The sequence below is a fragment of the Roseospira marina genome (assembly GCF_014197855.1).
Classification (GTDB): Bacteria; Pseudomonadota; Alphaproteobacteria; order Rhodospirillales; family Rhodospirillaceae; genus Rhodospira; species Rhodospira marina.
Genome location: NZ_JACIGJ010000005.1, coordinates 230,686 through 314,920, shown reverse-complemented (window position 1 = coordinate 314,920; position 84,235 = coordinate 230,686). Strand labels below are relative to the sequence as shown.

Below are 84,235 nucleotides of genomic sequence, written 5' to 3'. Positions count from 1 at the left end.
TCTTTCCAAACCATGGCCGCACCTCCGCGACCATCTTGACGACCTGTTACCCATGTCTCCGGTCTGTTCTGTTACCTATGTATCCGGATTGGACCCCGCCGGCCTCCTCCCCCCGTCGGGGGGGGGGGGGGGGGCTGCGGCCCGCCCGACGGCATCCGGACGTCATCAAGCCGGCACGCAATCCCCATCGTCGGCCAGGGCTGGATAGTCCGTGTAGCCCTTGGCCCCGCCGCCGTACAGCGTATCCCGGTCCAGCGCGGCCAGCGATGCGCCCGTCTGCAAGCGGGTGACCAGATCGGGGTTGGCGATGAACGGCCGGCCGAACGCCACCATGTCGACGCGCCCGTCCGCCACGGCCTCCTGCGCCATCGCCCCGTCGTAGCCGTTGTTGCCGATGTAGGTGTTCCGGAACCGGCGGCGCAGGGCCGCGTAGTCGAACGGCGCAATGTCGCGCGCCCCGCCGGTCGCCCCCTCGATCACATGCAGATAGACGAGGTTCAGGGCATCCAGCCCCTCTACGAGGTGCTCGAACAGCGGCTGCGGGTCGCTGTCCGAAATCCCGTTCGCGGGGGTGACCGGCGCAATCCGGATACCCGTCCGCTCCGCGCCGATCTCTGCGGACACGGCCTCGGCGACCTCCAGGGTCAGGCGCGTGCGGTTGGCGATCGACCCGCCGTACGCATCCGTGCGCTGGTTGGCGCCGTCCTTGAGGAACTGGTCCAACAGATAGCCGTTGGCGGCGTGGATCTCCACCCCGTCGAAGCCGGCGGCGATGGCGTTGGCGGCGGCCTGACGGAAGTCGGCGACAATGCCGGGGATCTCCTCCGCCTCCAGCGCGCGCGGCTCCGACACGTCGACGAATGCGCCGCCGGCGAAGGTCTTGGCCTCGGCACGGATGGCCGACGGCGCCACCGGCGCGGCGCCGCCCGGCTGCAGGCTGACGTGCGAGATGCGGCCGACGTGCCAGAGCTGCACGAAAATGCGCCCGCCGGCCGCGTGCACGGCGTCGGTCACGACGCGCCAGCCGGCGACCTGGGCGTCGGTGTACAGCCCCGGGGTGTCTTGGTACCCCTGGCCCTGCGGCGAGACCTGCGTGGCCTCGGCAATGAGCAGGCCGGCCGTCGCGCGCTGCGCGTAGTACGTCGCCGTGAGCGGACCGGGCACCAGGCCCGCCTGCGCCCGGTTGCGGGTCAGCGGCGCCATGGCGATGCGATTGGACAGGGGAAGGGGTCCGAGCCGATACGGCTCGAATAGAGACGTCGTGGTCATGGGGGGCTCCTGAGAGTCGGAGGGTCAGACTTCTGGAATGGGGAGCGGCGGGCCGCAAATCAACCCCGCCCCGCTGCACCGCACACCGCCCGTTGGCGCGACGACACGCATGGCGCGCTATAACGACCGGCATAGGCCGCCCCTCGCGCAGACCGTTCGCCTATGCCCTACGCCTGTCCTCCCTTTGCCAGGATAGGCCGTGACACGGGCACCCCGTACCATGCGCGCGTCACCACGGGAGGCGACCGGCAGCGGCCAGCCCCGCCCCCAATCAAAGCCCGCCCCCAATCAAAGCCCGGCCCGAAAAAAGCGAGGCCTCGGTCCCCACCGGGACCGCCGCGCGAGGAGTCCTGCCACGATGTCTTTTGATCGGTCACCGTCCACGGCTGGGGACGATGTCACCGCCCTGGCCCAGGCGGCGATTGCCCTGACTGGCGCACGCGAGTCTGGCGATCCCGACGATCTTGAGGTCGCGCTGGCGCTGAACCGCCGGCTATGGGATCGCATCCAGGCGCAGGCCCGGTCCCCCGCGCCGCCGGACCCGACGAAGGCACCCGATGGCACGCGCGACGACCTGCTGCAGGTCTGCGCGTACATGACCCACGCCACACGGTCCGCGCCGGAGGACCTGGACGCGGACGACATCGCCGCCATGATCGACATCAACGTGGATATCGCGCTTGGCCTGCTGGCGCGCCGGGCCCGCGCCCGGTGGCCCAACTACCCGCCCCGCCCCGTCAGAGTCCCAAATAAGCCTCTTTGACGCGGTCGTTGGACAGCAGGCGCGGGCCGGTGTCGGTCAGGACCATGCGGCCCGTCTCCAGCACATAGCCGCGATCGGCGATCCCCAACGCCGCATGGGCGTTCTGCTCCACAAGCAGCAGCGTGGTGCGCTGCTCCTTGAGCCGTGCCACGGTGTCGAAGATCTCCCGCACCAGCAGAGGCGCCAGCCCCATCGACGGCTCGTCCAGCAGCAGCAGGCGCGGATGCGACATCAGCGCCCGGCAGATCGCCAGCATCTGCTGCTGCCCGCCGGAGAGCGTGCCGGCCGGCTGGCGCCGCTTCTCCTTCAGGATCGGGAAGCGCTCGTACATCCGCTCCAGGTCATCGGCGACCTTCGGCCCCTTGCGCCGCACGGCGCCAAGCCGCAGGTTGTCCTCCACCGACAGCGGGCCGAACATCTGTCGGCCCTCCGGCACCTGCGCGATGCCGAGCGCCACGCGCGTGTGCGGGGAGGCCCGGGTGATGTCCTTGCCCTCGAACAGCACGCGCCCGCCGGTGACCGGCTGCACGCCGGAGACGCAGCGGAGCAACGTGGTCTTGCCGGCCCCGTTGGCGCCGACCAGGGCGACCAGTTCGCCCTCCCCCACCGTCAGGTCGACCCCGTCGAGCGCCTGGATACGGCCGTAGTGGCTGGTAAGTCCTTCGATATCGAGCATGGCGTCCCCCTTACACCGTGCCCAGATAGGCGGCGACCACGGCGGGATTGTTGCGCACCGCCTCCGGCGTGCCCTCGGCCAGCGTGCGGCCGTGATCCAGCACGAGGATGTGATCGGACAGGCCCATCACCAGCTTCATGTCGTGCTCGACCAAAACCACGGTCACGCCTGAGCGCGCCACCTTCACGATGACCTCGTCGATCTCGCGGGTCTCCTGGGCGTTCAGGCCGGCGGCCGGTTCGTCCAGCAGCAGCAGGCGCGGCTCGGCGGCCAGCGCGCGGGCGATCTCCAGCCGCTTCAGGGCCCCGTACGGCAGCGACCCGGCGTCCGCGTCGCGATAGGCCGACAGCCCCACGAGGTCCATCAGCTCCGTGCACAGCTTGCGGGCTGCCCGATCCCCGCGTGTGACGGGCGGCAGCCGCAGCAGGCAGGCCAGCAGATTGCGGTTCAGGTGCAGGTGCCGGCCCACCATCACGTTGTCCAGCGCGCTCATGTTCATCATGATGCGCAGGTTCTGGAACGTGCGGGACAGGCCCATGCGCGCCAAATCGTGCGGCTTGCGGCCGGCGATCGGCGTGTCGTCCAGCAGGATCGTGCCGGCGCTGGGCCGGTAGACCCCGGTGATCAGGTTGAACAGCGTGGTCTTGCCGGCTCCGTTGGGGCCGATGATGGAATGGATCGTTCCGGCCTCGATGGTGAAATCGAGATCCTCAATGGCCTGAACACCCCCGAAGTGGATGCCCAGCCCCTCCACGCGCAGCAGGCTCATGACCGCGCCTCCCGCTGGCGGCGTCGCGCCAGCCCGACCAGCGTCGGCAGCAGCCCGCGCGGCATGACGATCATGACCAGCATCATGATGAGGCCGAGGATCATCTGTTCATACCCGGAAAAATCCGCCAGAAGCTGGGGCAGCAGCGTCAGCAGGGCCGCGCCGATCAGCGCCCCGAAGGTCGAGGCCATGCCGCCAAACACCACCATGGTGACGAACAGGATCGAGTGGAAAAAGCTCGCGGAATCGGGCGTCACGAACTCCGAGAAGTGCGCCGACAGGCTGCCCGCCACCGACGCCAGGACGGCGGAGATCACGAACACCATCACCTTGTAGTGCGTGGTGTCGACGCCCGCGACCTCGGCGGCCACCTCGGCGCCGTGCAGCCCGCGCAGCGCCCGGCCGATGGGGCTGTCGATCAGGTTCAGCGCCAGCCAGACCGTCAGGATCAGCACGGCGGCCACGATCCAGTACCAGATCGCGCCACCGTACAGCGGCACACCCGCGACCTCGATGGTCGGCACGTACATGCCGTCCGGGCCGCCGGTCAGCCAAGCCTCCCGGTCGAGGACGATGTGGATGATGACCCCGACGCCGAGCGTCGCCATGGCGAGATAATGCCCGGACAGGCGCAGGATCGGCCGCGCGATCAGGTAGGCCAACACGCCCACCCCCAGCGCGCCCGCCGGCAGAGCCAGCGCGCCGTGCAAGCCGTAGCGCGTGGTCAGGATCGCCGAGGCATAGGCCCCGAGCGCGAAGAACCCGGCGTGCCCGAGGCTGACCTGCCCGGCGTAACCGACGAGCAGGTTCAGCCCCACCACCACGATGGCGTTGATGCCCATGGTGATGGCGACGTCGTACTGATAGTTGTTGGACAGCAGCAGCGGCAGGCATGCGATCACCAGGATCAGCGCGCCCATGCCCCCGACACGCTCCGAAAACAGCATCTGCATCGGGGTCGCCCGGGTGCCCAGGCGGCGCGTGTAGGTCTGCTTCTTGCGGTGCTTGCTGTAGCCCGAAGGTTTGATAGTGGCCATGTCGTTCGGTCCCGCCCCGTCTATACCCGCTCTGTGCCCCGTTTGCCGAACAGACCGCGCGGCATCAGGAACAGCACACCCAGGATGACGACGAAGGCGATCGCGTCCTTGTAATCGGAGGAGATGTAACCCGCGCCCAGGCTTTCGATCACGCCCAGAAGCAGCCCGCCGACGATGGCACCGGGGCCGCTGCCCAACCCGCCCAGGATGGCGGCGGCAAAGCCCTTCAGGCCCAGCATGATGCCGACCTCGAAGTGGGTCGCCGTGATCGGCGCGATCAGAATGCCCGCCACCGCGCCCAGCAGCGCCGACAGGCCGAAGCTGAGCAGCAGGACGACGTTCACGTTGATGCCGACGAGCCGGGCCGCCAGCGGGTTATGGCTGGCCGCCAGGATCGCCTTGCCCACCACGGTGTAATGAAAGAAGACGTGCAGCGCCACGACGATGGCCGCCGTCACCCCAAGGATCCACAGGCTTTGCGGCATCAGCGTCGCCCCGGCGATATCGATCGGGGCGTTGCCGGAGAACGCCGGCAGGGCGTGCAGATCCTTGCCCAGCGTCACGCTCGTCAGCCCGCGCAAGAAGATGCCGGCGCCGACGGTGATGATGATGAGCGTCACCACGTTCGCGTCGCGGGCGCGCTCGATCGCCAGCTTCTCCAGCGCCAATCCCGCCACCATGGTCACTGCGACCGCGCCTAGGATCGCCAGGGGTAGGTCGATCCCCTGGCTCAGCAGGACCCAGGTGACCATGCCGCCCAGCATGACGAACTCGCCCTGAGCGAAGTTGATGATGTGGCTGGCGTTGTAGATCAGCGCGAACCCGAGCGCCACGAGGGCGTAGATCGCGCCACTGGCCAGGCCGGAGAACAGAAACTGAAGCAACTCGACTAGGACGGGGGGCATGGACGGGTTCCGTCTTCGCGTGGGTGGCGGCGTCGACAGGGCGGACGACGGGTCCCCCGCGACGGGATACGGACCGACCGGCGGCGCGGAGGAGATCCCCCGGGCGCCGCCGGTCGCCCCGTTACTCCACCAGGACCCAATCGCCGTCCCGGATTTCCAGCATCCGGAAGGCGGTCAGATCCAGGCCCATGTGATCATCGGCGCTCATGGTGACGCGGCCGGCCGTGCCCATGAAGCCGCTCAGCGACTCCAGCGCGTCGCGCACGGCGGCGGGCTCGGTGGTACCGGCGGCCTCGACCGCCGCCTTGTACATCATCAGGCCGTCGTAGGCATGGCCGCCGAAGGTGGAGACCGATCCCGGACCGTGCACGGCCTCGTAGGTGGTCTTGTAGCCCACCACGACCGGCCGCTGCGGGTCGTCCAGGGGCAGCCTCTCGGCCACGAGCAGCGCGGACGCGGGAAGGCGAACGCCCTCGGCGGCCTCGCCGGCCAGTTCAATGTACTTCTTCGAGGCGACACCGTGCGACTCATACAGCGGCACGTCAAAGCCAAGCTGGGTGAAATTCTTGGTGACGATCGCCGGACCCTGGCCGAACCCCGGGTTCACCACGGCCTGCAGCCCCTCGGTGTTTTTGATCTTGGTGAGCTGGGCGACCATGTCGGTGTCCGAAGGCGCGTAGGTTTCGTCGGCGACAATCTCGATCGCGTAGTCGGGCGCCACATCAACGCACTGTTCGTGCATGGATTTGCCAAAGCCCCCGGTGCCGGAGATCAGGCCGACCTTGGTCAAACCGCGCTTTTGCAGATCCTCGAAAATCTTGCCGCAGGCCATGCGGTCGGTGTGCGGGGTTTTGAACACCCACGGCTTGACGGGGTCGATGACGACCACCCCGCCCGAGAAGGACACAAAGGGAATTTCGGCCCGTTCCACCAGCGGAATCACCGCCATCGTGGTGCCGGTCGCGGAGCCGCCCAGGATGACGTCCACCTCGTCCTCGTCCAGCAGGCGCTTGACGAAGGTGCGCGCCGTGTTGGCGTCCGCGCCGGTGTCGTAGTGGATCAGCTCCAGCGGACGGCCGAGCAGGCCGCCGGCGCCGTTGATGCGGTCAATGTACATCTCCAGCGTCTTCAGTTCGGGATCGCCCAGGAACGACGCCGGGCCGGTCACCGCCAGGAACGAGCCGACGCGGATGGGATCCTCCTGTGCGTCCGCCGACGCGGCCAGCCCAACCGCGGCGCCGACCACGCCGGCCACCATTAAGGCGTGGGACAAGCGCTTGACCATGAATGTGCCCTCCCCTGATATCCGTCTTTGTTGTGTCATGCGTGCTGACATCGTTTTTTGTGCGCCGGATCGATCTGAGGCGCGGACGCGCTGCCAAAGCCCCCGGCGCGCGCCCGGCGAGACCTTAGCCGATGGAGGGATGGGATGAAACTGTCTCGACACCCGGTCGGACGCGCCGCTGAGACGGCGATCCGAGAGCAAAAAAAGGGCGCTCCGCCAAAGCCGAACGCCCTGAAAAGTCTGTCCAGGTCAGGGATGCAGAGGACACCACCCGCTGCCGGGTGGTCACCGGGGGCCGTCTTGTCACCGTCCCCCCGTCCCGGTCCAACCACCATCGGGGCCACCACGATACGCTCCCTCACCCTGCCCCAGGACGGCGGCCCCATGCCGACCAAGCCTGTACGGCCCCATCGGAACGGTCACCAACCGGTCCAGCGCCAGAGCGGAAGCGCACCCCACTGACAGTCCCAGATTACCAGCAAAACGGGTTGGCAGAAGGCGCGCATCGGACCGTCATGCTTTGTTGACACATTGTGCGCGAACGAACTAGGCGCCTCATTCTTTCGAACGGCCTCCGGCTGGGTCCTGGACCGCAGCGCACGCACGACGGACGTATGCCTTCTGTTCGGGATCCCTTCCGTCAGGATTGCCGAACCGCCGCGCCGGCTGGTATGACGCAAAATGTTGGGCGTCATGACAGCATCATAATACTGTCATACACTGCCGTACCGCAAAACGGTCGGCGCCTACCACCATTGAGGAGACGCCACGTCGTGACCCCGAAGGACTTCAAGCACTGGCGCAAGGGCGTCATGCGCATGTCCCAGAAGGAGGCCGCCGAGGCGCTTGGCCTGAAGCGCCGCGTGGTCCAGTACTACGAAAAGGGCGAGCGCGATGGCGACAGCATCGACATCCCGAAAACCGTCCGGCTGGCCTGCTTCGCGTTGGCGCAGGGCGTGACGGACTACTTCGGGCCGGGAACCGGTGTTCAGGGCGTGTTGCCCGACCCGGCGGCCGGAACGCGGCCGGCCCCGGATGCGGTGACGGGCTCCAAGACCCCGAAGAAACCAAAGACCACTAAGACCGCCCCCGCGAAGGCGTAACCCACGCACCGCCGCGGCGTATCCGGCCCGGCGGGGACCTCTCGGGTGCTTGATCGAAACGACGCGGAGTCGGATCGTTCGGGCCGATGGAGGCCGCGACGGGGACCCGGCCGGCCCGCCAGGATCCCATCCCGCTCCGGGACACAGCACCCGGATCCTGAAGCGGGGCACAATCCACCTTTCACCGGCGAGCGGCCCGCGCTATGGTGCGCCGGCCGCGCACCCCGCCTCTCGCGACGGGCGTGGTTTCAATTTTTTCGCCCGCCCGATCCTCAACCCTCAAGACGAAGCCGATGGCCCGACGCAGACAAATCTATGAAGGCAAGGCCAAGGTCCTGTTCGAAGGACCGGAACCCGGTACCCTTGTTCAGTATTTCAAGGATGACGCCACCGCCTTCAACAATCAGAAGAAGGGCACCATTACCGGCAAGGGGGTCCTGAACAACCGCATCAGCGAGTATCTGATGCTGCGGTTGGCGGAGATCGGTGTGCCGACGCACTTCATCCGCCGGCTGAACATGCGGGAACAGTTGGTGCGCGAGGTTGAGATCATCCCGATCGAGGTGGTGGTTCGCAACATCGCCGCCGGCTCGCTGTCGAAGCGATTCGGCATCCAGGACGGGACGGTGCTGCCCCGCTCCATCGTCGAGTACTATTATAAGAGCGACGAACTGGGCGACCCGATGGTCACCGAGGAGCACATCACCGCCTTCGGCTGGGCCTCGATCCAGGACCTGGACGAGATCATGAGCCTGTCTCTGCGGGTCAACGACTATCTGTCGGGCCTGTTCCTCGGGATCGGCCTCAAGCTCGTCGACTTCAAGCTGGAGTTCGGCCGCGTCTACGACGACCAGACCGACGAGATGACTCTGGTCCTCGCCGACGAGATCAGCCCCGACAACTGCCGCCTGTGGGACGTCAAAACCAACGACCGCCTGGACAAGGACCGGTTCCGCCGCGACATGGGCGGCGTCGAGGAAGCCTACCAGGAGGTCGCCCGCCGACTCGGCATCCTGCCCGAGGGTGGGCCGCGCGACATGCCCGGTCCCTCGACCGTTCAGTAACCCGGCCAGCGGACCGACCTGGCCGGTGGGTCCGCCTCGCCCGACCGTTTCACCGCGACCGTTTCACCGCGACTGTTGCGCTGGGCAGACCCGGCCCCGCCGGCCTCTCCGCCGCAGCCCGCCCCCGGGGATCGAACCCCGGGCGTCGAACAAGGAGGATCCGCCCCGTGAAGGCGCGCGTTCATGTCACTCTGAAATCCGGCGTGCTCGACCCCCAGGGCAAGGCGATCGCCCAGGCGCTCCAGGCCCTTGGCTTCGACGGCGTGAAGGACGCCCGACAAGGCAAGGTCATCGAGTTGGACCTGGAGGACGGCGACACCAGCGCCGCCCAGGCCCGCGTCGACGAGATGTGCCGCCAGTTGCTGGTCAATTCGGTCATCGAAACCTACCGCGTCGAACTGGAAGGGTAGGCCTGCCCCGGACGTTCGACGCCCGGACGTCCGTGCCGCCCACCGCTCCCGCCCCCAGCGTCGTCCGCGCGTCGCGCGCCACGCCCCCACCCTCCTCCGGGGAGGGGCCTCGCCCGGACGGCAGTCAGGCCTTCCGTCGCAAGGGAACCCACCGTGAAAGCCGCCGTCATCGTCTTCCCTGGCTCCAACTGCGACCGCGACGTGGCCGTCAGCCTGGAGCGTACCACCGGACGCCCGCCGCTGATGCACTGGCACGCGGACGCCGATCTGCCCGAGGACCTGGACCTGATCGTCATTCCGGGTGGGTTCTCCTACGGCGACTACCTGCGCAGCGGCGCCATGGCCGCCCGCTCCGCCGCCATGGCCGGCGTGCGCACCGCCGCCGCCAAGGGCCGCGCGGTCCTGGGCATTTGCAACGGCTTCCAGGTGCTGTGCGAGGCCGGCCTGCTGCCCGGCGCGCTGATGCGCAATCGCTCTCTGCACTACATCTGCCGGGACGTCTATCTGCGGGTCGAAACCACGGATTCGATCTTCACCGGGCATTACGCTCCGGCCCAGGTGGCGCGCATTCCCATCGCGCACCACGACGGCAACTACGTGGCCGATCTAGCCACGCACTGCGCGCTGGAGGACGAGGACCGTATCGCCTTCCGCTACTGCACCCCGGCCGGCAAAGTGACGGACGACGCCAACCCGAACGGCTCGCTGGACAACATCGCCGGCATTCTGTCGGAGGAGCGCAACGTGCTGGGCCTGATGCCCCACCCCGAACGGCTGGCCGATCCCCGCCTGGGCGGCACCGACGGCCAGCCCATCTTTGCCTCGCTGATGGAGGCGCTCTCGTGACCGCCGTCGAGATCACCCCCGCCGTCATCGCCGAGCATGGCCTGAACGCCGAGGAATACGCCCGCGTCCTGGAGATCCTCGGCCGGGAGCCGAACATCACCGAGTTGGGCATCTTCTCGGTCATGTGGTCGGAGCACTGCTCCTACAAATCCTCCAAGAAGTGGCTGAAGACGCTGCCGACCACGGCGCCCTGGGTGATCCAGGGCCCGGGCGAGAACGCCGGCATCGTCGACATCGGCGACGGCCTGACCGCTGTCTTCAAGATGGAAAGCCACAACCACCCCAGCTTCATCGAGCCCTATCAGGGGGCCGCGACCGGGGTCGGGGGCATCTTGCGCGACGTGTTCACCATGGGCGCGCGGCCGGTGGCCAACCTGAACGCGCTGCGCTTCGGTGCGCCGGACCACCCGAAGACGCGCCACCTGATCGCGGGCGTGGTGTCGGGCATCGGCGGCTACGGCAACTGCGTGGGCGTGCCGACCGTGGGCGGCGAGGTGAACTTCCACCCCGGCTACAACGGCAACATCCTGGTCAACGCCATGACCGTGGGCATCGCCCCGGCGGACCGGATTTTCTATTCCAAGGCCAGCGGCATCGGAAACCCGGTGGTCTATGTCGGCTCCAAGACCGGACGCGACGGCATCCACGGCGCGACCATGGCCTCCGCCGAGTTCAACGCCGACTCCGAGGAAAAACGCCCCACCGTCCAGGTCGGCGACCCGTTCACCGAAAAGCTGCTGATCGAGGCCTGCCTGGAGCTGATGGACACCGACGTCATCGTCGCCATCCAGGACATGGGCGCGGCGGGCCTGACCTCGTCGTCGTTCGAAATGGCGTCGAAGGGCGGGCTGGGCGTCGAGCTGGCGCTGGACACCGTGCCGATGCGCGAAGAGGGCATGACGCCCTATGAACTCATGCTCTCCGAAAGCCAGGAGCGCATGCTGATGGTGCTGGAGCCCGGCAAGGAGCCGGTGGCCGAAGCCATCTTCCGCAAATGGGGCCTCGATTTCGCCGTGATCGGTCGCCTGACCGACACCGGCCGCATGGTGCTGACATGGCACGGCGACACCGTCGCCGACCTGCCCATCGACCCGCTGGCCGAGGCGGCGCCCGAGTACGACCGCCCGTGGGAGCCCTCCCCGGCCCCAGCGCCCGTGGACCCCGCCAGCGTGCCGACCGTACCTTGGACCGAAGCGCTGGTGACCCTGATGGGCTCGCCCGATCTGGCCAGCCGGCGCTGGATCTGGGAGCAGTACGACCACATGGTCATGGGCGACACCGTGCAGCGCCCCGGTGGTGACGCGGCCGTGGTGCGCATCCATGGGCCCGCAGGCCTGACAGACCGCGGCCTCGCCATGACCACCGACTGCACCCCGCGCTACGGCAGCGCCGACCCCGTGCTCGGCGGCACCCAGGCCGTGGTGGAGGCGTGGCGCAACCTGACCGCCGTCGGCGCCCGGCCGTTGGCCATCACCGACAACATGAACTTCGGCAACCCCGAGAAGCCGCGCATCATGGGCCAGTTCGTGGGCGCCTGTCAGGGCATCTCCGCAGCCTGTCTCGCGCTCGATTTCCCGGTCGTGTCCGGCAACGTCAGCCTCTACAACGAGACCGAGGGGCAGGCCATCCCGCCCACCCCCACCATCGGGGGCGTCGGCGTGCTCGACGACCTCGACCGCATGGCGACGGTGGCCTTCAAGGCCGAAGGCGACGCGATCCTCTTGATCGGCGGTCCGGCGGGCGATGCCGAGTGCCTCGGCCGGACCCTGTACCTGCGCGAGATCGCCGGCCGTGAAGACGGCGCGCCGCCGCCCGTCGATCTGGCCGAGGAGCGTCGCGTCGGCGATACCGTGCGCGGCCTGATCCAGAGCGGCCGTGTGACCACCTGCCACGACGTCTCGGACGGCGGCCTGTTGGTCGCGATCGCCGAAATGGCGCTGGCCGGTGGCATCGGCGCCACCCTGGACGGCGTGACCGACACGCCTGCCGCCCTGTTCGGCGAGGATCAGGGGCGCTATATCGTGGCCGTTCCCGAGGCGGACGCGGCGGCCGTGCTTTCGGATCTGGGCTCCGTGGCCCGCCGGATAGGGTCCACGGGCGGGAACGCTCTTACGCTGGGCGGGGTTTCGGTTCCGCTCGCCACCCTGTGCGACGCCCACGAGGGCTGGCTGCCGCGACTGATGGGCGACGCCTAATCCAAATCCCGAGGAATCGGAAACGCATCGCCCCCAAAAGGGGGGCGGTGTGCTCGACGAGCAAAGACAGAGAGCGTTTGGCGGGATCGAGATCCCCGGGGCGGGCCGTGCGTGGCAGCGCCTGCCCTGGGCGGCCGCCGCGGCGCGGGCCGGTCGCAAGGACGTGATCCCACGGAGGGGATGGCGCGGCCTCCGCACCACTGCCCCTTCCCCAACACATCACGACATCGCCAACACATCACGGGGCGGCGCGCGGCACAGCAGGGCGCGCCAGGGGTGCACCTATGCCTGAACCGCCCGAGAACGGCATCGGTCCTGGGGCAGAACGGCGGGATTCTATTGTTTTTTCGGATGAAAAAAATACACTAGGAGGTCCCGACGTTCTCCCTGACAGTCTGAGGAGTGCCCCATGGCCCCGACCGCCCACTTGGCCCCCCGCCTCGCGCCCCGTATGGGCAAGCTGCGTGAATCGCCAACCGCCGCCGTGTCCGACCTCATGCGGCAGATGGTCGCCCGCGGCGAGTCCGTCATCAATCTGGGCGAAGGCGAACTGGACTTCGAAACCCCGGACCACGCCAAGGCCGCGGGCATCGCCGCCATCGAACGTGGCGACACCCGCTACACCGCCGTTGGCGGCACCGAACGGCTGCGCGGCGCGATCGTTGCAAAGTTCCAGCGGGAGAACGGCCTGACCTTCGGCCTTGAACAGGTGCTGGCTGGCGTGGGCGGCAAGCAGATCCTGTTCAACGCCCTGCTGGCGACGGTGGGCGTGGGCGACGAGGTGATTGTCCCAGCCCCTTACTGGGTCTCCTACCCCGACATGGTGCATCTGGCGGAAGGCACGCCGGTCATCCTGCCGGCGACCGAGGACACCGGCTTCAAGCTGACCCCGGACGCCCTGGCCTCCGCCCTGACCGAGCGGACCCGCTGGATCATCCTCAATTCGCCCAACAACCCCACCGGCGCCGTCTATTCGGCCGAGGAGCTCGCCGCCCTGCTGGCGGTCATCGCACCCTGGCCGAAGGTGATGATCATGGCCGATGACATCTACGAGCACATGGTGTTCGCGGGCACCTTCGCCACGCCGGCGGCGGTGCGCCCCGATTTGGCCGACCGGATCCTGACCGTGAACGGCGTGTCCAAGGCCTATTCGATGACCGGCTGGCGCATCGGCTACGCCGCCGGACCGCGCTGGCTGATCGACGCCATGCGGGTCATCCAGTCGCAAAGCACCTCCAACCCCGCGGCCATGAGCCAGGAGGCCGCCCGCGTCGCCCTGACCGGATCGCTCGATTTCCTGGAGGAGCGCCTGACCATCCTGCGGCGCCGCCGGGACCACGTGCTGACCGCCCTGAACGTTTGTCCCGGCCTGCGCTGCCCGGTTCCGGACGGCGCCTTCTATGTCTACGTCAACTGCGCCGGCCTGATGGGCGGCACGACGCCCGACGGCCACACGCTGGAAACGGACACGGACCTCGCGGCCTATCTGGCGCGGGAGGCCAAGGTGGGTGTGGTGCCTGGCTCGGCCTTCGGCCTCGGGCCCTACCTGCGGATCGCCTACGCGGTCGACGACGCCCTTCTGGACGAGGCCTGCACGCGCATCACGGCGGCCTGCACCCGGATCGCCCGAGCCGACGCCGCGTAACACCGTCGATCCGCCCGAGCGAAGCCCCGGCGCCGCGGCCCCGTCAGGCTGCGGCGCCGGAGTCCGAATCCGAGTCCGACGCCGGGATCTCCGCCGCCGCCGAGTTGGCGCGGTCGAGATGGATGGTCAGAAGGAACGAGGCCTCCTGAACAAACCCGTGCTCCAGCGCCGCGATGATCCCGAGATGCTCCTGACACCAGGAACTGACCCGGCGGCGGTTCTCGTTGCCCCGGTGTTCCAGCATACGCCGCATGCGGTTCTGCTGCTGGATCGCCTGCACGAACAAGGGATTGCCCGAGAACTCGACGATGGTTTCGTGGAACAGGGCGTCAATGCGGTACAGCTCGGGGCCGGAGATTCGCTCCCCCCGCCGCTCGCACTCCAACAGGGCCTCGTGCTCGCGCCGGAGTCCGGCCAGGGCCTGCCGATCGGGCTTGAACTCCGGCACCAGGATAGCCGCCGGCTCGATGGCGCGGCGCAACTGGTAACTCGCCCGGCGGGCGCGGTGGCTGTCCAGGGTGGGCAGGAACGACCACCCCTGCCCGGTGTTGCGCACCATGAGCCCTTCCTCGGCCATGCGGCCGAGCACCCGTTCAGTGGTCAAGCGGTCGAGGTCGTACAGCCGCTGGATCTCCACCTGCGTCACCCGCTCCGGCAGGCGGCCGGACAGGCGATCCTCGGAAATGCGCAGATAGAGCTGGTCGTCTTCCGACGGCGGCAACACCAGGGAGACCCCGCGCAGGTCATCGGCCGACAGCGCCACGAAGGTCCCGACGTTCGGCTCGATTCGCACCACGCCTTCTTCCTCAAGCAGCTTCAGCGCGTTGCGAATCGGCGTGCGCGACACGCCAAAGTGTTCGGCGAGTTTCAGCTCCCGCAATGGCGCGCCCTGCTCAAGGGATTCCTGACGAATGAAGGCGAGAATACGTTGCGCCATATCAACCTGACGTCGGCCGTGCCCACGCTCGGGTGTCGGCGGCCCGGTCGTCTCGCCGCGTTGTTTTGCGGTTGTTTTCTCAGACGGACCTCGTCTCATCCTCATTGTCCTAGCGAATACGTCGGGTTTGGTGGGGGACGGCAAGCCTATTGACACCCTGTTTGTACGAACCGTAGCATAAAAAACAACGCTGATCAGGTTTTTCGCGGACCGTACCGGACACGATGTCCCCCCCTCCCCTCGATTGTTGGAGACGACGCGACATGATCAAAGCCTTCGCGCCCCTGGGTTTCGCCCTTCTGTGCTCCACCGCGGTCGCGCATGCGGCAGAGGTTCCGCCCCCCGCCTCCCTGGCCCAGGACGGCACGTTGACCTACGGCGTCGCCGCCACCTTCGCCCCCTTCGAGTACAAGGATGGCACCAAACTGGTTGGTCTGGACATTGAACTCGGCGAGTTGCTGGCGGCCAAGATGGGCCTGGTCACGGAGCCCCTGAACATGGAGTTCCAGGGCCTGATCCCCGCACTTCAGGGCAAGCGGATCGATATCATCAACTCCGCGATGTACATGAACGAAGAGCGGGCCGAGCAGGTCGACTTCGTGCCCTACCTCACCGTCGGCAACGAGGTCGTGGTGCGCGCCGGCAACCCCACGGGGGTTACCGGCCGTGAGGATGTCTGCGGGTCGCGCATCGCCGTGACCCTGGGCGGCATTCAGGAATCCTACGCCCGCGCCGACGCCGCGCGCTGCGCCGAGGAAGGCCGGGACGAGGTCACCGTGATCACGCTGCCGACCGCCCAGGACTCGGCCCTGTCCGTCCGTTCCGGCCGCGCCGACGTGTTCTACAACTCCACCCCCGGCACGGCGAAGCTGATGGCCGAGCTGCCCGGCGTCTTCGAGCGCGTGGGCGAGAGCTTCGAGGCCAACACCCGCGTCGGCATCGCCGTGCGCAAGGGCGAGACCGATACCGCGACCGCCATTCAGGCGGCGCTCGACGCCCTCGTCGCCGACGGCTCCTACGCCGCCCTGCTCGACAGGTACATGCTGCCGGACAGCGCAGCGCTGCTGCTGAAGTAGACCGGCCGGGTCACGCCGGACGGACTCGGCCCATCGGCCCGGTCCGCTCCGGTCCCGTCGCGCGACGCCCACCGGGATGCCAAGGAGAGCGCCACCATGTTCGACTCCCCGGACCTCATACTTGACTACCTGGTTTCCGCGTCCTTCCTGCACGCGGCGGGCATGACCTTGATGATTACCCTGGTGTCCATGGCGTGGGGCATGCTGATCGGCTTGCTCATCGCCCTGGGCCAGGAATGGAACCGCCCCGGGCTCAACGTTCTCATCGTGGCCTATCTGTGGCTGTTTCGGGGAACGCCGGTCCTGTTCCAGATCATCTTTATTTTCAACGTTCTGCCCGCCATGGGCATCCTGTTTTCCGGGTTCACCAGCGCCGTTCTGGCGCTGGCCCTGAACGAAGCGGCCTACATTGCCGAAATCTTCCGCTCGGGCATCGAAGCCGTAGGCAAGGGGCAGCGCACCGCCGGACGGTCGCTCGGCATGAAGAACTGGCAGGTGATGCGCCATATCGTGCTGCCCCAGGCCCTGCGCACGGTCATTCCGCCGATCGGCAACCAGTTCCTGGGCATGCTGAAGCTGTCCGCCCTGGTCTCCGTGATCGGCGTCGAGGATCTGCTGCTGACCGCCAACCAGACCGCCAGCGCCAACTTCCGCTATTTCGAGGCGCTGACCGCCGCCGGGGTGTTCTACCTGGCCATGACCACCCTGTTCATGTTCGGCCAGTCTTGGCTGGAGCGAAAGGTGAATCCGCGCCGGGGCAACGCCGGCGCGACCAAGGGCAAAAGCCTGACCCAGCGGCTGCTGGGCATGACCGCCAACACCGGCGCCTGAGGGGAGACCCGCCATGACCCATGCCGCCACCGCGCCCGCGACCACCGTGCCCCCCGGATCGGCCAAGGCCAGCGCGCCGCTGCTGTATCAGGTGCGAAGCCTGTACAAGTCCTTCGGGACGTTTCAGGCCCTCAAGAGCATCGACCTGACGGTGCCGACCGGCTCGACCACCGTTCTCATCGGGCCGTCTGGATCGGGCAAATCCACCCTGCTGCGCTGCCTGAACCTGCTGGAGCCGATCAACGAGGGCTCCATCCTGTTCAACAATCAGGAAATCGGCACGGTCGTTCGCGACGCCTACCGTATTCGCCGGCAGGTCGCGATGGTGTTCCAGAACTTCGAGCTGTTCCAGCACCTGTCCGCCGTCGAGAACATCATGCTGGCGCCCATGAAGGTGAAGGGCGTACCGCGCCTGGAGGCCCACGACCGCGCCCTCGCGCTGCTGGAAAAGGTGCGCATTCCCGACAAGGCAGACTCCTATCCGGACGAGTTGTCCGGCGGCCAGCAGCAGCGGGTAGCCATCGCCCGCGCCCTGGCCATGGACCCCATGGCGATGCTGTACGACGAGCCGACCTCCGCCCTGGACCCGGAAATGATCCGCGAGGTGCTGGACGTCATGACCGAGCTCAGCCAGGGCGGCATGACCTCGATCTGCGTCACCCACGAGTTGGCCTTCGCCCGGCGCGCCGCCGATCAGATCGTGTTCATGGAGCAGGGCGAGGTCGTCGAGGCACGGCCCACCGAACAGTTCTTCTCCGGCACGGGCAGCCCCCGCACGCGCGCGTTCCTGGACCAGATTCTGCACTGACCGCCCCAGGCCGTCGGTCCATGACGGCCGGCCCCCGTCCCCACCTCCCTCCCGTTAAGGCAGCCCCCATGTCGACCACGCCCAATCCGGACCGCATGACGTCTTCCCTGGAAACCCTGGTGTCGTTCAATACCGAGAACCCGCCCGGACGCGAGGTGGAGGCGGCAGCCTATCTCGATACGCTGCTGGCCGAGGCCGGTTTTGAAACGCGGCGCGACGAGTTCATGCCGGGGCGGAGTAACGTGATCGCCACCCTGTCGAACGGGTCCGGTCCCACCTTCGCCTTCAACTCGCACATCGACGTGGTGCCGGCGGGGGGACAATGGACCACCGACCCGTTCCGCCTGCACGAGCGCGACGGCCGCCTGTACGGCCGCGGCGCCTGCGACGCCAAGGGGCCGATCGTCGCCATGATCGAGGCCATGCACATGCTGGCCGCCGATCGCGCGTCCTGGTCGGGCACGCTGATGGCCGCCTTCGTCGCCGACGAGGAAACCGAAAGCCGGGGCGCCAAGCACCTGGTGGCCAAAGACAAGCCGCCGGTCGATCTGGTGGTGATCGGGGAGCCGACCTCCAACGGCACCGTGACCGCGCATAAGGGCAGTTTGCGCCCGATCGTCCGGGTGCATGGCGAGACCGCCCACTCCGGCACACCCGATCTGGGCGAGAACGCCATCTTCAAGGCGGCCCGGCTGATGGGCCTGCTGGAGGATCACCACCACACCCACATCTGCAAGCGCTGCCACCCGCTGGTCGGCAACGCCAGCCTGACCATCGTGCGGGTCAAGGGCGGCCTGGCCGACAACATCGTCCCGGACGCCTGCGAGTTCATGCTCGATCGCCGCATGGTTCCTGGCGAGGACGAAGAGGCCGTCAAGCGCGAGTTCCAGGCGCTGCTCGACACCGCCCGCGCCGAATTCGGCGTGCGGGCGGAGATCGTCGGCTATCAGCCCACCACCGGCGCCGCCACCGAGACCGACCGGTCCCATCCCATCGTCCAGGCCTCGCTGGACGCGGGCCACGCCCACGGCGTGACGAACAACGAGCCCGGCGGCTTCCAGGGCGGCTGCGATCTGGTCCACTTCCGCTCCCTGGGCGCGCAGGGCACCGTCATCGGGCCCGGGTCGCTCGCCATCGCGCACAAGCCGAACGAGTACGTGCCCATCAACGAGTTCGTGTCCGCCAGCCTGATCTATCGGGACGTGGCCTTGCGCATGATGCGGAGCGTCGGGGCATGACGCCCACCCGCGTTCGCGTGTTCAAGGCATGCCTGCATTACGCGCCCGACCGGGTTCTGCACACCGCGTCCTCCGGCCCCGTCACGGGGCTGGAGGAGCTGTACTTGGTGCTGGAGCGGCGCGGCGAGCCCCTTGGCGTGGGCGGAATTCGGATCAACATCGCGTACCTGAGCGGCCTTGATCCCGCGCGGGTGATGGCGGAGGTGGGCGCGTTCCTCCCGGCCCTCGACTGGTCCGCGCCGCCCGAGGCTCTGCTCGACCACGTCCACGCCGACACCACCGCGCCGGCGCTGGTTCGCGCCCTGCTGGACCAGACCCTGCATGACTGGGTGGCCCGGCGCGCCGGCGTGCCCCTGCATGCCCTGCTGGCCGGCGTAAAAGACCCGGCTGACGCTCCAACCGGGCGGGCCGCCGCCGAGACCAATCAGACTCTGTTCTGGTGCGACGACGCCACGCTGATGGAGCGGGCCAGCGCCTATGTGGCGCGCGGGTTCACCACACTGAAGCTGCGCGTGGGCGTCGCCCCGCTGGCGCACGATCTGGCCCGCCTGCGCGCGCTACGGGAGGCCTTCGGCCCGCGCGTCGCCCTCTCCGCCGATGCCAACGGCCAATGGAACCGGGAGACGGCCACCGCGGCCCTTCCCGCCCTGGGCGAAGTGGGGCTGGACTATCTGGAACAGCCCCTGCCCGCGAACGACTGGGCCGGGCTGCGGACCCTCGCCGAACGCGCCAAGCCCCATTCGCTCCCGATCATGCTGGACGAATCCCTCGGATCGTGGCCGGACGTCGAGCGACTCGCCGCCCTGGGAGACGAGGGCGAAACCGGTCTGGCCGGTCACCTGAAGCTGGTGAAGACCGGCGGCATCCGGCCCCTGATCGCCGCCGCCCGCGCCCTGAAAGCCGCCGGAATCCGGGTCATGGTCGGTCAGATGAACGAGGGCGCCCTCGCCACCGCCGCCATCGCCCACTGCGCCGTGGCCCTGGGCACCCACGGCAACGAACTCTACGGCGCCGACGGCCTGATCGACGACCCCGCCCACACCGCGAACGACGACGGCCCGAACGACGACGGCCCAGACGGCCTGGATTACGACGGCGGCGACGGCCGCGTCCGCCTGCCGTCCGGCCCTGGCCTCGGCCTGACGCTGTCCCTGCCCGCCCTCACTCCCATTCTGGAGGTTACACCATGACCGGCGCCCCCGCTGTCCACCTGGGTCAGGAAGCCGCCTTTTCCCGCGCCGTGTTCGACGGCCGCGTCACCGCCGCCCGTGCCGCCCTGGCGGCGCGCGGTATTGATGTGATGGTCGTGACCGGACCGGAGAACATCTTCTATCTGACGGGCCAGCAGACCCCGGGCTACTACACCTTCCAGGCCCTGGTGCTGCCGGTGAGCGGCGAGCCCCGGTTCATCGTCCGCCAGTTGGAATCGATGAACTGTCGCGCCAACACCTACCTCGACGATCTCGTGGCCTATGGCGACGGCGACGATCCGCTGGCCCTGCTGAGCGACATCACCCGGAAGGCCGCCGGCCCCACCGGCAAGGTCGGCATCGACAAACGGGGCTGGTTCCTGCCGATCGGCGTCTACGAGACCCTTCAGGGCACGCTCGGGGACATGGTGGACGCGGCCGGCGTGATCGAAAGCCTGCGCGCGGTGAAATCCCCGGAAGAGGTGGCGAAGATCGCCCAGGCCGCCCGCTATGTGGACGCGGGCATCGCGGCGGGCTACGACGCCATCACGGCGGGCGCGACGGAAAACGACATGGTCGCCGCCATGCTGGAAGCGGCCGTGCGTGCCGGTTCGGAATACCTGGGCATGGAGCCTCTGGCCTCCAGCGGCCCGCGCAGCGGCGTGCCGCATGGCACCTGGAAGCGGCGCCGGTTCGAGGCCGGGGATCCGGTGTTCTTGGAAATGGCCGCCTGCCACGATCGCTATCATGCCGTTCTGATGCGTTCCGCCTGGCTGGGCACCCCGCCGGACGACGCCCTGCGCATGATGGACGCCTGCCAGCGCGCGCTCGACGCCGCCCTGGGCGCCATGAAGCCGGGCAACACCTGCGAACAGGTGCACGAGGCCGCGCAGGCGGTGATCGACGCGGCGGGCTACACCGACGCCTACCGCAAGCGCACGGGCTACAGCGTCGGCATCTCCTTCGCCCCCGATTGGGGCGAGTGGCAGGTGGCCAGCCTGTTTACGGGCATCAAGACCGAGCTGAAGCCCGGCATGGTCTTCCATGTTCCACCCGCCCTGCGGCTGTACGGCGCCTATACGGTCGGCGTCAGCGAAACCGTTGTGGTGACCGAGGACGGTTACCGCGCCCTGGGCACCATCCCCCGCGATCTGCGGGTGATCTGACCGGATCGTCCCATGATGACACCGCCCTTGATCCTGCTGGACCATGTCCCGGGTCCCGGCCTCCCTGCCCGCGCGCTGTCGGAGCGCGCGGATGGCGGCGTGGTTGCCGCCGCGCTGCATGCGTTCGTTCAGGCCTGGATGACGGTCCCGCTGCCGATCCGGCGCCTTCGGTCGGGCCCGGGGCCCGGACCGGGCGGATGCCAGCACGTTCCCATCACCGGTGAGCGGTTGATGGACGCGCTGTGGCTCTGGCCGGAGCGTCTGGCCGGCCTGACCGCCCACCCCGCCCTGGACATCGGCGATCCGGACACCATCCCGGTCGGCCCGGCGGTGGTCTTCCAGCCCACCGGCCCGATCCCGCCCGACCTGCGAAGCCGTCTTGCCGCGCGGTGGAACGGCCCGGCCATCCATGTGCGGGTCGTGGTGCATGAGGACCACCTGGACGCCGTCCGGCTGGACCCTGCCCGCGTGCCGGCCGCCCTGCCACCGAAGGGCGCCCCGCGCCTGGGAACCTGGCGGCGCGACGGCTTCGGACGCTTCCATCGGATCGAGGCGGACACCGACGCCGCCATCGGGGACCTGGGGCCGCTGGGCCGGCCCGAGGTCCCCGCCCGGCCGCCCGCTCCGGCGTCACCGCCGCCGCGTGTGCTGGTGGTCGGCGAGGCCCCGCACCTGACCACCGTCTATCCCGCGGTGACCGCCAGCCTGGGCGATGCCGGCGACCGGCTCGGCCTCGCGCTGGAACCGTGGATCGCCTCGCCGCGGGGGCTGACGGTCCCCGACGCCGAGGCGCTGGCCCGCACCGCCGACGCCATCGTACTGCCCGGTGGCTGCGACAACAGCCAGGTCGACGGCCAGATCGCCCTCGCGGGCGCGGCCCTGGCCACCGGAACCCCGATCCTGGGCTGTTGCTTCGGCATGCAGACCATGGTCACGGCCTTTGTCCGCGCGCGCTTGGGCTACCCCGGCGCGCACCTGGAGGAGGTCGCTCCCGACGCCGACCCCCGGACCTTCGTCACCTTGCGGAACGCGCAGAAGCACCCGTGGCACCGCCTGGGGCGGCGCACCTTCCGCGTCCAGCCGGGCGGCCTGACCGAACGGGTCTACCAGGACGCCCAGGGGGCCGAACGCATGCACCATCGCTACCACCTCGCGCCGGCGCTGTGGGACCCGTTGCGGGCGGCGGGGCTGGCCCTGTCCGCGCTGGGCGAAGACAGCACCGTCGTCGATGTGGTGGACCGGCCGGGCCATCCCTTCTTCCTGGGCATCCAGGGCCACCCGGAACTGACCGGGTCGCCACACCGCCCCCATCCCGCCTTCACGACCCTACTTCAGGCCGCCCGCGTCCGCGCCCAACGGCGCGCCGACCTCGCGGCGGCCTCCCCTTCCCCCTCTCGCAAGGACTGATGTGCCATGAAGACCACCGACGAAGCCTTTGAGCGCTCCAAGGGCCTGTTCAACATCTGCGTGACGCCCTTCACCGCCGACGGCGCGCTGAACAAGGAGGCCCTGGCGACCAACATGGAGCGCGTCATCGGCATGGGCTTCGATGGCGTGCTGATCGGCGGCACCTACGGCGAATTCCCCGCCATGACCACCGAGGAGCGCGCGGACCTGTTCCGCACGGCCGTGGACATCGCCGGAGACCGGGTGCCACTGCTGCTCTGCTCCGCCGCCTCCGATCCCCGCGTCTGCCGCGACTTGACCACCCTGGCCTCCGATCTGGGCGGGCTGCCGATGGTCACGGCGCCCTATGTCTCCGAAGTGACCGAAGGCCACATCCAGGCGTATTTCAAGCAGATGGCCACGCACTCCAAGATCGGCATCATGATCTACAACGCGCCTGGGATCGGGATCACCCTGTCGCCGTCGCTGATCGAGGCGCTGTCCGACATCCCCGGCGTGGTCGCGCTGAAGCAGGGCGACCTGAACCCCACGACGGTGGACCGCATCGTCGGCCGCGTGGGCGGCAAGATCCGCGTTCTGGCGGCGTCCGATCTGGCCATGCTCGGCCCCATCGCTACCGGCTTCGACGGCTTCAGCTCGACCAACAGCTGCGCCCTGCCCGAGATCATCCAAGGGACTTACAAGGCGCTGGTGTCGGGGCAGTTCGACACCGCCCGGTCCCTGAACCAGGTGTGGTTCCCGCTGCGCGAGCTGTGCCGCGCCTTCGGACAGCCGCAGACCACCAAGGCCATGATGGACCTGCGCGGTTGGGTCGGTGGCCCGGTGCGCGCGCCGCTGCTGCCGCTGACCGAGACCGAGCGCGCGACCCTGACGAAGACCATGGCCACCGTCGCCGAGACGGCGGGCCCCAGGGCCCTCTCCCTGGCCGCCTGACCCGAACCGCCTGATTTTGGTCGCCGGCACCTCGGCGCCGGCACCGCGCGCTTCATATTTCGAGTTTCATAGAAATAGAGTGGACGGCGCCGGTCGTTTCGATCATAGTCGAAACATGAACCCGACGCTGATGGCCGATATGATGGCCGCCCTGGCCGCCGAACCCCGCATCCGCGCTCTTCAGGCGCTGGTGCGGGCCGGGGCCAAGGGTGTGCCGGCCGGCGACCTGGCCCGCCGGTGCGACGTGGCGCCCTCGACCATGTCCTTTCACCTGACCCAGATGCGCACGGCGGGGCTGGTCGAAAGCCGCCGCGAAGGCCGCACGCTGTTCTACGTGGCCAGTCTCCCGGCTCTGGAAGCCCTCGGGCACGGTGTCATGACGGGGTTCTGTCCGGCCGCGATGCCGGGCGCCCATCCGCCCGCGCCTTCCCCGTTCGCCCCCAACCCGTTCGTCCCCTCCACTACGGGAGAGACCACCATGCGCGCACCGGACCGAGAGCCCCCCCTGACCGTCCTGTTCCTGTGCCGCGGCAATTCGGCCCGCAGCCAGATGGCCGAGGCCATTTTGAGCCGCGAGGGCAAGGGCCAATTCCGCGCGTTCTCCGCCGGCTCCCACCCGCGCGACACCGTCCATCCACACGCCCTGTCGGTGCTGCGCCGCGCCAACCTGCCGGTGGACGCCCTGCACCCGAAGAGCTGGGACGTGTTCGGCCAGCCGGACGCGCCGGCGATGGATTTCGTGTTCACCGTCTGCGACGACGCGGCCGGCGAGCCCTGTCCGGTGTGGCCGGGCCAACCCATCACGGCCCACTGGGGTGTGCCCGATCCCGCCGCCTTCGCGGGAACGGACGCCGCCACGGCCGCCGTGTTCAACGACACCTTCCGCATGCTGTACAACCGCATCGCCCTGTTCGTGAACCTACCCCTGGCGTCCCTGGACCGGCTCACCCTGCGGCGGCGGGTCGACGCCATCGGCGCCCTGCCCCGGGACCCCGAGGCCACCGCCCCCGCCGAACCCACCGACTCGTCCGTGCCCGCGTAACCGGAGCATGGGCCGCCACCCGGCAAAAAACGGACCGTCTACGCCATGCCGATCTTTGAACGCTTCCTGACCCTGTGGGTCGCGCTGTGCATCGTCGCCGGCATCGCCCTGGGGCATTGGGTGCCCGGCCTGTTCCAGGTCGTCGGCGCCATCGAGGTGGCCAACGTCAACCTGCCGGTGGCCCTGCTGGTCTGGCTAATGATCATCCCGATGCTGGTGAAGATCGACTTCGGCGCGTTGGCCGGCGTCGCAGCCCATTGGCGCGGGATCGGGGTGACTCTGCTGGTCAACTGGGCCGTCAAGCCATTCTCCATGGCGCTGCTGGGCTGGCTGTTCATCGGCGGCCTGTTCGCGCCCTGGCTGCCGGCCGACCAGATCGAGAGTTATATCGCCGGGCTGATCCTGCTGGCGGCGGCACCCTGCACCGCCATGGTGTTCGTCTGGTCCAACCTGTGCCGGGGCGAGCCGCATTTCACCCTCACCCAGGTGGCCCTGAACGACGCCATCATGGTTGTGGCCTTCGCGCCCATCGTCGGCCTGTTGCTGGGGCTGTCGGCGATCACGGTGCCGTGGAACACGCTGGTCCTTTCGGTGATCCTGTACATCGCGGTGCCGGTCGGGCTGGCCCAGGCGCTGCGGCGGCGCCTGTTGGCATCCGGCGGCCCAGAAGCCCTTGAGCGGACCTTGAAATGGCTGCAGCCCGTCTCGCTGGTGGCGCTGCTGGCGACGCTGGTGCTGCTGTTCGGCTTTCAGGGCGACGCGATCCTGGCGCAGCCCCTGGTCATCCTCATGCTGGCCGTACCGATCCTGATTCAGGTCTACCTGAATTCGGGGCTGGCCTATCTGCTCAACCGAGCCAGCGGGGAGGCGCATTGCGTCGCCGGCCCATCCGCCCTGATCGGAGCGTCCAACTTCTTCGAGCTGGCCGTGGCGGCCGCCATCAGCCTGTTCGGGTTGCAGTCCGGCGCCGCCCTGGCGACGGTCGTCGGCGTGCTGATCGAGGTGCCGGTGATGCTGTCGGTCGTGGCCATCGTCAACCGGACGGAAGGCTGGTACGAGGCCGGCCGCGCGGTGCGACGGCGGGAGGATGCGACCGGGGCATAGAGAGAGCCGGCGCCCTCCTACGGCCGCGGGCGCAAGGCGTCGTCTCCGCCCCGATACCAGGCCGGAATCCGCGACACCGGATGCCAGCGCCCATCGCCGAGAATCTCGCGGCGTTCGATCGTGTATCCGTCGTCGTCCGGCTGCAGGCGTAACAGCGCGTGCGCGGCCAGCCGGTCCGCGTCCGCCCGCCAAAGAGTCGCGTGGGGTGGGCTCGGCAGGGGCCGGTCGGGATCGTCGGCCGGCGCATCAATGGCGTCCGGAGACGGCCCGTGCGCCCGCCAGAGCAGCGCCCAGTCCTCGCCGCCGTTCCGGGTCTCATAGGTCTGGACGTCCCCGCCAAAGGGGGCCTCGGACATCACCAGAAGGCCATGGCGGTCGTCGAACATCCGGAACATGTCGACGCCATGCAGGGTTTCGAGGCCGGCCAGCGAGATCGCGCACCAGGTCTCCGCACCGTCGCGACTGCGCAGCAGATAAAGCGGGGAATCCGTCCCTTCCTGCGTGCCGCTGACGATGCCCCAGGCGGAAGCCGCGCGGTCCACCGCGAGGAAGCGCAACGCGGCACCGGGAATCCGCACGGGGTGCGTCGTCCAACTCGCCCCGCCGTCCGACGACGTCAGAAGGGCCGGCTGCACGGCGCCGGCTGGATCGTAAAAGGCGCCCGCAAGGATCACCGTCCGGGGCGGCAGCGCGGTCATCTCGTCCAGCGCCAGCCGGATCTCCCCCGCAGGGTCTGGTGTGAGAAGCGGTGAGGTGTCAGCGACCGTTGCGAGGGGTTGGCACGGCGCGCCCTGCGCCGGGATCGCCAACGCCAGGGGGCCGAGCGGAGCACAAAGCAGGGCGATCATCGCCAAGATCTGTCGGACGTTTCCAGCGAGTGTTTCCATGATCGCGGTCACAGATAGTTGGACATGATGTCGAACTGATGCCCGGCCCGCTTCAGGGCCTGGACGAACTGGACCAGTTGCTGCCGATCCGAGACCCCGCCGCCTTCGCTTCGCGACGCACGAAACATGGTGTCGTGCATCAGAACAATGCATTTGTCCGGTTTCATGGTGCCGCCGGTTCGGCCCAGACTCGCCGCGATCTGGCGGACCAGATTGTCCGCGCGCTGATCAGGGTGACCGGCGTCGCCCGAGGCCGATCCGGATGTGCGACGCCACTCGACATCCCACCCGAACACCCGATAGCCGTTTCGCGCAAGCAGAGTGGCCGCCGCCCCGCTGTCCGCCCCATTGGCCGGATCGGTGCGGACAATCGCCCCCGCACGCCAGGTGTTACGGCCCGGCAATCGGGCGTCGACGGGGCGGCTGGAGATCCGAAGCGTCGTCGTGGCCCGGTTGAATCCGCTCAGAACGTCTTGAGCGCTGCCGCCATAATAGGCCTGATAGCGACCACCCGCATGGGTCGAACTGTGGTTGGCGACCTGAACGAAAGGGCTGCTGTGGGCCGCGGTCAGCACACCGCGCCGCCACGCCGACGAGACGTGGTCGCCCACCATGAACAAGGTTCCCTTGACCTGTTCGGCGTTCAGAACGGCGATAACGTCGTCGGTGCCCGCCAGGGGGCCGTCGTCGAAGGTGAGGAAGACCGTCGCCATGCGCGCCACGCCTCCGCATCTGCATCTGCATCCGACGAGACAGCTCGCAGGGATAACGGAGCGCTCGCCTCCATCTCTTGATAGTACAGTTGCAGGCGCTGCAACTCAATCGTATAGGCGGCGATGGTCTACCCCTGCCGGACGTGGTCCAGCAGGCCCGTTCCGCCCTCCAGGATGTCCTGCCGGATGCCGTCGCGCGCGGCGGTATCGTCCCGGTCCCGCAGGGCCTTCAGGATGCGACGGTGGGGGTGTGGTGACCAGTGCGCGGGCACCCCGGCGTCGTACAGATGCGACAGGATCGGACCACAGCGGACCCACAGGTTCTCCACTAGATCATAGGTGATGGGCAGGTTGCCCAGCTTGCACAGCTCCAGGTGGAACTGCGTGTTCAGGTCGATGGCCTGATCGAACGCGCCGGTCTCGTGGCAGTCTGTGATCCGCGCGTGGATCTGCTCCAGGGCGTCGATCGCCTGCGGGGTCGCGCGGCCCGCCGCCGCCGCCGCCGTATTGCCCTCCAGATCCACCCGGATCGCGCGGATTTCGAGAAGCTGTTCCGCCGTCAGATGCGGCACGGTCACCGTGCCGCGCGCGTCCAGAACCAGGGCGCGCTCGAACACGAGGCGGAGCAAGGCCTCCCGCATGGGTGTCGGGCTGATGCCGAATCGCGCCGACATCGGACGGAGTCGCAAGCGCTCCCCCGGCTTCAACTGGCCGCGCATCAAGGCGCCGCGCAGCTCCATATAGGCCTGGTCGGACAGGTTCTCCTTCGCGATCGGTCGGACCCAATTCTCAGGGATCCCTGCATTTTTCGAATCGTTTCGCATGACGCTTGACATATCCCGACCTGACCGTCTTATGTAATTACGTAATTAAAAATAACGTAAGCCGCCCACAGCCCAGAGCGCAAGAGGCGGCCGTTTCGCTCGAAGAGCGAGCCAGGGAGGATACGACGATGCTCGCGCTGCGCAAAACGCGCGCGGCGTTCGGCGTGGAATTGGCCGACGTGCCGACGCCCGCCGCGCCCGCCCACGATGGGGACGCCCTGATCGAGATCGCGGCGGCCGGAATCTGCGGCAGTGATCTCCACGCCTACGCCTGGACGGACAGCTACGCCTTTATGGCTGACCTGCTGCCCGTCACCATCGGCCACGAATTCGCGGGAACCGTGCGCGCCGTTGGCCCGTCCGTCACCGGCCTTGCGGTCGGGGACCGCGTGGTCTGCATGCCCACCATCACCTGCGGCACCTGCGCGGGCTGCCGCGCCGGCCGTCCGCTCGAATGCGACGCCCGCAGCATCGTCGGCCTGCACCGTGACGGCGCGTTCGCCGGGTCCGTGTCGCTGCCCGCGGCCAATTGCCTGCGCCTTCCCGACGGATTGCCGTTCGAAGCCGCCGCCCTCGCCGAGCCGCTGGCCGTCGGCATCAACGCCGTCAATCTGGCCGAGGTCGAACCGGGCGACGCGGTCGTGGTCATGGGACCGGGGCCCATCGGCATGGGCGCGGCCTGGGTCGCGCACCATCGCGGCGCCCGTGTCCTTCTGGTCGGGCTGAACGACCCCGTCCGGCTCACCCGCGCCCGCGACATGGGCCTGACCAACCTCGCCGACCTCGCGAACGAGACCCTGGAGGCCGCCATCGGCCGGGTGTTCGGCCGCCGGCCCGACCGCATGATCGAGGCCTCGGGCGCCGCCGCCTCGCTGGACCAAGGCGTACCCCTGCTGCGGCCCGGGGGGCTGTTCGTCGTCTCGGGCATCCACAAGGGGTCCTACAACCTCGATCTGACGCGGTTCGTGCGTGAGAAAAAGCAGCTCCGCGCCGCCCACGATTCCACGCCGGACGGCTTCGCCGAGGCCCTCCGGCTGCTGCAGGCCAACACCGAGGTGCTGTCGCGTCTCATCACGCACCGGGAGCCGCTGGCGCGTGGCGTGGATGCGATGGCCTGCGCCAGTGGGGGACAGGCCGTCAAGGTCCTGCTGCTCCCGCACGATGAGACACAGCAGGACGAAACGCAGGGAGCCGACGTATGACCGAGATGACCCGCGCTGTAGTCGCGGACGGAGCCGGCGGACCGGAGGTGCTGCGGGTGGTGGAACGCCCCCGCCCGGTGCCGGGTGAGGGGCAGATGCTGGTGCGCGTCCAGGCCGCCGGGGTCAACCGCCCCGACGTCATGCAACGCCAGGGCAACTACCCGCCGCCGCCCGGCGCCTCCGATGTGTTCGGGCTCGAACTGGCCGGCACGGTCGAGACCCTGGGCCCCGGCGTGACCGACTTCGCGCCCGGCGACCGCGTGATGGCGCTGGTGCACAGCGGCGCCTACGCCGACTGGGCCGTGGTGGACGCACCGGTGACCCTTCCGGTGCCGGAGGGGGTGTCGCTGACCGAGGCCGGCGCCATCCCGGAAACCTACTTCACGGTCTGGAGCAACCTGTTCGAACGCGCCCGCCTGACGGCCGGGGAAACGGTGCTGATCCACGGCGGCACCTCGGGCATCGGGACCACCGCCATCCAGCTCGCCAAGGCCTTTGGCGCCCGCGTGCTGGTCACCGCCGGCAGTCCGGAAAAGTGCGAGGCCGCCACGCAGGTCGGGGCCGACCATGCCATCGACTACACCGCCACGGATTTCGTGACGGAGGCCCGCGCCCTAACCGACGATCGGGGACCGGACGTCATCCTGGACATGGTCGGGGGCGACTACGTCCAGCGCAATCTGGACCTCGCGGCGGTCGATGGCCGGATCTCCCAGATCGCCTTTCAGCACGGATCCCGCGCCGACCTCGACCTTCAGCCGCTGCTCGTCAAGCGCCTGACCCTGGTCGGCTCCACCCTGCGCGCCCGCCCCGTGCCGATGAAGGCGAAGCTCGCCCAGGCCCTGGCCGAATGGGTCCTGCCCCTGCTGGCACGCGGACAGGCCAAGCCCCGGATCGATTCCACCTTCCCACTGGAGACGGTCGCCGACGCGCACGCCCGCATGGATAGCGGAACGCACGTCGGCAAGATCGTCCTGACCATGGCACCGGCGGCGTGAACGCCGCGTCTCCCCCTCGCTCCACGAGTCTGTCTGAACGAAAGGGTTCCCCCACGATGACCGCCGTCGCGCCCTCGCCGCTCGCCGATCGTTCCGCCAACGCGACCGGGGCTCATGTCCTGGCCGCCGCGCTCCACCGTCACGGCGTACGGGAGATCTTCGGGCAGTCCATCCCCTCGGCCCTGTTCCTGGCCGCACCGCAGTTCGGCATGCGCCAGATCGGGTACCGGACCGAAAACGCGGGCGCGGCCATGGCCGACGCATTCGCTCGCGTCTCCGGCCGGGTGTCCGTGGTGACGGCGCAGAACGGTCCGGCGGCCACGCTGCTGGTGCCCGGTCTGGCCGAGGCGCTCAAGGCCTCCATCCCCGTGGTCGCCATCGTTCAGGACGTGCACCGAAGCTTCACCGACCGCAACGCCTTCCAGGAACTGGACCACATGGACCTGTTCCGAGGCGCGGCCAAGTGGATCCGGCGCGTGGCCGACGTGGACCGGATCGACGACTACGTGGACATGGCGTTCACCGCCGCCGCGTCCGGCCGCTGCGGTCCGGCGGTGCTCCTGGTGCCGCTGGACGTGCTCGACGAGGCGCCGAAGACGGTGTCCGACCGGCGGGCCGCGCTGGGCCACTACCCGCTCGACCGCTCCGTAGCGGACCCAGCCCGGATCGCGGAGGCCGCCGACCTGCTGGCCTCGGCCAAGGCCCCGATGGTGATCGCCGGCGGCGGCGTCAACAGCGCCAACGCCCAGGCGGAACTTGTGGCGCTTCAGGATCTGGGCCTGCCGGTCGCGACCACCGTCATGGGCAAGGGCGCCGTGGCCGAGACGCATCCGCTGTCCCTGGGCGTCGCGGGCTACTTCATGGCGCCGGGCGGCCGCGCATCGCACATGCGCGAGCTGATTACGGGCGCCGATGTGGTCCTTCTGGTGGGCAACCGCACCAACCAGAACGGCACCGACAGTTGGAGCCTGTATCCCGAGGGCGCGCGCTATATCCACCTCGACATCGATCCCGCCGAGATCGGCCGGACCTACGAGGCACTGCGCCTGCAAGGCGACGCCAAGCGGACCCTCGCCGCACTGACGACGGCCCTGTCGGCGCATGATCTGTCCGCCATGGCGGCCCGCCGCCCGGCCCTGGAAGCCCGCATCGCCGAGGGACGGCGCGCGCATCAGGACGACATGGCCCGGCTGGTCGACATGAACGCCACGCCGATCCGCCCTGAGCGCCTGATGGCCGACCTCGACGCCATCCTGACCAACGACATGATCGTGGTGGCCGACGCCAGTTACGCCTCGATCTGGGTGGCCAATTACCTGACCGCGCGCACGGCCGGACAGCGGTTCCTGACCCCGCGCGGGCTTGCGGGCCTGGGCTGGGGGCTGCCGTTCGCGCTCGGCGCCAAGACCGCCCGGCCGGACGCGCCCGTGGTCTGCGTGACCGGCGACGGCGGCTTCGCCCATGTGTGGGGCGAACTGGAGACCGCGCGCCGCATGAATCTGCCGGTCGTGATCGTGGTGCTCAACAACCAGATCCTCGGCTACCAGAAACACGCCGAACTCAGCCTCTTCGGCGCCCACACCGACGTCGTGCATTTCCAGCCGGTCGACCACGCCGCCCTGGCCCGCGCCTGCGGGTGCCAGGGGGTCACGGTCGCGCAGCCGGAGGACTTCGCCCCGGCGCTGTCCGCCGCGCTGGCCAGCGGAGAGGTCACCGTTCTGGACGTCGTGACCGATGAACGGGCCCATCCGCCGATCACCTCGTTCCAAGGCAAGGAGGCCCTTCAATACTGACCCGGCACGCGTTCCAACCAAAAAAGTCCGACCACAGATGGAGGAAACGATGAGGATCCGAGCCCTTGCAGCGACATCCGTCCTTGCCCTGACGATCATGGCGCCCCAGGCCATGGCCGAAGTCAAATTCGGCGCCCTGTACCCCTTCAGCGGTCCGCTCGCCCTGTTGGGCGAGGAAAGCGCGCGCGGCCTGGAAATCGCGGTCGATGAGATCAACGCCGCCGGCGGCGTTCAAGGCGAACAGGTCGTGCTGGCCCGTGGCGACGCTGTCGACCCGAACCAGGCGATCGGCGAGGCCCGCCGCCTGATCTCGCTGGAGAACGTCAAGGCCGTCTTCGGCACCTACTCGTCCTCCCGCTCCATGGCGGCCAGCCAGGTCGCGGAGCTGTCCGGCATTCCGTACTTCGAGCTTGGCGCGGTGGCCGACGACATCACCGAGCGCGGCTTCACCTATGTGTACCGCACCAACCCGACCGCCGACAGCATGGCCAAGCTGATCGTCAAGATGCTGGTGGACAAGGTCGCCCCCGCGCTCGGCAAAGAGCCCGGCGATCTGCGCATCGGGATCATCCACGAGGATTCCAACTACGGCACCTCGGTCGCCGGACACCAGGAAGACTACGGCGAAGAGGCCGGCCTGAACATCGTCAGCGTGCAGGGGTATCCGGCCTCGATCGTGGATATGTCCTCCATCGTGCTGAGCCTGAAGGAAGCCAACGTCGACGTCGTCCTTCAGACCTCCTATCAGAACGACTCCGTGCTGTTCCTCCAGCAGGCCAACGAGGCCGGGCTGAAGCCCGCCGCGATCGTCGGCGGGGGCGGCGGCTACTCCATGATGCCGACCGCCGAGGCCGTGGGCACCGACCTGATTGAGGGCGTGCTGGACGCCGACTTCACCCAGTACGCAGTCAACACCGACTTCACGCCGGGGCTCGAGGATTTCGTGGCCGCCTATCGGGACAAGTACGGCAGCGATCCGCGGTCGGGGCACTCGCTGAACAACTATGTCGGCGCCATGGCGATCCTTCAGGCCCTGGACGAGGCCGACGGGTTGGACCCCGACGCCATCCTGAAGGCCGTGAACGCCATCGACATCGAAAACGGCACCACAGCCGCCGGCTACGGCATCAAGTTCGGCGACGGCAACCAGAACGAACGCGCCTTCATGATGGGCATGCAGTGGCAGGGCGGCAAGCTGGTCACGGTGTATCCGGATGACGCCGCCGTGGCGGAGATGGCGATCACGCAGTAACGGCAATGGTCTGGGGCGGCCGGCCACGGCGGGCCGCCTCACGCCCTCAGGACGTCGAGGGACCGCATGGATACGTTTCTTCAGGTCTTGGTCAACGGCATCATGCTCGGTGGTCTGTTCACCATTGTTGCCATTGGCCTGACCCTTATTTTCGGCATCGTGAAAGTCATCAACTTCGCCCACGGCGAATTCCTGATGGTGGGCATGTACCTAGCCTACCTGCTGACGGTCGGGCTGGGCGTGCATCCCTATGTGACCGTGGTCGCGCTGGCGCCCGCCCTGTTCGTCCTGGGTGCCCTCGCCCAGCGGTTCATCATTCAGCCGCTGCTGGCGGCGCGTGACGAGCACGTGCAGATCTTCGCCACGGTCGGTCTGTCGACGGCCCTCATCAACCTCGCCCTGATGGTGTTCGGCGCCGATATCGTCAACACGCCGTCCAGCGGGCTGCGCACGCCCCTGGAGATCGGGCCGGTCCGCGTTCTGATCGGGCAGATCTGCATTCTGGTGACGGCCGTCGTGGCGGTGATCGGCCTTCAGCTCTTCCTCGGCCGCACCAACACCGGGCGCGCCATCCGCGCCGTGGCGCAGAACCGGACGGCGGCCCAGTTGATGGGCATCAACGCCAACCGGATGCATATCCTCACCTTCGGCATCGGCACCGCCTGCGTCGGCGTGGCCGCCGCGCTGGTGGCGCCGCTGTACCCGACCAGCCCGAACATCGGCACCTATTTCGTGCTTACTGCCTTCGTGGTGGTGGTGCTGGGCGGGCTGGGGTCGATCCCGGGCGCCCTGCTGGGGGCCATGGTCATCGGCGTCGTCGACGCTATGTCCGGCTTCTACATCGGGTCCGACCTGCGCGAGGCGGTGGTGTTCGGCATGTTCCTGGTGATCCTGATCCTGCGGCCCTCCGGGCTGCTGGGCTCCCGGTCCACCCTGTCGCACGTGTCGCCATGATCGGCCGCGCCGCATCGAAAGAGGTCGGGACCGGCGCGAAGCGCCGCCGCCCGGCCCTGGCCCCGATGGTCCTGGCCGCGCTGGTGGCCGCCGTCTTCATCATCCCGACGGTGATCGACAACCCGTTCGTCTATCACGTCTTCATCACCATCTGCATTTTCGCGGGCCTCTCGACCGCCTGGAACCTTGTCGGCGGCTATGCCGGGCAGCTCTCGCTGGGGCACATGATGTTCTACGGCATCGGGGCCTACGCCGGCGTGATCCTGATGAACACGGGCGTCTCACCGTGGATCGGCATGCTGGTCGGCGCCGCCGTCGCCGTCGTCGTGGCGGTGATCGTCAGCTACCCCTGCTTCATTCTGCGCGGCCCGTTCTTCGCGTTGGCGACCATCGCCCTGCTGGAGGTGTTCCGCGTCCTCGCCTTGCACTTCCGCGATGTCACGGGCGGGGCCACCGGCCTGATGATCCAGCTTCGGCTGGGCTGGGAGTGGATGGTGTTCCGCGACCGGCTGCCGGCGCTGGTGATCGCCTTCGGCCTGATGCTGGTCTGCCTGTTCGTCGGATGGCTGATCCGGTCCCGTCGCCTGGGGTTCTATCTGGTCGCCACGCGGGAGCGTGAATCCGCCGCGCGCGCCGCCGGGGTGCCGACGGTGCGGGTGCGCCTGGTCGCGGTCGCCGCGTCGGCCGCGCTGACGGCCATGATCGGCACCTACCACGCCATGTACCTGACGTTCATCGAGCCCGGTGCCGTCTTCTCGCTCACCATGTCGATCCAGATCGCCATGTTCGCCCTGATCGGCGGCATCGGCACCGTGTTCGGCCCGTTCCTGGGCGCCCTCCTGCTGGTGCCGCTGACGGAGCTGGTGCGCGGCTGGCTCGGCGCCCAGGCGCTCGGCCTGCACGGCTTCGTCTACGGCACCGTCCTGGTGCTGGCGGCCCTGTTCATGCCGGACGGCATCATGGGTCTGGTCGCCCGGTTCAAGGGCACAGAAGGGCGCCCGGACGACAGCACCGCCCCCCAGGCCGAAGCGATCGCGGCCGAACCCAGGCAACCGGCGGACACCACCGAACCCACCCCGCAACCCGCCACGGGCGCGGAGATCATGCGCGTCGACGGCCTGAGCAAGAGCTTCGGGGGTCTGCGCGTGATCGAGCACGCCAGCTTCACCCTGCGCGAGGGTGAAATCCTCGGCCTGATCGGCCCCAACGGCGCCGGCAAGACCACCCTGTTCAACATGATCTCGGGCTTCATGGAGCCGGATCAGGGCGACGTCGCGGTGCGCGACCGGGCCGGCGACTGGGTGCGGCCGAAAAGCCCCATGGAATACGCCGCGCTCGGCATCGGACGAACGTTCCAGATCGTGCAGCCCTTCGCCGCCATGACGGTGGAAGAGAACATCATGGTCGGCGCCTTCCACCGCCACGGCCATGTCGGGGACGCCCGCGCGGTGGCGCGGGAGACGGCGCACAAGATGGGCCTCGGCCCCTATCTGGACGCCGAGGCGCGGGGCCTGACCATCGGCGGGCTGAAGCGGCTGGAGGTCGCCCGGGTCATGGCCATGGAGCCGCGCGTCCTGCTGCTCGACGAGGTCATGGCCGGCATCAACCAGACCGACGTCCGCCGCGCCATCGACCTGATGCTGTCCATCCGCGACGGCGGGGTGAGCATCATCGCCATCGAGCATGTGATGCAGGCGGTGATGTCGCTGTCCGACCGGGTCATCGTTCTCAACTCCGGCCACATCATCACCGAGGGGCCGCCGCGCGAGGTGGTCCAGGACCCGGAGGTGATCGAAGCCTACCTTGGGAAAGAGTTCGCCCATGCTTGAGCTGAGGGATGTCCACGCCGGCTACGGCCCGACCACCATCCTGCACGGCGTGTCGCTGACCGTGCAGGCCGGGGAGGTCGTCACCATCGTCGGCGGCAACGGCGCCGGCAAGACCACCACCCTGCGCGCCATCGCCGGGGTGGTGTCCACCACGGCCGGTCAGATCCTGTTCGAGGGCGAGGACATCAGCACACTGTCCCCGCACGACATCGTCGATCTGGGGATCACCATGATCCCGGAGGGGCGCCAGTTGTTCCCCGACATGACGGTGCGCGAGAACCTGCTGATGGGAGCTTATCGTCCCGCGGCGCGCGCCGCCCGCGCCGACACGCTGGAGGAGGTTCTGACCCTGTTCCCCCGCGTGCGGGAGCGGATCGACCAACGCGCCTCTCACCTGTCCGGCGGCGAACAGCAGATGGTGGCCATTGCGCGCGGCATGATGGCCCGGCCGAAGCTGCTGATGTTCGACGAGCCGTCGCTGGGCCTCGCACCCAAGATCGTCTCGCAGGTGTTCCAGGTGATCGAGCAGATCGAGGCCTCGGGCGCCACGGTGCTGATCGTCGAGCAGAACGTCTTTCACACCCTGAAGGCGGCCAACCGGGGCTATGTGCTGGAGAACGGCGAGATCGTGCTGTCCGACGACGCCGAGGCCCTGCTGACGAACGACCATATCCGCCAAGCCTATCTGGGAATCTGAGCCGATGAGCGAGAGGGAAATCAATCCGGAGGCGTTCGCCCGGCGCGACAGCCACGCCGGCCGGCGGGTGCTGGTGACCGGCGCGGCCAAGGGCATCGGGCACGCAATCGCCCAGGGCTTCGCCGCCCGGGGCGCCACCGTGGGCGTGCTGGACCTGAAGACCGACGAGGTCGCCGACGCGGTGGCCGCGATCACGGCCGGCGGACGCGGCCGCGCGGTCGGCCTGCCCGTGGACGTGGCGGACTATGCGGCGCTGGAGGCGGCCGTTCAGCAGACGGCCCGCGACATGGGCGGGCCGTTCGACACCGTCATCAACAACGCCGGCATCTCACCCAAGCACGACGGCGTGGCGCACAAGGTGTGGGAGATGGACCCGTTGGAGTGGCGCCGGGTGGTCGACGTGAACCTGACCGGCACGTTCCACACCATCCGGGCGCTGACCCCGTCCATGCGGGAGGCCCGGCGCGGCTGGATCGTCAACATGTCATCGGTGGCGGGCAAGACGTACTCCCCCATCGTCGCCTGCCACTACGCCGCGACCAAGTCCGCCATTCTCGGCTTCACCAAGCATCTGGCGGCCGAACTCGGGCCGTTCGGGGTGCGGGTCAACGCGCTGGCACCGGGGCGGATCGAAACGCCGATGGTGCGGGGCGTCGCCCCCGAGATCAACGCCGAGCAAGTGGCCATGACCCCCCTGGCCCGCCTGGGCCAGCCGGAGGAGGTGGCCGATGTCGCGCTCTGGCTCACCAGCCCGGAAGCCAGCTTCGTCACCGGCCAGACCATCGACGTGGCCGGCGGCCTGTACATGACGTGATCGGGCCGGATTGGACGCCCGCCCGGCCCGAAAACCCCGCCCTGCCTGAAAACCCCGCCCTGCCTGAAAACAATGAAGAGAGCCCCATGTTCCAGAACCTGATCGGCGGCGAGTGGGTGGACGCCCCGGACGCCACGGAGAACGTCAACCCGTCGGACACCCACGACGTCATTGGTGCGTTCGCCCACGCCGACGCGGCCGCCGTCGACCGGGCGGTGGACGCCGCCCGCGCGGCCTTCCCGGCCTGGGCGCGCACCACGCCGCAGGTCCGCCACGATATCCTGCGGCGCGCCGCCGACGAGGTGCTGGCGCGGGCCGAGGAGCTGGGCCGCATCCTGTCGCGCGAAGAAGGCAAGACGCTGGCCGAGGGCATCGGTGAAGCCACCCGCGCCGGGCAGGTGCTGGCGTTCTTTGCCGGCGAGGCTCTGCGTTGCGGCGGCGAGACCGTGCCCTCGATCCGGCCGGGGGTCGGTGTGGAGATCACGCGGGAGCCCCTAGGTGTCGTGGGACTGATCACGCCCTGGAACTTCCCCATCGCCATTCCGGCCTGGAAGATCGCCCCCGCCCTGGCCTGGGGCAACACGGTGGTGTTCAAGCCGGCGGAGCTGGTGCCGCATTCGGCCTGGATGCTGACCGACATCCTGCACCGGGCCGGGCTGCCGGCGGGCGTGCTGAACCTCGTCATGGGGCCCGGCGCCGTGGTCGGGGACCGTCTGGTGGCGCATCCCGACGTCGCCGCGATCACCTTCACGGGCTCCGTGACCACCGGCCGGCGGGTCGCCGCCGGATGCGTGGCGGCGCAGCCGATGAAGAAGGTCCAGCTTGAGATGGGCGGCAAGAACCCGTTCGTTGTTTTGGACGACGCCGACCTTGAGACCGCCGTCTCCTGCGCCCTGAACGGCGCCTTTTTCTCCACCGGGCAGCGGTGCACCGCGTCGTCGCGCCTGATCGTGACCGAGGGCATCCACGACGCCTTCGTGGCGGCGCTATCCGAGCGCCTGAAGGCCGTCACGGTGGGCCACGCCCTGGAGCCGGACAGCCAGATCGGCCCGGTGGTGGACGAACGCCAGCTTGCCAGCAACGAACGCTACCTGGACATCGGCCGGAGCGAGGGGGCGCGCCTGCTCTGGGGTGGGGAGCGCCTGAACCGCCCGACCCCGGGGTTCTATCAGTGCCCGGCCCTGTTCACCGAGGTCGACAACGGCATGCGCATCGCCCGGGAGGAGATCTTCGGTCCGGTCGCCGCCGTGATCCGCGTCAAGGACTACGACGCGGCACTGGCCGTCGCCAACGACACCGACTTCGGCCTGTCCGCCGGGATCGCCACCACCAGCCTGAAATACGCCAGCGATTTCAAGCGCAACGCCGAGGCTGGCATGGTCATGGTCAACCTGCCGACGGCAGGCGTGGACTATCACGTGCCGTTCGGTGGCCGGAAGGGCTCCAGCTACGGCCCGCGCGAACAGGGGGCCTACGCCCGCGAGTTCTACACCGTGGTGAAGACCGCCTACACCCAGCCCTGACCCGCCCCACAGATGCCCCACAGATGAAGACCCGCCCGATCATGATCACCGGAACCACGCGCGTTTACGGCGTCCTCGCGGACCCGATCCATCACGTTAAAACCCCGCAGGTGATGAACGCGCTGTTCGAGCGTCACGGGGTAAACGGCGTGCTCGTGCCCCTGCACGTCCGGCCGGACGGATTGGCGCGGGCGCTGGACGGCCTGCGCGCCCTCGCCAACGTCGGTGGCTTCATCGCCACCGTGCCGCACAAACCCGCCATGCTGGACCTGTGCGACGATGTCACCGAGGCCGCCCGCCGGATCGGCGCGGTCAACTGCGTGCGGCGCGAGGCCGACGGCCGCATGGTCGGGGCCATGCTGGACGGCATCGGCTTCGTCGAAGGCCTGCGCAGCGCCGGGATCGACCCCAAAGGTTGGCGCGCCTATGTGGCCGGGGCCGGCGGGGCCGCCAGCGCGATGGCCTTCGCCCTGGCCGAGGCGGGCGTGAGCCATCTGACCATCGCCAATCGCACCGAAGCGAAGGCCCGCGCCCTCGCCGAGCGGGTGGCCGAGACCTATCCGGCCCTGACGCTTTCGACGGATGCGGGGACCGTGGCCGGGCATGATCTGGTGGTCAACGGCACCTCCGTCGGCATGGCGGAGGGCGACGGCGCCCCGTTGGACACCGATCAGCTTCAGCCGAACATGGTGGTGGCCGAGGCCATCATGCAGCCGGTCATGACACCACTGCTGACCGCCGCCCAGGCGCGGGGCTGCCGGATCCAGCCCGGGCTGCCGATGCTGGAGTCCCAGATCGTCCTGATGGCGCGCCACATGGGCGCGATCGCTTGACCGGAGCAGGAGGCCGCACACCGTGACCGCCGATGCGCTAGGCTCGTTCGACTACATCATTGTGGGGGGAGGAACGGCGGGCTGCGTGCTGGCCAACCGACTGAGCGCCAGCGGGCGTCATTCGGTCCTGCTGCTGGAGGCCGGCGGGGAGGCCAGCAGTCCCTGGATCGCCATTCCGGCGGGGTTCTACAAGCTGCTGACCAATCCCCGCTACAACTGGAACTTCCAGACCGAGCCCGAGCCCGGAACCATGAACCGCGCCATCGCCATTCCGCGCGGCAAGGGGCTGGGCGGATCCACCCTGATCAACGGCATGATCTGGGTGCAGGGCCAGCCCGGAGACTACGACGGCTGGGCGCAGCAAGGCTGCCCGGGCTGGCGCTTCGACGACGTGGCGCCGATCTTCCGCCGCCTGGAACGGTATGTGGGACCGGCGGGCGCAACCCCGCGCGGCCGGCACGGACCGGTGGACATCCGCGAGGTGGTGGAGCGCCCGGCCATCGGCACGGCGTTCCTGGAGGCCGCCGCGGCCGCCGGCCATCCGCTCAACCCGGACTACAACGGCGCCCGTCAGGACGGCTTCGGATACTATCAGGTCAACCAACGTGGCGGCCGGCGCGCCGACGCGGCCCGCGCCTATCTGGCCCCCGCGCGCACACGGCCCAACCTCACCGTCCGAACTGGGGTTCACGTCACCGGCCTGACCCTGGAGAACGGGCGCGCCACGGGCGTCACCGCGCGGCAGGACGGCCGCACCGTCGCATTCAAAGCAACCAGCGAGGTGATCCTGGCCGCTGGCGCCATCCAGTCGCCCCAGATCCTGGAACTGTCCGGCATCGGCGATCCGGCGATCCTTGGGCCGCTGGGACTGCCGGTGCGGGTTGCGGCCCCAGGGGTCGGCGCCAACTACCTGGATCACTTCTGCACCCGGCTGAACTGGCGCGTCACCCGGCCGATGACGCTCAACGAGGACACGCGCGGCCTGCGTCTGGTCGGGCACGTGCTGCGCTACCTTCTGGCCCGGCGCGGCATCCTGACGTTCGGGACCGGGTTGGGCTATGGCTTCGTGCGCACACGGGCGGATCTGGACGGACCGGACGCCCAGTTCTTCTTCATGCACGCCAGCTACGCCAACGCCGCCGAGCGCAAACTGGAACCGCACCCGGGCATGACGCTGGGCGTGACCCAGTTGCGCCCGACATCGCGCGGCAGCGTGCACGCGCGCTCGCCCGATCCCCTGGACGCCCCGGCCATCCGCCCCAACATGCTGGACGCAGAGGAAGACCAGCGCTGCATGATCGACGCCATGCGCCTCGGCCGCACGGTCATGGAGCAGGCGCCGCTGACCCCCTTCCGCGCTTACGAGATGAGCCCGGGCGACGCCTGCCAGACGGACGCGGACTGGCTCGCCTTTGCCCGCGAGACCGGCCAGACCATCTACCACTCCGCCGGGACCTGCCGCATGGGCACCGACCCCGGGGCCGTGGTGGATCATCGCCTGCGGGTGCGCGGAGTCGAGAACCTCCGCGTCATCGATGCCTCGGTTATGCCCGCCATGGTCTCCGGCAACACCCAGGCCGCCGTGTTCATGATCGCGGAAAAGGGCAGCGACATGGTCCTGGCCGACGCCCGAACCCGTTAATGACAGACACGTTTCTGGAGACTCCTATTATGACCGACCTGACTGGCATGACCGGCCTGACCGGGGCCGGCGCCATCGTCACCGGCGCAAGCAAGGGCATCGGCGAGGCCACGGCGCGCCGGCTGGCCGAAGCGGGTGCCACCGTCGTGCTCGCCGCGCGCAGCACGGGGGAGATCGAGCGCATTGCCGGCGAGATCCGTGCGGCCGGCGGCCGGGCCCTCGCCGTCGCCTGCGACGTGGCCAAGCCGGAGGACGTCCAGGCGCTGGTCGAGGCCGCCCGCGCGGAGGCTGGCCGGCTGGATATCCTGGTCAACAACGCCGGCCTGATCGAGCCCATCGCCCGCCTGACCGACAACGATCCGGCGGCCTGGGCCGAGGTCCTCGACGTCAATGTCAAGGGTGTCTATTACGGCCTGCGGTACGCCCTTCCGGTGATGCAGGCCACCGGCGGCGGCACGATCATCAACCTGAGTTCCGGCGCCGCGACCCTGCCGTTCGAGGGCTGGAGCCACTACTGCGCCTCCAAGGCCGCCGTGCTCGCCCTGACAAAATGCACCGATCTGGAATACCGGGATGCCGGTATCCGCGTCGTGGGCCTCAGCCCCGGGACGGTCGCCACCGGCATGCAGGTCGCCATCAAGGCGTCGGGCATCAACCCAGTGAGCGAATTGGACCCGAACGTGCACATTCCGCCCGACTGGGTGGCGCGCACAATCGTGTATTTGTGCGGTCCGGAAGGCGCCGCCCATGCCGGTACCGACGTCTCGCTGCGGTCGGAGGCGATTCGCCGCGCCGTCGGCCTGACCGCCTGACCCGAGCGCGGACATCAAAGGACGTACCGTGCGGCCGGTCCCCATTCCGTGCATGGGAACCGGCCGGTTCAGCGCTGTTTACCGATACGCAATGGACCGAACTCATCCGGTCCATGGCCTGGGTTTACTTCGCCAGCATGACCTCGGTGGCCTTCACGATGGCCGAAATTTCGTCGCCCACCTTCAGACCGAGATCGTCGACGGCTTCCACGGACACGATGGAGCACACGGTCTGACCACCGACGTCGACCTTGACCTTGGCGACGATCTGACCCTTGGCGATGTCGGTCACGGTCCCCTTCAGGGCATTGCGAGCACTGATGTTCATGAGAGGATTCCTTACATTTCCAAAAGGTCCGGCGCACATGTTCGCCGGACCTAAAAACGACTAGGCCACACGCAATACGACGTCAACACAAAATGGATGCGGCTTCCGTCGTATACTTATGGGATATAGCGCGATATCCGGCTATGACGTTCAAAATGTCGTTCCATATCGAATAAAATTGCGGTGTGTCCTTGTGTTTATTCGCCGATCGCACCCCTGGATATGGCGGCGTCACCCACGGGTGACCGCGAAAAAGACACCACGCTGTAGAGCATCGGCGAAACCCGCCATGGGAACCGCGCGCACGGATTGCTGATACCGGGGCGAAGCACCCTGGCGGGAACGGCAAACGTTTCTTGACCGTCGCCCTCCTGGTCTGCGGTCGCCCGCACGCACCAGCCGCGCACGGCGGACCCGAACCATTCCCCACCGGCCTTTCCTTGGAAGCATTCCGGGCGGCCATTCCGATCCATCCGCGGCGACTCGTTCCGGCCGACCGGCCGCGGCGGTCCCGTCCTATCACGCCACGTCCGGCCCGCACCGCCATGCTGCGCCACAGCATATTCGCTGCACTGCGCATATATTTATGAGACATAATAATTATTGAACATAACCAAGATTTCCGTACCATGACTCGGGACAAGGAGACTCAGCATGCCACGCGCCCGATCGAACTCGACCGCCCCCACCCCCTCGGCTTCGTCTCCAGACACGGTGTTCGAGGGCGCGATCCGTGGGATGGTCGGCTACAACCTCAAGCGCGCCTACATCGTACTGCACGCCGCGGCGCGGGCGGCGGCGGAGGACTTCGGCCTGCGCGTTCCGACGTTCAGTTGCCTGTCCGTGATCGTACGCAATCCCGGCATCACGCCGTCCGCCCTGGCCGAGCACCTGAAGATCGAGCGCCCCAACCTCGTCGTCATCGTGGACGAGCTGGAAACGCGCGAGCTGATCCGCCGGACGCAGATGAAAACCGACCGCCGCCGCTACGAGCTCACCGTGACGGTGCGGGGCCGGCGGCTGCACGACCAGGCCGCCGAGGCCATCCGCGACGCCGAGGCGCAGTGTCTTCAGGGGCTCGGCGCCGAGGATCAGGCCCGCCTGATCGATCTGTTGAACAAAATCGAAAACGCGATGACCGAGGCCCCGGTATCGGCCGCCGAACACACCGGCCCGCCGCCGCCGTAGCACGCCCCGGCACGGACGACACAGCCGCGAGACACACAAAAAAAGCGGCGACAGGGAGGAAAACATGACGGGAAAACTTGCGACACTGGCGCTGGCGAGCGCGTTATGGGCGGCGGGCCCCGCGGCCCAGGCTGAGACCATCCGCGCGACCAGCGGCTTCGGCCCGGCGCATGTGCTGGCCACCGACATCTACCCCGAGATCGCCAGCCGTCTCGAGGCGTTCACGGACAGCGCCTGGACGCTGCGGGACACCCCCTCGGGCCTCGTGGCGCCGAATGAGATGAGCGCCGGGCTACGCGACGGCGTCACCGAGATGGGCACGCTGCTGATGCCCTATTTCCCGGCTGAGTTTCCCGACGCGGCCTTGCCGTCCGAGCTGTCGATCGTCGGCCGGCGCAACCTCGCCATCTCGTCGGCGGTGACCGAATACGTGGCCACCTGCGCCCCGTGTCAGGCCGAGTTCGTGCGCAATGGCCAAGTCTACCTCGGCACCGACGCCACCCCGCCCTACAACCTGCTGACCACGTCACCCGTGCGACGTGTCACGGATCTCCAGGGCCTGCGCATTCGCACCGGGGCGCCGCTGTACGCCGGCCTCGTCGATGCCATGGGCGGTGAGGCGACACAGATCCCCTCCTCCGAGCTGTTCGAATCGCTCAGCCAGGGCGTTATCGACGGCACCTTCAGCGGCAATCACGAGATCATCGCCAACCGGCTCGGTGACATCATCACCTCTGTCACCGAGATGGAGGAAGGCGTGTTCAACGGCTCGGCCGCCGCCACGACCAGCCAGATCCTGTGGCTGCGCATGACGCCCGAGGAGCGGGCGGCCCTGGCCCGCGCGGCGCAATACGGCATCGCCAAGGGTCTGTTCGGCTATCGCGACGATGCGGCCGCCGCGCGGGACATCGCGGACATCGAATTCATTCCCATGGACGAGACGCTCGCGGCGGCCAAGGAGGCCTACAACGCGGAGCGTCTGGCCGCCGCCGCCGGCATCCTTGCGGATCGCGGTGTCAAGGACGCCCAGGCCAAGATCGACCGCTACATCGCGCTCGTGGAGAAGTGGGAAGGCCTGATCACGGACGACATGACCTACGAGGATCTGGCGGAGCTTCGCTACGCCGAGATCTTCGCAAAGCGCGACATGGCCGCCTACGGTCTCTGACCGCTCCCCTCCCCAACCCCGTCCAGCCCAACCCTGCCCCGCTTCGGGATAGGGCCCCACCGGCCTCGCGAAGGACCGTTCGCGTCGTCGCCTTCGGCTGCCCGTTTTTTGGGAGAGCACCATGCACCGCCTTGAAACATGGATCGGCCGGATCAGCGCGGGTGTCGTGTCGCTCGTGCTGCTGGCCATGATGCTGCAGATCGTCGTCGACGTAATCATCCGCGGCGTCCTGGGCGCCGGGTTCCCCGCCACCGGGGAGCTGGTCAGCCGCTACTACATGGTCGCGATCAGCTTCGTCCCATTGGCCATGGGCCTGCATGCCTCACCGACCTGCCAGCTTGCGTTCGATGGCGCCGAGGGCGAGTTGGTGGGCGAGGAAGGGAACGGCCTCAAGGCCATGTTCGCCATGATGAACCACGCCCGCCTGGACGTCGCGTTGCAGGGCGTGGCCCACGCCGCCCGCGCCGCCGATCTGGCGCGCCGCTACGCCGAGGAGCGCAAGCAGGGCCGCGACGCGACCGGGACCGTGGTCACCATCGACCTGCACGCCGACGTGGCGCGCATGATCGACACCTGCGACGCCCTGGCGTTGGGCGGACGGGCGCTGTGTCACATCACCATGGTGGCGCAGGAACGCGGGACGGATCCGGACTTCGTCGCGTTCATGACGCCGGTCTGTAAGTATTTTTGCACCGAGGCCGGCACGCGCGCCGCCGATCTGGCCATTCAGGTCATGGGCGGTTACGGCTATCTGCGGGAATACGGGGCCGAGCAGAACTGGCGCGACAGCCGGATTTGCGCGATCTACGAGGGCACCAACGGCATCCAGGCCCGCACCACGGCAACACGGTCGCTGGCGATGAACGGTGGCGCCGGCGTGCGCGCGTTCGCGGCGTTCGTGCGCGAGAGCGGCGCCGACCTGGCGGCGGCGGCGACGGCCTGGGAGGACGAGGCCCGGCAAGTGGCCGCCAGCAACGATCCGGCGGCGGAGGCGCACCGCTTCATGGAGCACACCAGCGCCTTGGCCTACCGGGCGGCCTGGGCACGAATCGCCGCCGTGGCCGAGCGCGCCCCCGATCCGGCGCGCCTGACCCGGCTGGCCGCGCCGATCACGACCAGCACAGGGGGCAACACTGGGGGCGAAGACGGCGTAGCGCGGGCAAGCCTTGGGGATGCGCGGCAAACGGCGTAGGGTGGAGTCTCGAAATACGCGCACGCGGGCCGCGTGCGGCGATCCCCGCCGCACGCCCGGCTCGCGCATCGACCCGTGCTCCTGTCGAAAGAGGCTCCATGACCGCCACGCCTGCCGCCCGACCCCGCCCGCGCCGCCCCCTGCTGTCGCGCATTCCGCCGCCGGTGATGTTCACCCTCATGCTGGCAGGCACCATCGCCGTGGCCCGGTTTCTGCCGGGCCCATTGCTGTGGGCGTGGCCGACCAATCTGGCGGGTGCCGTTCTGATGCTGGCCGGGTTGGTGCTGGCGGTCGGTGCCGTGATGGCGTTCCGGCGGGCCGGCGTGTCGCCCCGTCTGTTTGAGGGCGGGCCGCAGGTCGTCTCGCACGGTCCCTTCAGCCGGACGCGCAATCCGATGTACCTGAGCCTGATCGTGACCCTGGCCGGCGCGGCCACGGTCATGGGGCACGTGCTGCCCTATGCGGGGCCGGTGCTCCTGTTCCTGTGGTTCGACAGGGTGTTCGTGCCGCGCGAGGAGGCGGTGCTGGCCGCCCACTTCGGCCCCGACTGGAGCGCCTACACCACGCGGGTGCGGCGCTGGGTCTAAAACCTGGCGCGCCCGGCAGGACTTGAACCTGCAACCGTCCGCTTAGAAGGCGGATGCTCTATCCAGTTGAGCTACGGGCGCTTGAGGATGGGTGTTTGAGGATGGGTCTTTGGCGGGGCCTGAACCACGCCGTGCGTACCATACCGTGACCCGGCTCCGTCCGTGTACCCCAAAATCACGGCGCGCGGCGCGCATCGGCCGTACCCGTCCAGCGCCCCACCGTGTCCGCCATCGCGGCGAGCACCGGGGCGCGGGCCTGATGGTGCGGCACATGGCCGCAGTCCGGCACCATGAACGGCGTGACGGGACCGCAGACCCCAACGACGATGGCTTCGACCTGGGCGATAGTGCCGTACTCGTCGGCCTCGCCCTGGATCACGAGCAGCGGGCACCGGATGGACGGCAACCGGTCGGTCATGCACCAGCCCGGGAACGGCGCTGTCAGCCAGGTCGCGTTCCACCCCCAGAACACGCCCTCGGTGTTGCGGCCGTGCCAGCGCGCCAGCTTGGCCCGCAGATCGCCGCGCAGGAACGCGGTGCGGGCGGCCCGGATGCCCGCCAGCGTGACCGGCTCGACGAACACATGGGCGGCCTCGGTCACGGCACCCAGCAAGCCCGCCGGACGCAGCGCCGCGTACAGCAGCGCGATGGAGCCGCCGTCCGAGTGCCCCACCAGCACGATCCGGTCGAGCCCCAGGGCGTCCAGAACGCGGGGCAGAACGTGCTCGGCCTCGTGCTCCAGATAGCCCACCGGGCGCGGCCATGCGCGCAAAGGGTCGGAGCCACCGTGACCGAGACGATCGTAGACCACCGCCGGGAGGCCGGTAGCGCGGCATAGGGCCTCCGGCACGTCCTTCCACAGGCCGATGCTGCCCAGGCCCTCGTGCAGGAAGACCAGCGTCGGGGCGCCCGGCGCCACGGTCGACGGAGTCACCCGCCGCACCGACAGACGCCGCCCATCAACAGCGACGGCGGTATCCTCAACGACAAAAGACGGATCGCGCATCGAACCCTACGGCGCCGTATGGACAGAGCATCCCATCCGTATCACCCAAGCCTTGTCACCCCAGGGCCATGAACGTCCACAAGGCTCCCATACCGACCACCAGGGTCAGAATCACGCGCCGGGTGATCGCCGCCACCGCGACCGCAACCATGCCCGCGGCCGGCCGGGTCCAATCCCAGGCCGACGTGAACACCGTGTCCGCCTGCACCAGCGCGGGCACCACCAGGGCGGCGAGAACGGAGGGTGGCACATAGCGCAGCGCCCGCGTCAGCCATCGCGGCACCGGGAATGCGCCGGCCAACTGGATGAACGAGGCACGCAGCAACCACGTCCCCACCCCGCACAGGATCACCAGACCCCAGAACTGCTGCGCCGTGAACGGCGGCTGAATCCAATCGCTCAGGGTCATGCTCCGGTCTCCTGCCCGCGAAGATGCGATTCCATGGAGGGGCTGGACGGCCCGTCCTCACCTTCCGCCGCCTCCGGCGGGCCGCGACGGCGGCGGCGGTTGTTGCGGTCCTCGGCCCACACTCCCCAGGCGATGCCCGACCCCGCGCCGATCAAAAGGCCCAGGTTGAACGGCAGCCCGGCCAGCATCACGGCCATGCCACCGCCCACCAGCGCCGCCTCCGCGCTGGGACGGTCGCGGACCGCCGGCACCAGCAGCACCAGAAAGACCAGGGGCACGGTGAACTCAAGGCCCCATTCGGGCGGGATCTCGGCCCCCAGCACCATCCCCACCACGGTGAAGAGCTGCCAGCTCACCCACAACGGCAACGCGGCGCCCAGGAAGAACCAGCCCTTGTGCGGCTGGTCCGGCCGCTCGCCGAACCGCGTGATCGACACGGCATAGGCCTGATCGGTAAGCATATAGCTCATCAACGCCCGCGCCCACCAGGGCGCACCGCTCAGGTGCGGCGCCAGGGAGGCGCTGTACATCACCATGCGCATGTTGATGATCACGACCGTGGCCAGGATGACCGGCGCAATCGCACCTGCCGCGAAAACGGCGACGAACGCCATCTGCGCGGCGCCCGCGAAGATTAGCACCGACATGCCGAGGGCTTCGGCCAGCGACAGCCCCGCCTCCTTGCAAGCGTAGGCCGACACCAACGCGAACGGCACGACGCCGGGCATCAGCGGCAGGATCGCGCGCACACCCGCGAGCATCGTCCGTCCTCGACCAAGGGCCGCCCCGGAGGACGACGTGCCGGACGACGGCTCGCGCGGGGGTGCGCTCATGGGACTTCTCCGAAACAAGCAGAAAACGGAAGCTCACGCCCCCGGCCGCCAGGACCGTAAGCGCACACGGGCATGGGATCGGGACACATGCCACATAAAGGGCGGGTCGCCCCGACCACAAGACGAAAATCCTTAGGGGGAGCCCTAGCTGGGTTTAGGCCTTGCCTCTGCCCTCACCCCTAGCCTGATCGACGACCGGACGCCACCGGACGCCGGCCGCCCCTGCTCCGGTCAGGACCCACCGCGCGCGTACCCATGCGCCCGCATGCATTCGGCAAAGTACTGGCGATATGCCTCACGCGCCTCCGCCCGATCCACCTGCGCCATCGGGTTGGTCGCCATGGCGTCCGCGGCGCCTCCATCGAGACGATCGGGCTGATGCGTGCGCCGCAGGGCATAGTCGTCCGCGTCGCGCTTGCACTGGCGGCTGTCGGCCGCCCGTTGGCCCGGGTCGATCCCGGCCTTGGTCCAGCCCCGGCCCTCGTCGCTGGCACAGGCGGCCAGGCCGCCGATCAGCAGCATCGCGGCCGCCAGACGGACGGTCGCACGGAAGGGGATAGGCATGGCGGACTCCTCGGGTCGATGGGGCGGGCCTCAATGGGGCAAAGGCTGAGTCTAGAGCAGATGGGCCGCGATCTGAATCCCCCGTCTGGCTCCGTCGCCCATGACATCCGCGCGATCAACGGCCCGACGGCCTGTCATTCTGACCGGATGTCCGACGCTGCTTGTCAGGTTTTCACGGCCCGAGATCCGGGGCCGGTCAGTTTGACCCGACGCCCGTCTCCGCCGCCCGCCGCCTAGCGCCAAGGGCATATCCAAGCCAGACCAAAGACATACCCGGCGGTCCGCCCATGCCCTGGCACGGTGGTTGCCATGTGGCGCTCACGGCGAACGGTTCGTTTGTTCGCCAATGTCATCGCCGGGAGGATCATCGGATGACTATCGCGCCCTGGACCCGATTTGCCCTGGACTCGCGTGTCGAGTTGACGCCCGAGATGAGCGTCATCCTCGGCGCGGATCACTCCGCGCCAGCCCTGGCCCGCACGCTGGATGCGTTCGAGGCGCTGGGCCCCCGGCCACGGCGCGAAGTGATCGTGCCCAGCCGCCGGGCGGCGTCGGCCAGTCAAGCCCTGCTGACGCTTCACATCGACGCCGACCCCAACCTGCGCCCGATCCCGTCGGACGACGTGCCGCTGTCCGCGCAGTACAACGTCGGGGCCTCGGTCGCCCGGGCCGACGTTCTGATGTTCGTCCGGCCGGGTGCGGAACCCGACGCCGCCACCATGGAGGCCATTGCCGCCGCGTTTGCCGCGGATGCGGCGGCCATCCTGGGTTTTGTCGGCGCGGGGGCCACAGGGCCGCAGCCGCTGCACCCGGGCGACCTGCTGCCAGGCCGCGCCACGCGACCGGTGGGCTTCATCGCCATACGGCGCACGGCCTGGGAGACGGTCGGCCCCTTCGACATCACCTGGACCGGAACGCAGGCGGTCGGCTGGGCTCTTCGCGCCATGGCGCAGGACCTGATGGTGCTGGGGACCGCGGTGGGCGGCACGGCCCGTCCAGCCTGTCTGCCGACCGTGACGGTCTGGGAAGAGCTGTGGGCGCGCGGCGTCGCCTTGGACCCGGCCCTGACCCGATCTCGACAGACAGCCCGGGCAGAGCATCGCCGGGCGCTGGCGGTGCAGGCCCGGCATCATGGGCAAACGCGCCTCGGCGCCCTCGCCTGCCTGATCCAGGGCATGACGCGCACGCCCGGCTCCGTGATCCGCGACCCCATGGCCTGGCTGACGGCCAGCGCCGAGATCATTACGGACCCGGGCACCTCGAAGCCCTGTTCGGCCTCTTAACCGCCGGGAGGATCAGCCCGCCAGATCCTCCCGCAAGATCTCCAGTTCAAGATACGTGTCCTCCGCCTCCGCCACCTCGGCCCTCGCCGCTTCCAGCCGTGCGGTCCGGGCCTGAAAGCCCTTGGGATCCCGGGTGAACAAGGAGGCGTCGGCCAGCTCGCGCTCCAGACGGCCGACCTCCGCGTGCAGAGCGTCAATCTGCCCCGGCAACTGCTCCAACGCCCGTTGCTGCTTGTACGACAGCTTGCCCGGCTTTGGCTTCCCCTTGGCCCCGGCGGGTGCGGTTTCCGCCTTCGCCGCGCCCGGCTTCGGCGAGTTGGGGCCTCGATCAGACGACGACGCGCCCAACATGGCCGGGAAGAGCGCCGACAGGGCGCCACCAGCCTGCGCCAGGGCATCGGAGAAGCCCCCGGCATACTCAACGGCCCGTCCATCCCCGGGCAGCACGATGGTCGAGGTCACGACCCGGTCGAGGAAGTCGCGATCGTGGCTGACCAATAGCAGCGTGCCGTCGAAGTCCGCGAGCAGTTCCTCCAGAAGATCCAGCGTCTCCATATCCAGGTCGTTGGTCGGCTCGTCCAGGATCAGAAAGTTCGTGGGCTGCGCCAGCGCCTTGGCCAGCACCAGCCGGTTGCGCTCTCCGCCCGACAGGCTCTTGAGGGGGCTGCGGGCCTGGCTGTCGTCGAACAGGAAGTCCCGCATATAACTGACCACGTGGCGGGACTGCCCGCGCACGTTGATGCGATCGGCGCCGGTGTCGGCGAGCAGATCCCAGACGGTCTTGTCGCCGTCGAGGATGGAGCGGTGCTGGTCGAGCGTGGTCGGCGTGAGGTTGGTGCCCAGCCGCACGGAGCCGCTGTCCGGCGCCTGCGCGCCCGTCAGCAGCCGCAACAGCGTGGTCTTGCCCGCGCCGTTGGGACCGACGATCCCAACGCGGTCGCCGCGCTGAATCCGAGCGGAAAACGGCATGAGCACCGTCCGCCCGTCGTAGGCCTTGGCGATGCCCTCGGCTTCGATCACCAGCTTACCGGAGGTCTCGCCGGTGTCCGCTTCCAGCTTCACGCCGCCGGTGCGCTGGATGCGCTGGGCGCGCTCGTCCCGCATGGCATACAGCCGGCGCAGGCGGCCCTGGTTGCGCTTGCGGCGGGCCGAAATGCCCTGGCGGGACCAGGTGGTTTCCTGCGCGATCAGCTTGTCGCGCTTGGCCCACTCGATCTCTTCCTGGGCCTGGATGGCGTCGGCCCAGGCGTCGAAGGCCGCGAAGCCCTCGTCCAGCCGCCGCAACCGGCCCCGATCAAGCCACAAGGTCGCCTGAGTCAGCCGGCGCAGAAAGGCCCGGTCGTGACTGATGGTGACGACGGCGCCGCGAAACGCGGCCAGCGTCTCCTCCAGCCAGCCGATGGTCGGCAGATCGAGGTGGTTGGTCGGCTCGTCGAGCAACAGGATGTCCGGCGCTGCCACGAGGGCGCGGGCCAGGGCAAGCCGGCGCGCCTCCCCGCCCGACAGTGTCGCGGGGTCGCGGTCGTAGGGCAACCGCACGTCATCCAGCAGGATCTCCGCCCGGTGGACCTCCCCCGCATGCGCCGCCGGCAAGGCATCCGCCACGCACTCCAACGCGGTCGCGAAGCCGCTCAGGTCCGGGTCCTGCGGCAGATAGGCCACCGCGACGTCCGGCTGCACCGACCGGGTGCCGGCGTCCGGCTCCAGCAGCCCGGCGATCACCTTCAGAAGGGTGGACTTGCCCGAGCCGTTACGCCCCACGAGGCACAGGCGCTCGCCCCGGCCCACGGTCAGCGACAGCCCGTTCAGAAGCGGGTTGCCCCCGAAGCCGAGCGTGATGTCCTGAAGCGTCAGAAGGGGCGCGGGCGGGGCCATCGAGGGCGGACTCCTTTGGCACACGAGCGGGGAACGAGAGAGATCGCGGCCGGCAGCGCACCGACGCACCGCCCCTGTAGAGGTCTCCCCGAGGGGGGTCAAGGCCTCGTCCACGCCCCTGACAGCACGGGCTACGGCGCCGGACCAGCGGTGGTGTCGACCTTTGGGCCCGTCACCCGCCCGTCAGCGACGGGCCGGCAGGGTCTTTGGCGCCTCATCCGGCGCGTTCACGACCCAGCCGCCCGTGCCAAGCGGCCGCACGAACCAGCCGCGCCGCTTCGCCTCCGCCGCCAGATCGCCCGGCAGCGGCGCCCGGAACCCCTCCGGGTGCAGTGGCAGGTCGCCCCCCTCCGCCCAGAACCGCACCTCGGCCGCCAGCGCCGCGTCGTCCAGCGCGCGCACCGCCCGCTCGCGCCACACGTCGGCCAGCCGCTGCATGCCGTCGGCCCCGAGGCGGCGGTCCAGACCGTCCGCCTCCAGGGCTTCGCGCAGGGCGGGCCAGCTTTCGGCCTCGTCCAGCCTCGCCATTGCCGCCCGTACGGCCTCCAGCGGCGGTGTGCCGCCGGCGCTCGGGGACCCGTCGTCCGTCATCGTACCCGTCCGTGGTCCTGTTTCGTGTCGGAGCTGCTTCCGCCCTCCGGCGCCCGCCTCAATGCGTCAGCAGAACCGGAATATCGGCGTGATCCAGAATGTACCGCGTCACGCCACCCATGATGAGCTGACGCAAGCGGCTGTGCGTATACGCGCCCATCACCAACAGATCCGTGCCGGTGTCGGCGCAGTGGCCCAGCAGTGTCCGCCCGACGTCCTCGCCGTGGTGCCCCTTCACGGTTCGGATCTCCGGGGATACACCGTGCCACGCCAGATGCCGCGACAGGTCTTCGGGGCCGCACAGAGCCTCGGAGTCCCCGGCGGCCAGGATGGTCACACCCTCGGCCCGCGCAATCAGGGGCATGGCGGCCTGCACCGCACGCCCCGCCTCAGGCGAGCCGTTCCAGGCGATCGCCACCCGGGTTCCAACCGATGTCGGCGGTGACGGGGGCGCCACCAGAACGGCCCGACCGGCCTCCATCAAAGCCGCGTTGAGCGTGATGAGCGACGGCAGTTCGCGGTTCGGACCTGGCCGGCCCGCCACGATCAGATCCGAGACGCGGCCCCTTGCGGCCACCTCCTCCGGCTCGTTGCCGTCCATTACGATCCAATGTGCGGTCAGAACGTCGAGCGGGGGCGGCCCATCGCGCAGCTCCACCGCGCGCGCCTGCACGATCTCGTCGAACATCGCCTTCAGGGCGTCCGCCCGGGCCTTCGCGTCACGCTCCGCCGCCGCCATCATCTCCTCGACCAAGGCCCCCGCCATAGCCTCGCCGACGTAGGGCACGGCGCTGGCGGGATCCGGCCGCACATGAAACACCTCGACGTGAGCCCCCAGGGCCGCACCGGTCAGGAACGCGGTGTCCATCGGGGCCCGCCCGCTGTCGGCGCTGCTGACAATGGCGAGAATGGTTTTGATGCCGGGCATGTCATGGTCCTCTGCGCTAAGCCGTCGCGGCGAGTCCGGGCCCCGGCCCGGAGCGGTGCCGCTTCCGATACTATGGAAGCCGAGCCGGAGCGGGAAAAGCCATTTTCACGGTGGTGGAAAAACGCACACCGTTTACGCCCGTTTTTCGTGCGCTTGCAACATCAGAACTGCCTTAATGGTGCCAGCCTGTGCATGTGGTCGGAATGCCGCGCCGAATGGATGGGGCTGGCAATTGACGGTTGGCGGCTTCGGCCCTAGATCCCCTGACACCCCTGACACGCGCAAGGCTGAGGTCGGTGCAGCGCGTGTCCCTGACAAGAGGCGTGCATGATCCGGATTCCCCGGCGTCATCTGGCCGCGATCGAAGCGGTCCTCGACATCGCCTACCACGGCGGACCGGTTCCCGTGCGTGGGGCGGAGATTGCCGATCGTCTGGGCCTGCCCCGCCGATACCTGGAACAGAGCCTGCAGACGCTGGCCCGCGCCGGAATCCTGCTGGCCCAGCGCGGCCCGCGCGGCGGATACCGGCTGGCGCGGGAACGACGCCGCATCACGGTCGGCGAGATCGTTCGGGCGCTGGAAGGCGAGGACGACGCGCCGCGGGACGATCGGCCCGTGAACGGCCAATCCCAAAACACGATCTCCGCCCTCGGCAAGGCCGTCGTCATCCCGATGGCGCGCACGGCCGAGCAGGCGCTGCAAGATCACCTCGACGCGCTGACGATTGAGGATCTGTGTCGGCGGGGCCGGGAACAGGGTGTGCCAGGCGCGCGCGACGAGGCGCTGGACTTCACGATCTGATCCCGGAGCGAACCGGAACGGATCGAGACGCACCGCTCTCGGGCAGCGCGCCGCGTTGGACCCGGGCGCTCGCCGCGCTACTCCTCCAGGCGGCCCAGCGCCTTCGCCAACACGAGATAGACCTTGCCCAGGTCGGAGCCGATGAACAGCGCGGTCAGGATGTCCGCACGCGCGGTCTGGCGCGTCTGTTCCAGAAGGCTCTCGTAATCGGTCACGAACTGGGTGACGTAGCCCCGGAACTCTCGGTCGCTGTCAAAGATCTCGCGCACCGCCCCGTGCTGACGCACGGTCATGACCCGGGCCAGATGGCGCAGGAACACGCCGTGATCGCCCTTCTGGTAGCGGCGCCACAGCTCCTCGTCGCGGACCGGATTGAAGATGCGCGCGATGTCCACCGCAACACTTTCCAGGCGCTCGATCACAAAGCTGGCCTGATGCAGGAAGGTGGTGACCTCCGCCCGCTCCATCTCCAGACGCAACGTCCCGGCGCGCTCCTCCGCCTGACCGGCGGCATCGACCAGCGCCTTGGTCTGGCGGCCGAACTCCGCACTGATGCGCCGCGTGGTCTCGGTCATCTTCTCGCCCGACAGCGCCATGCCGTCGACCTCCTGGCGGATGCCGTCCACCGCGCGCTCCAGCAGCGGGATCAGCGCCCGGGCGCGCTCGTCGGCCTCTTCCAGCGAACCACCCAGCAACGACGCGGCCCCGCGCACCGTCTCGGCCGCCTTTTCCGCCGCCGCCTGGATGCCGTCCGTGGACTGCCGCAGACGGTTGCCGGCGACCGTGGCCTGCGACAGACCGCGCCCGGTCACCTCCTCGAACAGGCGGGCGTGCTGCTCCAGAGTCGTGCCCATGTCGCCCATGCGACCGATGGAGCGGTTCACGATACCGTCGACATCGTTCACGCGGCCATCGAGCGCCAGGGCCGTCGACTCCAGGGATTCGTTCGCCTGCGCCGTGCATTCCGAGATGACGCGGACCTTGCCTTCGATGATCTGCGCGGTCTCGGCCAGCTTACCGTCGGCGCTTTCGGCGGCCCGGCTGATGGCCAGATTGCGCGCGGCAAGGCTTTCCTCCAGCCCTTCCAACGCCTTGTGGACCTCCGACACCATACGCTGAAGATTTTCGGTCTCGCTGCGCACAGCCGCGGCGGCGGTGTGGGTGTGACTGACGGTCCGCTCGCCCGTGGCCTCCAGGGTCTCGGCGTGGTCGGCGAGGCTGAGGCCGATGCATTCCAGCTCCTGATTGACCTGACTGGAGATCGTGGACAATTCGGTGAGCTGCTGGCGCAGCGAGTCGACGGTGTCTTCGATCCGGTTCGCCGCCGTGCCCGCCGCGTCGCCCAAATAGCGGGCCTGCTGCTGCAATCCGCTTTGCACCAATTCGAGCTGGTGGCCGATCAGCTTGGCGCCGTCCGCCAGTTCCTTGCTCTGGGCCGTGATCGCCTCACGGATATCGTTGGCGTGGCGATTGGCCTCGACCGTATGGCCTTCCAGCGCCTGCGCCTGCTCCTTGACGGCGGCCCCGGCATCCCGCGCCCGCTGTTCGGCGCGCTGCACCGCGACACCAAGGGTGCGCAGCATATCGTCGAGCGTGCTGGCGGCGCGCTCCAAGGTGCCCGTAGCCTCAGCGGTCGCGGACATGGCCTCCTGGCCACGCTGCGCGACCATCAGCGATGCGTCGGACAGCCGGTTCGTCGCCTCGTCCACCGTCACGTTCATGGTCTGCACCCGGCGGGTGAAGACGCCTTCCATCTCCTTCAGTCGCGCCATGGACTGGTCCGACGCGCTCATTAGGGCGTCGGTTTGGCGGCCGATGGTCGTTTCGATCACCTGGGTGCGGCTCAACAGGCGGTCACTGACGGTTTCGATGGATTCGGCCCGACTGGCCATGAGCGTCGACACGCCCTCGGCAGCCCGTTCCCAGCGTTCCCGCAGGTCGTCCAGACGCGACTGCTGGCCGCCGAGGTGCTCGTCGACCTCGCCCAACAGCTTCGAGAGCTCATCGCCCAGCCCCCGGCCCTCGCGGACGGACTTGGCGATGCTCTCGTTGATCGCGCGGATGCCGTTGCCCTGCTCCCGGGCCTGCTGGCCGGCGAGCGTCAGGTCCTGCACATGTTTGCGCAGGCTGTCGTCGAGGGTGCGAGTCTGCGCCATCATCTTGTCGGCGGCTTCGGTCAGGGTGCTGCTCTGCCGCTCCAGGGTCTGACCCGCGTCACGGGCGCGGCTCACGGCCCGCTCGGTCGCATCCTCCAGACCATAGACCTGCCCCTCGGCGTCGCGGATCACCTGGGCGATGTCCTCACGGAACTTCTCCGCCAGGCTCGACAGCGCGACCACCTCGGTGTGCAGACCGTCGCGCACCTGCCGGGCCTCGGACAGGGCGTGCCGGGAGGCGTCGGTCAGCATGCGCGCCTGCTCGGTCAGGGAGCGGGCCACGTCACTCATCTGACCGCGCGCGGTGTCGGTCGGGTAGGCGAGCTTGCGGAGCTGGTCGCGCAGAATCAGCGCCTCACGGCCATAGCGACCATCGCGGGTGAACACGGCCACCAGCGCCCAGGCCAGCGCGACCGGGATCAGCGCACCGGCGGCGAATCCCGCGAACTCGTGCGGCAGGAGCATGAACAGATTGTTCCAGCCCACGCTCTGCTGGATGTAGAACGCGAAAAAGGCGAGCCAGAACAGCGAGACCGCACCAGCCACCCACGACGGCCATTCCAGGCCACGCGGCATGGGCGGCGGCGGATCCTCGGGCAGCGGGGGCAGCGCATGACGCGACTCCGCGTCGCCGGTCCCGACCCCATAGGCGGCGGCCGTGCCGCGCGGCGCGCGCGTCTCGGCGGGCGCCGCGTCCTCGGCATCGTTCCCCACCCGGAGCGGGCGCACACGCCGGCTCAACACCGAGACGCGTTCGCCGGACTCGGTACGCGGGCGCCGGAACAGACTGGGCAAGGGGCCCGGCTCGTCGGTGTCGCCGGCATCGGCGCCGGCCGCACGGGACGTCGCGGGCAGTGGCGTGGCCGGAAGGGCGTCATGGGAGTCGGCGGGCCCATCCCCCCCGTCACGAGCCCGGGCGGTTCTGCCAGCCTCCCCCGCGCCATCACGGGCCGAGTCCGGCTCACGCCCGGTCTCACCCGGTACACCGGACCGGTCTCGCACGGGCGCCTCGGCGCCCTCGACGTTGTCCGCCACCAGATGGGGGGCGCGTTTCAGACCCTCGCGCCGACCCGCCGCTGCGGCAGTCTCCGGCCGGTCCGTCGCGTCATCCGGGTCGATTTCTCGGGTTGCCATAACGACTCGCCCCTGCTGTCAACGGCGCATTGACATCAGGGTACTTCGTTTGAGTCAAGATTCCAACAGCTTATTGCGGAGTCTTGAGTCTCAAGTCAAAGGCTGTCCGATAGCCGCCGGTGTCAGGCCCCTTCCCCCTTTCGGGTTGCGACCACTTTCTGGTACAGCCCGCCGAAATAGGTCTCCTTGTGCCACGTAAACTCTTCGGCGAGAGACGGCGGCGCGTAGGAGCGGATTTCGTTATCGCTGAGCGCGAGGGCGTACGGCTCCAGAAGGCGCCAGACCACGATCATGATCGGCCGCAGCGGATGCAGCAGGCTCGGCCCGTGGTAATCCACGAACACAGCCTTGCCGCCCGGGCGCGTCGCGTCGAGAAGGCTTTTGACGATGCGGTGCTTATAGTCTTCCGGCACCTCATGCAGCAGGAAGAAGCAGCACACACCGTCATACGACCGGTCACGCGGATCGGCGGCGTCGGCCAGATCCAGGGTCGCCGACGGGAAGGCGGCCAGCTTCGTGCGGCAGGCGTCGATCTGGTTGGTCGCGACGTCGGTGACGTGCAGCGCACCCTTCGGCCCCAGAACGGCCGCAAGCTTGCTGGAGAAACTGCCGTACACGCAGGCCGGCTGAAGAACCTCCTGACCCGCCTCGAACTCCGAAAAGCCGGCGCGCATCAGCCGATTGGCGTTGCCCCACAGAATCGCGGAGACGACGAAGGAGGTATCGAGATACCGGCTGTAGGCCGGCGTCAGATAGGCCCACGTGTACACCTTGCTTAGGTATTCCGGGATCGCCGGGCGGGCCACGGATCCCGCCGAACGCGCCGCTGCACTGTTCAACGAAACCTCGACGGGGGGAACCTCGACCGGGGTCGGCCGAGCACGTCCGGCCAGAACGGCCGTCTCGCGCGACGCAGGCAAGGACAGGTCCTCCTCCGCCAGCGAATCGAGGCGAAAGTCGGACGCGGCCGCGTGGGGTTTGTTCATCGAACTATCCTAAGAGTGTTGACGCAAACGAACGGTCACCGGTTTCCCGATGAGAGACAGAAAGCGGGGTCAGCGGTCATGACACCACCCCCGGGGATGAGCCTGCGGGCGGCCCTGGACGGGCCGCCGGGGGTGGCGCCTGAGCGGCCCCGCGCTCCACCGCGCGCGCACGCCCCTCGAACGCCGTAATCAGACGCGGCGCCATTTCGCCATACGTCGCCTGCAGCAGCTTCTGAAGCATCTTGGAGTGCACTTCAACTGCCAAGTCCAACCCAACCCTGCACCGTCCGCCGTCCATCGCTTCGAACGCCCACAGCATGTATAGCCGACGCACCGGTCCGCCCGTGGCGGTCACGGTGATCCGATCCGGGAAGGCGAGATCAGTGCGGGAGATGAATTCGAGCGTGGCCGGTCCGATGCCGAGCAACTGCCGCGTCCGATAACCGGTCGGATCCCGGTCAAGGACGCGCGCGGACTTCCACAAGGGCAGGAAGGACGGGTACGCTTCCACATCCGCCACCAGGTCGAAGACCCGCTCCCGTTCATGGGGAACGACCCGTTGCACGGACTGTTTCATGGGCCAGCTCCACACCACACGACGAAAAAACCCTCCGGAGCGGAGAGGGCGGGCGGCATCATGCCTTTTCGCAACCGCACCGTAAACCACGGGATCGCGGAAACGTGCTCACATCCACCGTCTTTGGCCCCTTTGGGGCCACGGTCGGGCGTCACCCAGGCCAATTGCCCACCGTGTGAGACACAACGACCGCTCCCGGCCCCCTTGCCCCACATCGATCAACCTTTCCGGGTGCTACCCCCCATCACGAGTCGGGCACCACAGGAGGCTTTGCATCCCGCCCCGCCAAGGGGTCGTTCGCACCCGACGGGCGGGTGTATACGTGGGACGTCGCGCGACGGCAAGCACAGGAGGCCCAGAGGACACACGAATAGGCGCGGCGTCCGCGCCCACGCCCGGATCCGGCGCCCCTCAGCGAACGCTCTGTCGCCGACGCTCTGTCGCTCGCCGCCCCCCCCCTGATCGGCAGGTCGTGATGGGTCGCGCGTGGTCAGTGCGCCCCCCCCCCTACAGCGCCCGGCGATGGCTTGGTCGCCAGCCGGGACCGCTCAGAGCCCCTTGCACCGCCGTGACCTCCGCCAACAGCCGGTCCTTGTCGCGGGGCAGAGTTCCGGCCAGCGCCAGGGCGTTCGACGCATGGTTGGAGCGGAAGATCACCGGCCGGGGCGGGTTCAGAGTCTCCAGGAACATCCGTTGTTCCGCCAACACGGCGGCGTCGTCCTGGAAGGTGAACGTACGGCCGTCGCGCGTCATCTGCTCCACGAAGGGGCCCAGACGCTCCTCCTCCAGATAGAGTTGCAGCGTCGACAGGTACGTCGGCGGCGCCTGGTTGATGAGGGCGGCGGTCGCCGTCGCATGCTCCTCCCACCCTTCCGCCCCCGCCAGCCCTAGAATGACGGTCGCCGAGACCTTCAGGCCGGCGGCGCGGGCCTTGTCGATCGCGGTGGCGTGCCCTTGGGGCGAGGCACCCTTGGTGATGCGGCGCAGGACATCGGCGGAGCCCGACTCCACCCCCAGATAGACCAGCGACAGCCGCGCGGCCTTCAGGCTCGCCAGGTCCTCCGGTGTTTTCTTGAGCAGGTTGGCCGGTGTCGCGTAGGCCGAGACCCGCGTCAGCGCCGGGAAGCGAGCGCGCAGGTGATCGAGAATCGCGTGCAGATGCGCCGTCGGCAGAACCAGCGCATCGCCATCCGCCAGGAACACCCGATCCGCCGCCGGCCAGACGCGGGCGGCCGCGTCGATGTCCCGCCGGACGTCGTCCAACGGACGCACCCGGTAGGTCTTCGACCGGTACATGGAACAGAAGGCGCAGCGGTTGAAGCTGCACCCCAGCGTCGCCTGGATGATGAGGTTGCGGCCCTCCGACGGCGGTCGGTACAGCGGCATGTCGTAGGCCAGCATGGTCACGCACTCCCGCTCTCGGATATTACCGCGTTGGGTGATGTCAGCGCGGCGATGATGGCGGCCGCGTCCGGCCAGCCTTCCGTCAGCGCGGCCCGGTCGCCGTGCTCATAGTCGGCGAAGTCGAACCCGGGCGACACGGTGCAGCCGAGCAACGCCCAGGCCCCGCCCGCGACCAGCCGCGCGCCCTGCCACACGCCACGGGGTACCACCGTTTGCGGCACATGCCCATTCAGCAGGTCGGCCCCGATGACGACGCGCTCGCTGCACCCGTCCGGATGCAGACGCAGCTGCTCGACCGCGTCGCCGGCGTAGTGGTGAAACACCTCGTCGCTGCGCAGGCGGTGAAGGGCCGATAGCGTGTCCGGGGTCAGAAGATAGTAGATCGCCGTGCCGAAACACCGATCCGCGCCCGCGTAACGGTCCGGCAGGGTCGCCCCGGCGACGCCCTCATCCGCCCGCCACGTTTCGCGGAAATAGCCGCCTTCGGCCGGGTGCGGACTCAGGCCCAGGTGCGCTATGACCGCCTCCGCCGAAAGGCCGGTCCGGGATAGATCAGCCGTCATGCGTCGCCCTCACGGTCCTTCCATACGGCAGAAAATCGGTTCCGCCCCGACTTCCCTTCTGGGATATTTGCGCGGCCCCCGCAAGTGCCGTAAGACTAGGGTTACCGGAAAGGAAACGGCACCATGTCCATCTTGTCCTACCTGTTCGGGGACGACGACAAGCCGATCCCCGACCCCATGTGGCAGCGGGATTCCGCGAACCGGTTCTATCGCCTTTTAGCGATGCGCCCCGGAAAACCGAACCTGAAGGGGCACAGCGGCGTGTTCGTGCTGTTCCACAAGGGCGTGCGGCCCGGCTGGGTGTACGTGGGCGCCACCGGCGACCTCGACACCGCCATCGATCGCCTGCAGTCCCACCGTGAAATTTCGGACCTGGAGCGGCGGGGGGGGCTGTTCATGACCTGGGCCTACATCCGGGCGGACAAGCGCGACGGAGTCGTTGCCTACCTGCGATCGCGCATGGCCCCGGAAGTGACCGACCCCGCGCTCGATACCGATCTCGGCTGTCACCCCGAGAGGGCGAAACCGGTGCCCGTGCAGCTTCCGGTCTGACACGGTCATCCGCCCCGAGCCTTTCCACCACGCCTCCGCTCCCGGCCCACGAGGACACCATGACCCCGAACGACCATCGCCCCCACCGCCCTCGTCCCGTCTCTCGCCGGGCCGTGCTGGCTGCGGGCGTGGTGGCCGCAACAGCCGGTCTGGTCCTCACGGGGTCTGGAGTCGCCATCGCCCAGCCGGCCCCGATCCGCGTGGCCGTCGCCTCCGGCTTCGCGCCGGCCGCCCGCCAGATCGCCCGACGGTTCACGGCGCAAACCGGCCAGCCGGTCACGTTCGAGGTGGCGGCCTCCGGCAAGCTCTACGCCCAGATCGTGGGCGGCTCCGGCGTGCATGTGTTTCTGTCCGCCGACGCGGAACGCCCGGCGCGCGCCGAAGCCGCCGGCCTGACCGCGCCGGACAGCCGGTTCACCTATGCCCTTGGACGTCTGGTGTTGTGGTCGCCCGATCCGGCCCTGATCGACGGGACCGGGGCCATCCTGAACCGGCCGGATGCCCTGCCCTCGCTGGCGATCGCCAACCCGGTGACCTCGCGCCATGGCGCCGCCGCCGTCGAGGTTCTGGAGACGCTGGGCCTGTACGGCCGTCTGCGGCCCGTAACGGTGACCGCCGCCGACTCGCTGGCGGTGCTCGACATTCTCACGGACGGGGATGCCGCCGCCGGATTCGTGCCGCAGTCCCTGGTGGCGAAGTCCGACGCCGGGTCGCGCTGGCTGGTGCCGGGCGATCTGCATGCCCCGATCCGCCATCAGGCCGTGCTGATGGCCAGCGGCATGCGCAACGCCGCCGCCCGCGCGTTCCTGAGCTTTCTGCGGGAGCCCCCGGCGCGGGAGATCATGGCCGAATATGGGTACGAGCCGCCGACGCTGCCGCTGCGGTGATTCCCCCACTGTCCTGTTTCGATGGGGCAGGCACCGCGCACCCGCGTCGATCGTGACACGGACGCATCCGGTTCAGACCGGAGTCCTCATGAACTCCGCTGCCCAACGGTCTGCCCCCCGCGAGATCCCTCCACTCGCTTCGCTCGGTCGGAATGAAGTAACGTTTTGTTTTAAAAAACAAAACCTCATCCCGAACACCCCGGTAGGGGTGGAGGGATCTCGGGAGCCGCGCCGCGACACGGCGTATTTTATCCGTGGCCGGCCATATCCTTACGAATCCGCACGACTACGCCGCCCGCTTCTTGCCGGACTGAACACTGCCGCGCCCGCTCAACAGACCGCGCGCCACCACCTGCGCCTGAATCTCGGCCGCACCCTCGAAGATATTCAGGATGCGCGCGTCGCACAGGATGCGGCTGACCGGGTATTCCAGCGCATAGCCATTTCCGCCGTGGATCTGCAACGCATTGTCGGCGTTCGACCACGCCACGCGGGCGCCGAGCAGCTTGGCCATGCCGGCCTCGATATCGCAGCGGATATCGTTGTCTTTCTCGCGCGCCGACATGTAGGTGAGCTGGCGCGCCACCATGGTCTCCACCACCATCCAGGCCAGCTTGCCGTGCACGCGCGGGAAGGCGAACAGCGGCTTGCCGAACTGCACGCGCTCCTGGGCGTACTTCAGGCCCTCCTCCAGCGCGCACTGGGCCACGCCGACGGCGCGGGCCGCCGTCTGAATGCGGGCGGATTCGAAGGTCTCCATAAGCTGCTTGAAGCCCTGCCCTTCCACGCCGCCCAGCAGCGCGTCCTTGGGCATGCGAAAGCCATCGAACGACAGCTCGTATTCCTTCATGCCACGGTAGCCGAGCACCTCGATTTCGCCACCGCTCATGCCCGCCGCCGGGAACGGATCGTCCGCCGTGCCGCGCGGCTTCGGCGCCAGGAACATGGACAACCCCTTGTAGCCGGGCTCGTCCGGGTTGGTCCGCGCCATCAGGGTCATCAGGTCGGTGCGCGAGGCGTGGGTGATCCACGTCTTGTTGCCATTCACCACCCACTCGTCGCCATCCAGCGTGGCGCGCGTGCGCGCGCTGCCCAGGTCGGAGCCGGTGTTGGGTTCCGTGAACACGGCCGTCGGCAGGATCTCGCCGCTGGAGATCTTGGGCAGATAGTGCTGCTTCTGCTCCTCGGTGCCGCCCAGGCGGATCAGCTCGGCCGCGATCTCCGAGCGGGTACCCAGCGACCCCACCCCGATGTAACCGCGCGACAGCTCCTCGGTCACCACGCACATGGCCATCTTGCCCATGCCGTGGCCGCCGTACTCCTCCGGCACCGTCAGGCCGAACACGCCCATCTCGGCCATCTGGTCGATGACCTCCATCGGGATCAGTTCGTCCTTCTCATGCCAGCCATGGGCGTGCGGCTGCACCTGCTCGTCAACGAAGCGGCGGAACTGGTCGCGCACGAGATCGAGGGTCTCGTCCTCCATGGCAAGGGCGCCGAAGTTGCCGTCCTGGGTCAGTTCCGCGATGCGCGCCTTGCACGCGGCGGTGAACCCATGCTCCCGCAGCAGGGTCGTGTAGGGCGTCTGCAGCGCCTTGCGCTCGCGCACCTCGATGCCGAAGTCAGCGAGCCGGATGAACTCACCTTGGCTCATCGGCACGCCGCCGAAGATCTGATGCAGGTACTCGGAGAACGCGGCCTGAAGGATGAGTTGCTCCAGCTCGCCCAGTTTGTCCTCCGCCTCCAGGCGCTTGGCCCAGGCCAGCATTTCCCCCAGCGCGGTGACATAGGTCGCAAACCACGCGAAGCCATGGGTCGCGTGCTGCTCGCGCTCCAGGATGCCGGGGTCGAGCTTGCCGTCCTCGCCGCTGACCTTCTTGGCCAGATGATCGCGGATGGCGCCAAGGACCTGCCGCGCGGTCTCGTACGAGCGCTCGCAGGTGTGCAGAAGGTCCTGAATAATGAGTGGTCCAGACATGGTCGTCCCCTGAAATGGCCACCCGGACTCGGTCCTCCCGGGCGGCCTCCCAAAGCGAAAGGAATAAAGAGCGGCCTCAGCCCTCCAGGCACTCTTCAACGGTGCGGCGGCCCGGCTTCACGGCCTGCACCATCACAGCCATGTTCCCCGGCTTATGCTCATTCTTCCACATCTTCATGTGGGCATAGGGGATTTGCTCCCAGGAGAACACCTCGGACATGCAGGGATCCAGGCGCCGCTCGATGACAAGCTGGTTGGCCTGCGAGGCCTGCATCAGGTTCGCGAAGTGGCTGCCCTGGATGCGCTTTTGCCGCATCCAGACGAAGCGGGCGTCGAAGGTGATGTTGAAGCCGGTCGTGCCAGCGCAGAACACCACCATGCCGCCGCGCTTCACCACCAGGGTGGAAACTGGGAAGGTCTGCTCGCCCGGGTGCTCGAACACCATGTCGACGTCGTTGCCCTTGCCGGTGTACTCCCAGATGGCGCGGCCGAACTTATAGGACTCCTTCATATAGGCCTTGAACTCCGGTCCGTTGACGTCCGGCAGCCGGCCCCAGCAGTTGAAGTCCTTGCGGTTGATGACGCCCTTGGCGCCCAGCGACATGACGAAGTCCCGCTTGGATTCGTCGGAGATGACGCCGATGGCGTTCGCACCCGACACCGCGCAAAGCTGCACCGCCATCGCGCCCAGGCCGCCCGACGCGCCCCAGACCAGCACGTTCTGGCCCGGCCGCAGCACGTGCGGGCGGTGGCCGAACAGCATTCGGTAGGCGGTCGCCAGCGTCAGCGTGTAGCACGCACTTTCCTCCCAGGTCAGGTGCTGCGGCCGCTTCATGAGCTGCTGCGCCTGCACGCGGGTGAACTGGCAGAAGGAGCCGTCCGGCGTCTCGTAGCCCCAGATGCGCTGACTGGCGGAGAACATCGGGTCACCGCCGTTGCACTCCTCGTCGTCGCCGTCGTCCTGGTTGCAGTGCACCACGACCTCGTCGCCGACCTTCCAGCGCTTCACCTGCGAGCCCACGGCCCAGATGATGCCGGCGCAGTCGGAACCCGCGATGTGGTACTCCTGCTTGTGGACGTCGAACACCGACACCGGCTCGCCCAGGGCGGCCCAAATGCCGTTGTAATTGACGCCGGCCGCCATCACCATCACCAGAACGTCGTGCGATTCCAGAGTCGGAACGTCAACGACTTCGACCTGCATCGCGGTGTCCGGGGGACCGTGCCGATCCCGGCGGATGGCCCAGGCGTACATCTGCTTGGGCACATGGCCGAGGGGCGGGATTTCGCCCAGTTCGTACAGATCCTTGGTCTCTCGATCCGGTCGCAGCTCGACGATATCCGCGGTGGCGGTGGACATGGTTCGACACTCCCTGTTGACACTGATCGTGCGGGCCGCCGGCCCCTTCGCCGGGTCATGCGGCACCTGCGAACAGCGTGTGCCCAGCGTTTTCGTCGGATTCAGGCTATACCGACTTCAGGCTTCCATCGCAATGCACAAAGTGGTAAATAATTTCGCTTAACAAAGGGATCGAGTAATTTTCGTTCCAGAAACACCGCCCAAAAACGCGAACATACAGACATTATACCCGCAGGGATGGAGACACGTATGACCGGCACGCCCGCGCCCCGCACCCCGTCTGCTGCACCGCAGCGCGATAAACCCTGGCTGTTCCGGACCTATTCGGGCCATTCCTCGGCCAAGGCGTCGAACGAACTCTATCGAACGAATCTTGCGCGCGGGCAGACCGGGCTGTCGGTGGCGTTCGACCTGCCGACCCAGACGGGCTATGACTCCGATCATGTGTTGGCGACGGGCGAGGTCGGCAAGGTGGGCGTGCCGATCTGCCACCTGGGCGACATGATGACGCTGTTCGACGGCATCCCGCTGGCCAAGATGAACACGTCGATGACCATCAACGCGCCGGCGGCGTGGCTGCTGTCGCTGTACATCGCGGCGGCGGAGAAGCAGGGCGCAGCGCGCGACCAGCTTCAGGGCACGGTGCAGAACGACATCATCAAGGAATACCTGTCGCGCGGGACCTACATCTTCCCGCCCGAACCCTCGATGCGGCTGATCAACGACGTCATCGCCTTTACCTATAAGCAGGTCCCCAAGTGGAACCCGACCAACGTCTGCTCGTATCACCTGCAGGAGGCGGGCGCGACTCCGGAGCAGGAGCTGGCCTACGCCCTGGCGACCGCGCGCGCCGTGCTGGACACGGTGCGGGATTCCGGACAGGTCCCGTCGGAGGACTTCCCGGTCGTGGTCGGGCGTATCAGCTTCTTCGTGAACGCCGGCATCCGCTTCGTCACCGAGTTGTGCAAGATGCGCGCGTTCGCCGAACTGTGGGACGAGATGTGCCGGGAGCGCTATGGGGTCGAGAACGAAAAATACCGCCGCTTCCGCTACGGCGTGCAGGTCAACAGCCTGGGCCTGACGGAGCAGCAGCCGGAGAACAACGTCTATCGTATTCTCCTGGAAATGCTGGCGGTCGTGCTGTCCAAGAACGCCCGCGCCCGCGCCGTGCAGTTGCCGGCCTGGAACGAGGCGCTGGGCCTGCCCCGCCCCTGGGACCAGCAGTGGTCGCTGCGCCTGCAACAGATCGTCGCCTTCGAGACCGACCTGCTGGAGTACGGCGACATCTTCGACGGCTCCGCCGAGATCACCCGCAAGGTCGAGGCGCTGAAGGAGCAGGCCCGCGCCGAACTGGACCGGATCGAGGCCATGGGCGGCGCCGTCCCAGCGGTCGAATCCAGCTACATGAAGCAGAAGCTGGTCGAATCGAACACCCAGCGCCTCGCCGCCATTGAGAACGGTGACATGACCGTGGTGGGCGTGAACAAGTATACTGAGGCCGCGCCCAGCCCCCTGTCCGCCGGCGAGGGCGCCATCATGGCGGTCGATCCGGACGCGGAGCGGGAGCAGATCGAGTCCCTGAAGGCCTGGCGCGCCCAGCGCGACGACGCGGCGGTGCAGGCGGCGCTCGCCGACCTGTCGGCGGCGGCGCGCGAGGGCCGCAACATCATGGAACCGTCCATCGCCTGCGCCCACGCCGGGGTGACGACCGGGGAATGGGGCCAGACGCTGCGCGACATCTTCGGCGAGTACCGGGCCCCCACGGGCGTGGCCCGCTCCGCCGGGGAAGCCACGGCCGGAGAGCGCATGACGGCCGTCCGCGCCCGGGTCGAGGACGTCTCGGCCCGCCTGGGCCGCCGGGTCAAGATCCTGGTCGGCAAGCCGGGCCTCGACGGGCACTCCAACGGCGCCGAACAGATCGCCGTGCGCGCCCGTGACGCCGGCATGGAGGTGGTCTACGAGGGCATCCGCCTAACCCCGGCGCAGATCGTCAACGCAGCGCTGGAGGAAAGCGTGCACGTCGTCGGACTGTCGATCCTGTCGGGCTCGCACGTGCCGCTCATCACCGACGTGCTGACCCGCATGCGGGCCGCCGGGCTGGGCGACATTCCGGTGGTCGCGGGCGGCATCATCCCGCCGGAAGACGAGCGCACCCTGCTCGCCGCCGGGGTGGCGCGCATCTACACCCCGAAGGACTACGACGTCACCGCCATCATGGACGACATCGTGACCATCATCGATCCCGACCAGCAGCGCGCGGCGTAAGGCGGTCTCGCGTTCGACACGAAAGCGGCGTGACCCGGAGGGCCCGGACGCGGTATACCGCCCCGTCCGAGCCCCGATCCGGTCGAGAGGACCCCGCCGCTTCGATGCATCTTACCCAGGTCATGGCCGGCGCGGCCCACGGCGGCGCCGAGACGTTCTTCACCACGCTGGCGGTCGCCCTGGAGGCGGACGGCGTGACGCAATCCTTCATCCTCCGCAACCATCCGGACCGGGTCGCCACCCTGCGCGCCGCCGGCTGCCGGGTCGACACGGCGCCGTTCGGCGGCCGCCTGGACCTGTGGACGCCCCAGATGCTCCGGCGGTCCATGATGGCCAGCCGAACCACGGTCGCCATGGCCTGGATGAACCGGGCCGCCGCCAAGCTTCCGCGGGGCCCCTGGCTGCGCACCGCGCGTCTGGGCGGGTACTATGATCTGAAGTACTACAAGGGCTTCGATCACCTGATCGCCATCATCCCCGGCATTCGTCGCCATATCCTGGACGGCGGCTGGCCGGAGCGCCGCGTGCACTACATCCCGAACTTCTGTGTCGTGGACGAGACCGCCGCGCCAGTGTCCCGCGCCGACCTCGGCACCCCGGCGGACGCGCCCCTTCTGCTGGCGCTGGGCCGGCTGCACCCCGCCAAGGGGCTGGACGTGTTGCTGCAGGCCGTGGCCGACGTGCCGGGCGCGCACCTCTGGATCGCCGGCGAGGGGCCGGACCGCGCGGACCTGGAGGCCCTGGCCGCCGCGCTGGGCGTCGCGGATCGGGTGCGCTTCCTCGGCTGGCGCAGCGACCGCACGGCGCTGATGCGCGCCGCTGATGTGGTCGTGTTCCCCTCCCGCTACGAACCCAACGGGACGGTCACGGTCGAGGCCTGGGCGCATGACAAGCCCCTGGTCGTCGCCGACGCCGCCGGCCCGGCGGAGATGGTCCGCAACGGCGAGGACGCCCTGCTGGTGCCGAAGGACGATGCCGACGCCCTCGCCCGCGCGCTGCGGCGGGTGCTCGACAGCCCCGATTTGGCGGCCCATCTGGTCGGGCGTGGCGCCGAGCGGGTCGCGGCCGAATTCTCCCAGGCGTCGGTGATCGCCCGCTACCGCGCGTTTCTGGACCAGATGGAGCGGGACCGCTAATCTCCGCGCCGTCTCAACGTTTTTCGCGCCGTCTCATCATCCCGAAAAGGCTTTCCCGGCATGGCCGCCCGCACCCCCGAAGACCGCTGCCGCCTGTACCTCATCACCCCGCCCCGCATCGACGACGTGGAGGCCTTCGCCACCCAACTGTCCGACGCCCTGGACGGCGGCGATGTCGCATGCCTTCAGATCCGCCTGAAGGAGGTAGACGACGACACCGTGCGCCGCGTGGCCGCCGTGCTGGTCCCCTTGGCCCAGGCGCGCGACGTCGCGGTCATCCTGAACGACCGCCCGGATCTGGCGGTGGAGACCGGCTGCGACGGCGTGCATGTGGGGCAGGAGGACGCCTCCCTCGACGACGCCCGCGCCGTTGTGGGCGCCGACGGTGTCGTGGGCGTGACCTGCCACGACTCCCGCCATCTGGCCATGGAGGCCGGCGAAGGCGGCGCCGACTACGTCGCCTTCGGGGCCTTCTTCCCGACCGAGACCAAGGACACCAAAACCCGCGCGGACATTGAGCTGTTGCAGTGGTGGGCGCAGGACATGCTGGTCCCGTCCGTCGCCATCGGCGGCATTTTGGTGGACAACGCCCAGCCGCTGATCGAGGCCGGCGCCGACTTCCTGGCGGTCTGCGCCGGGGTCTGGGACCATCCGGAGGGCCCCAAGGCCGCCGTCGCCCGCTTCAATGCCCTAATGGACGCTCACTCGCCCGACCGCGAGCCCAGCTAACCCGCACCAACAGGACTCGCCACCATGATCGCCGCCGCCCTGGCCGCCTGGGTCGACACGGCCCGCCGCTACCGCTGGGGCGTGTTGGCCCTGGTCGCCCTGCTGACCGCGCTGTCCCTGTGGGCCGTCACGACGCGCATCGGCGTGTCGACCGACACCTCGACCATGCTGGACCCCGACCTGCCGTTCCAGCAGCAGAACCGCGCGATGAAGGACGCCTTCCCCCAGCTCGGCGGCGAGTTGGTGATCGTGATCGACGCCGCCACCGCCACCCAGGCCGATCAGGCCGCCGCGCGCCTGACAGAGGCCCTGGCGCAGCGCGACGGCCTGTTCGCCTTCGTGTCCGATCTGGCCGGAGACCCGTTCTTCCGCCGCAACGGCCTGCTGTTCCTGTCGCTGGACGAAGTCTATGCCCTGTCCGACACGCTGGCGGAGGCGCAGCCGTTCCTGGGCACGCTGTGGCGCGACCCGTCGTTGCGCGGCCTCGCCGACCTGATGGGCGACGCCGCCGACCAGATCACGGCGGGTGGCCTGGACGGCGTGGCCCTGCCCCTCGGCCCCGTGCTTGACCGCATGGCAGCGGTCACGACCGCGCAGAGCGAAGGCGACACCGCCGCCCGCCTCGATTGGCGCGCCCTCATCCAGGGGGACGCGGGCGGCGTGGCGGCGGCCCGGCACCTGATCCTCGCCAAGCCCAAACGATCGTTTGGCAGCCTGACGCCGGCCGGCGACGCGATGCGGGCCATCCGCGCCACCGCCCAGGACCTCGGTCTGACGCCGGAGAATGGGGTACGGGTCCGGCTGACCGGCTCGGCGGCCATGGAAAGCGAGGAGCTGGGCAGCGTGCAGACCGGCATGGACGTCGCCGGCGCCATCACCTTCGTCGCGGTCGTCTCGTTGCTGGTCCTCGGGCTGCGCTCGCCCCGCCTGATCCTGGCCACCGTGGTCACGCTGATCGTCGGCCTGTGCTGGACGGCCGGGCTGGCGGCCCTGGCCGTGGGCACGCTGAACATGATCTCGGTCGCCTTCGCCGTGCTGTTCATCGGCCTGTCGGTGGATTTCGGCATTCACTTCGGCCTGCGCTACAAGGAGGAGCGGGACCGGAATCCGGGACCGACGCCCGCCGACAACCGTGCCGCCCTGCGGGCAGCCGCGCGCGGCGTGGGACCGGGGCTCGCCCTGTGCGCCGTCGCCGCCGCCATTGCCTTCCTGTCGTTCCTTCCGACGGATTACCGCGGCTTGGCGCAGCTCGGCCTCATCTCCGGCATGGGCATGATTGTCGCCTTCATCGCCAACCTGACCGTGCCCCCGGCGCTGCTGGGGCAATGGCCGGTGCGCCCCGCCCGCAACGCCGGGACGGGCGGCGATCCCGCCGGACGCTGGGCCGGCCGCCTGGAAGGCGCCTTGCGCCGCCACGCCCGCACGGTCGCGCTGGTGGCCCTGGCGCTGGGGATCGGCGCGGTGGCGTTGGCCCCGGGGGCCCGCTTCGACTTCGATCCGCTGAACCTGCGCGATCGCGGCACCGAGTCCGTCGCCACGCTGTTCGACCTGCTGAAGGACCCCCGCGTCACCCCCTACACCATGGACATCCTGGCAGACGATCTGGACGCGGCCGACGCCCTGGCGGACCGGGTCGCCGCCCTGCCCGAGGTCTCCAGTGCCATCACGGCGCGCGATCTGGTGCCGGCGGACCAGGACGAGAAGCTGATGGTCATACAGGACATGGCCCTGTTCCTCGGCCCGGCCCTGGCGCAAGAGCCCCGGCCCGCCCCCGACGCGGCCGAACGCCGGCAGGCGCGCGACGCGCTGACGACGGCGCTGGCCCGCATCGCGGCGGCATCCGAGGCCGATCCGGTCACGCAAGCCGCCGCCGGCCGCCTCACGAACGCCCTGAACCAGCTGGAGCCGGACACCCTGGCCCGGGTGGCGGAGGCCCTGACCGGCGATCTGCCGCCCATGCTGACCCGCCTGCGGGAGACCCTGGCCGCCGGTCCGGTCACGCTGGACGACCTTCCGGAGGCACTCCGTGGCCGCTATCTCGCCGCCGATGGACGCGCCCGGGTGGAAGTCCGGCCCGCGCGCGACCCGCGCGACCCTGGCCAGCTCGCCCAGTTCGTCGACGCCGTCCGCGCCGAAGTGCCGACCGCCACCGGCTCCCCCGTGCTGATCCGAGAATCCGGCCGCACCGTCATGCGTGCCTTCGCAGAGGCCGCCGGACTCGCCCTGGTCGGAATCACCCTGGTCCTGGCGGTCACGCTGCGCCGGCTGCGCGATATTCTGCTGGTCTACGCCCCGCTGACGCTGGCCGCGCTGCTGACCGTCGCCACGGCGGCGCTGTTCGACCTGCCGTTCAACTTCGCCAACGTGATCGTGCTGCCGCTGCTGTTCGGCCTGGGCGTGGCGAGCGCGATCCATCTGGTGCACCGGGAGCGCGCCGAGGCCGACGTGAGCCACGCCATGACCAGCAGCACACCCCGCGCGGTGGTGTTCAGCGCCCTGACGACGATCGGATCGTTCGGCTCCATCGCCGCGTCGAGCCACCCCGGCACAGCGAGCATGGGCGTGCTGCTGACCATCGCCATCGGGCTGACGCTGGTGTGCACGCTGGGTGTGTTGCCGGCGCTGCTGGCCCTGTGGCCGAGCCGCAAGGATGTGGGTTTTTAGGCCGCGTAAAGCAAATCTGCGTCAAAGACGATGCCAAGCCGTTGATCTTGGCAACGCGGCCGGTTTGCCCCCTCTCGAGATCCCGCCGCCCCTATCAGGGCGTTCGGGATGAGGTTTTTTACTGGTAAAAAAATATGTTACTGCACCCCGAATGCCCTGTTTAGGGCGGAGGGATCTCATGAGCAGCGCGGTGACGGTGCGGTATCGCTCAAAAGCGCGTCAGAACAGGGACATCGTCGCGTCCCCTGTTTTGCAGTCACCGACGCGCCAAATGCAAGGAAACCGTCGCTACCGGCCGTAGCCGCAGTCACACGGGATGCCCGCCGGGTGGTAGGCGCCGCACTTCGGGCAGCGCACCAAATCCTCGGTGGCCTGCGCGGACGAGGCGGCGCGGGCGTCCTGCTCGCCCATGCGCTTGCGCACGGCGTCCTGGGCCGCACGCTCGACCTTCTCGCGCAGGCTGGGGCGATCACCAGGGGAGCCACCGCTCATGGCCCGGCTGTAGTATTTGAAGGCGCCCCACACCACGACCACGACAAGGACCGTGAACAGCACCTTTGAGAGACTCAATCCAAACATACTGGACTTATGGCCCCCGCACAGCCGCGCGGTCAAGAGACCGAAGGGGCCACACGCGCCTTATGCGCCCGCCTGAAACCGGCGGATCCCTTCCGCGACCCGCACGGCCTGTACCGTTTCCTCCACGTCATGAACGCGCATGAACTGGATGGCCTGCTCGGCGGCGCCCAGGGCGATCGCCAAAGATCCCGGCATCCGGTCCTTGGCCCGATCCGTCGGGCGCCCCTCTCCATCCACCGCCCCTGACGCCCGGGCGATGAGGCTCTTGCGCGACGCCCCCACCAGCACGGCGCAGCCCAGACCGTGAAACAGGCCGATATGCGCCAGAAGATCGAGATTGTGGTCCAGCGTCTTGCCAAAACCAATGCCCGGATCGACGCAAATTCGCCCGACCGGCATGCCGGCCGACACACAGATCGTCACACGGCGCGCCAGCCACGCATAGACGTCGGCCGGCGCCCGACCGTACGTCGGGTTTGCCTGCATGGTGCGCGGCTCCCCCTGCATATGCATGAGGATCACCGGCACACCCGCCCGGACGGCGACGCCCAACGAGTCCGGGTCTCCGGCCAGGGCCGTGATGTCGTTGATAATGCGCGCACCATGCGCCAGGGCGGCCTCCATGACCGCCGCCCGGCGCGTGTCGATGGAGATCAGGGCCCCCCGCTCCGCGAGCCCCTTCACCACCGGCACGATGCGGCGGATTTCCTCGTCGACCTCCACCGTGTCCGAGCCGGGACGAGTGCTTTCCCCGCCGATATCCAGCACGTCCGCGCCCGCCTCCAGCATCGCCAGACCGCGCGCGACGGCCGCCTCGGCGCTGGCGTAGTCGCCACCGTCACTGAACGAATCCGGCGTACAGTTGACGATGCCCATGATGCGGGGACGATCCAAGCTCAGGCCCGCAAAAGGCGCGCGTGGCGCGGTCAGGCGGTTCAGCCCGGCCGCGACGATGGCCTGCATGGTCGGCCCGTGCGCCTCGGCCCACAGCGCCAGCGTCGGCAGATCGCAACCGTGGACATGCCACGGGCCCTGATCGTCGGGCCGCAGAAACAAAGTCACAGCGGAAAAGGCCACATCGTCCCGCCCCGCCAGCGCCCGCGCGCGCCGCACCGCCCGGGCCTGCTGCGCCGCCGGACCGCGCAGAAGACCGGTGGGTGCGAATTGGAGCCCCTTCAGGGGATTCACCAAGGCCCCACCCTGGAACAAGTCCCAGGGCAGGGCCGGATCCCGGACATACGACCGACTGATCGGGGCCACGGACGGAAACGCCGCCGCGTCCCCTCCACTCTCCGGAGCCATCACCGCCCTACGCACCCGGCTGAGGCTCCGGACCGATCGACGGCCGGCCGCGCGACCGGTCGCCGCTCGTGGTCGGCACCGAGGCACGCCGTCCGCCACGTGGCGGCTTGGTCGGCCCGGTATCCTCGGGCTCGTCCCGGTCAATCCCCTCACCGCGCAACAGGGTCTGGATCTCGTCCCCGTTGAGGGTCTCGTACTCCAGCAGCCCCTGGGCCAGCGTCTCCAGTTCGTCGCGATGCTCGGTCAGGAGCCGCTGGGCCGTTTCATAGGCCGTATCGACGATGCGGCGGATTTCCTCGTCCACCATCCGGGCGGTTTCATCGGACATGTTCTTGTGGCGCGCCACCGAATGGCCCAGGAACACCTCCTCCTGGTCCTCGGCGTACATCAGCGGGCCGAGCTTGTCCGACATGCCCCACTCGGTGACCATCTTGCGGGCCATGTTGGTGGCCATCTTGATGTCGCTCGACGCGCCCGTGGTGACCTTGCCGTGGCCGAAGATCAGTTCTTCCGCCACACGCCCGCCCATGGCGACCACCAGATCGGCCTCCAGCTTGGCGCGCGACATGCTGATCCGGTCCCCCTCGGGCAGGCGCATGACCATGCCCAGCGCGCGACCGCGCGGGATGATGGTCGCCTTGTGGATGGGGTCCGATTCCTTCATGTGTAGACCGCAGATGGCGTGGCCGCCCTCGTGGTAGGCCGTCAGCTTCTTCTCATCGTCGGTCATCACCATGGAGCGCCGCTCCGCGCCCATCATGACCTTGTCCTTGGCGGCCTCGAACTCCGACATGCCCACGACCCGTTTGCCCCGGCGCGCGGCCAGCAGCGCGGCTTCGTTGACGAGGTTGGCAAGGTCAGCGCCCGAGAAGCCCGGGGTCCCACGGGCGATCACCTTCGGATCCACATCCGGACCCAGCGGTGTCTTGCGCATGTGCACCTTGACGATCTTCTCGCGGCCGAGCACGTCCGGGTTCGGCACCACCACCTGACGGTCGAAGCGGCCGGGACGCAGCAGCGCCGGGTCCAGCACGTCCGGGCGGTTGGTGGCCGCGATGAGGATCACGCCCTCGTTGGCCTCGAACCCGTCCATCTCGACCAGCAACTGGTTCAGGGTCTGCTCGCGCTCGTCGTTGCCGCCCCCCAAGCCGGCGCCGCGATGGCGTCCGACCGCGTCGATTTCATCGATGAAGATCAGGCACGGGGCGTTCTTCTTGCCCTGCTCGAACATGTCGCGCACACGGCTGGCACCGACACCCACGAACATCTCGACGAAGTCCGAGCCGGAGATCGTAAAGAACGGCACGTTGGCCTCGCCCGCGATGGCGCGCGCCAGCAGCGTCTTACCGGTGCCGGGCGGCCCGACCAGCAGAACACCTTTGGGAATCTTACCGCCAAGGCGCTGGAAGCGCTGCGGATCGCGCAGGAACTCGACGACCTCTTCAAGCTCCGACTTGGATTCGTCGATACCGGCCACGTCGTCGAAGGTCACCCGCCCGGTGCGCTCGGTCAGCAGCTTGGCGCGCGATTTGCCGAAGCCCATGGCCTTGCCGCCGCCGCCCTGCATCTGGCGCATGAAAAAGATCCATACGGCGATCAGCAGCAGCATCGGGAACCAAGAGATCAGCACGCTCCAGAAGGTCGGCGAATCGCCGTCCGACGGTTGTGCCGTAATCTTCACGCCGTTCTCGCGCAGCGTCGGAACGACGTTCGAGTCGGGCGGCGCAAAGGTGGAGAACGACCGGCCATCGACGAAGTGACCCGTGATGCTCTCGCCCTTGATGGTAACGTCCTGGACGTCGCTGCTCTCGACCCGGTCGATGAATTCCGAGTACGGAACCTGGGTCTCGGGAGCAGGCGGGGCGGACCCCTGGAAGACGTTGAACAACGCCACCAGCAGCACCGAGATGATGATCCACATCAAGAGATTGCGGCTGAAATTCAAGGTTCGGACCCTTTGTTTCGCGGCGGCGGCGGGACCTTTTGGCGATCCGGCACGCTCCGGCTGACCTACTGTTCCTCACTCACATAGGCCGTCCGCGGATTCGTACAAGCGGCGGGCGGCCTCGGTCAGGGACAGCCGGGCGGCCGGTCGGACGACCAGACCGGCATGGCCCTCTGCGGACCGGGTAGAATAGCCGATCTGCGGCACGGCACCAACCATACCGTCCCCACCCAGACCGTCCGACGACCGGACCGCCATCAGCACCGCCCGGGCCGGCGCCGGCACCGGAGGGACCGGCCGCCCGGCCTCGCGGAGTGCCCGAACGACGGTCCGCCAGCCTTCAGCCCCCAGCGCCCCAATCCAGCGGCCACCCGGATCCGCGTCCGGTCCCCCGTCCCTCGCCGGCACGCGGACACTCAAGCGCCCGTCCCACAGCACGGCGGGGTCGCCGGGGCGCGGCACGGGCATCGGGTCCGGGAGGTGGCGGCCCTCGCGACAAACGCGCCATGTGCCCTCACCCGCTGGCCACAGATGGCAGCGGCCGAGCGTCATCCCCGCCGCCGATCCGTCCAACAGATGGCGGCGCAGGCGCTCCAGCGGCTGTACACGGGGCGATCGGTCCCGGCCCCCCACGCAGGCCAGCAGACGACCGAGCGCGGCGCGCGCCTCGCTCGGCGGTCCCGCCAGCAGACGCGCCATATCGACCCGCGCCACCCCGAATGCATCCAGCGCCACCGCCTCGACCAGCCGGACATCGCGGCGCCGGCGATGCTCCTCACGCCGTTCCGCCGCGCGCGCCGCCACCAGAGCGAGCCCTGGGCCGGCCACCCCCGCGTCCGCGAGGGCAGGCGTCAAATCACGCACGCGCACCCGCTGGAACAGGCTGTTTGCGTTGCTGGGATCCTCGATCCAGGTCTGCCCGCGCGCGGTCAGCGTGGCCCGGGTGCAGGCCCCCGGGACATCGAGCAGCGGCCGCACCACCCGCACATGACGGCGGTACGAGACCGGGGCCATGCCGGCCAAGCCGTCCGGGCCGCTCCCCTGCCCCAGGCGTTGCAACAGCGTTTCGGCCTGATCGTCACGGTGATGGGCAAGGAGGAGGTCCAGCACGCCGTGGCGCCGGCACCAGTCTTCCAGCCGATCAAACCGCGCGGCGCGCGCCGCCGCCTGGAGCCCATGCACCGGATGTGGGCCGTGCCAGGCGAGCGTGTGATGGGGAATGCCGGCGGCCGCCATCCAAGCTGCCACGGCCCGGGCCTCGACGGCGGACTCCGCGCGCAGGCCGTGGTCCACCGTCAGGGCGGTGACCGACCCGCCGCGCGCCACCGCCCAGTCGTGAGCAAGAAGCACGAGCGCCAGACTGTCCGGACCACCGGAGACTCCGACGGCGAGGCGCGGCGCTGGCTCGAACGGCCCCAAGGGCCGCATACACGCCGCAAAGGTGGCGGTATCGAGCGGCGCCGCGTGGCCTAGCACCCGTTCCGGGCCATCTGATCGTCGACCTGTCGCTGCAACGTCCCACCCAAACTGGGATAGTCGGCCCGCAGCTTTTGGAACGCCGCGCAGGATTCCCGCTTTTTGCCGAGCGCCGACATCGACATGCCCAGTTTGAACAGGTTGTCCGGCGTCTTGGAGCTGTTGGGATACTCCTTGTAGCCCTTGGCGAAGGCCACGGCGGCGGCCTCGTAATTGCCGCGCGCGTAATGGGTCTCGCCCAGCCAGTACTGGGCGTTGCCGGCCAGGGAATGGCTTCCGTTCACCTCGATGAACGCCTGAAACGCCTGCTCGGCGCGCGCGTAGTCGCCCTGGCGCAACAGAGAGAACGCGTGATTGTACTGCGCCTCCGGCGGACCGGACGGCAGAACGGCACGCGCCGCCGCGGAATCCAGGGACGACGCGCCGCTTCCGCTGCCCGAGGAGCCGGCGGGGGGCGTGATGTAGCCCAGCACGCCGCTGTCGGGCGCCAGCGGCTGTCCCGGTGCCGCCGATGGGGCGGCCGAGGGCGCCCCCGAGGACGCGCCCCCCAGGCCGGCCCCTCCGGCGCCGCTTCCCTCAAGGGCGCCGACACGGACATCGATTTCACGCTCCATCCGCTCCATACGCTGCTCGAGTTGCCGGCGCTGGTAGTCCGCCTCCTCCAGCTTGCCGGTCAGGTCGCGAACCATGTCCTCAAGCTGCGTAATGCGCACCTGCATGTCGGCGATGAGCGCCCGGTTGTCCTGTGCGGCGGCGTGGGATGCGGGCAGCGCCATCAGGGCGACGCCGGCCAGAAGCACCGCCGTCCGGGCGGCGCGGCGACGGGGCACCCGCAACGGAGCGCGACGGAACGCGAGGGCCCGGAAAACGGCGGAGGGCATCGTGTCTGACTCCTGTCCTGTTCAGGTCCTAGTCGGAGGATCGATCCATATCAGGGTCGCGCAGGTTCTTGGCGCAAAAATGACGGCCCCGGTGCAGATATCAGCGCAGATCGTCGTTGGCGCGGAACCACGCCACCGCGTCGGCGATCGCCTCGGCAGCGGGCCGAGCGCGGTAGCCCAGATCCCGCTCGGCCTTCGCGCAGGTGAAGAACATATGCTTCTTGGCCATCCGCAAGCCGTCTACGGTGGCGAACGGCTCCTTGTGCGTGATCCGGGCCACGCCCTCCGCCGCCCAGGCGAACGGCAGGATCAGATCGTGCGGCAAACGCACCCGGGGCGGCCGGCGCCCGCACAGACGCGCGACCTCGCCCAGGATGTCCGCCAGCGTCAGGTTCTCCCCGCCCAGGATGTAACGCTCCCCCGGCGTTCCGTGGTCGAACGCACGCAGGTGACCGGCGGCGACATCGTCCACATGCGCTACGTTCAGGCCGGTATCGACGTAGGCCGGCATGCGCCCGGCCGCCGCCTCCACGATGATACGGCCGGTCGGCGTCGGCTTGATGTCGCGCGGCCCGATCGGCGTGGAGGGGTTCACGATCACCACCGGCGCGCCGCCGTCCGCCACCAGCGCCCGTACCGCCCGTTCCGCGCGGAACTTGCTGCCCTTGTAGGCGCCGATCATGTCGGCCTCGGTCGTCGGCGTGTCCTCGTCGGCGGGCGTGCCGTCGGCGTGGGGCTTCAGCACGGCGACGGAGCTGGTGTAGACCGCACGCCGTGCCCCCGCGTCCAGCGCCGCGCGGATCACGTTGACGGAGCCCTGAACGTTCGCCGCCTCCATCGCCGCCGGATCGGGAATCCACAGCCGGTAATCGGCGGCGACATGGTAGAGCGCCTCCACGCCGCGCGCGGCCCGCGTCAAAGAGGCCGGGTCCGTCAGGTCGCCCTCGACGATCTCGACGTCGAGCCCCGCCAGATTGCGACGGTCGCCTCCGGGCCGGGCGAGGCAGCGCACGGCCTCGCCGCGCGCAAGCAGGGCGCGCACGACGGCCGTGCCGACAAATCCGGTGCCGCCGGTGACAAGGGTGGGCATGACGGAGGCTCTCCAGGAGGAAACGAGAGATGCGTGGGGACGGCCATGCCTAGCGCGGGATCGCGCCGCGGACAAGACCGCCCACTGTTGCGATCCAGTCGCACGGAAAACCCCGCATTTCGAAGGGTCTGACCGTAATGTTGCATCGCGACGTGCCGACCCTATACACAGGGGGCACCTTTTTTGATCTCCTTGTCGGAGGATCGCCACGTGGCCGAGTCCGCCCCCGTGAAAACCCCGCCCGGCGAAATGCCGCAGGCGCTTCGTGTCATCCTGGCCAGCCCGCGCGGGTTTTGCGCCGGCGTTGAACGCGCCATCGAAATCGTCGAGCGCGCCCTGGAGATCTATGGGCCGCCCGTCTACGTGCGCCACGAGATCGTACACAACAAACACGTCGTCGAGACGCTGCGCAACAAGGGCGCGGTGTTCGTGGAGGAACTGACCGAAATTCCGGAAGGCGCGATGACCGTGTTCAGCGCCCACGGCGTGCCCCAGGCTGTCGTGAAGGAGGCGGGGCGCCGCGCCCTGCCGGTCATCGACGCGACCTGTCCCTTGGTCTCCAAGGTCCACCGCGAGGGCCAGAACCTCGTCGGCAAGGGCCGCGAGGTCATCATGATCGGCCACGAGGGCCATCCGGAGGTCGAGGGCACCCGGGGCCAGATTCCCGGCGGCGTGCATCTGGTGAGCCGGGTCGAGGACGTGGAGCGGCTGGACGTGCGCGACCCGACCCTGGTCGGCTACGTCACCCAGACGACACTGTCCGTCGACGACACCCGCGACGTGATCGAGGCGCTGAAGAAGCGATTCCCGGGCATCAAGGGTCCGGGCGCCAAGGACATCTGTTACGCCACGCAGAACCGCCAGATGGCGGTGCGGCGGCTGGCGGAGCAGGTTGATCTGCTGCTGGTCGTGGGGGCCCGCAACTCCTCCAACTCCAACCGGCTGGCGGAGATCGGCACCACCATGGGCGTGCCGAGCTTTCTGATCGACGACGCCAGCATGGTACAAGACGACTGGTTCCGAGGGGTCTCCGTGGTCGGCGTGACCGCCGGCGCCTCGGCGCCCGAACGCCTCGTGCGCGACCTGGTGGCCCGGATCGGCCACGTCGCTCCGGCGCAGACCGAGGAACTGGGCGGCATCGAGGAGCACATGCAGTTCAAGCTGCCGCGCGTGCTGACCGACGCCATGCGTGAACGCGGGATCGAACCGGATGATTCCCGCGACCGCCACGACCTGCACGTGGCCTGACCCCCCCATCGAGACGAGTGAGGTAACACCGTGGGCGTACCCTTGATTCAACAGCTTCGCGTCGGGTCCTACCTGATGAAGCAGCGCCTGCGTGGGCAGAAACGCTATCCCCTCGTCCTGATGCTGGAGCCGCTGTTTCGCTGCAATCTGTCCTGCACGGGCTGCGGCAAGATCGACTACCCGGACAGCATCCTGAACAAGCGCCTGTCGGCGGAGGAGTGTGTGGCCGCCGCCGAGGAATGCGGTGCCCCCATCGTCTCCATCGCCGGCGGGGAGCCCCTGCTGCACCGTCAGATCGTGCCGATCGTCGAGGGGCTGATTCAGCGCAAGCGATTCGTCTACCTGTGCACGAACGCCATGCTGCTGCAGAAGCGCCTGGACGACTTCACCCCCAGCCCGTACCTGACGTTCTCGATCCATCTGGACGGCGACCGGGAGCACCACGACGCCGCCGTGTGTCAGGACGGGGTGTTCGACAAGGCCACGGCCGCCATCAAGGAGGCGCGGCGGCGCGGCTTCCGCGTGACCTGCAACACCACGCTGTTCGAGGGCGTGGAGGTGGAGCGCGTCGCCAGCTTCGTCAGCTATGCCACCGATGAGCTGGGCGTGGAGGGTGTCACCATCGCCCCCGGCTTCGCCTACGAGCGGGCGGCCACGCAGCAGGTATTCCTGAACCGCCAGCGCACCAAGCAGCTCTTCCGCGACCTGTTCGCCAAGGGCAAGGGCAAGAACTGGCGCTGGAACCAGTCCGGCCTGTACCTGGACTTCCTGGCCGGCAACCAGACCTACGACTGCACGCCCTGGGGCAACCCGACCCGCAACGTTTTCGGCTGGCAGCGGCCGTGCTACCTGCTGAACGAGGGTACCGTCGGCACCTTCCGCGAGCTGATGGACGAGACCGACTGGGACAGCTACGGCACCGGACGCTACGAGAAGTGCGCCAATTGCATGATGCACTGCGGTTATGAGGCGACGGCGGTGGCGGATACGGTGGCGCATCCTCTGAAGGCCCTGAAGCTGGCGCTGTCCGGCATCAAGACCGAGGGACCGATGGCCCCGGAGGTCTCGTTCGAAAACCAGCGCCCGGCGCAATGGGTGTTCGACGAGCTCGTGACCCAGCAGATGAGCCGCGCCGACGCCGCGAAGGCAGCCCAGGAGGCCGCCAAGGCGACGGGCGGGAAGACCTGCACCGGTGCCAGCGCCAGCAGTGCCAGCCACGTCAACCGAAAGGCCGCCGCCAAAGCCGCCGAATCCCAGGACGCCGACGCGGCCTGACGGCTGGCCCCGCATTCCACCAAAGCAGCCCGCACAACACCACCCCGCCCGTCTCAACGGCGCGGGGTGGTTGCGCTTGTGCGGAGTCCTCGCGCATGGCACCTATACGGCAAGGGCGATCCCGGCCCAGCGGCTCGCCGCCGAGCCCCCGTTGCGGGCTGATACAGAATTCATTATATTTTGGGACTGGGAATGCCGATTGCCCTGGCCTTCTACGAAACGCCGTCGGACAGCCCGCACGATCTGGGCCGGGCCATGGATGAGATCCTGGCCATCGCGCGGGCCGGCACGGCGGAGGATCGCCATCGCATCCTGACCGTGGCCTTGCGTGACATGCCGGCATTGGAAGGCACGACGCGGGCTGAGCTCTTGGATCATCTGGCGTCCTGCCCCGTGTGGTGGCGGATTGAGGACGATCTCAACATCTACCGGACACCGGGCGCCCCCACCCTGCTGTTCGCCGCCGAAGAAGTGGAGGGGGAGGCCGAGGGGAAGGACCGGGATCCCATGATCTGGGTCCACGTGCTCGGCGCGACCCTTGCGGATCCGGAGACCGACAAGCGAGAGGCCTGGGAAGAGCGGATTCTGGCGCGCTGTGTGTCCATCGGCTTGTGTGACGACGACGGGGAGAGACCATCATGACGGATCGCGGCATGCGGCCGGCCTCACACGCCGTCGGGGCCGATCATCCACCGCTCATCGCCAAACGGCCCCGCCGCCCGGCGTCGGGCGCGCGGCTTGGCGATGTGGTCCGTGAACTGGAACGGGACCATCCCGATCTCGCCGCCGACGCGCCCGTGTCCAGCGCCGCCCTGGAGGTGGG

At 68.8% G+C, this 84,235-nt stretch carries 76 protein-coding genes and 1 tRNA gene (1 of these 77 cut by a window edge); 45 read left to right on the top strand and 32 right to left on the bottom strand.

Annotation, left to right across the window (positions count from 1 at the left end):
• Positions 1-165 precede the first annotated feature (165 nt).
• Positions 166-1,269 (bottom strand): alkene reductase, encoded by a 1,104-nt coding sequence (locus GGD82_RS09405; RefSeq protein ID WP_150061187.1) that lies wholly within the window; start codon positions 1,267-1,269, stop codon positions 166-168.
• 358 nt (positions 1,270-1,627) lie between these two features.
• Here GGD82_RS09405 and GGD82_RS09400 point away from each other — a divergent pair, with 358 nt between their 5' ends.
• Complete coding sequence (locus GGD82_RS09400) at positions 1,628-2,032, top strand: flagellar biosynthesis regulator FlaF (protein WP_170284165.1); 405 nt, start codon at positions 1,628-1,630, stop codon at positions 2,030-2,032.
• On the opposite strand, the gene GGD82_RS09395 is transcribed toward GGD82_RS09400, so the two are convergent.
• From GGD82_RS09395 to GGD82_RS09375, 5 genes are all read right to left on the bottom strand, one after another.
• The gene (locus GGD82_RS09395) at positions 2,007-2,708 is read right to left on the bottom strand and encodes an ABC transporter ATP-binding protein (protein ID WP_150061189.1); all 702 of its coding nucleotides are present in this window, start codon (positions 2,706-2,708) and stop codon (positions 2,007-2,009) included. The genes GGD82_RS09400 and GGD82_RS09395 overlap by 26 nt on opposite strands.
• A 10-nt stretch (positions 2,709-2,718) precedes the next feature.
• Entirely contained in the window at positions 2,719-3,477 is a 759-nt protein-coding gene (locus tag GGD82_RS09390) for an ABC transporter ATP-binding protein (protein ID WP_150061190.1), read from the bottom strand.
• Positions 3,474-4,514 (bottom strand): branched-chain amino acid ABC transporter permease, encoded by a 1,041-nt coding sequence (locus GGD82_RS09385; protein WP_311731934.1) that lies wholly within the window; start codon positions 4,512-4,514, stop codon positions 3,474-3,476. The genes GGD82_RS09390 and GGD82_RS09385 overlap by 4 nt, the downstream gene beginning before the upstream one ends.
• 20 nt (positions 4,515-4,534) lie before the next feature.
• Entirely contained in the window at positions 4,535-5,419 is an 885-nt protein-coding gene (locus GGD82_RS09380) for a branched-chain amino acid ABC transporter permease (RefSeq protein ID WP_150061191.1), read from the bottom strand.
• Positions 5,420-5,540: 121 nt separating this feature from the next.
• Complete coding sequence (locus GGD82_RS09375) at positions 5,541-6,704, bottom strand: ABC transporter substrate-binding protein (RefSeq protein WP_150061192.1); 1,164 nt, start codon at positions 6,702-6,704, stop codon at positions 5,541-5,543.
• 773 nt (positions 6,705-7,477) lie between these two features.
• On the opposite strand from GGD82_RS09375, the gene GGD82_RS20810 reads away from it, so the two are divergent.
• The 6 genes from GGD82_RS20810 to GGD82_RS09345 all read left to right on the top strand — a co-directional run bounded on the left by GGD82_RS20810 (position 7,478) and on the right by GGD82_RS09345 (position 13,967).
• Positions 7,478-7,807 carry a helix-turn-helix domain-containing protein gene (locus tag GGD82_RS20810; RefSeq protein ID WP_211364696.1) on the top strand — a complete coding sequence of 110 codons (330 nt, stop codon included), beginning with the start codon at positions 7,478-7,480 and terminating at the stop codon, positions 7,805-7,807.
• 293 nt (positions 7,808-8,100) lie between these two features.
• Positions 8,101-8,871 carry a phosphoribosylaminoimidazolesuccinocarboxamide synthase gene (purC, locus tag GGD82_RS09365; RefSeq protein ID WP_150061193.1) on the top strand — a complete coding sequence of 257 codons (771 nt, stop codon included), beginning with the start codon at positions 8,101-8,103 and terminating at the stop codon, positions 8,869-8,871.
• 167 nt (positions 8,872-9,038) lie between these two features.
• Entirely contained in the window at positions 9,039-9,281 is a 243-nt protein-coding gene (purS, locus tag GGD82_RS09360; RefSeq protein WP_150061194.1) for a phosphoribosylformylglycinamidine synthase subunit PurS, read from the top strand.
• Between the two features lie 153 nt (positions 9,282-9,434).
• The gene (purQ, locus tag GGD82_RS09355; RefSeq protein WP_150061195.1) at positions 9,435-10,127 is read left to right on the top strand and encodes a phosphoribosylformylglycinamidine synthase subunit PurQ; all 693 of its coding nucleotides are present in this window, start codon (positions 9,435-9,437) and stop codon (positions 10,125-10,127) included.
• Complete coding sequence (purL, locus tag GGD82_RS09350; RefSeq protein WP_150061196.1) at positions 10,124-12,322, top strand: phosphoribosylformylglycinamidine synthase subunit PurL; 2,199 nt, start codon at positions 10,124-10,126, stop codon at positions 12,320-12,322. The genes purQ and purL overlap by 4 nt, the downstream gene beginning before the upstream one ends.
• Positions 12,323-12,731: 409 nt before the next feature.
• Positions 12,732-13,967, top strand: a complete 1,236-nt coding sequence (locus GGD82_RS09345) for a pyridoxal phosphate-dependent aminotransferase (protein WP_211364697.1) — start codon at positions 12,732-12,734, stop codon at positions 13,965-13,967.
• A gap of 43 nt (positions 13,968-14,010) precedes the next feature.
• On the opposite strand, the gene GGD82_RS09340 is transcribed toward GGD82_RS09345, so the two are convergent.
• Positions 14,011-14,904, bottom strand: a complete 894-nt coding sequence (locus GGD82_RS09340) for a GntR family transcriptional regulator (protein WP_184013257.1) — start codon at positions 14,902-14,904, stop codon at positions 14,011-14,013.
• Between the two features lie 263 nt (positions 14,905-15,167).
• Here GGD82_RS09340 and GGD82_RS09335 point away from each other — a divergent pair, with 263 nt between their 5' ends.
• The 10 genes from GGD82_RS09335 (at position 15,168) to arsB (ending at position 25,699) form a co-directional block, all read left to right on the top strand.
• A complete protein-coding gene (locus GGD82_RS09335; RefSeq protein WP_150061198.1) occupies positions 15,168-15,980 on the top strand; it encodes an ABC transporter substrate-binding protein in 813 nt (270 codons plus the stop codon).
• 96 nt (positions 15,981-16,076) lie between these two features.
• Positions 16,077-16,811, top strand: a complete 735-nt coding sequence (locus GGD82_RS09330) for an amino acid ABC transporter permease (RefSeq protein WP_150061199.1) — start codon at positions 16,077-16,079, stop codon at positions 16,809-16,811.
• Between the two features lie 13 nt (positions 16,812-16,824).
• On the top strand, positions 16,825-17,619 hold the full coding sequence (locus GGD82_RS09325; protein WP_170284166.1) for an amino acid ABC transporter ATP-binding protein: 795 nt from the start codon (positions 16,825-16,827) through the stop codon (positions 17,617-17,619).
• Between the two features lie 68 nt (positions 17,620-17,687).
• Positions 17,688-18,857 (top strand): M20 family metallopeptidase, encoded by a 1,170-nt coding sequence (locus GGD82_RS09320; protein WP_211364698.1) that lies wholly within the window; start codon positions 17,688-17,690, stop codon positions 18,855-18,857.
• A complete protein-coding gene (locus tag GGD82_RS09315) occupies positions 18,854-20,047 on the top strand; it encodes a mandelate racemase/muconate lactonizing enzyme family protein (RefSeq protein ID WP_150061200.1) in 1,194 nt (397 codons plus the stop codon). The genes GGD82_RS09320 and GGD82_RS09315 overlap by 4 nt, the downstream gene beginning before the upstream one ends.
• On the top strand, positions 20,044-21,213 hold the full coding sequence (locus GGD82_RS09310; RefSeq protein ID WP_150061201.1) for a M24 family metallopeptidase: 1,170 nt from the start codon (positions 20,044-20,046) through the stop codon (positions 21,211-21,213). The genes GGD82_RS09315 and GGD82_RS09310 overlap by 4 nt, the downstream gene beginning before the upstream one ends.
• Before the next feature lie 12 nt (positions 21,214-21,225).
• Positions 21,226-22,620: a glutamine amidotransferase-related protein gene (locus GGD82_RS09305; protein ID WP_150061202.1), complete on the top strand. Its 1,395-nt coding sequence runs from the start codon at positions 21,226-21,228 to the stop codon at positions 22,618-22,620.
• 6 nt (positions 22,621-22,626) lie between these two features.
• Positions 22,627-23,553, top strand: coding sequence for a dihydrodipicolinate synthase family protein (locus GGD82_RS09300; protein ID WP_150061203.1), 927 nt, complete (start codon positions 22,627-22,629; stop codon positions 23,551-23,553).
• A gap of 115 nt (positions 23,554-23,668) precedes the next feature.
• Complete coding sequence (locus GGD82_RS09295; protein WP_150061204.1) at positions 23,669-24,595, top strand: metalloregulator ArsR/SmtB family transcription factor; 927 nt, start codon at positions 23,669-23,671, stop codon at positions 24,593-24,595.
• A 45-nt stretch (positions 24,596-24,640) separates the two neighbouring features.
• Positions 24,641-25,699 carry an ACR3 family arsenite efflux transporter gene (gene arsB, locus GGD82_RS09290; RefSeq protein WP_150061205.1) on the top strand — a complete coding sequence of 353 codons (1,059 nt, stop codon included), beginning with the start codon at positions 24,641-24,643 and terminating at the stop codon, positions 25,697-25,699.
• 17 nt (positions 25,700-25,716) lie between these two features.
• Here the strand turns inward: arsB and GGD82_RS09285 are convergent, their stop codons facing one another.
• The 3 genes from GGD82_RS09285 to GGD82_RS09275 form a co-directional block, all read right to left on the bottom strand.
• Entirely contained in the window at positions 25,717-26,547 is an 831-nt protein-coding gene (locus GGD82_RS09285) for a WD40/YVTN/BNR-like repeat-containing protein (RefSeq protein ID WP_150061206.1), read from the bottom strand.
• A 47-nt stretch (positions 26,548-26,594) separates the two neighbouring features.
• On the bottom strand, positions 26,595-27,299 hold the full coding sequence (locus GGD82_RS09280) for a polysaccharide deacetylase family protein (RefSeq protein ID WP_150061207.1): 705 nt from the start codon (positions 27,297-27,299) through the stop codon (positions 26,595-26,597).
• A gap of 128 nt (positions 27,300-27,427) precedes the next feature.
• Positions 27,428-28,123: a GntR family transcriptional regulator gene (locus tag GGD82_RS09275; protein ID WP_150061208.1), complete on the bottom strand. Its 696-nt coding sequence runs from the start codon at positions 28,121-28,123 to the stop codon at positions 27,428-27,430.
• 128 nt (positions 28,124-28,251) lie between these two features.
• Between GGD82_RS09275 and GGD82_RS09270 the strand changes: the two genes are divergently transcribed.
• The 12 genes from GGD82_RS09270 to GGD82_RS09215 all read left to right on the top strand — a co-directional run bounded on the left by GGD82_RS09270 (position 28,252) and on the right by GGD82_RS09215 (position 42,472).
• A complete protein-coding gene (locus GGD82_RS09270; RefSeq protein ID WP_150061209.1) occupies positions 28,252-29,325 on the top strand; it encodes a zinc-dependent alcohol dehydrogenase in 1,074 nt (357 codons plus the stop codon).
• Positions 29,322-30,323 carry an NAD(P)H-quinone oxidoreductase gene (locus GGD82_RS09265; protein ID WP_150061210.1) on the top strand — a complete coding sequence of 334 codons (1,002 nt, stop codon included), beginning with the start codon at positions 29,322-29,324 and terminating at the stop codon, positions 30,321-30,323. The genes GGD82_RS09270 and GGD82_RS09265 overlap by 4 nt, the downstream gene beginning before the upstream one ends.
• A 56-nt stretch (positions 30,324-30,379) precedes the next feature.
• Entirely contained in the window at positions 30,380-32,116 is a 1,737-nt protein-coding gene (locus GGD82_RS09260) for an acetolactate synthase catalytic subunit (RefSeq protein ID WP_150061211.1), read from the top strand.
• 49 nt (positions 32,117-32,165) lie between these two features.
• A complete protein-coding gene (locus GGD82_RS09255) occupies positions 32,166-33,368 on the top strand; it encodes an ABC transporter substrate-binding protein (protein WP_150061212.1) in 1,203 nt (400 codons plus the stop codon).
• A gap of 66 nt (positions 33,369-33,434) precedes the next feature.
• Entirely contained in the window at positions 33,435-34,322 is an 888-nt protein-coding gene (locus tag GGD82_RS09250) for a branched-chain amino acid ABC transporter permease (protein WP_150061213.1), read from the top strand.
• Positions 34,319-36,151, top strand: a complete 1,833-nt coding sequence (locus tag GGD82_RS09245) for a branched-chain amino acid ABC transporter ATP-binding protein/permease (protein ID WP_150061214.1) — start codon at positions 34,319-34,321, stop codon at positions 36,149-36,151. The genes GGD82_RS09250 and GGD82_RS09245 overlap by 4 nt, the downstream gene beginning before the upstream one ends.
• Positions 36,144-36,848: an ABC transporter ATP-binding protein gene (locus GGD82_RS09240; protein WP_150061215.1), complete on the top strand. Its 705-nt coding sequence runs from the start codon at positions 36,144-36,146 to the stop codon at positions 36,846-36,848. Before GGD82_RS09245 ends, GGD82_RS09240 begins: the two co-directional genes overlap by 8 nt.
• Positions 36,849-36,852: 4 nt before the next feature.
• A complete protein-coding gene (fabG, locus tag GGD82_RS09235) occupies positions 36,853-37,662 on the top strand; it encodes a 3-oxoacyl-ACP reductase FabG (RefSeq protein WP_150061216.1) in 810 nt (269 codons plus the stop codon).
• 86 nt (positions 37,663-37,748) lie between these two features.
• Positions 37,749-39,185 carry an aldehyde dehydrogenase family protein gene (locus GGD82_RS09230; protein ID WP_150061217.1) on the top strand — a complete coding sequence of 479 codons (1,437 nt, stop codon included), beginning with the start codon at positions 37,749-37,751 and terminating at the stop codon, positions 39,183-39,185.
• Positions 39,186-39,208: 23 nt separating this feature from the next.
• Positions 39,209-40,018, top strand: coding sequence for a shikimate dehydrogenase family protein (locus GGD82_RS09225; RefSeq protein WP_150061218.1), 810 nt, complete (start codon positions 39,209-39,211; stop codon positions 40,016-40,018).
• Positions 40,019-40,040: 22 nt separating this feature from the next.
• Positions 40,041-41,660: a GMC family oxidoreductase gene (locus GGD82_RS21410; protein WP_150061219.1), complete on the top strand. Its 1,620-nt coding sequence runs from the start codon at positions 40,041-40,043 to the stop codon at positions 41,658-41,660.
• Positions 41,661-41,689: 29 nt separating this feature from the next.
• Positions 41,690-42,472 (top strand): SDR family oxidoreductase, encoded by a 783-nt coding sequence (locus tag GGD82_RS09215; RefSeq protein ID WP_211364701.1) that lies wholly within the window; start codon positions 41,690-41,692, stop codon positions 42,470-42,472.
• Positions 42,473-42,596: 124 nt separating this feature from the next.
• Here GGD82_RS09215 and GGD82_RS09210 read toward each other — a convergent pair whose 3' ends face one another.
• Positions 42,597-42,800: a TOBE domain-containing protein gene (locus tag GGD82_RS09210; protein ID WP_150061220.1), complete on the bottom strand. Its 204-nt coding sequence runs from the start codon at positions 42,798-42,800 to the stop codon at positions 42,597-42,599.
• 654 nt (positions 42,801-43,454) lie between these two features.
• Here GGD82_RS09210 and GGD82_RS09205 point away from each other — a divergent pair.
• The 4 genes from GGD82_RS09205 to GGD82_RS09190 all read left to right on the top strand — a co-directional run bounded on the left by GGD82_RS09205 (position 43,455) and on the right by GGD82_RS09190 (position 46,935).
• Positions 43,455-43,988 carry a MarR family winged helix-turn-helix transcriptional regulator gene (locus GGD82_RS09205; protein WP_150061221.1) on the top strand — a complete coding sequence of 178 codons (534 nt, stop codon included), beginning with the start codon at positions 43,455-43,457 and terminating at the stop codon, positions 43,986-43,988.
• Between the two features lie 64 nt (positions 43,989-44,052).
• Complete coding sequence (locus tag GGD82_RS09200; protein WP_150061222.1) at positions 44,053-45,156, top strand: type 2 periplasmic-binding domain-containing protein; 1,104 nt, start codon at positions 44,053-44,055, stop codon at positions 45,154-45,156.
• Positions 45,157-45,277: 121 nt separating this feature from the next.
• Entirely contained in the window at positions 45,278-46,348 is a 1,071-nt protein-coding gene (locus GGD82_RS09195) for an acyl-CoA dehydrogenase family protein (protein ID WP_150061223.1), read from the top strand.
• 98 nt (positions 46,349-46,446) lie between these two features.
• A complete protein-coding gene (locus GGD82_RS09190; RefSeq protein ID WP_150061224.1) occupies positions 46,447-46,935 on the top strand; it encodes a methyltransferase family protein in 489 nt (162 codons plus the stop codon).
• A gap of 4 nt (positions 46,936-46,939) precedes the next feature.
• On the opposite strand, the gene GGD82_RS09185 is transcribed toward GGD82_RS09190, so the two are convergent.
• The 5 genes from GGD82_RS09185 to GGD82_RS09165 all read right to left on the bottom strand — a co-directional run bounded on the left by GGD82_RS09185 (position 46,940) and on the right by GGD82_RS09165 (position 49,747).
• A tRNA-Arg gene (locus GGD82_RS09185) sits at positions 46,940-47,016 on the bottom strand.
• Positions 47,017-47,110: 94 nt separating this feature from the next.
• Positions 47,111-47,941, bottom strand: a complete 831-nt coding sequence (locus tag GGD82_RS09180; protein ID WP_150061225.1) for an alpha/beta fold hydrolase — start codon at positions 47,939-47,941, stop codon at positions 47,111-47,113.
• Between the two features lie 55 nt (positions 47,942-47,996).
• The gene (locus tag GGD82_RS09175) at positions 47,997-48,350 is read right to left on the bottom strand and encodes a branched-chain amino acid transport AzlD family protein (protein WP_150061226.1); all 354 of its coding nucleotides are present in this window, start codon (positions 48,348-48,350) and stop codon (positions 47,997-47,999) included.
• Complete coding sequence (locus GGD82_RS09170) at positions 48,347-49,183, bottom strand: AzlC family ABC transporter permease (RefSeq protein WP_211364702.1); 837 nt, start codon at positions 49,181-49,183, stop codon at positions 48,347-48,349. The genes GGD82_RS09175 and GGD82_RS09170 overlap by 4 nt, the downstream gene beginning before the upstream one ends.
• 231 nt (positions 49,184-49,414) lie before the next feature.
• Entirely contained in the window at positions 49,415-49,747 is a 333-nt protein-coding gene (locus GGD82_RS09165) for a hypothetical protein (protein WP_150061227.1), read from the bottom strand.
• 371 nt (positions 49,748-50,118) lie between these two features.
• Between GGD82_RS09165 and GGD82_RS09160 the strand changes: the two genes are divergently transcribed.
• Complete coding sequence (locus GGD82_RS09160; protein WP_150061228.1) at positions 50,119-51,030, top strand: glycosyltransferase family 2 protein; 912 nt, start codon at positions 50,119-50,121, stop codon at positions 51,028-51,030.
• A gap of 12 nt (positions 51,031-51,042) precedes the next feature.
• Here GGD82_RS09160 and GGD82_RS09155 read toward each other — a convergent pair whose 3' ends face one another.
• From GGD82_RS09155 to GGD82_RS09145, 3 genes are all read right to left on the bottom strand, one after another.
• Positions 51,043-52,905 carry an ABC-F family ATP-binding cassette domain-containing protein gene (locus tag GGD82_RS09155; RefSeq protein WP_150061229.1) on the bottom strand — a complete coding sequence of 621 codons (1,863 nt, stop codon included), beginning with the start codon at positions 52,903-52,905 and terminating at the stop codon, positions 51,043-51,045.
• 183 nt (positions 52,906-53,088) lie between these two features.
• Positions 53,089-53,496, bottom strand: coding sequence for a hypothetical protein (locus GGD82_RS09150; protein WP_246163719.1), 408 nt, complete (start codon positions 53,494-53,496; stop codon positions 53,089-53,091).
• A gap of 58 nt (positions 53,497-53,554) precedes the next feature.
• The gene (locus GGD82_RS09145; RefSeq protein ID WP_150061230.1) at positions 53,555-54,424 is read right to left on the bottom strand and encodes a universal stress protein; all 870 of its coding nucleotides are present in this window, start codon (positions 54,422-54,424) and stop codon (positions 53,555-53,557) included.
• Positions 54,425-54,751: 327 nt separating this feature from the next.
• On the opposite strand from GGD82_RS09145, the gene GGD82_RS09140 reads away from it, so the two are divergent.
• Positions 54,752-55,225, top strand: coding sequence for an RrF2 family transcriptional regulator (locus GGD82_RS09140; protein ID WP_150061231.1), 474 nt, complete (start codon positions 54,752-54,754; stop codon positions 55,223-55,225).
• Positions 55,226-55,302: 77 nt separating this feature from the next.
• On the opposite strand, the gene GGD82_RS09135 is transcribed toward GGD82_RS09140, so the two are convergent.
• The 5 genes from GGD82_RS09135 to GGD82_RS09115 all read right to left on the bottom strand — a co-directional run bounded on the left by GGD82_RS09135 (position 55,303) and on the right by GGD82_RS09115 (position 62,045).
• Positions 55,303-58,515, bottom strand: a complete 3,213-nt coding sequence (locus tag GGD82_RS09135) for a coiled-coil domain-containing protein (RefSeq protein WP_150061232.1) — start codon at positions 58,513-58,515, stop codon at positions 55,303-55,305.
• Between the two features lie 122 nt (positions 58,516-58,637).
• Positions 58,638-59,501: a rhodoquinone biosynthesis methyltransferase RquA gene (gene rquA / locus GGD82_RS09130; RefSeq protein WP_150061233.1), complete on the bottom strand. Its 864-nt coding sequence runs from the start codon at positions 59,499-59,501 to the stop codon at positions 58,638-58,640.
• Between the two features lie 76 nt (positions 59,502-59,577).
• On the bottom strand, positions 59,578-60,078 hold the full coding sequence (locus GGD82_RS09125; RefSeq protein ID WP_150061234.1) for a type II toxin-antitoxin system RatA family toxin: 501 nt from the start codon (positions 60,076-60,078) through the stop codon (positions 59,578-59,580).
• A 507-nt stretch (positions 60,079-60,585) separates the two neighbouring features.
• The gene (locus tag GGD82_RS09120; RefSeq protein WP_150061235.1) at positions 60,586-61,479 is read right to left on the bottom strand and encodes a radical SAM protein; all 894 of its coding nucleotides are present in this window, start codon (positions 61,477-61,479) and stop codon (positions 60,586-60,588) included.
• A 2-nt stretch (positions 61,480-61,481) separates the two neighbouring features.
• Complete coding sequence (locus tag GGD82_RS09115) at positions 61,482-62,045, bottom strand: cupin domain-containing protein (RefSeq protein WP_150061236.1); 564 nt, start codon at positions 62,043-62,045, stop codon at positions 61,482-61,484.
• 123 nt (positions 62,046-62,168) lie between these two features.
• On the opposite strand from GGD82_RS09115, the gene GGD82_RS09110 reads away from it, so the two are divergent.
• The gene (locus GGD82_RS09110) at positions 62,169-62,597 is read left to right on the top strand and encodes a hypothetical protein (protein ID WP_150061237.1); all 429 of its coding nucleotides are present in this window, start codon (positions 62,169-62,171) and stop codon (positions 62,595-62,597) included.
• Between the two features lie 59 nt (positions 62,598-62,656).
• Entirely contained in the window at positions 62,657-63,484 is an 828-nt protein-coding gene (modA, locus tag GGD82_RS09105) for a molybdate ABC transporter substrate-binding protein (RefSeq protein ID WP_150061238.1), read from the top strand.
• A gap of 286 nt (positions 63,485-63,770) precedes the next feature.
• Here the strand turns inward: modA and GGD82_RS09100 are convergent, their stop codons facing one another.
• Together GGD82_RS09100 and ccrA are read right to left on the bottom strand one after the other, a co-directional pair.
• Positions 63,771-65,462 carry an acyl-CoA dehydrogenase family protein gene (locus tag GGD82_RS09100; protein WP_150061239.1) on the bottom strand — a complete coding sequence of 564 codons (1,692 nt, stop codon included), beginning with the start codon at positions 65,460-65,462 and terminating at the stop codon, positions 63,771-63,773.
• Between the two features lie 76 nt (positions 65,463-65,538).
• Complete coding sequence (gene ccrA / locus GGD82_RS09095; RefSeq protein WP_150061240.1) at positions 65,539-66,822, bottom strand: crotonyl-CoA carboxylase/reductase; 1,284 nt, start codon at positions 66,820-66,822, stop codon at positions 65,539-65,541.
• 249 nt (positions 66,823-67,071) lie between these two features.
• Here ccrA and GGD82_RS09090 point away from each other — a divergent pair, with 249 nt between their 5' ends.
• From GGD82_RS09090 to GGD82_RS09075, 4 genes are all read left to right on the top strand, one after another.
• Positions 67,072-69,087, top strand: coding sequence for an ethylmalonyl-CoA mutase (locus tag GGD82_RS09090; RefSeq protein WP_150061241.1), 2,016 nt, complete (start codon positions 67,072-67,074; stop codon positions 69,085-69,087).
• Between the two features lie 104 nt (positions 69,088-69,191).
• Positions 69,192-70,223: a glycosyltransferase gene (locus GGD82_RS09085; protein ID WP_150061242.1), complete on the top strand. Its 1,032-nt coding sequence runs from the start codon at positions 69,192-69,194 to the stop codon at positions 70,221-70,223.
• 60 nt (positions 70,224-70,283) lie between these two features.
• Complete coding sequence (gene thiE, locus GGD82_RS09080) at positions 70,284-70,952, top strand: thiamine phosphate synthase (RefSeq protein ID WP_150061243.1); 669 nt, start codon at positions 70,284-70,286, stop codon at positions 70,950-70,952.
• 24 nt (positions 70,953-70,976) lie between these two features.
• Entirely contained in the window at positions 70,977-73,616 is a 2,640-nt protein-coding gene (locus GGD82_RS09075; protein ID WP_150061244.1) for an MMPL family transporter, read from the top strand.
• A 288-nt stretch (positions 73,617-73,904) separates the two neighbouring features.
• Here the strand turns inward: GGD82_RS09075 and GGD82_RS09070 are convergent, their stop codons facing one another.
• From GGD82_RS09070 to hpnA, 6 genes are all read right to left on the bottom strand, one after another.
• A complete protein-coding gene (locus GGD82_RS09070; RefSeq protein WP_221240749.1) occupies positions 73,905-74,195 on the bottom strand; it encodes a hypothetical protein in 291 nt (96 codons plus the stop codon).
• 60 nt (positions 74,196-74,255) lie between these two features.
• The gene (gene folP, locus GGD82_RS09065; protein ID WP_150061246.1) at positions 74,256-75,497 is read right to left on the bottom strand and encodes a dihydropteroate synthase; all 1,242 of its coding nucleotides are present in this window, start codon (positions 75,495-75,497) and stop codon (positions 74,256-74,258) included.
• Positions 75,498-75,504: 7 nt separating this feature from the next.
• Positions 75,505-77,418, bottom strand: coding sequence for an ATP-dependent zinc metalloprotease FtsH (ftsH, locus tag GGD82_RS09060; RefSeq protein WP_170284177.1), 1,914 nt, complete (start codon positions 77,416-77,418; stop codon positions 75,505-75,507).
• A 99-nt stretch (positions 77,419-77,517) separates the two neighbouring features.
• Positions 77,518-78,870, bottom strand: a complete 1,353-nt coding sequence (gene tilS / locus GGD82_RS09055) for a tRNA lysidine(34) synthetase TilS (protein WP_260178368.1) — start codon at positions 78,868-78,870, stop codon at positions 77,518-77,520.
• Positions 78,871-78,911: 41 nt separating this feature from the next.
• Positions 78,912-79,799: a tol-pal system protein YbgF gene (gene ybgF / locus GGD82_RS09050; RefSeq protein ID WP_150061249.1), complete on the bottom strand. Its 888-nt coding sequence runs from the start codon at positions 79,797-79,799 to the stop codon at positions 78,912-78,914.
• 100 nt (positions 79,800-79,899) lie between these two features.
• Positions 79,900-80,889, bottom strand: coding sequence for a hopanoid-associated sugar epimerase (gene hpnA / locus GGD82_RS09045; protein ID WP_150061250.1), 990 nt, complete (start codon positions 80,887-80,889; stop codon positions 79,900-79,902).
• Positions 80,890-81,099: 210 nt separating this feature from the next.
• Between hpnA and ispH the strand changes: the two genes are divergently transcribed.
• From ispH to GGD82_RS09025, 4 genes are all read left to right on the top strand, one after another.
• Positions 81,100-82,137, top strand: a complete 1,038-nt coding sequence (gene ispH, locus GGD82_RS09040) for a 4-hydroxy-3-methylbut-2-enyl diphosphate reductase (protein WP_425468499.1) — start codon at positions 81,100-81,102, stop codon at positions 82,135-82,137.
• 30 nt (positions 82,138-82,167) lie between these two features.
• On the top strand, positions 82,168-83,412 hold the full coding sequence (gene hpnH / locus GGD82_RS09035; RefSeq protein ID WP_150061251.1) for an adenosyl-hopene transferase HpnH: 1,245 nt from the start codon (positions 82,168-82,170) through the stop codon (positions 83,410-83,412).
• Positions 83,413-83,604: 192 nt separating this feature from the next.
• A complete protein-coding gene (locus GGD82_RS09030) occupies positions 83,605-84,054 on the top strand; it encodes a hypothetical protein (RefSeq protein WP_150061252.1) in 450 nt (149 codons plus the stop codon).
• On the top strand, positions 84,051-84,235 hold the 5' end (the start) of the coding sequence (locus tag GGD82_RS09025) for a helix-turn-helix domain-containing protein (protein ID WP_211364703.1). Its footprint extends 370 nt past the window's final position; 185 of the gene's 555 nt are visible here — the first part of the coding sequence; the start codon lies at positions 84,051-84,053; its stop codon lies beyond the right edge, outside the window. The genes GGD82_RS09030 and GGD82_RS09025 overlap by 4 nt, the downstream gene beginning before the upstream one ends.

Coding starts and splice junctions, on each gene's coding strand:
- GGD82_RS09155 (WP_150061229.1), bottom strand. CDS start 52,905: ATGGCCCCGCCCGCGCCCCTTCTGACGCTTCAGGACATCACGCTCGGC.
- GGD82_RS09320 (WP_211364698.1), top strand. CDS start 17,688: ATGTCGACCACGCCCAATCCGGACCGCATGACGTCTTCCCTGGAAACC.
- GGD82_RS09145 (WP_150061230.1), bottom strand. CDS start 54,424: ATGCCCGGCATCAAAACCATTCTCGCCATTGTCAGCAGCGCCGACAGC.
- GGD82_RS09405 (WP_150061187.1), bottom strand. CDS start 1,269: ATGACCACGACGTCTCTATTCGAGCCGTATCGGCTCGGACCCCTTCCC.
- GGD82_RS09215 (WP_211364701.1), top strand. CDS start 41,690: ATGACCGACCTGACTGGCATGACCGGCCTGACCGGGGCCGGCGCCATC.
- GGD82_RS09380 (WP_150061191.1), bottom strand. CDS start 5,419: ATGCCCCCCGTCCTAGTCGAGTTGCTTCAGTTTCTGTTCTCCGGCCTG.
- GGD82_RS09295 (WP_150061204.1), top strand. CDS start 23,669: ATGAACCCGACGCTGATGGCCGATATGATGGCCGCCCTGGCCGCCGAA.
- ccrA (WP_150061240.1), bottom strand. CDS start 66,822: ATGTCCACCGCCACCGCGGATATCGTCGAGCTGCGACCGGATCGAGAG.
- GGD82_RS09260 (WP_150061211.1), top strand. CDS start 30,380: ATGACCGCCGTCGCGCCCTCGCCGCTCGCCGATCGTTCCGCCAACGCG.
- GGD82_RS09120 (WP_150061235.1), bottom strand. CDS start 61,479: ATGCTGGCCTACGACATGCCGCTGTACCGACCGCCGTCGGAGGGCCGC.
- GGD82_RS09255 (WP_150061212.1), top strand. CDS start 32,166: ATGAGGATCCGAGCCCTTGCAGCGACATCCGTCCTTGCCCTGACGATC.
- fabG (WP_150061216.1), top strand. CDS start 36,853: ATGAGCGAGAGGGAAATCAATCCGGAGGCGTTCGCCCGGCGCGACAGC.
- thiE (WP_150061243.1), top strand. CDS start 70,284: ATGGCCGCCCGCACCCCCGAAGACCGCTGCCGCCTGTACCTCATCACC.
- purC (WP_150061193.1), top strand. CDS start 8,101: ATGGCCCGACGCAGACAAATCTATGAAGGCAAGGCCAAGGTCCTGTTC.
- GGD82_RS09110 (WP_150061237.1), top strand. CDS start 62,169: ATGTCCATCTTGTCCTACCTGTTCGGGGACGACGACAAGCCGATCCCC.
- GGD82_RS09125 (WP_150061234.1), bottom strand. CDS start 60,078: ATGAAACAGTCCGTGCAACGGGTCGTTCCCCATGAACGGGAGCGGGTC.
- GGD82_RS09075 (WP_150061244.1), top strand. CDS start 70,977: ATGATCGCCGCCGCCCTGGCCGCCTGGGTCGACACGGCCCGCCGCTAC.
- GGD82_RS09265 (WP_150061210.1), top strand. CDS start 29,322: ATGACCGAGATGACCCGCGCTGTAGTCGCGGACGGAGCCGGCGGACCG.
- GGD82_RS09210 (WP_150061220.1), bottom strand. CDS start 42,800: ATGAACATCAGTGCTCGCAATGCCCTGAAGGGGACCGTGACCGACATC.
- GGD82_RS09280 (WP_150061207.1), bottom strand. CDS start 27,299: ATGGCGACGGTCTTCCTCACCTTCGACGACGGCCCCCTGGCGGGCACC.
- GGD82_RS09160 (WP_150061228.1), top strand. CDS start 50,119: ATGACTATCGCGCCCTGGACCCGATTTGCCCTGGACTCGCGTGTCGAG.
- GGD82_RS09030 (WP_150061252.1), top strand. CDS start 83,605: ATGCCGATTGCCCTGGCCTTCTACGAAACGCCGTCGGACAGCCCGCAC.
- GGD82_RS09310 (WP_150061201.1), top strand. CDS start 20,044: ATGACCGGCGCCCCCGCTGTCCACCTGGGTCAGGAAGCCGCCTTTTCC.
- hpnA (WP_150061250.1), bottom strand. CDS start 80,889: ATGCCCACCCTTGTCACCGGCGGCACCGGATTTGTCGGCACGGCCGTC.
- GGD82_RS09115 (WP_150061236.1), bottom strand. CDS start 62,045: ATGACGGCTGATCTATCCCGGACCGGCCTTTCGGCGGAGGCGGTCATA.
- GGD82_RS09400 (WP_170284165.1), top strand. CDS start 1,628: ATGTCTTTTGATCGGTCACCGTCCACGGCTGGGGACGATGTCACCGCC.
- GGD82_RS09340 (WP_184013257.1), bottom strand. CDS start 14,904: ATGGCGCAACGTATTCTCGCCTTCATTCGTCAGGAATCCCTTGAGCAG.
- ybgF (WP_150061249.1), bottom strand. CDS start 79,799: ATGCCCTCCGCCGTTTTCCGGGCCCTCGCGTTCCGTCGCGCTCCGTTG.
- GGD82_RS09285 (WP_150061206.1), bottom strand. CDS start 26,547: ATGATCGCCCTGCTTTGTGCTCCGCTCGGCCCCCTGGCGTTGGCGATC.
- GGD82_RS09150 (WP_246163719.1), bottom strand. CDS start 53,496: ATGACGGACGACGGGTCCCCGAGCGCCGGCGGCACACCGCCGCTGGAG.
- GGD82_RS09085 (WP_150061242.1), top strand. CDS start 69,192: ATGCATCTTACCCAGGTCATGGCCGGCGCGGCCCACGGCGGCGCCGAG.
- GGD82_RS09100 (WP_150061239.1), bottom strand. CDS start 65,462: ATGTCTGGACCACTCATTATTCAGGACCTTCTGCACACCTGCGAGCGC.
- GGD82_RS09385 (WP_311731934.1), bottom strand. CDS start 4,514: ATGGCCACTATCAAACCTTCGGGCTACAGCAAGCACCGCAAGAAGCAG.
- GGD82_RS09135 (WP_150061232.1), bottom strand. CDS start 58,515: ATGGCAACCCGAGAAATCGACCCGGATGACGCGACGGACCGGCCGGAG.
- GGD82_RS09200 (WP_150061222.1), top strand. CDS start 44,053: ATGACGGGAAAACTTGCGACACTGGCGCTGGCGAGCGCGTTATGGGCG.
- GGD82_RS09300 (WP_150061203.1), top strand. CDS start 22,627: ATGAAGACCACCGACGAAGCCTTTGAGCGCTCCAAGGGCCTGTTCAAC.
- GGD82_RS09315 (WP_150061200.1), top strand. CDS start 18,854: ATGACGCCCACCCGCGTTCGCGTGTTCAAGGCATGCCTGCATTACGCG.
- tilS (WP_260178368.1), bottom strand. CDS start 78,870: ATGCGGCCCTTGGGGCCGTTCGAGCCAGCGCCGCGCCTCGCCGTCGGA.
- GGD82_RS09205 (WP_150061221.1), top strand. CDS start 43,455: ATGCCACGCGCCCGATCGAACTCGACCGCCCCCACCCCCTCGGCTTCG.
- GGD82_RS09270 (WP_150061209.1), top strand. CDS start 28,252: ATGCTCGCGCTGCGCAAAACGCGCGCGGCGTTCGGCGTGGAATTGGCC.
- GGD82_RS09305 (WP_150061202.1), top strand. CDS start 21,226: ATGATGACACCGCCCTTGATCCTGCTGGACCATGTCCCGGGTCCCGGC.
- GGD82_RS09175 (WP_150061226.1), bottom strand. CDS start 48,350: ATGACCCTGAGCGATTGGATTCAGCCGCCGTTCACGGCGCAGCAGTTC.
- GGD82_RS09070 (WP_221240749.1), bottom strand. CDS start 74,195: ATGTTTGGATTGAGTCTCTCAAAGGTGCTGTTCACGGTCCTTGTCGTG.
- GGD82_RS09375 (WP_150061192.1), bottom strand. CDS start 6,704: ATGGTCAAGCGCTTGTCCCACGCCTTAATGGTGGCCGGCGTGGTCGGC.
- GGD82_RS09245 (WP_150061214.1), top strand. CDS start 34,319: ATGATCGGCCGCGCCGCATCGAAAGAGGTCGGGACCGGCGCGAAGCGC.
- GGD82_RS09140 (WP_150061231.1), top strand. CDS start 54,752: ATGATCCGGATTCCCCGGCGTCATCTGGCCGCGATCGAAGCGGTCCTC.
- GGD82_RS09395 (WP_150061189.1), bottom strand. CDS start 2,708: ATGCTCGATATCGAAGGACTTACCAGCCACTACGGCCGTATCCAGGCG.
- GGD82_RS09250 (WP_150061213.1), top strand. CDS start 33,435: ATGGATACGTTTCTTCAGGTCTTGGTCAACGGCATCATGCTCGGTGGT.
- arsB (WP_150061205.1), top strand. CDS start 24,641: ATGCCGATCTTTGAACGCTTCCTGACCCTGTGGGTCGCGCTGTGCATC.
- GGD82_RS09180 (WP_150061225.1), bottom strand. CDS start 47,941: ATGCGCGATCCGTCTTTTGTCGTTGAGGATACCGCCGTCGCTGTTGAT.
- GGD82_RS09330 (WP_150061199.1), top strand. CDS start 16,077: ATGTTCGACTCCCCGGACCTCATACTTGACTACCTGGTTTCCGCGTCC.
- ftsH (WP_170284177.1), bottom strand. CDS start 77,418: ATGTGGATCATCATCTCGGTGCTGCTGGTGGCGTTGTTCAACGTCTTC.
- GGD82_RS09390 (WP_150061190.1), bottom strand. CDS start 3,477: ATGAGCCTGCTGCGCGTGGAGGGGCTGGGCATCCACTTCGGGGGTGTT.
- GGD82_RS09345 (WP_211364697.1), top strand. CDS start 12,732: ATGGCCCCGACCGCCCACTTGGCCCCCCGCCTCGCGCCCCGTATGGGC.
- GGD82_RS09240 (WP_150061215.1), top strand. CDS start 36,144: ATGCTTGAGCTGAGGGATGTCCACGCCGGCTACGGCCCGACCACCATC.
- GGD82_RS09165 (WP_150061227.1), bottom strand. CDS start 49,747: ATGCCTATCCCCTTCCGTGCGACCGTCCGTCTGGCGGCCGCGATGCTG.
- GGD82_RS09195 (WP_150061223.1), top strand. CDS start 45,278: ATGCACCGCCTTGAAACATGGATCGGCCGGATCAGCGCGGGTGTCGTG.
- modA (WP_150061238.1), top strand. CDS start 62,657: ATGACCCCGAACGACCATCGCCCCCACCGCCCTCGTCCCGTCTCTCGC.
- GGD82_RS09225 (WP_150061218.1), top strand. CDS start 39,209: ATGAAGACCCGCCCGATCATGATCACCGGAACCACGCGCGTTTACGGC.
- GGD82_RS09275 (WP_150061208.1), bottom strand. CDS start 28,123: ATGCGAAACGATTCGAAAAATGCAGGGATCCCTGAGAATTGGGTCCGA.
- GGD82_RS09190 (WP_150061224.1), top strand. CDS start 46,447: ATGACCGCCACGCCTGCCGCCCGACCCCGCCCGCGCCGCCCCCTGCTG.
- folP (WP_150061246.1), bottom strand. CDS start 75,497: ATGGCTCCGGAGAGTGGAGGGGACGCGGCGGCGTTTCCGTCCGTGGCC.
- GGD82_RS09090 (WP_150061241.1), top strand. CDS start 67,072: ATGACCGGCACGCCCGCGCCCCGCACCCCGTCTGCTGCACCGCAGCGC.
- GGD82_RS09170 (WP_211364702.1), bottom strand. CDS start 49,183: ATGAGCGCACCCCCGCGCGAGCCGTCGTCCGGCACGTCGTCCTCCGGG.
- GGD82_RS09335 (WP_150061198.1), top strand. CDS start 15,168: ATGATCAAAGCCTTCGCGCCCCTGGGTTTCGCCCTTCTGTGCTCCACC.
- rquA (WP_150061233.1), bottom strand. CDS start 59,501: ATGAACAAACCCCACGCGGCCGCGTCCGACTTTCGCCTCGATTCGCTG.
- GGD82_RS09325 (WP_170284166.1), top strand. CDS start 16,825: ATGACCCATGCCGCCACCGCGCCCGCGACCACCGTGCCCCCCGGATCG.
- GGD82_RS09230 (WP_150061217.1), top strand. CDS start 37,749: ATGTTCCAGAACCTGATCGGCGGCGAGTGGGTGGACGCCCCGGACGCC.